The organism is Micromonospora gifhornensis, from assembly GCF_016863515.1.
Classification (GTDB): Bacteria; Actinomycetota; Actinomycetes; order Mycobacteriales; family Micromonosporaceae; genus Micromonospora; species Micromonospora gifhornensis.
In genome coordinates this window covers 285,407-382,352 of sequence record NZ_BOPA01000010.1, presented here as the reverse complement: position 1 = coordinate 382,352, position 96,946 = coordinate 285,407, and the positions used below count along the sequence as shown (strand labels likewise).

Sequence of the window (96,946 nt, the reverse complement as noted above, 5' to 3'; positions counted from 1 at the left end):
ACCCCCGCCCCACCCACCCCGACCTCGGCCCACCCACCCCGACCTCGGCCCGCCCACCCCGACCTCGGGCCACCCCCGACCCGGACCACCCCCGGCCCGGACCACCCCCGGCCCGGGCCACCCCCGGCCCGGGCGCCCCGGTCGGACCACCCCGGCCCCGCGATCTTGCACTTCTCGTCGCCGCGAAAGGTGTATAAGCCGCAGAACAGCGACCCAAAGTGCAAGATCGCGCGGGTGTGGGCTCGGGCGCGGCCGGAGGCCGGCCTTGGTTCCGCGATCTTGCACTTTGGGTCGCCCCGAAGGGGACATAAGCCGCCGAACGGCGACCAGAAGTGCAAGATCGCGTGGTGAAGGCGTGGGCGGGGTGAGGGCGTGACGTGAGGGTGCGAGTGGGAGGCGCGTGGGGTGCACAGGTGCAGAGGGTGGGAGGGCGCGCGGGGCGGGAGGGTGCGTGGGGCGGGAGGGTGCGTGGGGTGCACAGGTGCGCGGGGTGGGTGGGCGGCGCGGGGTGGGGAGGGGTGCGCGCAGGTGCGGGCGCGCGGGGTGGGGAGGGGTGCGCGCAAGTCCCTGGAGTGGGGGGCGCGCAAGTGCCCTGGGGTGGGGAGGGTGGGGAGGGTGGGGTTTAGAGGGCTAGGCGGACGGCGGCGGTGAGGACCAGTTGGGCCAGGGCGGTGGGGACGAGGATCAGCCAGCAGAGGCGTTGGAGTTGGTCCTCGCGGAGGCGGGGGTAGGAGACCCGCAGCCAGATGATCACGAAGCTGACAGCGGCGATCTTGAGTAGTGTCCAGAGCCAGCCGAGCTGGGCGTCGGCGAAGGGGCCCTGCCAGCCACCGAGGAACAGCACGGTGGTCAGCGCGGCGATCACCACGATGCCGACGTACTCGGCGAGCAGCAGGAACGCGAACCGTAGGCCGGTGTACTCGGTCATGTAGCCGAAGACCAGTTCCGAGTCGGCCACCGGCATGTCGAACGGTGGCCGGCGGATCTCGGCCAGCCCGGCCAGGAAGAAGACCACCATCGCGGGGGCCTGCCAGATCAGCCACCACGGCTGCCACGCCTCGACGATGCCGGAGAGGCTCAGCGTCCCGGCTGCCATCGCCACCGAGGCGGCGGCCAGCACCAGCGGCAGCTCGTAGCCGAGCAGTTGGGCGGCGCCGCGTACCCCGCCGAGCAGGCTGTACTTGTTGGCCGACGCCCAGGCGGACATCAGCACGGCGAGCACGCCGACGCCGACCACCGCGAGCACGAAGAACAGACCGACGTCGAGCGGCTGGCCCACCAGATCGTTCGGGCCGAGCGGGATGACAAGCAGGGCCAGCAGGTACGGCACCAGGGCCACCGCCGGTGCCAGCCGGAACACCGGCCGGTCCGCCGCGCGCGGGGTGACGTCCTCCTTCTGTACGAACTTCACCCCGTCCGCGACGAGTTGCGCCCAGCCGTGGAACCCGCCCGCGTACATCGGGCCGAGCCGGCCCTGCATGTGTGCCATCACCTTGTGCTCGGCCTGTCCGACAAGCAGCGGCAGCACGAGGAAGGCGACCAGCACGCCGCCGATCCGGATCACCAGTTCCAGCCACAGTGGCATCAGGGCGTACCCCCCTCGTCTGGTTGCCCGCCCTCGACGTGGCTCTCCGGCCCGCCAGCTACCGGACCCGCCTCCCGGTCGACGGCCGAACCGGACGCCGGGCCACCACCCGGACCGGAAGCTGTGCCAGCACCCGGACCGGAAGCCGGGCCGCCGGACGCCGGGCTGTCGCCCGCCGGAGCGGGAGCGTCGGGGGGTGTGAGGGCCGGGGCACCGGGGGTGGGAGGGGTACGGGGGGTGCGTGCGCCCGGGGCCGGACGGGCCGGTCGTTCCCGGGCGGGTCGAGCCGGGGTGCCGCCGCGCGGGCCCTCTCCGGCGCCACCGGCACCGGCCGGGGTCGAGGTGGTGCCCCACTCTCCCGGGGCGGGTACGCCGGGTGGCCGGATCGGTCGGCGGCCACCTCCGGCCTCGGACTCGCCCGGTTCTTTCGCGCCGGGCCAGGGCTTGGCGACCCGGGAGGCGAGCACGAACTCCTTGCGCAGCGGATGGCCCTCGAACTCCGGTGGCAGCAGCAGCGGGCGCAGGTCGTCGTGTCCGGCGAAGTCGATGCCGAACATTTCGTGGGTCTCCCGCTCGTGCCAGGCCGCGCCGGGATAGACCGACACCACCGAGTCGATCGTCGGTGTCGCCCGGGGCACCCGTGCCCGCAGCAGCAGACCGTGCCGGTGCGTGGTCGACCAGAGGTGGACCACCACGTCGAAGCCTTCGGCCAGCTCGTCGACGGCGGAGAGCCAGTCGAAGAAGTCGCAGGCCAGCTCGGCGTCGTCCCGCGCGGCCAGCAGCGCCGCCCGCCACTTCGAAGCAGGTACGTCGACGGTGGCCCGCGCATGCGCCTGACCTCCGGAGACCGTCGCGGTGGCCTCGACGGGTGCGAGCAGCGCGACGAGCCGCTGGCCGGCCTCTTCCGGTGTCATGCAGCTGATCCTATGGCCGTACACGGCGTGCCGCGCTGCCCCGGTGGGACGCCGTCACCAACCGCGGTACGACACCACCGTCGACCCGGTGCGTCGTCACCACCAACCGCGGTGCATCGCCACCGTCGCCACCGTCGACCCCGGTGCGACGTGGACGACGGGGTGGGGCACGCCGCCGGGTGGCAATCCCGGCTTTTCCGGCGGGCTCCAGCCGCTGCGGACCAGGATGGGGGCGTGCGCGCTGTGACTGTCATTCCAGGGGTACCCGGCTCGCTGCGGCTGCTCGACGACTACCCGGAGCCGACCACGGAGGAGGGTTCGATCCTGGTGGAGGCGCTCGCGGTGGGGGTCTGCGGCACGGACCTCGAAATCATCGAGGGCAAGTACGGCGAGGCCCCACCCGGCACGGATCATCTGGTGCTCGGGCACGAGTCGCTGGGCCGGGTGATCGAGGACCCGACCGGCACCCTGCAAGCCGGCGACCTGGTGGCCGGGATCGTCAGGCATCCCGACCCGGTGCCCTGCCCGAACTGCGCGGTCGACGAGTGGGACATGTGCCGCAACGACATGTTCACCGAGCACGGCATCAAGGCGCTGCCCGGCTTCGCCCGGCAACGCTGGCGGATCCAGCCCCGGTTCGCCGTCGGGCTGGACCCCGCCTTAAGCGAGGTGGGCGTGCTGCTCGAACCGACGAGCGTGGTGGTCAAGGCGTGGGACCACATCTTCCGCATCGGGCAGCGGGCGGAGTGGCAGCCGCGTACGGCGTTGATCACCGGAGCCGGTCCGATCGGCCTGCTGGCCGCCCTGCTGGCCAGTCAGCGCGGCCTCTCCGTACACGTGCTGGACCTGGCCACCGACGGGCCGAAGCCGGCGTTGGCGGGCGCCCTCGGCGCCACCTACCACGCCGGCTCGATCGACAAGCTCGACTTCGAACCGGACGTCATCGTCGAGTGCACCGGCGCACCGGCGGTCGTCCTCGAAGCGATGTACAAGGTCGCGCCCACCGGGATCGTCTGCCTGGCCGGGGTCTCCAGCGGCGGCCGGACCGTCGACCTCGACGCCGGTTCGCTCAACCGCACCCTGGTCCTGGAGAACAACGTGGTGTTCGGCTCGGTCAACGCCAACCGACGGCACTGGGACGCCGCCGCCGAGGCCCTGTCCCAGGCCGACCGGTCGTGGCTGGCCTCGCTGATCACCCGGCGGGTGCCGCTGTCGGAGTACGCCGCCGCGTACTCCCCCGGCCCGCAGGACATCAAGGTGATCCTCGACTTCACCGCCTGACCCGCCGGCCGGGGGACGACACCGCGTCAGATGCCGGGCAGCCGACCGTTGCGGAACAGGTCGACGAAGAGCTGGTGATCCTGGCGAGCCCGGACCCCGTACGCGTGGGCGAAGTCGACCAGGTGCGCGACGAAGCCGGCCGGGTCGGCGGCCACCACCGCGACGATCGCCTCCTCGGTCGAGTAGTCGACCAGGTCGTGGCTGGACTCGTCGTCGGCGACCGAGTGCATCCGGGCGACCGCCCGACCCAGGTCGGCCAGCACCCCGGCCAGTTCCTCGGGCTCGTTGACGTCGGCCCAGTCCAGGTCGGCGGCGTACGGGGAGACCTCGGCGACGAGCTGACCCACCCCGTCCAGCTCGGTGAAGCCCACCCACGGGTCGGCGTGCGCCTGCAGGGCCCGCTGCGACTCGGCGGTGCGGTGGCCCTGGTGCCGGAAGTAGCCGCGGACCCCCTCGTCGTCGACGTGCCGGGCGACCGCCGGCACCTGGGCCTGCTTCATGTAGATGATGACGTCGTTCTCCAGCGCCTGCGTGTGCCCCTCCAACAGGAGGTTGTACGAGGGCAGCCCGGCCGAACCGATGCCCACGCCCTTGCGCAGCACCACATCCTTGATCTGCGCCGCCAGGGGCCGGTTCTGCGCGGTCGCCGCCGGCAGGGTGTCCAGGTACGCCTCGAACGCCGCACATACCTTGGCCCGCACGTCGCCGTCGACCTCGTACACCCCGTCGCGCAGGGAGAACCGCCGCTCGTACGCGTCGATCGTGGTCTGCTCCCGCAGCAGGTCGACCCGGGTGTTGAGCCGGGCCTGCTGGAGCACCCGGCGCAGCACACCGTCGGCGTTGTCGAGGGTGATCGACCCGATGGCGTCGTCACCGCCCTCGGCGATGGCCCGCAACTCGGTCAGGTAGCTCTCGGCGAAGCCGGCCACCAGCTCGCTGATCACCCGGTCGGAGAGCGCCTTGGTGTAGCCGATCAGCGCCACGCTGGCGACGAAGCGTCGCAGGTCCCAGGTGAACGGCCCGACGTACGCCTCGTCGAAGTCGTTGACGTTGAACACGAGCTGGCCGGAGCCGTTCATGTACGTGCCGAAGTTCTCCGCGTGCAGGTCACCGTGGATCCACACTCGACTGGTCCGGTCGTCGAGGAAGCGATCGTCGGCGAAGTCGCCACGCTGGTCGGCGTAGAAGAGGCTGGCGCTGCCCCGGTAGAAGGCGAACGGGGAGGCAGCCATTTTGCGAAATTTACGGCGGAAGGCGGCCGGGTCGAGCGCCATCAGCGCACCGAACTCCTGGGCCAGCACCTCGACGATGAAGGCGGAACGTTTCTCCGCGAGGTCGGTCATGAATCCGTACGCTAGCTCCCGGCCGCCACCTCGGCGGCGGATCAGGCGTTCGGCGGGCGTACCGGCGGGGCGGTCAGCGAGGCGGTGGAGCGCGGCATCACGCCGCCACCGGGTGGGAGGTCGCCGGGTGAAAGGTCGCCGGGCGCGGTGTCGGTGGGCGGGGCGAGCGGGTCGGGGCGCGGCACCCCGCCGATGCCGGACTGCTCGGCGGCGATCTTCTCCTGCAGACGGAGGATGCCGTGCAGCAGCGCCTCGGGCCGGGGCGGGCAGCCCGGCACGTAGACGTCGACCGGGATGAGCTGGTCGACACCCTTGGTCACCGAGTACGAGTCCCAGTAGGGGCCGCCGCAGTTGGAGCAGGCGCCGAAGGAGATGACGTACTTGGGCTCGGGCATCTGGTCGTAGAGCCGCTTGATCGCCGGGGCCATCTTGTCGGTGACCGTGCCGGAGACCACCATCAGGTCGGCCTGGCGGGGTCCGTGGGCGAACGGGATGACACCGAGACGCATGAAGTCGTGCCGGGACATGCTTGTCGCGATGAACTCGATGGCGCAGCAGGCCAGCCCGAAGTTGAAGACCCAGAGCGAGTAGCGCCGGCCCCAGTTGAGCACGAACCGGATCGGCTCGCCGAGCACCGCCGGTAGCTGCACGACCGCCCCCTTCCGTTCCTCGACAGTCAACCACAGCCCTTTCGGTAAGGAAGGGCCCCTGTTAACGCCTGGCGTTGTACAGGGGCCCCTTCTTAACACTGGCGGGTCAGTAGGACGGGCGCTGCAGCAGGCTTACGAACTCGACGAGCAGTCGCTCGCGCAGCGCCGGTGGCGCGGCGTCGAGCAGGGTGTTCACCGGTGCCATCCGCTCCGGCAGCCCGCCGCCCGCGCCGGAGTCCGGCCCGCCGACCGTGCCGAGGCCCAGCCCGGCGGCCAGGCTCGCGACCAGTTCAGCAGTGAGCGCCTCCGGGGAGAGCGCACCGGCCAGCGCGAGTAGTTCCGGTGGCAGGGTGACCGGCCCGGCGACACCGGCCGCGGCGACCGCCTCGGCCAGGTCCGCGGCGAACTCCGCCGCCCGGGGGGCCACCGCCGCGGTCACCGTCAGGTGCACGCTGCGCGGCAGTCCGGCGTACGTGAGCTGGGGTTGGGTGTGCCAGCCCCGGGCCGCCAGCTCGTCGACCAGGACGAACAGGTCGGGCCCGGAGTCGGTGCTGGTGAAGCAGACGACTGTCGACTCCGGCTCGGTGATCAGCCGCAACCCGTCGACCCCGCGTACGGCGTCGGCCAGCACCCGTGCGGCGTCGCGGGTCCGCCGGGTCAGCTCCAGGTAGCCGTCGTCGCCGAGGTGTCGCAGGGTGGCGTACGCGGCGGCGATCGGCCCGCCCGAGCGGGTCGAGGAGATCACCGGGTTGATCATCGTGTACCCGGGCCAGTCGGCGTACGCGAAGTACTGCGGTGCCCGCAGCGCCGGATCGCGATGCAGCAGCACCGAGACGCCCTTCGGGGCGTACGCGTACTTGTGCAGGTCCACCGAGATCGAGGTGACGCCGGGTACGGCGAAGTCGAAGGCGGGCACCGGCTCGCCGAGGCGGCGCAGGTACGGCAGGGTCCAGCCGCCGAAGCAGGCGTCGACGTGGCAGCGCACCCCGGCTGCGGCGGCCACCTCGGCGATCTGCGTGACCGGGTCGATGACACCGTGCGCGTACGACGGGGCGGAGCAGACCACCAGGACCGTCTCGGGCCCGATCGCGGCGGCCACATCGGCGACCGCCGGCCGGAGCGTCTCCGGGTCGATCGGCACCGAATCGATCTTCACCCGCAGGTAGTGCGCCGCTTTGGCGAACGCCGCGTGTGCGCTCGCCGGCACCACGATGCGGGGCGTGGCGATCTCCGGCCGGGCGTCCCGGGCCGCCTTCACGGCCAGGATCAGTGACTCGGTGCCACCGCTGGTGACGCTGCCGACCACCTCCGGCGCGCTCGTGCCCGGCCCACCGCCGAGCACCCGAGCCGCCGCCCCCACCAGCGCATTCTCCATCGTCAACAGCGACGGAAACGCAGTCGGATCAAGCCCGTTGACATGAGCACTCTCGGCGTAGGCAGCGGCCGCCAACTCGTCCAGCCCCGCCACCCCCGGGTCGTACACATAGGCGAACAACCGCCCCCCATGCGTAGGCCGGTCCAGCCCCCGCAACTCCCGTACCTCCCCCAACACCCGCTCCGCCGCCACACCGCGCGCGGGCAACGCCCCCATACTCTCGTCGATCATGGACTTGTCGTCCCCTCTTCGTGCTGGTTTGCGGCTTTTATCCCGACCACAACTCCATGATCGGCGGACAAAGTGGTGGTGGTGGTGAGGAGGAGGGCTTCGGTGAGGTTGTAGGGGCGGAGGAGGAGGGTGGACAGGGCGATGAGGAGGGCGGGGAGGATGGTGAAGCCCAGAAGGACGCCGAGGCGGGCGGTGTCGGACTGGGCGGCGGCGGTGCCGGTGGTGGAGGAGACGTAGCCGGTCAGGGCGAGCACCAGGCCGTAGATGCCGGGGCCCAGCGCCAGGCCGAAGGTCTCCCCCGCGGTCCACAGGCCGGTGAAGACGCCGGCCTGACGGCGGCCGGTGCGGGCGGTGTCGTACGCGATGCAGTCCGGGAGCATGGCCAACGCGAACACCTGCTGCCCGGCGTACCCGACACCGATCAACGCGACCAGCAGGTAGATCACGGCGGCGGGCAGCAGCGGCGCGGCGACAAGCGCCAGCCCACCGCCGGCCAGGATCAGCGACGCGATCACCAGCCCGGCGAGCTTGCCCAGCCGGGCTCCCACCCGCGACCACAGTGGCATCACCACAAGCGCGGGCCCGACAAAGCAGAGGAACAGCAGGGTCGGGCCGGTCTTCGGGTCGCGCAGGATCTGGTCGGCGAAGTACTGCACCCCGGCGAGGATCGTCGCCACCCCGGCGGACTGCACCACGAAGCAGAGCAGCAGCGCCCGGAACGGCCGGTTGCGGCCGGCCACCGCGAGTTGGGCCCGCAGGCTCGGCTCGCTCTCGGTGACCACCTGCTGGGGCGCGGACCGGGTGCCCAGGAACGCGCCGACCGCACCGAGCGCGATCAGCGCGGCGACGAACAGCCCCATCCAGCGGTGTCCGGACAGGCCACCGCCGGCCGCGTCGCGGACCAGTGGGGCCACCGCACCGGAGACCAGGATGGCAAGCGCCAGCACCGCGATCCGCCAGGTCATCATCCGGGTACGTTCGGCGTAGTCGCTCGTCAACTCGGCCGGCATGGCCACGTACGGCACCTGGAAGAAGGCGAACGCGGTCGCCGTGGCCAGGAAGGCGACGGCGACGTACGCCCCGGCCGCCGACCCGGCACCGAACGGCGCCGCGAAGATCGACCCGAAGAGTACGGCCAGCGCCAGCCCACCGACGAGCAGGTACGGCCGCCGGGCGCCCCAGCGGGAGCGGGTCCGATCGGAGATCCGCCCGGCGACCGGGTTGACCAGCACGTCCCACGCCTTCGGCAGGAGCACCAGCAACGCCGCGACGCCGGCGGCCACGCCGAGCGTGTCGGTCAGGTACGGCAGCAGCAACAGCCCCGGCACGGTGCCGAACGCCCCGGTGGCCAGCGAGCCGAGCGCATAGCCGGCGTGCACCTTGCGGGGCAGGGCCGGTGCGCCGGATCCACTCGGCGGTGCGGTCATGGCGCCGAATGTTACTCACGTTATGGCTCTCGTCACACCCCCTCACCGGGCCGCCAACTGGCGGCTCTCATGTCCACCCGGTCCTGGCGCAGCGGCGTACCCTCGGCGAGCCAGCGCGCCCGCGCCTCGGCAGCGATCCGAGGCGGCATCGCACCGCTTGCGTTGACCACCCGGTGCCATCCGACTTCAGCACCGTGCCGGGCCATGATCGAGCCGACCAGCCGGGCGGACGTCCGACCCGAACGCTCGGCGAGCGCGTCCGCGACCGCCCCGTACGACATCACCCGACCGAGCGGGATCCGGTCGACCAGTTCCAGCACCGCCTCGACGTACTCGTCTGGTGTCACGACCAGCCAGAGTATGGGAACGCCGACGGGTGGCGCGCCGACGACAGCGCAGAATAGGCGAGTGCGCGACGCAGTCACCACGGCCCGACGGGTCGTCGTCAAGATCGGATCCTCCTCGTTGACCACCGCCACCGGCGGGTTGGACGACGAGCGTCTCGACGCGCTTGTCGACGCGCTCGACACGCGTACCGCCGACGGCCGCGAGGTGGTGCTCGTCTCCTCCGGCGCGATCGCCGCCGGTCTCGCGCCGCTCGGGTTGGCCCGGCGTCCGCGCGACCTGGCCACCCAGCAGGCCGCCGCGAGCGTCGGCCAGGGCCTGCTGATCGGGCGGTACGCCGCCGCGTTCGCGCGGCACGGTCGCACCGTCGGGCAGGTGCTGCTGACCGTCGACGACGTGACCCGACGGGCGCACTACCGCAACGCGTACCGCACCCTGCGCAAGCTGCTCGACCTGCGGGCCGTACCGATCGTCAACGAGAACGACACGGTCGCCACCCAGGAGATCCGGTTCGGCGACAACGACCGGCTGGCCGCCCTGGTGGCCGCGCTCGTCGACGCCGACCTGCTGGTGCTGCTCTCCGACGTCGACGCCCTCTGGACGGACAACCCGTCACGCCCCGGCGCACGCCGCATCGCCGAGGTACGCGACGAGTCGGACCTGGCCGGCGTCGACATCGGCGGCGCCGGCCGCTCCGGTGTCGGCACCGGCGGCATGGTGACAAAGGTCGAGGCGGCCCGGATCGCCACCGGATTCGGCATCCCGGTGGTGCTCACCTCCGCCACGCAGGCCGTCGCGGCGCTGGCCGGTGAGCCGGTCGGCACCTTCTTCCACCCCAGCTCCACACGGCCGGCGGCCCGGCTGTTCTGGCTCGCCCACGCAACCTCGCCCCGGGGCCGGTTGCACCTCGACCCCGGTGCGGTCGCCGCCGTCGTCGGCCGACGCAAGTCGCTGCTGCCGGCCGGGATCACCGCGGTGGACGGGGCGTTCACCGCCGGCGACCCTGTCGACCTGGTCGACACCGCCGGTGCCCCGGTCGCCCGAGGACTCGTCAACTACGACGCGGTCGAACTGCCCGGCCTGCTCGGACGCTCCACCTCCGACCTTGCTGCGGCGCTCGGCCCGGCGTACGAACGTGAGGTCGTCCACCGCGACGACCTCGTACTGCTGTAGATGCTGGTAAGGAAGGGCCCCTTATTAACGCCTGGTGTATTACAAGGGCCCCCTCCTAACACTGTGAGGAGCATGGGATGAGCGTGACCGAGCAGGCACGTCGGGCGCGGACCGCAGCGGAGACGTTGGCCGTGACGACGCGTACCGCCAAGGACGCCGCGCTGAACGCGATGGCCGACGCGCTGGTGACGCGTACCCCGGAGATCCTGGCCGCGAACGCCGCGGACCTGGCGGCCGGACGCGAAGCCGGACTGAGCGCGGCCGTGCTGGACCGGCTCGCCCTCGACGAGGGCCGGATGGCCGGCATCGCCGACGCGCTGCGCCAGATGGCCGCGCTGCCCGACCCGGTGGGTGAGGTGGTACGCGGCTCGACCCTGCCCAACGGGCTGGAGCTGCGGCAGATCCGGGTGCCGTTCGGCGTGGTCGGCATCGTCTACGAGGGACGGCCGAACGTCACCGTGGACGCCGCCGGCATCTGCCTGAAATCCGGTAACGCGGCGCTGCTGCGCGGCTCGTCGTCGGCCGCGCACTCCAACACGGCGCTGGTGGCGGTGCTGCGCGACGCGATCGTCGGTGCCGGCCTGCCCGCGGACGCGGTGCAACTGCTCGACTCCAGCACCCGCGACTCGGTCAAGGAACTGATGCGCGCCCGGGGCCTGGTGGACGTGCTGATCCCGCGCGGCGGGGCGTCGCTGATCCGGGCCGTGGTCGAGGAGTCCACCGTGCCGGTGATCGAGACCGGGGTTGGCAACTGCCACGTCTACGTCGACGCCGCCGCCGACCTGTCGATGGCCGTGTCGATCACCCTGAACGCCAAGACGCAGCGGCTGTCGACCTGCAACACCGCCGAGTCGCTGCTGGTGCACGCGGCAGTCGCCGACGACTTCCTGCCGCCGATGCTGGCCGCCTTCGCCGAGGCCGGCGTGACCGTGCACGGCACCGCCGAGGTGGCCCGGTTCTCCGACACGGTGGTCCCCGCCACCGACGAGGACTTCGGCACCGAATACCTCAGCGCCGACATCTCGGTCGCCGTCGTCGACTCGCTCGACGCGGCGGTCGCGCACATCCGGCGGTACGGCAGCGGCCACACCGAAGCCATCGTCACCGACTCGCAGGCCGCCGCCCGAGAGTTCGTGGCCCGCGTCGACTCGGCCGCAGTCATGGTGAACGCCTCAACCCGGTTCACCGACGGCGGCGAGTTCGGCTTCGGCGCCGAGATCGGCATCTCCACCCAGAAGCTGCACGCCCGGGGCCCCATGGGCCTCCCCGAACTAACCAGCACCAAGTACGTGGTAACCGGCACCGGCCACCTCCGCTAACCCCCCCCGCCCCCCGCCCCCCACCCCCCGGCCCCCGGCCCCCGGCCCCCGGCCCCCGGCCCCCGCGATCTTGCACTTCTGGTCGCCAGTTCGCCCCTTTCTAGGGCTTTTGTCGCGACACAAGCTGCAAGATCGACGGGCGGGGTGCGCGGCGCGAGACAGGGACGCGCGGCAGCGCGGGCGGCGGGGATGACGCGAGGGTGGCGGGACGACGAGGGTGGGGTGGGGTCAGCGGAAGGCGCGGATTACGGCGAGGGTGGTGTGTACGTCGAACTGGTGGCCGTCGTCGCTGGTCCAGCCGCCGTCGGAGCGCTGCGTCTCGGCCAGTCGACGGCGGGCCGCGACCATGGTCCACTCCTGCTCGTCGACGCCGACGCGGCGTAGCGTCGAGGCGAGCCAGGCGGCGTCGGCGGGTGTGGACTGCGGGAGGCGCTCGGCGAGCACCGCCTTGATCCGCGCCGACTCGTAGAACAGTTGCTGGCGGTGCAGCACTGCGGCGGTGAGCCAGCCAGTGGCCAGGAACGACGGCCAACTGCCGTCGGGGTTGAGGTGTGCGGCGAGCGCCTGGCCGGCGGCGTTCACCACGCCGGCGTACGCCCCGCCGACCCGGTGGTCAAGCGGCCCGGCGGCGCGGGCGTCCAGCCCGGCCACGGTGAGCCAGAAGGCCGCGTTGGCGGTGAGGTAGAGCCGCGCCTCGGGATCACCTGGTCGGGCCCACTCGGGGGCGACGTCGGCGAGCGCCTCGTCCTCCTCCCAGCAGCCGTCCCGCCGCTGGGCGGCGGCCAGCCAGTCCAGGGCTCGGCGGGCGGCCGGACGGCTCAGCGCGCCGAGGTCGTCCAGTTCGGCGAGGCGGAAGCAGGTGGCATCGACCGACGCGATCTCGTCACCCCAGGAGGCTGGCCAGCCGCCGCCGAGGGTCTGCCCGACCTCGGCGCTGTCGAGCGTCTCGGGGGATGGCGGCGCGCCGGTGCGCAACCAGGAGAGGCGGGCACGTTCCACCGCGTCTCCGTGTGCCACCACGAATCCGATCGCGGCGTCGATGTCGACCACGGCGGTCAGGCTACCGGCGCGTACCTGATCTCGCCTCGGTGAATCGGGCAGCCGACACCGACCCGACGGCAGGTGTGAGCAGGGCGTTGCGGCTGATGTTAAGAAGGGGCCCCTCCTCTACCGGAGGCGTTAAGAAGGGGCCCTTCCTTACACCTCAGTAAGCCGGGAGGGAGGGGTCGATCTGCTTGATCCAGGAGAGCACGCCGCCCTGCACGTGCACGGCGTCCCGGAATCCGGCCGCCTTGAGCGCGGCCAGCGCCTCGGCGGAGCGTACGCCGGACTTGCAGTGCAGTACGACCTGCTTGTCCTGCGGCAGCTTGGCCAGCGCCTCACCGGAGAGGATCTCGCCCTTGGGGATGAGCGTGGCACCGGGGATGCGGACGATCTCGTACTCGGCCGGCTCCCGCACGTCGACCAGGAAGATGTCCTTGCCGGCGTCCTGCCACTCCTTCAGCTCGGCGGCGGTGATGGTGGAGTCGACCGCCGCCTCCTGGGCCTCGACCGACACCGCGCCGCAGAAGTCCTCGTAGTCCTCCATCAGGTCGGTGAGAGTCGCGTTCTCGCCGCAGAGCACGCAGTTCGGGTCCTTGCGGACCTTGATCTTGCGGTAGCTCATCTCCAGGGCGTCGTAGACCATCAGCCGGCCGACCAGTGGCTCACCGACACCGGCGAGCAGCTTGATCGCCTCGTTGACCTGGATCGAACCGATCGAGGCGCAGAGCACGCCGAGCACGCCACCCTCGGCGCAGGAGGGCACCATGCCGGGCGGCGGGGGCTCCGGGTAGAGGCAGCGGTAGCAGGGGCCGTGCTCGGCCCAGAACACCGACGCCTGGCCGTCGAACCGGTAGATCGACCCCCAGACGTACGGCTTGCCGAGCAGCACCGCCGCGTCGTTGACCATGTAGCGGGTGGCGAAGTTGTCCGTACCGTCGACGATCAGGTCGTACTGGGCGAAGATCTCGCGGACGTTGTCCCGGTCCAGCGCGGTGTTGTGGATCTCCACGTTGACCAGGGGGTTGATCTCGCGGATGCTCGCCGCGGCGGACTCGGCCTTGGACCGGCCGATGTCGGAGACGCCGTGGATGATCTGCCGCTGGAGGTTCGACTCGTCGACGGTGTCGAAGTCGATGATGCCCAGGGTGCCGACCCCGGCGGCGGCCAGGTACATCAGGGCGGGGGAACCGAGGCCACCTGCGCCGACACAGAGCACCCGGGCGTTCTTCAGCCGCTTCTGGCCGGTCACCCCGACGTCGGGAATGATCAGGTGACGGGAGTAGCGGCGGATCTCGTCAACGGTCAGCTCGGCGGCGGGTTCGACGAGCGGGGGCAACGACACGGTGAACTCCCCGGAATCGATTGTGGGCAACCGGGCCATTGTTGCTCGCCGACATGGTCGTCGGCCATGAGCGGGGACACGTCGCCCGGCATACGGGAGCGGGAATAACGAACCGTCGGGCGGGTCACGGGACCAGGTCGCCGGCGTACCGCTGGCCGTCGAGGTAGGGCCAGGCGTTGGCCAGGCACCCCACCAGACCGTACGTCTGCTGTTGCATGACCGGCGCCGGGTGACCCGGGCCCGGGCACTGCTCGTGCCACTGACCGAACTCGTGCCCGACCTCATGGTTGATCACGTAGGCCCGGTAGACCTCCAGCGGCGCCCCGTAGTCCGGCACCGCCTCCAGCCAGCGCGCCAGGTTGATGATCACCTTGCCGGGCAGCCGGCACGAGGTGTAGCCCTCGGTGCTCAGGCCACCCTCGGCACACATCACCTCCGAGGTCACCGGGGTGGCCAGGTAGATGGTGAAGTCGGCACGGTCGAGTTCGGCGACCCGCTGCACCCGCAGGTCACCCGACCCGATCCAGCTGCGCGGGTCGGCGAGCACCGCGTCGACTTCGGCCGCGAATCCGGCCGGATCCTGCCCGGTCTCCTGTTCGACGACCACCCGGTAGCGGGCGACCGGCCCGTCCACCCCGTGCACCGGCGAGTCTTCGCCGGCCACCAGGAACTGTCCGGCACCGGCGGTCGGGTACGCGCTCGGTGGCGGACCCTGCTCCAGCGCACCCTGTACGGCTCGACCGCGGTCCTCCGAATCCCGCGCCGCCCGGTCGCCGGCCTGCGCCAACCCCACCGTGACGGCGACTGCGAGCAGCATCAGGCCGAGGGGAAGGGCGAGGTCGCGAGGCCGAGCGGGTCGGTGGTCCGGCGGTCGAGGCGGGCCCGCCGGACGCCCATCAAGGGGTGAAGAGGGCATGACCTCATCGTCGCACCCATATCGGGCCTAACCCCTCATAATCGACAGCCGTCAGCTCCGGTGCCCGGTCACAGCGGCGGCCCGGCGTAGCGCCGGCCGTCGAGGTACGGCCAGGGATTCGCGACGCACCCCTTGAGGAAGAGGGTCTGCTGCATCATCACCGGTGCGGGCTTACCCGGCCCCGGGCAGCGCTCGTGCCGGTTGCCCAACTGGTGCCCGACCTCGTGGTTGATCACATAGGTGCGGTAGACCGACAGCGGCACCTTCGCCTCGACGAAGTGCGGCACGGACCGCCGCCACCGTTCCAGGTTGATGATCACCTTTCCGGGTGCCCGGCAGGAGGTGTAGGGGCGTCCGCCGACCCGGATGTCGACCCCACCGGCCGCGCACATCCGGCCCGCAGTCGCCGCAGTGGCCAGGTAGACGGTGAAGTCGTACCGGGACGACGTCTCCACCTGGCGCAGCCGCAGCCGTCCGCTGTCCACCCAGCTGCCCGGCCCGGTCAGCGCCACCTGCACCGCCAGCCCGAACTCGGCCGGGTCGACGCCCGCGCCGGACTCCACAGCCACCCGGTACCGCTGAAGCCCACCCGCCCTGCCCAGCACCGGACCGGTCCGCTCGTCGTGGTCGAAGCGGCCCCGCCCGCCCGACGGCACCCGGCCAGGCTGCTGCAACACCGGTGCCGTGGGCGACGGCGTGACCACCGGCGGCTCGGGCGACGACGGCACTGACGACTGCGGTGCTGCGGGCGGTACGACCGCTGCCACCGGCGGCGGGACCGCCTGCACCTCGTCGGCATCGGCCGCACCCGGCAACCAACCCGTACCGCCGGCTACCAGCATCACCCCGGCGCTGACCGTCACCAGCACGGCCAGCCGGGCAGCGATCTTGGGTCGATGACCGGCACGCCCGTCGACACCCTGCCCTGACCACCCTGCGCGACGGGCGTGTCGGCCCGGCTGCCGCCGGTGGCTACGAGGGATGACCATCCCGGTCATCCTGCCAGGTCGGCCCGATTCCTCGCGTCCCCCGTCTCGGTGAGCAGCCCGACCACGGCACGCGCCACCAGGCGCGGCACCTCCAGCTGTGCCACATGGCCGACACCGTCGAGCATCAACAGTCGACTGTCCGGGATCATCCGCGCGGTCTGCGGCGCCACCCGGACGTCGACCAACCGATCCCGGCGGCCACCGACGACAAGGGTCGGTGCCTGCACCGACCGGGCCAGCCGCCACAACGAGTCCGACCCCGGCAGGTACGACCGCAGGAAGCTGTAGACCAACCCACGGAACGTACGCACGTAGGCCGCCGCGTAGTGCTCCTCCTGGTAGCGCACCCGGATCTCCTCCAGTGCCTCCTGCCGGCGCTGATCACTGATCCGGCTGAGGTCGGCCACGCACGCCTCCATCACCTGCCGCGCCATCACCTCCGGCGCCATCTGGCCCAGCCGCCAGGCGACCAGCCGCTCGCCCCGGGGGACAGCCAGCACGGGAAGCATCCGGCCCTGCAACGACCGGCGGAAGTCCAGGAACGGCAGGGCGGGCGAGACCAGGGTCAACGTCCGGACCAGATCCGGTCGCAGCGCGGCCACCCGCACCGAGATCGCCCCACCCAGCGAGTTGCCGAACAGGTGCACCGGCCCCCGGTCGGAGTGCTCGATCCAGCGGATCACCCGCTGTGCGAAGACCGGCAGGGTGTACCGCTGGCCCGGCTCGCTGCGACCGAAGCCGGGCAGGTCGATCGCCTGGCCGTCGAGCCGGTCGGCGAGCAGGCCGGCCAGGTCGGTCCAGTTCTGCGAGGAGCCACCCAGCCCGTGCACGTACAACGCCGGTTCCGCGTCCGGCCGGGTGGCCGGGGTGTCGCGCACGTAGGTGACGGTGCCGTCGAGCCGTACCTGACGGCCGGGCCAGGGTGGCGGAACCGAGTGGGCGGGCAGCAGCCGGTCGGGCGAGAGGATGGCGGGCTTCACCGTTCCAGTCTGCCCGCGTACCGCTCAGGCCAGCAGGGCCTCCAGCCGCCGATTGACCGCAGCCAGTGTGGCGCGTACCACCGCCTGCCGCGGGTCACCGGCGACCAGCGCCGAACCGGCGAGCTGCTCGACCCACCCGTCACAGACCAGCAGCACCACGACGGTGGCCACCTCACAGTTGCCGAACGGCACCACGGCGGCGTGCTCGACGAAGCACCGTCCCCGCTCGGCGGTGCCGCCGGCGCCGCGCAGCAACTCGTCGATCGACGCCGCGGCGGCGACCGCGCAGAGCCGCAGCACGTAACCGTCCACGGCGGGGCCGGTGGCGTACCCGGCGGCGCTCTGTTCCCCGGCGATCAGCCGGACCTCGACGGTGGCGTCGAGCCCGAAGGTGCTCACCTGCACGTGGTCGAGCACGACCCGGGGGCCGGGGCGACCGCCGGTGTCCAACGGCCGTGACGGCGCAGACTCGGTGGTGGTCAGTTGCCCCCCGGAGAACGACGAGCCGAGCGTCGCCGGACTTCCCGTCGGGCCGGTCTCCTCCACGGTGGCCCGGCCGCGCGGGGGTGCAGGTGCCGGACGGCGACGCCGGAACTGCTCCGTCGCCGGTTCGGTCCGGGCCGCCACGGTCTCCGCACGGGCACCCGCCGGCCGGTTGGTCGGACGCCGAGGCTCGCCGGTGGACCGGCCCTCGCCGTCGCCACCCCGGTTGTCGGCGGAACGACGCCGCACCGGCACGGCCGGCACCCCCGGCACGCCGCGCGGCGCGGCGGCCAGCCCCATCCGCTCCTGGAGCAGGCGGGCGACCTGCCGACTCACCTCGGCCGGGTCGGCACCGTCGGCGAGGTCGAGACGCAAGCTGTGGGCACCTGCCTGCGTACGCCGCAACAACGCATCGCGTACGCCGTCGACACCCCGGACAGCATGGATGATCGCGTCGACGTCGAACCCCTCGGGCCGCTCACGCATCGATGCCGGCTCGTCGTCGCGGCGCAGGTGAGTGGCGATCCGGGCGAGTTCCGGCGTTTCGGCAGGTGGCTCCACAGCAGGCGGCTCCGGCACGACGGGCACATCCGGCTCGGCGGGGACGCGCTGCGGCAACACCGCCGACGTGCTGTCCGGCGACCGACCGTTGCCCGGTTCCGCCGACGGTACGGGTTCAGGCGCGGACCGACGTGCCGCGTAGGGCGCCGTGTTCGGCACACCGCTCGTGGCGCGCGTCTGCTCGTGGCGTCCGGTCCCGCCGGCACCGGCACCGGCCGGCGAATCGCCCGCTGTCGTCGTCGGGTCGACAGGTGCCGGACGATTCGGCGTCCGCTCGCTGGACACCGGGCCGAGCCGGAACGGTCGATGGGCGGACAGGTCGCTCGCCCGCTGGGCATCCGAGCCAGCATCGGGATCAGAGGCGTGCCTGGCGTCGGCCGGCCTTGCCTCTCCAGCCGACCTGGCCTCTCCAGCCGACCGGGTCTCCCCAACTGGCCTGGGCTCTCCAGCCTGCCTGTGCTCCGCAGCCTGCCGGGGCTCTCCAGTTGGCGGCACTCCAGCCTGCCGTGCCTCCGCAGCCTGCCGGGGCTCGGCAACTGGACTGACATCGGCGAGTCGCCTGGCATCGGCGGCCGACCTGGCATCAGCGGCCGACGTGACATCAGCAGCCGACGTGACATCAGCAGCCGCCCTGACGTCGGCGGACGACCGGGGACCAGCGGACGGCCGGGGATCAGCGGGCGGGCGGTGATCAAAGGGCCGGCGGGCGTCGGCCACCGGCCAGGGCTCCGGGGCGGGCGGCCAGGGTTCCGCGGCGGGCCAGGACTCCGCAGCGGGCCACGGCTCCGGGGCGGGCCTGGGCTCCTCGGCGGGCCTGGGCTCCTCGGCGGGCCTGGGCTCCTCGGCGGGTCTGTGCTCCGGGGCGGACGCGGCCGAGCGGGGCTCGGGGGTGCCCTCCCAGGAGGTCGACGCACTGGCCGGCGGGGCGCTGGCCGGGCCGAGTGCCCAGGGCAGCCGCTCGTCCGTCGACGGTGGGGCGACTCGGGAACCCCAGGGCGGGCCCTCGTCGGCCGGTGCGGCGCTGACTGGACGGGCCCAGGCTGGACGTTCCTCCGGATCGACGCTCGAAGCCTCCGCCGACCGGTCGTCAGCCGGACGGGGAGCCCACGTCGGCCGTCCCACTGCCGGTGGGGTGCTGGTCGGCGCCACCGCAGCATCCGGCCGGTCCGACCCACCCTGCTCGACCCAGTCGGGCGGGCCCTGCTCGGCCCAGCTGGGCTGGCTCTGCCCGGCCCAGGCGGGGCCCTGTTCAGGTCGATCGGGCGGAGACTGCTGCGCGCCCGCTTCCGGCCGCTGACCGGAAGCGAAGCCGGCCACCTCGTACGGTCGGGGCTGTTCCACGCGTACCGCCTCGTAAGGGCGGGTCGGTTCGGCGCGCACCGGCTCGTACGGCCGGTTCGGCTCGTGGGCCCAGGCCGGGCCGGACGCCTCACGCGAGCGTCGACCGGAGTCGCCCTCGCCGCGCGCCCAGGCCGGCGCCCAGTCGCTGGCCGGACCTCGCCGCGCCCAGTCGGGCTGCGCGGCGTCGGCCGGTGACGGCTCCGTCGGCCAGGACGCGCCGGTTTCGCTCGGTGACTGGTCGCCGGGAGCGACGGGGTCGGACGACGCCCACCGGGGATCTGCACTCGACGCGGACCCGAGGTGCTCGTCCCAGCCGCGCGAAGGCCAGCTCGACTCGTCCGCACTGCGCTCGGCGGTCGGCGCGTGCAGGCCGGGCGGCATCTCGAAGCCCGACGCGGCGGTACCGACCGGCGGCACCTGCACAGCCGGCGGCGCCGAGGTCGGCAGGCCACCGGTCGGCGGCGCAGAGATCGGCACACCGCTCATCGGCGGCGCAGAGATCGGCACACCGCTCGCCGGCGGCGCTGAGGCAGGCACAGTGCCAGCCGGTGGCGCGGAGGTCGGCAGGCCGCTGGTCGGCGGCGCGGACGTCGGCAGGCTGCCGACCGGCGGCGCGGGGCGCTCACTGGCTGGTACGGGACGCGGTGCCGGCAGGACGAGGCGCTCGTGCCCGGGATCGTGTCCGGAATCACGTGACCCGGGCGGGGCGCTCACTGGAGCGTGCCAGTCGGCCGAAGGATCATCTGACCCGTGCTGCACGCCGTTGACCTGCTGACCGTTGACCCGCTCCGAGTGCTGCGGCTGCGTCGGCTCGCCAGCGGGGGCCGGAAGGTCGGCATAGCGTGACGAGGCCGTGGACCACCCTGTCGGCGGCGGAATCACCCGCCAGCGTTCCCCGGTTTCCTGGGAGGCATCCGCGTTCCAGGACCAGTCACCGGTCGGTGGAGCCCACCCGTTGCCGGAACGGACCAGGTCATCCCGCTGACCCGTACCGTCGCCGTGTTCTCCCGGGGTGGCGGCACCGGGCTGTCCTGCTTCACTCACCGCGCGCTCCTTGGTCGCCCCCGCTGAGGCTACCGTGTGGCGACAGTGGCGATAAGTTACAGCGGCGGGCCAATTCCGCAAGGGGCCACCCAGGCCCCGGCCGGTTTGGGGGAAATGCCGGCCCGTACAACACTCTCGGAGGTTCCCATGACCGCTGTGGGGAACGGCGCCCAGACCGCCGGCCGACCCACGCGCCTACCTCGTTCGGCGCGCCGCAAGCAGCTGCTCGCCGCAGCTCAGGAGGTGTTCGTCGCGCAGGGCTACCACGCCGCTGCGATGGACGACATCGCCGAGCGGGCGGGAGTCTCCAAGCCGGTGCTGTACCAGCACTTCCCGGGAAAGATGGAGCTGTACCTGGCCCTGCTCGACACGCACTGTGACGCCATCGTCGCCAAGGTGCATGATGCGATGGCCAGCACCACCGACAACAAGGAGCGGGTCGGCGCGTCGGTGCGGGCCTACTTCGACTTCGTCGACCACGAGAGCGAAGCCTTCCGACTGGTCTTCGAATCCGACCTGCGCAACGACCCCGCCGTACGGCAGCGGGTCGAACGGGTCGAGCAGGGCTGCATCGCGGCGATCACCGACACCATCATCTCCGACACCGGGGTCAGCCGCGCCCACGCCGAACTGCTCGCCTCCGGCCTGGTCGGTGCCGCCGAGACCGCGGCACAGTTCTGGCTGGCCGGGGGCCGCCAGGTGCCCAAGGCCGAGGCCGAGGCACTTGTGGCCGCGCTCTCCTGGCGGGGCATCGCCAGCTTTCCGCTGCAAGGTGAGTCAACCTGAACTACCGCCTTGTGATCGGATAGCCTTCGCAGGGCGGCCATTTCGCCCGACGGAGGAGGCACAGTGGAGGTCAAGATCGGCGTGCAGTACGCGCCGCGCGAGCTGGTCCTGGAGAGCGCGCAGTCGCCGGCCGAGATCGAGCGGATCGTGACCGACGCCATCGCCAGGGGCGAGGGCACTCTGTCCCTGACCGACGAGAAGGGCCGGCGGATCATCGTGCCGGTCAGCAAGGTCGCCTACGTGGAGATCGCCGAGGCGTCTCCCCGAGCGGTGGGTTTCACCGTCCGCTGACGGTCAGTTGTTGAGTCCGGCGGCGGCCATCCGCGCGGTGTGCGAGTCGGTCAGCCGCCGGATCAATGCGGCCACGTCCACCTGGTCGCCCTGAGCGATCAAGGCGGTGAGCGCCCCACGATCGGCGGCGGCGACCCGCCCCGCCTGCGAGAGCGCCTCACCGACCAGGCGCCGCGCCCACATCGACAGCCGGCCGGCCACCTTCGGGTCGGCCGAGATGGCGAGGCGGATCTCGGTGGCGGCAAACTGGGCGTACCGCGACTCGTGCAACACGTCGAGCACGAGTTGGCGCTCCGGCTCGTGCAGCGCACCGGCGATGTGGCGGAGGAAATCGTCGGTGACGGCGTCGCCGACGTACGCCTTCGTGACCGCTTCGGCCCAGTCGTGCGGCACTGTCGAATCGTGGTACGCCTGAAGCGGTTCGACGTACGGTGCCATCGCGTCGTCGGGTCGTACGCCCAGCGCAGTGAGTCGGTCCGCGAGACGTCGGTAGTTCCCGATCTCGGCGGCGGCCATTTCGCTCAACGCGGCCCGGCGCCGCAGATCCGGCGCAAGGCGGGCGTCGGCCGCCATTCGTTCGAAGGCGAGCAGTTCGCCGAGGGCCACCAGGCCGAGAAGATCGACCACTGCGGATTCGGGCGCGGTCGGGACGGACACCCGCGCAGGTTACCGCCCGCGGGGGGCGCAACGGGACGCCCGACTCGGCGTCACCACCGCCCCGGTGTGGTCGACAGACCCCGCTAGCTGGTGATACACATCACATATGACCCCGCCCGGTGACGCTTGCCGGTTCGGAATCAGGACGGCGTAAGGGCCGTTCAGGTAGCATGGAGGAGTTGCCGTAGGCGCCGATCCGGCCGGAGTCGCAGTCGATCGAGGATGGCTCCCATCCCGAGTGACGGTCGATTCCGAGTCGAAGTCCGACCCACGGCGCGCGTGCGGCCCGGTCCGCTCGGCTTTCTGCCGCCGACCGTGTGGCCCGCGCCAAACCGAACGCGCCCTGAGGACATGACGGGGCGCACCCACGAGAGGGCACCCCCAAATCCATATGAGTGAGCTGACTCAAGACCTCACCGAAGGCCAGGAACTGGCCCCGACCGCCCCGGTCCGACCGGAGGCACCGACCTTCGCCGAGCTCGGCGCCCGCGCCGAGACCGTCGAGGCGCTGGCCGCGGCCGGCATCACCCGCGCCTTCGCCATCCAGGAGTACGCGCTGCCGATCGCGCTGCGCGGCGCCGACCTGATCGGGCAGGCACCGACGGGCACCGGCAAGACCCTCGGCTTCGGCGTACCGCTGCTGGAGCGGGTCTTCGCGCCCGGCGAGGGCAGCGGCGACGGCCTGCCCCAGGCGCTGGTCGTGGTACCGACCCGCGAGCTGGGCATCCAGGTCGCCAAGGACATCGCGGCCGCCGGCCGCACCCGGGGCGTACGCGTGCTGCCGATCTACGGCGGCGTGGCGTACGAGCCGCAGGTCGAGGCGCTGCGCAAGGGCGTCGAGATCCTCGTCGGCACGCCGGGCCGACTGCTCGACCTCGCCAAGCAGAAGCACCTGCGCCTGAACGGCATCCGTGCGCTGGTGCTGGACGAGGCCGACCGCATGCTCGACCTGGGCTTCCTCGACGACGTCGAGCGGATCCTGGCGATGCTGCCCGAGGACCGGCAGACCATGCTGTTCTCGGCCACCATGCCCGATCCGATCGTGACGCTGTCCCGGCGGTTCCTGCGCCACCCGATCACGATCCACGCCGGGCACACCGCCGAGACCGGCCCGTCCCCGCAGACCGAGCAACTGGTCTACCGCACCCACTCGATGAACAAGGTCGAGATCGTCGCCCGGATCCTCCAGGCGGAGAGCCGCGGCCTGACGATGATCTTCACGCGGACCAAGCGCGCCGCCGACCGGGTCGCCGAGGATCTCGACTTCCGCGGCTTCGCCGTCGCCGCCGTACACGGTGACCTCGGCCAGGGTGCCCGCGAGCGGGCCCTGCGGGCCTTCCGCGCCGGGAAGATCGACACCCTGGTCGCCACCGACGTCGCGGCCCGGGGCATCGACGTCACCGGCGTCACCCACGTGATCAACTACGACTGCCCGGAAGACCAGGACACCTACACCCACCGCATCGGCCGCACCGGCCGCGCGGGCGCGAGCGGTGTCGCGGTGACCTTCGTCGACTGGGACGACATGCCGCGCTGGCGGATCATCGACAAGACCCTCGGGCTGGACATGCCCGAACCGCAGGAGACGTACCACACCTCCCCGCACCTCTACACCGACCTGCACATCCCGACCGACGTGACCGGCACCCTGCCGACCGCCGAGCGCACCCGCGCCGGGCTGTCCGCCGAGGTCGAGGAGGACCTGGGCGGCGGCCGGTCACGCCGAAGCGAACCGCGCGGCGGACGCCGTCGGGAGCGTGGACGCGGTGAGAGTCGCGAACGCGGTGAGAATCGCGGTGAGGGTCGCGACCGTGGTGCAGGCCGCGCACGCCAGGACGGCGACGTCGACCCGGTGACCACCGAGTCCGCCGACCCGACCGGCGAGGGCAGCAGCCGTACCCCCCGCCGTCGCCGTCGCCGCCGGGCCGGCGAGGTCGTCACTGGCACCGACGCCGCCACCTCGGCCGCTGACGCAGCCACGGAGACCAGCGCTGGCACCGAGAGCGCCACCGGCGAGGCCTCGCGCCCCCGTCGCCGCCGGCGCCGCCGTGGCGTCGCATCCACCGCCGGTACGGCAGCCGAAGCAACCGACTGACCGACCCGTACCCGTCGCCGCACCGCCCCTGTCGGGCGGTGCGGCCTTTTTGCCCCCGCCCTCCTGCGACTTGCCTCAGCTCCAAGGCGATGCGCGCGTCGGTGTCCCCCGAGCTCGTGCAGGCCCGGGGCGGGGGGCGGTGGGCCAGCAGGGAAGATGAGGTTATGCCCGAACCGTTGGACGTTGCTTTGGCCGAGGTCCGCTCGATGTTGCTCGGTGCCGGGTTGACCCGAGCCGTAGCCGCCGGTCGACGGCGTGGTCAACGTCCTTCGGTGGTCCGGGCGGAGCTGCGGCCGGTCGCGCTCAAGGTCGGCTCTCGGTTGCAGATTGTCACTTCCGACGGAGCGCGGCCGTACACCCGCAATGTGGCGCCGGGTCCGGAGTCGGACTCGGCGATCGAGGCGCTGTTGGCCGAGCCTTTCGGCAACTGGCATGTCGAGACCATCGACCTCACGCTGCAACTACGGGTCACCAAGTCGGGCGAGGCGCAGGTGCACCGCAAGCGGACGGCACCGCCGGTCCAGGCCGACGGCGACCAGCCTGCCGCACAGCAGCAGGCCGCCACCACGACCCAACACCAGCAGACCGGTACGACACACGGCCAACAACCAGCCGGCACGACAGAACGCCAGCAGCAAGCCGCCAGCACGACACAGCGCCAGCAACAGGCCGGGGCGACAGAACGCCAGCAGCAGGAATCGGCGTCCCAGCAGCCGGCTGTCGCGGTGCCGGGTGGGCATGACCGGGCCAAGGCGTACCTGCTCGATCCGGGGGACCCGATCTTCGCGGAGATCGGCGGTTCGGCAGCCAAGCGGCGGCAGGTGGACGCCTTCCTGCGGGCGCTGGCTGCCACGTTGCCCGGTGAGCTGACCGGGCCGCTGCGGGTGGTCGATCTCGGCTGCGGCAACGCGTACCTGACCTTCGCCGCGTACCGGTACCTGTCGCAGCGTGGTCTGCAGGTGGAACTGGTCGGTGTGGACGTACGCGAGGATCAGCGCCGCCGTAACACCGAGTTGGCCGAGCGGCTCGGCTGGGCCGATCGGGTGCGTTTCGTCGCCGGCACTATTGCCGACGCCGTCGTCGAGCCGGCGCCTGATCTCGTACTCGCGCTGCATGCTTGTGACACCGCCACCGACGAGGCGCTGGCGCGGGCGGTGCGGTGGGGGGCGCGGTGGGTACTTGCCGCACCGTGTTGCCATCACGACGTGGCGGCGCAGCTTCGTGCCGGTGGGACGCCGGCGCCGTACGGGCTGCTGACCCGGCAGGGCATCCTGCGGGAGCGCTTCGCGGACGTCCTCACCGACGCGCTGCGTGCCGCGCTGCTGCGGCTGCACGGCTACCGGGCCGAGGTGGTCGAGTTCGTCGATTCCGCGCATACTCCGCGTAACCTGCTCATCCGGGCCCGGCGTACGGGTGCCGCCCCGACCCGCGATCAACAGGCGGAATACCGACAGTTGGTCGATCAGTGGCGTGTCGCACCCCGGCTGGAGACCCTGCTCAGTCAGGATCCTGTGGATCGTTAGGCGGCTACGGGTCCCGCCACCGAGACCACTCGGTCGGTCAGTCAATTGTTTCCTGCTTCTCCCGTACTACTCTCGAAGAACGCACCGTCAGGTGCCGGTCGGGAGGGAAGACCCACCGGATGGGTTCGGCAGAAATATCGCCACAGATGGCGTTTGCGCGCTTCGTGCGCCGGGCTATCGACGACGCCCGCGAGGAACGTGGGTGGACCGTCACGGACCTGGCCGCGCACACCGGAGTCGGTCGTTCCACCGTCTTTCGCTGGCTGGCCGGCGACTGGCAGGACTACCCGGAGCTGGCCAAGGTACGCGGCTTCTGCGCCGCCCTGGACCTGCCGGTCACGGCAGCATTCCGCGCGCTCGGCCTGCCGGACACCGGCTCGGGGCCGGTGCGACTGGGCAGCGAGGGCCCGGTCGAGGCGGACGTCCGGGTGATCCTTCAACGGCTGGCGGATCCGACCGTGCCGGCCGAGGAGAAGCACCACATCCGTGACCTGCTGCGCTACCTCGCCCGCCGCCCGATCCGCCGCGCCGGCTGACGTACGCACCAGCCGCCGACCGTTCCCCTGCCCTGCGGGTCAGCGCACCAGCACGGTGAACTCGGCGGTGCGCACCACACCGCCGGTGGCGAAGTCCAGGTAGAGGCGGTAACGCCCCGGCCCGGGCGTGGTCAGCCAGAACTGGATCGCACCGTCCACAAGCTCCGGCTCCGGGTGTACGTGCAGGTAGCCGAGGTCACCCTCGCGCAGGGCGACCAGGTGGCCGAACGTCCCGAGATAATGCTCCAGGGTCGGGCTGCTGCCGTCCGTGTCGGTGACCCGGAAGCTCACCGGCACGGTGAGGCCGGGCTCCGGGCTGCCCTGGTAACCCACGGTCAACCCGTCGACGGTGGTGCTGGGCGCAGGCGCGGGAAGGGCGCGTGGCGCGTACCCCCCGGGTGCGACCAGGTCCACGCCGAGGGTCGTCGCGGTCTGCCGGCCGTCGTCGGCGAGGGCCGTGAAGTCGGCGTACGCCCGCCAGATGCCCGGCTGCGGCAGGGTCAGCGGCACCGACCAGGTGCCGTCGGCCGCCATGGTCGGGTGCAGGTGCTGGTAGCCGCTCAGGTCACGGCGTACCACGATCACGTGCATCGGCTTGTCGTGCACCACCGCGAACCGGGTCACCGGTCGACGTTGCCCGTCCTGGATGCGGAAGCGCAGCTCACCGGCCTGCCCGGCGGTGAATTCGGCGGCCAGCGGTACGAGGGTGTAGCCGGCACGGCTGACTGCCAGGCCGCCCGCCTCGGTCGCCTCCGCCTGCCCCGCCTCGTGCGAGTGGGCACCGGTTCCCGGCGCGTGAGTGTGGCCGGTCAGCGCGCTGTCCAGTGGCCCGCTCGCCGCCACCGCCCCGCCGCTGTTGATCCGACCGAGCCCGAACCCGAGCAGTACGGCCAGCACCAGGCCGCCGACCACAAGCGCCAGCCGGACCGTCCCCCCGTCGGGTGCCGCCGCAGCCGGGTCACCGTCACCGACAGCCACCACAGACTCCGGCAGATCCGCCTGCTCAGCCCGCTTCTCGTCCCCCCGCACCGACCCGAGCACGCACGTTCTCCCTCCCGCTCCCCACCCACCGTAACCACCACCCCCACCCCCTCCCTCCCTCACCCCTCCCTCGCCCCTCCCTCCCCCACCCCCACCACTCGCGCGATCTTGCACTTTTGGTCGCCACAACGCCACCTATGCCCGATATGCCCCGACCAGAAGTGCAAGATCGCGGGGACGGGAGGGGCGGGGGCGGGGAGGGGCGGGAGGGCGGGGAGGGAGGGAGGGAGGGCGGGAGGGAGGGCGGGGAGGGAGGGAGGGCGGGGAGGGAGGGCGGGGGTGGGTTAGGCGGTGAGGGCTAGGGCTAGGGGGAGGATGGCGGGGGCGGCGGCTCGGCGGAGTTCGCGGGTGGCCATGGTGAGGGTCCAGCCGGTTTCGACCAGGTCGTCTACGAGCAGGATCGGGCCGGTCAGGGCGGCCAGGGCGGCGGCGAGCGGGTCGGGCACGGTGAGGGTGCCGTGCAGGGCGCGTACCCGCTGGGCGCTGTTTCCGCGTGGGGCGCCGGACGGGCCGGTGAGGAGCACCCGACCCAGCAGCGGGATCCGTCCGACGGCGGCGATTCGCTGCGCCAGCGAGTCGATCAGGATGGGATGGCTCGTCGAGTCGACGGTGACCACTCCGACCGGGCGGCTGGGCCACGGGTCGTCCCCGTGCGCCCACGCCTTGAGCACCTCGATGACGGCGGCGGCCACGTCGTCGGGCACCGGCCCGTCCGGGGTGCCGGGCCCGACCAGGCCGCGCAGCCGGTCACCCCACCCGAGATCGGAGAGCCGGCCCACGGCCCGACCGGGCAGCGCCTGCTCCGCCGGGGCGATCCGCCCCTTGAGGGGTACGCCGACCGCCTCCAGCCCGGTCGGCCAGAGCTTCTTCGGCGCGATCGGCACACCGGGTCGGCCGAGGAAGGTCTGTGCGGCGGTCAACGCCGCCGGTGACACCTCGGGCGTGAACAGGGGTTCGGCGCACCTGTCACACCGGCCGCAGTCGGTGGCCCCGGCGTCGTCAAGGCATTCGCGCAGGTAGCGCATCCGGCAACCGGTCGTCGAGGCGTACTCCAGCATGGCCTGTTGCTCGGCGGCGCGGGCGGTGGCGACGCGGTGCAACCGGTCGGCGTCGTAGGTCCAGGGCTCGCCGGTGGCGAGCCAGCCGCCGCGGACCCGGCGGACGGCGCCGTCGACGTCGAGCACCTTGAGCATCATCTCCAGGCGGGCCCGACGCAGGTCGACAAGGGGTTCGAGGGCCTGGGTGGAGAGCGGCCGGTCGGTGTGCAGGGCGGCGAGGACCGCGCGGACCTGGTCCTCGGGCGGGAAGGCGAGCGAGGCGAAGTACCGCCAGATGGCCGCGTCCTCGACGCCGGGCAGCAGCAGCACCTCGGCGTGTTCGACGGCGCGACCGGCCCGGCCGACCTGCTGGTAGTAGGCGATCGGTGAGGGCGGGGCACCCAGGTGCACCACGAAACCGAGGTCCGGCTTGTCGAAGCCCATGCCGAGGGCGCTTGTCGCCACCAGCGCCTTGATCTTGTTGTCGAGCAGGTCCTGTTCGGCGGCGCGGCGGTCGGTGTCCTCCGCCTGCCCGGTGTACGCCGCCACCGACCAGCCCCGGGTGCGCAGGAACTCGGCGGTCTCCGTCGCCGAGGCCACGGTCAACGTGTAGATGATGCCGGAGCCCGGCAGTTGGTCCAGGTGGTCGGCGAGCCAGCCGAGCCGGTGCGCCGGGGTGGGCAGGTCGAGTACGCCCAACCGCAACGACTCGCGGTCCAGGCTGCCCCGCAGCACCAGCACCTCCGGCCCGGGGACGGCCACCTCGGTGCCGAGTTGCTCGGCCACGTCCCGGGTCACCCGGGTGTTGGCGGTGGCCGTCGTGGCCAGCACCGGCGTGTGTGCCGGCAGGTTGCCCAGGAAGGTCCGCAGCCGGCGGTAGTCCGGCCGGAAGTCGTGCCCCCAGTCGGAGACGCAGTGCGCCTCGTCGACCACCAGCAGGCCGGTGGTGGCGGCGAGCTTCGGCAGCACACCGTCGCGGAAGTCCGGATTGTTAAGCCGTTCCGGGCTGATCAGCAGCACGTCCACCGCTCCGGCGTGGATCTCCGCGGTGATCGCGTCCCACTCGTCGAGGTTCGCGGAGTTGATGGTGCGAGCCTGGATGCCGGCGCGGGCGGCGGCCTCGACCTGGTTGCGCATGAGCGCCAGCAGCGGCGAGACGATCACCGTCGGCCCGGCGGGGTGGGGCTGGTCACGCAGCAGCGCGGTGGCCACGAAGTAGACGGCCGACTTGCCCCAGCCCGTACGTTGCACGCAGAGCACCCGCCGCCGGTCGACCACAAGCGCCTCGATCGCCCTCCACTGGTCCTCGCGGAGCCGGGCGTGGCTGCCGGCCAACCGCCGCAACACCTCTTCGGCGCGTTCCCGGACCATGCTGCGTTCCTGGCTCATCCGGCCTTTCTACCAGCGCCGAAGGGTCACCGGTCCACCAGCGCCCGAAGGGTCACCGGCAGCGCAGCCGCAACCGCTGGCATACGATGCCGTTCGATAAGTGAGAGAGGACGAGATGACACAGCGAACCGGCATCACCGTCACGGGCCGGCGACTCGCGGTCACCGCGGTGGCCCTGCTCACCGCCGCTCTGGTGGCCGGCTGCGACGACGAGACGCCGCAGGCGGCTCCGCCGCCGCCGGACCCGAAGCAGGAGTTGCTGGCGGCGGTGCCGACCGACGAGGACCCTGCCTTCCGCTTCACCACCAGCGACACCTCCGGCGACGTGTCCGGTGTGATCGACCCGGTGAACCGGGGCATGGACATCGACACAGTCACCAAGGACAAGGACTTCACCCTGGAGATGTCCTTCCGGATGGTCGACTCGCGGACCTGGATGAAGGTCAACTTCAAGGGTTCGAAGGACATCCAGAAGCTGATGAAGCTGCCCACCAAGTGGATGGAGATGGACCCGGCGAAGCTCGACGGTCCGGACACGCTGCCCACGTACCAGGGCACCGACCCCGGCAACGCCGAGGTGATCATTCGCGCCGCCAGCGACGTGCAGGCCGGCGAGGCCGGGTCGTACACCGGAGTGATCGACCCGACCGACCAGCCGGACCTGGCGGACGCCCTGGACGGGATCGCCACGCTCGGCGACGCCGCCGAGCCGATCCCGTTCACCGCCGTCGTCGGCGCGGACGGCAACCTCACCACGCTCACCCTGAAGATCCCCGCCGCCGGCAAGAAGAAGGCGAGCGAGTACGTGGTGGAGTACTACGACTTCGGCACCACTCCCCCCATTGCCGCCCTCACCCCCGACGAGGCCCAGAAGGCCCCCACCTCCGCCTACGACCTCCTCAACGGCTGACCGCAGCGCGAGGTTGATCAAGAGGTTTGCGTCTGCAGGCACCCCGATCCAGACGCAAACCTCTTGATCAACGCGGGCTGAGGGGGAGGCGCGCGGGGGTCAGCGGCCCAGGACTGAGCCGCCGTTGACGCCGAGGATCTGGGCGGTGACGAAGCTGGCGGCGGGGCTGGCGAGGTAGCGGACGGATTCGGCGATGTCGTCGGGGGTGCCGGCTCGGCCGACGAGGGTCGCGGCGACCCGCTTGGCGTGGCCCTCGGGGGTCATCCGGCCGACGAAGAACTCGGTCTCCGCGACGTAGCCGGGGCTGACCACGTTGACCGTGATCTGCTCGGGCCCCAGTTCGGCCGCGAGACTGTACGCCCAGCCGTGCAGTGCCGCCTTCGCCGCCGAGTACGCGTCACCTCCGCCCCGCTGGGCGGCGATCGAACTGATCAGGATCACCCGCCCGCCGGGACGACGCAGCGCCGGTCGCAGCGCCGCGGTGAGCAGCACGGCGGTGAGCACGTTGGTGTCCAGGGTCGCCCGCCAGTTCGCGGCGATCCCGGCCAGCGTGTCGTCCTGCGCGCTGTGGAAGCCGCCGGCGTTGTTGACAAGCACGTCGACCGGCCGCCCGTCGACCGCCTCGACCACCCGGCCGATCTGTTCGGGGTCGGTGAGGTCGACACTCACCGCGCGTACCGCCTCCGGTCGGCCGGTCTCCGACCCGATCCGTTCGGCCGTCGCCGCGAGCACCTCCGCCCGCCGGCCGAGGACGAGCACCGAGCACCCGTCGGCGACAAGCGTCCGCGCCACGGCCGCCCCGATTCCCGTACCACCGCCACTGACCACTGCCAACCGCTCGTCCACGCCACGCTCCCCCGCGTCCTGGTTCTCCTTGGATCACGAGGCTAGCGGGCGGCGCGGTGTGCCGCCCGCCAGCCCGCGATCAGCTCTCCCGACGCGGGCCGAGACGCAGGGCGTTGCGCAGCAGGGCGAGCCGGGGGGCCAGGCTGGCCAGGCCACCGGGGAAGAAGTAGACGGCCAGGATGAAGACGGTGCCGAGGACGAAGAGTGGCTGGGACAGCGGCCGGCTCAGGAAGGCCGGCAGCGCGTCGATCGCACCGGAACTGCCCACCGAGATCAGCCGGTGGTCCAGGTACATGTAGAGGATGCCGCCCAGCACCGGACCCCAGCGGGTGCCGGGACCGCCGAGCACCACCATCACCAGCAGCGACAGGGTCAGCTCACTGCTGGTGATGTGCGGCGAGGCACCGCCGACGATCAGGCAGTAGACCACCCCGCCCGCCGCCGCCAGACCACCGGCCAGGGTGAAGGCGACAAGCTTGAAACGGTACGGATCGAGCCCGAGCACGCCGATGCGCCGCTCGTCGTCGCGTACTCCGGCCAGCACCCGCCCGGTCGGCGAGTTGCTGACCCGGTGCACCACGAAGACCACCACGACCAGGTACGCCAACGCCAGCCAGTACAGGTTCACCGTGTTGGCCACGCCGACCAGCCCGGACGGCACCCCGGCCACGTCCAGCGGCAGCCCCTCCTCACCACCGGTGAGTCCACCGAAGTCGCGGGCCACCAGGATCGCCCCGACCTGGGCGAAGGCCAGCGTCACCATGGCGAAGGCGATGCCGACCGTACGCAGCGCCACCGCGCCGACCAGACCGGCGAGGATGATCCCACCGACGATCGCCAGCGGCGCGGCCTGCCAGAGCGGCAGCCCGACCCGGGTGATCAGGATGTCGGTGCCGTACACCCCGGCGGCGAAGTAGAGGGCGTGGCCGAAGGAGAGCATCCCGGTCCGCCCGAACAGCAGGTCGTAGCCGGCCGCCAGGCCGCCGAAGACCAGGCAGACGGCGAGCAGTTGCAGGGTGCCGGGCGAGTTCAGCGCGCCCTCGAAGATGCCCGGCAGGTGCAGCGTCGAGTACGGCAGGATCAGCGCCACGGCCAGCACGACCAGGGGCAGGAACGGGCGCAGCCGGGACCAGCCGGCCGGCTCCGACGGCACCGCCGCCGCAGGTGCCGTGACCTCGGGACTCTTGACCTCGGTCATGCCGTTGCCACCTTTCCGGCGATGCCCTGCGGGCGCAGCAGCAGCACCACGGCCAGCAGCGCGACCACGCAGATGTCGCCCAGCCCGGAGGTGCCGTAGTAGTTGACGAACTGTTGCAGCAGCCCGACCGCGACCGCCGCGTACGCGGACCCGACGACCGAGCCCATGCCGCCGATGACCACCACGATGAACGCGAAGATCAGCAGCGAGCCGCCCTGCTGGGGTGAGACGGTGCCGAAGTAGACGCTGCCCAGCGCGCCGGCCAGCGCCGCCGCCGCGCCACCGATGGCGAAGACCAGGGTGAACGCCTTGCGGACGTCGATGCCCAGCGCGGTCACCATCTCCCGGTTCTCCACCCCGGCCCGGATGATCAGGCCGTAGCGGGTCCACTGGAGGAAGGCCAGGATCGCGGCGAGCACCAGCACCGCGGCGACGATCAGCAGCAACCCCCCGTTGGGTACCTGTGCACCGAGGATCGTCGTCACCTGCCGGGTCCACTCCGGACGCGGGAACGGCCGGGCGTCGGCACCCCAGGTGGCCTGCAACAACGCCACCCCGGCCAGGGAGAGTCCGACGGTGACCAGCACCTGCTCGATGGTGCGGGAGTAGAGCGGCCGGATCAGCACCAGCTCCACCAGCACCGCCATCAGCGTGCCGGCGGCCACCCCGAAGGCGACCGCGACCACGAAACCGAAGCCGTCGGACCCGGCGCCGGGCAGGTTCCCCGCCGCCCACCAGGTCGCGTACGCCCCGACGCCGAGGAACAGCCCGTGCGCGAAGTTGAGCACGTCGGCCAGGCCGAAGACCAGTGACAGGCCGGAGGCCACCAGGAAGTAGAGCGCCGCCAGACCGAGCCCGGTCAGCGTCAACAGGATGACCGCGTCCATCAGTGCCCGTCCTTCCGTCCGCTGCCGGGCGCGGCGTGATGGCTGCCGGGCGCGGCGTGGTGGCTGCCGGGCGCGGTGTGGCTGCTGCCGGGCGCGGTGTGGTGGCCCTCGGCCGAGCCGACGCCGAGCAGCGACCGGGTCAGTTCGGTCTCCGCCAGCAGCCGCTGCGCGTCGCCGGTCCAGGCCACCTGGCCGGCGGCCAGCACCACCGCGTCGCGGGCCAACCGCCGGACCACGGCCAGGTTCTGCTCCACAAGCAGCACCGGCACGGATTCGGCGACCCGCGCCAACACCTCGGCCACCTCGGTCACCACCTTCGGCGCCAACCCCTTGGTCGGCTCGTCGACCAGCAGCAGCCGGTTGTCGTTGATCAGCACCCGGCCGATGGCGAGCATCTGCTGCTGCCCGCCGGAGAGCGAACCGGCCCGCTGCCGGGACCGTCGCTGCAACTCGGGAAAGAGCGCGAAAACCCGGTCGTACGCCGCGGTGCTGCCGCGCCGTTCGGCGAGCCGCAGGTTCTCCGCGACGGTGAGTCCGGCGAAGACGCACCGGTCCTCCGGCACGTAGCCGAGCCCGCCGCGAACCAGCCGGTGTGTCGGTTGGCCGAGCAGGGTCTGGGTCTGCATCCGGACCGTGCCGCGCACCTCGCCGTTGCGGGGGGTCAGCCCGACCAGGGCACGCAGCGTGGTGGTCTTGCCGACGCCGTTGCGGCCGAGCAGCACGGTGACCCCGGTCGGCGCGACCGTGAACGACACCCCTTGCAGGATGTGCAGTCCGGCGATCCGTACCGACAGGTCCTGCACTGCCAAGATCGGCTCCATCAGAGCTCCTCCCCCAGGTAGGCCTCTTGCACCGTCGGGTTGGCCATCACCGTCTCCGGGGTGTCGCAGGCCAGCAGGGCGCCGTGGTGCATCACGGCGATCCGGTCGGCCAGTTCGAGGATCACGTCCATGTGGTGCTCGACCATCAGCACCGACCGACCGCTGTCGCCGGTCAACGAGCGGATGACCTGGACCAGTTCCGGTACGTCCTCGGCGCTGACCCCGGCCATCGGCTCGTCGAGCAGCATCACCCGTGGTTCGCCGGCCAGCAGCAGCGCGATCTCCAGCTTGCGCTTCTCGCCGTGCGCGAGGGTGCCGGCCAACGCCGTACCCCGGTGGGTGAGGCCGACCCGGTCCAGCGCCGCGTCGGCGGCGGCGGCCACCTCCCGGTCGGCCGCCGCCCGCCGCCACAGCTTCATCGAACCCCCGCGGTGTGCCTGCACGGCGAGCCGGACGTTTTCCCGCACGCTCAGCGAGCCGAAGACCGAGGACGCCTGGAAGGTACGCCCCAGACCGAGCCGGGCCCGCCGGTGCGGCGGCAGGGTGGAGATGTCCTGTCCGTCCAGGGTGACCTGGCCCTCGGTGGGCCGACGCAGGCCGGTGATCAGGTTGAACAGTGAGGTCTTGCCGGCGCCGTTGGGCCCGATCACGCCGAGGAACTCCCCGGGTGCCAGGTCGATGTCGACGGCGTCGACGATGGCGACCTCACCGATCCGCCAGGTCAGACCGCGGGTGGCGAGCATGGCGTACCTCAGCCCTTCATCGCCTGGACCGGCGGCGCGGCCTCGTCACCGGTGAGTGCCTTCTGGGCGGTGGCGGTGAAGGTGTCGCCGCTGCCGGTCAGGCTCGCCTGGTACATCGGCTGGAGCAGGGCGTGGTCCTCGGCGCGGATGGTCATGGTGCCCTTGACGCCCTCGAAGCTCCAGCCCTCCAGCGCGGTGATCATCTTCTCGACGTCGTCGTCGCCCTCCTGTACGGCCCGGACCACCATCTGGGCGGCGGCGAAGCCGTCCGGGTGGAACAGGTCGAGGGTGCCACCGGGGATCTTCGCCTTCGCAGCCGTGGCTGCCTCGGTGTCGCTGGCCCCGTCGAAGTAGTGCGACAGGAAGGAGATCTTGGTGCCGGCCGCGCCGAAGGTGGGCCAGGAGGCGCGGATGTCCAGGCCGGTGACGACCGTGGTGGAGCTGAGTACGCCCTGCTGGTCCAGGGTCTGCCACATCGCCGGGGCGGTGGTGCCGGCCCAGGCGACGAAGAGCAGGTCCGGCTTGGCGGACTTGATCTGGCTGGCGAACGGGGTGAACTCGGTGGCGCTGGCCGGTGCCCGGACCGCGCTGACGGTCGCCCCGGCACCCCCGATGATCTCCTTGACGGCGGCCTCGTTCGCGTCGCCGAACGCGCCGTCCTGGGCGAACACCACGACCTTCTTGCCGGTCGGGTCACCGATGAACGACCTGGCGGTCACCACGTCCTGGTACGACTGCCGCCCGGAACGGAACGTGTACTTGTTCACGCCGGTCACCGCGTCGGTGGCGGCCGGGCCGGAGATGAACAGCACCTTGTTCTGGGCGGCGATCGGGGCGACCTGAAGCGCCACACCGGACGCCGTCGAGCCAGCGATGATCTTGTTGCCCTTGCCGATCAGGTCCTTGGCCGCGGAGACCGCCTTCGCCGGGTCACCGGCGTCGTCGACCTCGGTGATCTCGATCGCCCGGTCGCCGATCTTGTTGGTGCCGCCGGTGGCGAAGTCCAGACCGGCCCGGAACCCTTCGATGTACTGCTTTCCGTAACTGGCCAGCGCACCCGACTGGGAGTAGACCAGGCCAACCTTCACCGGCGCGGCGCTGTCGCCACCGCCGTTGGCGGTGTCCTGCGGGCTGCCACAGGCCGTGGCGACCATCGCCGCGGCCATCATCGTTGCGGCGGACAGGAACACCCGCCGTGTCGTCCGGACCGTCATTGCGACTCCACGTGAGGACTCAGAGGGAGGGAAACCTTATGTGTCGGCTCACGCTAGAAGTGACGTCACCCACGGGCTATGTGGCGGACGCACACAAGTAGCCGGAGGTGGGTGGCTTCCGGTTACAGCGATGACGATGAGGTAGTGACCCGTCGGCAAGACCATGGCCCGACCTCCCACGGCCAAGCCCCACCCTGTGTCGTCATCCGCCACCACCCGGCCCGTCGGGTCATCGTGCATGCAGAGCGAGCTGGCTGGCAGGTGGTCCGCACCTGACCGTCCGGTGAATCCTCGGGATTCCGATTTCCGCAGTTCGGGATCGGCTGAAATCAGAAGATTGTCTGGTGCGCCGGTTCCTTCGTCACCCCGTACGGCTGGTGCCGCTCGCTTTCCTGGTGGCGATCGGAATCGGCACCGGCCTGCTGATGCTGCCGTCGATGACGATCGGCCACGAGGCGGCGCCGATGCTCACCGCCCTGTTCACCGCCACCTCGGCGATCTCGGTCACCGGGCTGGCCGCCGTGGACACCCCGACTTTCTGGTCCACCCCCGGCCTGATCGTGATCACGGCGCTGACGCAGATCGGCGGGCTGGGCATCCTCACTGGCGCAGCGCTGGTGATCCTGACCGTGTCCCGGCGGCTCGGCCTGCAGAACCGGCTGCTGGTGCAGGCGGAGACCATGGAGTACGGGATCGCCAACCTCCGTCGCCTGCTGCTGCACATCGGGGCGACGGTGCTGGTCTGCGAGGCGGTGATGACGGCCATCGTCACCACTCGGCTCTGGCTGGGCTACGACTACCCGCTGGGGCGCGCCCTGTGGTCGGGCGGCTTCCACGCCATCCAGGCGTTCAACAACTCCGGCTTCTCGCTCTACCCGCACGGTCTGCTGACCTTCTCCCGCGATCCGTGGGTCAGCCTGCCGCTGGCGCTGGGCAGCATCATCGGCGGCCTCGGATTTCCGGCCCTGTTCGAGGCGGTCCGCGAGTGGCGCAAGCCGATCCGGTGGGCGGTCGCCACCAAGCTGACCATCTGGGGCAGCGCCGCCCTGGTCGGCTTCGGCTTCCTGACGTTCCTGCTGATCGAGTGGGGCAACACCCGGACCATCGGGCAGTACGCCGTCGCCGACAAACTGCTCGCCGCGTTCACCCAGATCGCGCTGTCGCGTACCGGCGGGATCGAGGTGGTGTCCACCGCCGGCCTGCGGGAGGAGAGTTATCCGCTGCTGACCGGGATGATGTTCATCGGTGGCGGCAGCGCCAGCACCGCCGGAGGCATCAAGGTCACCACCTTCTTCCTGCTCGCCTTCGTCATCTGGGCGGAGATCCGTGGCGAGCCGGACGTCACGGTCGGGCACCGGCGGGTGGCCACCGCCAGCCAGCGGCAGGCGGTCACGGTCAGCCTGCTCAGCGTCGCGATCGTGGCCGCCGGCACCTCCCTGCTGATCGCCGTGACCAACAAGGTGCCGTTCCACTCGGCGCTGTTCGAGATCACCTCGGCGTTCAGCACCACAGGTCTGTCGGTCGGCGTGACGTCGATCCTTCCTGACAGCGGCCTTCTCCTGCTGACCGTGCTGATGTACGTCGGCCGGGTCGGTCCGCTCACTCTCGGCTCGGCGATCGCCCTGAACACCCGTCACCGGCTCTACCGCTATCCAGAGGAGCAACCCATTGTCGGCTAGCAAACCGGACTCGGGAGGCATCGCCGTGATCGGCCTCGGTCGGTTCGGCGCCCGCCTGGCCGAATCGCTGAGCGCTCTCGGTCACACCGTGCTCGCCATCGACCGTGATTCCCGACGCGTGCAGAAGTGGTCGGCCCTGCTCGACCAGGTGGCACAGGCCGATTCCACCGACGACCAGGCGTTGCGTCAACTCGGGGTGGCCGACCTGAACCGGGTCGTGGTGGCCATCGGCGCCTCCCTGGAGTCCAGCGTGCTCACCGTGCTCGCGCTCGTCGAACTGGGCGTGCCGCAGATCTGGGCGCGGGCCACCTCGACCCAGCATTCGAAGATCCTGTCATCGGTCGGCGCGCAGCACGTGATCTTTCCCGAGAAGGAGACCGGCGAGCGGCTGGCGCATCTGATCGCCAGCCGGATGCTCGACTTCATGGAGTTCGGTGACGCCTTCGCGATCGCGAAGATGCACGTGCCCGCCCCGGTGACCGGGCATCACGTCACTGAACAGCAACTGCTCGACCGCTACGGGATACGGATCATCGGGGTCAAGCGGCCAGCCGAGCAGCGCTACCACTACGTCTCCGACAGCCTGCTGCTCCGCCCCGACGACATCGTCATCGTCGAGGGAACCATCGAGCAGGTCCAGGCCTTCGCCTCGCTGTCCTGACCCCGATCGCTCAGGCCTTCCTGCCGGGTGGCGGCTTCGGCTTGCCCCGCTTGGCCGCCTCGGTCTTCTCCGGCTTCCCCTTCGCCGGGGTCCCCTTGGCCTGCTGGTCCTTCTTGTCGGGGCCCTTCTTCTTGGCAGGAGCGTCCTTCTTGCCCGGCTCGGCCTTCTTGCCCGGCTTGGCCTTCTCCGGTTTCGTCTTCGCCTTGTCCGAACCACCGGAACCGGCCTTGCCACCGGCGGCCTTCACCGGCTTCGGGGTCGGTGCGCTGCCGGCGATGCCGGACACCTGCACCCCGCACCGCTCGTCACCCAGCCGGAACTCCACCGGCAGCGGATTCGTCCCGGTGTACGTCCCGGTCAGGCGCAACTTCTCGGTCGCGCCAGGCGCCAGGGCGGGATGGTCCGGGGCGGCCTGGACCGCGACCGCGTGCCCCTGTTGGCGGGCCGGCACCGGGCTCGCCCCGGTCACCTGCTGCCCGCCGGGGAAGGCGAACCGGACCGTCCAGTCCCGCAGTTCCCGGTCGCCGGTGTTGGTCAGGCTCAACTCGGCGGTGAAGTCCTTACCGGAGTCCTTGCGCAGCGCGTACGACACCTGGCACGGGATCCGGTCCTCGCCACCCATCCGAGCCTGGGTGGGCTGGTCGATGCCACCGCTGGCCGGGCTGCGCGAGGTGACTCCCCACACCGCCGCGGTGATGGCCATCAGCGCGACGGCGGCCACCGCCGCCTCGACCCGGCGTCGACGGTCCAGCCGCCGAGCGGTACGCAGACCCATCAGCGGCAGCGCATCCGTCGCCGCCGACCAGGGCAGGATCGTGGTGCCGGCGCTGGCCAGCAGCATCGGATCGGTCCGCTGGTCGGCCAGCGACACCGGCACGGCCGGGATCTTGCCGACCGCTTCGGCGAGGGTACGGGCCAGCTCGGCCGTACCGGGCCGGTCCGCCGGCCGCTTGGCCAGGCAGCGGTGCACCAGCTCGGCGACCCCGGCGGGCAGCTCCGGCGCCGTCGGCATGGGTTCCGGTTCGCGGTACATGTGCGCCCGCAGCATCTGGGTGGTGGTGTCGGCCTGCCAGGGCAGCCGGCCGGTCAGCATCCGGTAGAGCAGCAGGCCCACCGCGTACACGTCGGTGGCGGGGCTTACCTGACCGTTGTCGAGGCGTTCCGGGGCGAGGTAGGCGGGCGTGCCGAGCAGCGTGCCGTCCGCGCTCTTCTCGCTCTCCCCCACCAACGCCGAGATGCCGAAGTCGACAACCTTCACGCCGGTCGCGGTGAGCATCACGTTGCCGGGGGTCACGTCGCGGTGCACCACGCCACGGGCATGTGCGGTGGCCAGCGCGGAGGACACCTCGGCCGCGATCGTCACCGCCTCCCGCCAGGGCAGGACGCCCACCCCGGAGAGCCGGGCGGTCAGCGGCGCGCCGTCGATCAGCTCCATCACCACGTACGGCACGGTCAGCCCGACCTGCTGGGACTCGCCGTAGTCGTACACATTTGTGATGTTGGGGTGGCAGAGCCGGGCGGCGGCCTGGGCCTCGCTGCGGATCCGGTGGCGGAACGCCCGGTCGCTGGCCAGCCGGGACGCCAGGACCTTGACCGCGACCTGCCGGCCCAGCACCTCGTCGTAGCCACGCCAGACGACGGACATCCCGCCCGTGCCCAGTTGCTCGATCAACCGGTACCGCTCACCAAGCAGCTGCGCGCCCCTGCGTACCTCTGCACCCATGGTCGGCCTTGTTGCCCGAAGCGAACCCCGCTACACCTTTCTGAGCGGATTCGGTCAACGATGTCACCCGATCAGGCGGTGGCGAGCAGTTGGTCCACCGGCGCGTAGTCGTCGGTGAGCACCAACGCGTCACCGACGAAGTCGGTGAGATCCCCGCCGCTGAGCAGGCTTACCGGCTCGTTGTCGGCGTCCAGCCGGGCGCGCAGCGCGGCCAGCGGCAACGGCGCGTCGGAGGCGACGATGAGGAAGTTCGCACCCCGCTCGCCGGCCAGCGCCTCGGGTGGGGCGACCAGCGCCACATGCCGGAACTCGGCGGCGACGGTGGCCACCTCGCTGCGGATGAACCGCAGCGGCGGATAGTCGATGACGTTCTGCACGTACACCCCGCCGGGGCGGACGACCCGCCTGATGTCGGCGGCCATCTCCCGGGTGGCCAGGTGCCAGGGCACCACCAGATGCCCGAACGCGTCACCGACCACGAAATCCCGGCTGTCCGTCGCCTGCCGGGCCGTCCACAGCCGGGCGTCGCCCACCATCACCTCGAGATCCGGCCCCTGGCGTACGCCGAGGTGCTGCTCGCCCAGGTCGACGAGCCCGCCGTCGAGCTCGAAGACCAGGTTGTCGGTGCCCGGTCGGGTGGCGGTCAGGTAGCGCGGCACGGTGAACCCGCCCCCGCCCAGGTGCAGTGCGTCGAGCCTCTGCCCCTCGGGCGCCATCACGTCGGCCACCGCACCGATCCACCGGGTGTACGCGTACTCCAGGTGGGTCGGGTCGGCGAGATCCACGTACGAGTGCTGGGCCGAGTTGAGCAGCAGCGTCCGCCCGCTCTCGCGGCCCGGATCGGCCTCGACCCGGGCACAGTGGTACGCCGTCTCCACGTCACACGGGTTCGGCGCGATCGTGGTCAGCCCCGCGCCGACCAGGCCGAGCACCGCCAGCGCGGCCTTGACCCGGGCCGGGCCGGGCAGCGTCGCCCGGTCCTGGCGGTGCAGGTACACGCCGAGGGCGATGCCGGTGATGCCGAGCGAGGCGGCCAGCCCGAACAGGATGACCGTGCTGGGCAGCGCGGCGACCAGCACGAACCCGGTGACCAGGGTGGCCGTGACCGCACCCAGCGTGCCGATGCCGGAGAGCCGGCCGACCACCTGGCCGGTGCGGCGCAGGTCGGCGAGTTGCAGCTTGACCACAAGCGGGGTGACCGCGGACAGCAGCATCGCGGGGGCGAACACGGCGACCGCGACCAGCAGCAGGATCGCGCTTGCGGTGTCACCCTTGAGCACCTCGCCCGCGTAGCGCACCGCCGGCAGGGTGATCGCGGTGGCGATGCCGGAGAGCACCAGGGCCGGGGCCAGCAGCGTACGCGGATTGCGCTTGTCGGCCAGCCAGCCACCCGCCCAGGCCCCGTACGCGATGGCGGCCAGTGCGATGCCGATGACCGAGCTGGTCACCTGAAGCGTCACCCCGACGTACGGCCCGACCAGGCGCAGCGCGGCGGTCTCCAGGACCAGGACGGCACCGCTGGAGTAGAAGACCAGGAACGCGGCGAGCCCGTTGGGCAGCGCCCGTGGGGTCGCCGGCTCGGCCGACGCGGTGGGTGCCGCGACGTCAGGAGATGGAGAGCTCATCGTGGCGATGGTACGCAGCCCGCCGACGGCCGCGGGTCAGTACATCGAGAGATGAACGTGGTTCGTGTGGTCTGCGGCGGGACTGCCGCTACCGCCGTACGCTCGCCAGCCGGTGCCCGGATGCCAGATCTGCCGGTACCAGATGACGTACAGCACACCGAGCCGATCGGCGTTGCGTACGTGCCAGGCGGCCAGGCTGTCCCCGTACGCCTTGTCCCCGCCGGTGGCCGTGCGGTTCTCGAAGCCGTTGGTGGCGGCGGAGAAGTCACAGGCCCGACCCTTGGGGTGCTCACCGGAACCACCGCTGCGGTAGCAGGAGACGTACCGCTTGTATCCGGCGGCCTTGGTCTGCTGGAGCGCGTGCAGGGTGCGGGGCGTGATGCAGCCGGAGGTGGTCGGGTCGTTCACCGAGCAGGACTCGGACGGCCATGAGCCGTTGGCGTTGCGCGGCGCCGGCTTGGCCGAGGTGGCGCTGCCGCCGCTGAAGCCGCCGCTGGTGCCCGAGCTGACCGCGGCCAACGCCGCCTCGGTCTCCTTCTTCTTCTTCGCGATCACAGCGAGCTGCTTGGTCTGCTCCCGCACCTCGGCGTTGATCGCGAGCTTGGCCTGCCGGGTCTGCTCGCGGGCCTCGGTCAGCTCGCGCACCCGGCGGCCGTCCCGCTGGGCCATCATGTCCAGGCTGGCTGCCCGCTGCACGAACGCCTCCGGGGTGCCGCTGTCCAGCAGCGCGGCGGCGGCGCTGAGCCGGCCGATCCGGTACGACTGTGCGGCCACCTCACCGACCATCACGCTCAGCTCGGTCAGCCGCCCCTCCAGCTCGGACAGCTCCTTGGCCATCTTCTTCTGACGCTTCTTGGAGCTGTCGAGCTTGCGCTTGGCCTCGATGTGCGCCTTGGCGGTGGCTTCCAAGGTGTCCCGCAGCTTCTTGCTGCCCCCCTCGTTGGGCTCGGCGTACGCCGGGACGGCACCGACGCCGAGCAGCAACGCGACCGCGGCGAGCAGGGTGATCAGCGGCCTGTGTAAGCGCCGCCGCACGGGCATGGACCTGCGCACGAAAGCATCCTTTCGTCGTCCGCCGGCCCCCCGGTGAGATCACTGCGCGGCGGCGGCCCCCGCCGGCGCCGATCGGCGGCCTGCTGGCGGTAGACCGCCGGTCAGAATACCGGAACCGCCCTCCCCGACCAGTCCCCCGACCCCCACACCCGTCAATAACCCACCCACCGCAACCCCCACCTCACCCTCCGCCCACCCACCCCACCCCTACCCGGACCGACCTGCCGGGGTCCACCCACCCGACCCGACTGCCGGGTGATCAAGAGGTTTTGGTCGAGATCTGGGCTGAGGGCGACCAAAACCTCTTGATCAACATCACCCGCACATCCACAGGATCGGCAGCAGGCGGCGGGTGGGGGTGGTCAGGTGGGGGTGGGGAGGAGGGTGGTGTGGACCTGGTGCCAGATCTTTTCGTTCGTGGCCACCAGGAGGCCCTCGGTGGTGTCGGCGGGGTGGTAGTCCGTGCCGTCGAAGCGGCGGGCCACCCCGCCGGCGGCCCGTACCAGCAGGGTGCCTGGGCCGTGGTCCCAGGGCAGGGTGCGCCAGAAGACCACGAACTGCTGGTCGCCGGTGAGCAGGTCGAGGTATTCCCGGCCGGCGCAGTGTTGGCCTGGCAGCAGTTCGCCGACCTGCGCACCGCCCGCCTCGACGGTCCGCCGCGACGAGGGCGGCAGGAACCTGGTCATCGCCGCGCCCCGTAGCTCGCCGATCGGCGGTGCGTCGGTCGGCAGGCGCAGCGGGTTGCCGTCGAGGTAGGCACCGGTCTCCAGCCAGCCCGTCGCCAGGGTGTCCGCCAGCGGGTCGAAGATCCAGCCGGCCACCGGCTCACCGGCGGTGAGCAGGGCGATCATCAGGGCGAACGGGCGGCGTCCGGCCGCGAAGTTGGCGGTGCCGTCGATCGGGTCGACGAGCCAGACGTCTCCGGCGGCGCGTAGGTGGCGCAGCAGGCTCGGGTCCGCCGCCACGCCTTCCTCGCCCACCACGAGCGAGTTCGGTCGCAGTCGACGCAACCCGGCGGCGATCGCCTCCTCGGCCCGCTGGTCGGCGACCGTGACCAGTTCACCGGGGGCCTTCTCGGTCACGTCGGACTCGTCGAGGTGACGGAAGAGCGGAAGTACGATCCGGTCGGCGGTCTCCCGCAGCAGTCCGGCGACGTCGTCGAGCAGTGTGTCAGCCACGCGGCGGCAGCTTCACCACGCTGACGAAGAACTCGTCGATCTGTCGGACCACCGAGATGAACCGCTCGAAGTCCACCGGCTTGGTGACGTACGCGTTCGCGTGCAGCTGGTAGCTGCGCAGGATGTCCTCGTCGGCCTGGGAGGTGGTCAGCACCACCACCGGGATGCGGCGGAACTGCTCGTCCTTCTTGATCTCCTCCAGCACCTCCCGGCCATCCCGGCGCGGCAGGTTCAGGTCGAGCAGGATCAGATCCGGCAGCACCGCGTCGGCGTACTGGCCCTCGCGGCGCAGGTAGGCCAGCGCCTCGGCGCCATCGGAGACGACGTTGAGCCGGTTACGCAGCTTGTGCTCCTCGAAAGCCTCCCGGGTCATCAGCACGTCACCCGGGTCGTCCTCGACGAGCAGCACCTCGATCGGGCTGTTGCCGTCCGCTGGCGCGGTCATCCCACCGCCTCCTTCATCCCACCTGTGTCACCGCTACCCGACCGCCCACCCCTACCGGGCGCCTCGCCGGTGGCTCCGTCCGCGTCGCCCTGGCGAGCCACGTCGGCCGTCCGCGCCCCGGCGCTGCCCGCTGCCGGATCGTCGGTCGATCGGTGAGCGGAATCCGTGTCGGCGTCCACACTGACCGTACCGTCACCACCGGCCTGCTCGCCGACGGGCGGTGATGCGTCATGGTCGGCCGCGTCCGAATCCGGCTCCGTCGCGCCCGCCGGCTGGCCGCTCTGCCGGGCCGCCTCGACGTCGCCGGGCATGGCCGGCAGGGTGAACCGGATGGCCGTGCCCTCGGGTACGTCGGTGTCCACCCAGACCCGACCGCCGTGGTACTCCACGATCTTCTTGACGATGGCCAGCCCGATGCCGGTCCCCGGATAGGCGTCCTTGGCGTGCAGCCGCTGGAAGATCACGAAGATCTTGTCGGCGAACTCCGGCTCGATCCCGATGCCGTTGTCCTGGCAGCTGATCTCCCACTCCTCGCCGACCAGCCGGGCCGAGACATGCACCTTCGGCGGCACGTCGGGTCGGCGGAACTTGACCGAGTTGCTTACCAGGTTCACCAGCAGGTTGGTCAGCAGTGGTTCCTCGCCCCGGATGACCGGCAGGTTTCCCCAGGTCAGCTCGGCGTCGGCGTACTGCCGGGCCGGTTCGGTCTGCGCGGCGACGTCGGCCATCAGGCTGTTCAGGTCGACCTCGGTGAAGCCGGCGGTGAGCCGACCGATCCGGGAGAACGCCAGCAGGTCGTTGATCAGCCGCTGCATCCGCTGGGCGCCGTCCACCGCGAAGGCGATGTACTGGTCGGCCCGCTCGTCGAGGCGGCCCGCGTACCGGCGTTGCAGCAGCTGGCAGAAGCTCGCCACCTTGCGCAGCGGCTCCTGGAGGTCGTGCGAGGCGACGTAGGCGAACTGCTCCAGGTCACGGTTGGACCGGGTCAACTCCTCGGCCTGCTTCTGCAACTGGGCGTTTACCCACTCGATGCGCTCCCGTGCCTCGCGTACCTCGGCAAGGTCGGCCGCGATCCGCTGGCGCATGGCGTCCACGTCCGCACCGAGGCGTTGGAACTCCGGCGGACCGCTGCCGACGATCCGGTGCGCGTAGTCACCCGTGACGACCTCTCTGACCTGCCCGGCCAGGCCGGTCAGCGGGCGCAGCACCATCCGATCCAGCGCCAGCAGGAGGGCGATGCCGGCCGTGCCCACCACGAGTGCGGCGACGATGAGCAGGATGACCAGGAGGTTGCCGGTCCGCTCCACGTTGTCGGCGGTGGCCTCCCGAGCGGTGAGGATCTCGTCCTGGAGCGCGGAGACCGCACCACGTACCTCGTCGAACCGCTGTCGCGCCTCGTCGGTAAGCAGCGCCTGGCCGGCTTCGGTGCCGTCGGTCCGAGTCGCCTCGATCACCGGCTGGGCCACGCCGCGCCGCCACTCGTCCGCCTGCTGCTCCACCGCCTCAAGGTCCGCCACGATCGCGGGGTACTTGCCGGACAACTGCCGGATCTCCTGCGCGGTCACCCGTTCCTGAGCCAGACCCTGCTCGTACGGGGCGAGGTCCTCAGGATCGGCGGTCACCGCATAGCCGCGTACGGCGGTCTCCTGGTCGAGCAGGGCGTTGAGCATCTCCTGGCCCTGCACCCGCAGCGGGCCGACCTCCATCAGCAGCACGTCGGTGTACTCGCGGTTCTTGGTGGCGACGACCGCCTCGGCCACCGCGACGCTGAGCAGCAGCGCGCCGACCACCCCGAGCAGCGCCAGCACCCGGCGGCGCAGCGTCCACCAGCTGACGTCGACGCTCATCGGCCACCGCCCCGGGTGACCAGCAGCATCGCCACGTCGTCGGCGAACGGGCCGCCGTTGAGCTGCTCGGCACGCCCGACCAGCCAGGCCGGCAGCGCGGGCAGCGCGACGTGGCGGCTGTCCGGTTCCTGTAGCAGTCGGGTCAGACCGGGCACGTCAAGCCGCTCGTCGCCCTCGCCCACCCGGCCCTCGATCAGACCATCGGTGTACATCAGCAGTGACCAGTCCTCGGTGTCGAACTCCAGATCGAAGGCGACCGGACGCCGGGGTCGTACGCCGAGCAGCAGTCCGCCCGGCGCGGGCACCGGCGCCACCCTGCCCCCGGCGAGCAGGACGGGCGGAGGGTGACCGGCCAGCCGTACGGTCCCCCGGTTGGCGTCGAGGTCGAGGCGCACCGTCGCGACCGTGGCAAAGATCTCCTGAAGCCGGCGTTCGCTCATCAGCACCTGCTCCAGCGCGGGCAGCACCTCGTCGTCCGGCACCCCGGCCAGGATCAGCGCCCGCCAGGCCACCCGAAGCTCGACCCCGAGCGCCGCCTCGTCCACCCCGTGCCCGCACACGTCGCCGACGATCAGATCGACCTGATCGGGACGGGTCTGCACAACGTCGAAGAAATCGCCCCCGATCAGGGCGGCGTGCCGACCGGGTCGATAGAAGGTGTGCACGGCGATCTTGTCGGTCGACATCAGTGGCTGGGGCAGCAGACCTCGCTCCAACCGAGCCGACTCGGCCTGCCGCAGTTCCACCTCGCGCAGCCGGCGGGCGTTCTCGTCGGCGCGTTTGCGCTCCACCGCGTAGCGCAGCGCCCGGGTCAGCAACACCCCGTCGACCTGGCCTTTGACCAGGTAGTCCTGCGCGCCCTCGGCGACCGCGACGATGCCCAGGTGCTCGTCGCTGCGGCCGGTCAGCACGCAGACGGCGGCGCTGCCGGACATCTCCAACACCTGCCGCAGGCCGTCCAGCCCCTGCGCATCGGGCAGGCCCAGGTCCAACAGGACGCAGTCCACCCCCGCCATCCGCTGACGGGCTTCGCTGAGACTTGTGGCGACCAGCAGGTCGATCCCGGAATTCGTCTCGGCCAGCAACTCGCCGACGAGGAAGGCGTCGCCCTCGTCGTCCTCGACCAGCAGCACCCGCAGTCGTTCCCCGGGCGGCAGGTTGGGATTGCCACCCAGGCCACCTTGCGGATATGGCCATGACACGACTGAGGGACCGGTCTTGGCGGTCCCTCGGTGCGGCCGGCCCACCGCCGCGACGGGCGGGAGATCGCTGGTGATGTTGGGCTCCTTCCGAGTGCCCTGCTGATCCTGTATTAGACAACGTTCGCACACAACACGACGGAGCGCCCTGGAGCGACATAGAGGATGATGTGCACCCACCCCACCCCCGAGGAGCCTGTCGTGGGCGCACCCCCCGCCGCCGATCGTGCCCTGTCCCGACCGCGTCACCGCCTGGTCGCCGCGCTCGCCGCCCTGGTCGCCCTCGCCGCCGTCGGCACACTCGCGCTGCTCGCCATCCGCCCACCGACCCCCCGGCCGGCCGACGCACCACGCGACGAGTTCAGCGCCGAGCGGGCGTACGAGCACGTGTCGGCCGTCGCGCGCCAGCGACACCCCGCCGGCAGCGCCGCCAACGACGAGGTCCGGGCCTATCTGGAGGCCCGGCTACGCGCGCTGGGGCTGACCCCCGAGGTACAGGACACCGTCGCCGAAGAGGCAGGTCAACTCAGCGGGGCCGCGGGTGGCGCCACGCTGGCCCGCGTACGCAACGTGGTGGCCCGGTTGGCCGGCACCGACCCGACGGGCACGGTGTTCCTGGTGGCCCACTACGACGCGGTGCAGACCGGGCCGGGCGGCAACGACAACGGAGCGGGCGTCGCCGCCATCCTGGAGGTGGCCCGAGCGCTGACCAGCGGCCCACAACCTCGAAACGATCTCGTCTTCGTCTTCACCGACGCCGAGGAGGCCTGCCTGTGCGGAGCGTCGGCGTTCGCCGCCGACCATCCGCTGGCCGCCGGCAGGGGCGTGGTGCTCAACCTGGAGGCCCGCGGCAGCACCGGGCCGGTGATCATGTTCGAGACCTCGCCGGAGAACGCCGCGCTCGTCGACGTCTTCGGTCGGGCCGCGCCGCATCCCGTCGGCACCTCGTTCGCCGTGGAGGTCTACCGCGCGCTGCCCAACGACACCGACTTCACCGCCTTCCTCGATCATGAATTCGTCGGGCTGAACTCGGCCTACCTGGACGGCGGCGCGATCTACCACACCCCGCTGGACACCCCCGAGTCGATGAACCGGGCCAGCCTCCAGCACCACGGCGCCAACACGCTCGGCCTGGCCCGCGAATTCGGCCGGATCGACCTGGCCGACCTGACCGCCGACCACGACGCCACCTACTTCCCGATCCCCGGTGGCCTGGCCCGCTACCCCGGACCGCTGGTGCTGCCGTTGGCGCTGCTCGCGCTCGCCGGGGTGATCGTCCTCGGCTGGTGGGCGCGGCGTCGAGGTCGGGTCACCGGTGGTCGGTTGGCCGCCGGGTTCGGGCTGGCCCTGGTACCGATCGTGGTCGCCCCGCTTGGCGCTCAGCTGCTCTGGGCCGCGATCGGCGTCATCCGGCCCGGCAACGCCATGCTGCTCGACCCGTACCGGCCGATCTGGTACCGGCTGGCCGTGCTGGCGCTCGCCGCCGCCGTGCTGTTCGCCTGGTACGCGCTGACCCGGCGACGGGTCGGTCCCGCCGCGCTGGCCATCGGCGGACTGGGCTGGCTGGCGCTGCTCGGCGTACTGCTCGCGGTGCTGGTGCCGGGTGGGGCGTACCTGGCGACGCTGCCTGCCCTGGCCGGCGTGCTCGCCGGGCTGGTCGCGGTGGCCGCCCGCATCGACGGCCCGGTGCCGGTGATCGCGGTGACCCTGGCCGGCGCGGTGGCGGTGGTCATCCTGCTGCCCGTGGTGGTGCTGCTCTTCCCGGCGCTGGGCATGGCGATGGGCGGCGTCGCGGCGCTGTTCGCGGTACTGCTCGGCCTGGCCGCCCTGCCGGTGGTGGACCTGCTGCATCCGCAGGCCGGTGGCCAGCGGGGCATGGACGCGTTGCGGGCCCGCCGCCGCGGCATGCTGCCCGCCGGTGCCGCCGCGCTGGCGGCGGTGGTGCTCGCCGGGGTGGGGCTCGCCGTCAACCGGTTCGACGCCGCGCATCCCGCACCCACCCACCTGATGTACGCCCTGGACGCCGACACCGGCCAGGCCCGCTGGCTCAGCCTCGAATCCGACCCACAACCCTGGACCGCGCAGTACGTCGACGCGACGGTCTCCATCGCCGACGACTTCCCCGGCTTCGGCCGCGACGAACTGCTCGGCGGCCCGGCGCAGGCCACCGACCTGCCCGCGCCCCGGCTGGAGGTGCTGGCCGACACCAGCACGGCCGGGGAACGCACCCTACGGCTGCGGCTCACCCCCCAACGGCAGGTACGCCTGGCCACCCTGCACGTGGACACCTCGACGGCGGTGGTCCGCAGCGCTCAGGTGGCCGGTCGCCCGGTGCCGGTCGAGCAGCGCGAGGGCCGGTGGGGCTTCGGTGTGGTCTTCCACGCCCCACCGACGGAGGGATTCGAGGTCGTCCTGACCGTCGTACCGTCGGCAGCGCCTGTCGCGCTGCGGGCGACGGACGTCAGCGACGGCCTCGACGCGCTGCCCGGTTTCCGTCCTCGCCCTGCTGGCGTCGGCGTGGTCGGCTCGCACAGCTCCGAGATGCTCGCCGTGGCCCGCACCTATGCCCTGTGACCCACCGCTCGGCGATCCTGCCCAGAGGTATCCAGCCCTTAGCCGGGTAACATGTGTAGCCGCAGCTTGAAAGATCAAAGATCAAATGGTCTGGAACCGCGACCCGGAAAATGTGGGGTGATGATGGCTAGCTTGGAGTATGTCGCCAAGAGTCTTTCGGAGACTCATGCCTTGGCGGCTGCCCTCGCACCATGCCTCTCCGCCGGGGACGCCGTGCTGCTCCGAGGGGATCTCGGTGCGGGAAAGACCGCCTTCGTGCAGGCGCTCGCCGATTCACTGGGCTGCACCGACGAGGTGACCAGCCCGACCTTCACGCTCGCGAACTTCTACCGAGGCACCGAGACAACGGTCCTGCACGTCGACACCTACCGGCTCTCCAACGTCGCCGAATACCGCGATCTGGGGTTGGCCGATTATGCCGACGAGTGCGTCACGCTTGTCGAGTGGGGCGACCTGGTCTCCGGGGAGTTCCCGTGTCATCTCCAGGTGGAAATCGCCTCCCAGCCCGGTTCCGAGGTTCGGACTTTCACCCTGTCGTCGGAATGCCAGCGCTGGCAGCCGGTCCTGCAAGAGCTAGAGCGTCGAATCACCCAGGCGGTAAAGTGAAAGCCATTCTTGCGATCGAGACATCCACCAAGGATTACTCCGTCGCCATCGGCACCGACAGCGCGGCAAGCGTCAGGCTGACGACCACCCGCTTCGAGCCGGATTTCGACGGCATCGCCGGACTCGTGGACAAGGCTCTCGCCGAGGCCGGCATCCGCAGCAGCGACCTCGCCGCGGTCGCCGTGGACATCGGCCCGGGAAACCTCACGTCGGTGCGGGCGGGCGTCGCGTACGCCAACGGTCTGGCGTACGCGTTGGATCTGCCGATGTACGCCACGGATTCGCTGAGCGTGATGGCCCATTCCGTACCGGCGGATTCGCCCGTGCTGGCGCTGCGCCCGGCCCGCGGTGTCGCCAGCAGCGAGGTCTACGCCGGCATCTACGTCCCCGGCCGACCGGCCACGCTCAGGCGAGGCGACTACTGGGTCATCATCGACGAGGTGGCCAATTCCCTGGCCGAGCAGGGCTTCGATTCGTTGACAGTGGTCGGCGCGTACCGGCCCGAGATGACGGACGTTTCGACAAGCCTGAAGGTGCAGGACGGAGGTCCGGCAGCACCTGACGCCAGCACGCTCCTTGCGATGGCACAGGCAGGCGAGGAGCGCATGTCACCCGGCCCCGTGGGCCCACTGACCGAGGAATCGGAAACGTTCCTTGAGTGACCTCGACGAGCTGACCAGGGCCGCGGAGATCATCCTGGCGGGAGGGGTCGCCCTCCTGCCGACGGACACCGTCTACGGGCTCGCGGTACGCCCGGACAGCCCGACGGCGATCGACCGACTGTTCGCCATGAAGGGCCGGCCCCGGGAGAAGAACCTTCCCGTCATGGTCGGCTCCGGCGAGCAGTTGAGCGAGCTGGGAGTCGACATCAACGAGGCGTGCTCGCGCTGCCTCGAGTCGCCGTACATGCCTGGCCCGCTCACGCTGGCGGTTGGCTTCGCCGAGGACGGCCGGCGTCCGGCCTGGCTGGCGGGGCGGGACGAGGTGGCGGTGCGCATCCCGGCGCATCCGGCGATGCTCACCATCCTGGCGCAGACCGGGCCGCTCCTGGTCACCAGCGCCAACATCAGCGGTGGCCCGACCCACGAAAATGTGCCATCTATCCTGTCTTCACTGCTGTTCGAACCCGACGTGACAGTTGACCGAGGGCCGCTGTCCAAGGTGCCTTCCACACTTGTGAACTGCCGAAAAGATCCACCCGTCGTGGAACGGGTCGGGGTGGTGTCCGAAACCGAAATCCTGAGGGTGCTGAATGTCGACCGGTGAGTTGATTCTCGGAATTGAATCCTCGTGCGACGACACGGCGGCCGCCGTGGTCGCGGAGGACGGCACGGTCTTGTCGTCGGTCATCGTCTCGCAGGCCAGCCTCCACGATCGTTACGGCGGGGTCTATCCGGAAGTGGCGAGCCGCGCCCACGTCGACAAGGCGATCCCCGCGGTACGGATGGCGATCGAGGACGCAGGCATCCGACCGAAGGATCTGCGGGCCATCGGGGTCACCCGGGGCCCCGGTCTCATCGGCTCGCTGATGGTGGGCGTGGACACCGCGCGCGGGCTCGGACAGGGCTGGGGACTTCCGGTCCTGGGCATCAACCACCTGCGCGGCCACCTTCGCAGCGCCGACCTGAACGAGCGCCGGGTCTCCTACCCGGCCCTGATCCTGCTCGTCTCCGGCGGCCACACCCTGCTGGCCCACATGCGTGATCAGGACACGATCTCCCTGGTCGGCTCCACCCGCGACGACTCGGTCGGCGAGGCGTACGACAAGGTGGCGCGGATGCTGGGCCTGGGCTATCCGGGCGGCCCGGTCATCGACCGCCTGGCGCTTCAGGGCCAGGACCGTTTCGGGCTGCCCCGTCCGATGCTCGGCGACGGCCTCAACTTCTCGTTCTCCGGGCTCAAGACGGCCGTCCGCCGGCTACTCGAAAGCGATCCGAACCTCGAAGCCGCGGATGTCGCGGCCTCCTTCGTGGCCGCCTGCCTCGACGTGCTCACCCAGAAATGCGAGCGCGCACTTGTCGAATACCCCTCCGAGTCCCTGGTCATCGTCGGCGGTGTCGCGGCCAGCCCGCAATTGCGAGAGGTCGCCGGCAAGTTGTGCGAATCCCTGGACGTCAAGCTGTGCCTGCCGCCGCTGAAATGGTCGACGGACAACGCCGCGATGATCGCACTGGCGGCCTGGGACTACGTACGAGCCGGCCAGGGCACCGACCTGGCCCCCACGTCGAGGCTGAGCATCGAACAGTACTGACCAGCCCTTATTTCCAGCGGAAGTGGACGAAGAGGCGGCCGAAGTTCTTGGAGTCCTTTTCGACCCGGTGGTAGAGCTGCTTGACGTCCTTCTGGTCGAGAAAGCGCAGCACCCGCTTCTTGAGCTGGCCGGAGCCCTTGCCGGGGATGATCTCGACGAGAGTGGCCTTCTTCGCCACCGCCTCGTCCATGATCCCGCGCAGCGCGCGGTCGATGTCGTGGCCCTTGTTGAAGATCTCGTGCAGGTCCAGCTTCAGTTTCATGCCGCGTCCACCGTCCGGTCGGTTCCCTTGGGAGCCATGGTAGGCAGGGCGGTGGTCGGTCCGGACACGCCGAAGGGGCAGCCCGTGCGGGCTGCCCCTTCGGATCTGCCGGTGCTCAGCGGGCGCGTGTGCCGAGCCGGGTCTCGACCCGCCGCAGGGCGGTCGTGTAGTCGTTGTTGGCGTTGTGCATGGCCGCCGCGATGCGCAGGTGACGCAGCGCGTCGGTGTGCCGGTTGAGCCGTTCCAGCGTCCGTCCCAGCACGTGGTGGGCGTAGTGGTCGCTGGGGTTGCGGTCGACCAGCTCCCGCAGGTGCTCCTCGGCGCGGCCGAGCTGGGCGGACTGGAAGTACGCCCGGGCCAGCAGCTGCCGTACCGCCGCGTTGTCCGGCTCGGCCTCGATGATCGGTTCGAGCAGCCGGGCCGCTCCGGTCGGGTCGCCCGACTCGAAGAACAGGGTCGCCCGCCGGTACTCGGTCAAAAGATCCACTCCGATCACCCCTTCCGTGCCGCAGCACTGTCCCGACGCTGGCACAACACCGGACGTACCACGAGTGTTCCCCGGCCGCTCCGTGCGCGCCCACACGGGCCTCGGCGGCAGGCGAGGGCCCTTACACGGGGGCGAGGTCCCAGGCGCGGACGCCGCCGACGATGCCGGCGCTGTTGGGGACCACGACCACGTCGTCGCCCATCCGGGCGAGCTGTTCGGGGCGGATCAGTCGGGAGTTGCCGCCGCCGAGGTAGAGCCGGTCCCAGCGGAACACCGGGCGCAGCCCGTCCACCACCTGGCGGATCCGCCGGGACCAGAACGCGTCGCCGAGGCGACGGCGTTCCGGTTCACCGACGTACGTGTCGTACGTCGTGCCCCAGCGCACCGGGGCGTGCGACAGCTCCAGGTGCGGCGCGAGCCGACCGCCGTCGAACAGTGCGCTGCCCAGCCCGGTGCCCAGGGTCAGCACCAGTTCGCAGCCGGTACCGGCGACCACCCCGGCACCGTGCACCTCGGCATCGTTGAGCACCAGGGTGGGCAGCCCGAACGCACTGGCGAGGGCGGTGCGTGCGTCGTACCCGGACCACTCGGCGAGCAGGGCCGGGTCGACGCGGCTGCGGGGGCCGGAGCGGGTCACGTAGTGCGGGGTGGCCACCACCACGCCGTGGCGGATCATGCCCGGCATCCCGACCGTGACCCGGTCCGCCGACGGCAGCCGGGTTCCCAGGTCGAGCAGGGTCTTGACGAACAGTTCCGGCGGCAGAGGGTACGGCGTGGGCACCCGCAGCGGTTGCGCCCGCATGGTGCCCGCGCCGTCGAGCACGGACGCCTTGATCCCACCGCCGCCGCAGTCGATCGCCAGAGTGGTCTGCACGACCGTGAGTCTGCCTCGTGCGCCGCCGGCTGGCACGGCAGGTCACCGCAACCATCCTCGACCGACAGGCGGAACCGGCGGCAGGTGGGCGACGAGGGACTTAATCCGGCGACCGCTGACGGGTCCACGGGTAGGCTCGGCTGCTTGTGAGCGCCACGTTGATCGTCAAGGACCTTGCCGCCGGCCACGGGGACCGGAGCCTGTTCACCGGGTTGGACCTGGTGGTGGCTCCGGGCGACGTGATCGGCCTGGTCGGGCCCAATGGTGCGGGCAAGTCGACCTTGCTGCGTACCCTCGCCGGTTTGTTGCCGGTGGAGGCCGGCAGCGTCACGGTGAGCCCGCCCGGCGCGAGCATCGGACATCTGCCGCAGGAGCCGGATCGGCGACCCGGCGAGACGGTACGGGCGTTCCTGGCCCGCCGTACCGGGGTGACCGGCGCGCAGGCCGCTCTCGACGCGGCGACCGAGGCGCTGACCGCCGGTACGCCGGGAGCGGACGACGCCTACGCGGACGCCCTGGAGCGCTGGCTCGGCCTGGGCGGGGCGGATCTGGACGAGCGGGCCGAGGAGGTGGCCGCCGAGTTGGGGCTCACCGTCGATCTCGATCAGGAGATGACCGGCCTCTCCGGTGGTCAGGCGGCCCGCGCCGGGCTGGCCTCACTGCTGCTCAGCCGGTACGACGTGTTCCTGCTCGACGAGCCCACGAACGACCTGGATCTGGCCGGGCTGGACCGGTTGGAGCAGTTCGTCACCGGCTTGCGGGCCGGCACGGTGCTTGTCAGTCACGACCGGGAGTTCCTGACCCGGACGGTGACCCGGGTGCTGGAGTTGGACCTGCATCAGCAGCAGGTCAACCAGTTCGGCGGCGGGTACGGGGCATACCTGGAGGAGCGGGAGGTGGCGCGCCGCCAGGCACGAGCCGAGTTCGAGGAGTACGCCGACACGAAGGCCTCGTTGGAGGCTCGCGCCCGAACTCAGCGGTCGTGGATGGACAAGGGGGTCCGCAACGCCCGGCGCAAGGCCACCGACAACGACAAGATCGGCCGCAAGTTCCGCTCCGAGGCGAGCGAGAAGCAGGCCGCCAAGGCCCGGCAGACCGAGCGGCTGATCGAACGGTTGGACGTGGTGGAGGAGCCACGCAAGGAGTGGGAACTGCGGATGGAGATCGCCGCCGCACCCCGCGCCGGCGCCGTGGTGGCCACCCTCCGCGACGCCGTGGTACGCCGGGGCGACTTCACTCTCGGACCGGTGAACCTCCAGATCGACTGGGCGGACCGGGTGGCGGTGACCGGGGCGAACGGGTCCGGCAAGTCGACCCTGCTGGGTGCCCTGCTGGGCCGCCTGCCGCTGGCCGACGGTCAGGCCGCGCTCGGCCCGGGGGTGGTGGTCGGCGAGGTGGACCAGGCCCGTGGGCTGTTCCTCGGGGACGTACCCCTGTTGGACGCCTTCCGGGCGGCCGTACCGGACCTGTCGCCCGCCGACGCGCGGACGCTGCTGGCCAAGTTCGGTCTGCGGGCGCAGCACGTGCTGCGCCCGGCCGCGACGTTGTCCCCCGGCGAGCGGACCCGGGCCGCCCTGGCTTTGTTGCAGGGGCGCGGGGTCAACCTGCTGGTGCTGGACGAGCCGACCAACCATCTGGATCTGCCGGCCATCGAGCAACTGGAATCGGCGCTGGACAGCTACCCGGGCACGCTGCTGCTGGTGACCCACGATCGACGGATGCTCGACGCGGTACGCCTCGACCGCCGGCTGGAGGTGTCCGCCGGGCGGATCGTGGAGTCCTGAGCCCCAGGCGCGGGGCATCTTCTGGGACATCCGACGCATACCGGTCACAGATCCGGGTAACGGGCGGCCGGAGGTGGCCTGGATGGTGGCGTTGGCACACACTCCGCCCTCGGCCGAGCGGCTGCGGGCGGTGGACGGATTCCTCACCGAGGCGTGGGCGGACCAGGTCCGGCACGACGATCGACTGCGCTCGCTGCGGGTCGAGGTGCGCTTCGACCGGGGCGTCGCCCACCTGACCGGCGAGGTCGACGAGCCGGCGCAGCTACGGCTGGTACGCGACCGGGTCGGCCGGCTGGCCGGAGTCTTCGGCATCTGGTGCCGGGTAGGGGTGGGCGGGCGTGATCCGGTGGTGGTGGACCTCGGGTGCGGGGCCACCAAGCAGTGGCCGGGCAACCTGGGGCTGGACATCTTCCCGGCGCCCGGGGTGGATGCGGTGGCCGACCTGTCGGGTTCGCTCCCCCTCGCCGACGACTCCGTGGACGTGCTGTTCGCGGTGCACATCCTGGAGCACCTGATCGATTTCCTGCCGCTGCTGGACGAGTGCCACCGGGTGCTCCGCCCGGGCGGCGTACTGCACGTGATGAGCCCGTGGTGGGGGCACGTGAACGCGGTGGCCGATCCGACCCATGTCCGCCTGCTGGACGTACAGACGATCAAGGGTGTCTGCGTCATGCGTCCACCGGGCACACCGCGCTGGTATCCGCTGCACGCCGGCACCGACGGCGCCTCGATCTTCGCGGACCTGACCCCGCTCGGGCCCGACGACGACGGCCCTTCCCCCACCCACATGGCCCGTTTCTTCGATTAGTTCGGTAGCGCCACGCTGGTGGCGGATGCCCCGGGAGCACCTGGCTCCCGGGGCATTCGTCTGTTTCAGCGCAGGTCATCAATATTTCCCGCCAGTAACACCCAGCCGTCAAAGCATTGATCGACACTGATGGAGCCGGTGACTCGCCGGTAACCACCCGTCCACCGCACACCCCGCGGAGGTTCCCCCAAGTGCTCAGACGACTCGCCACCCTCCTCACCGCAGGCACTCTCGCGCTGCTCACCGCGTTCGCCACCGCCTCCCCCGCGGCAGCGGCCGTCACCCCGGCACAGAAGCTGTCCGTGCTGTCGAGCTGGACGCAGACCAGCGTCAGCAGCTACAACGCCTGGAACTCGGCCCGGCAGAACCGCGCCGCGTGGGCGGAGTACAAGTTCGACTGGTCCACCGACTACTGCTCGTCCAGCCCGGACAACCCGCTCGGCTTCAACTTCTCCCTCTCCTGCTTCCGGCACGACTTCGGCTACCGCAACTACAAGGCGGTCGGCCAGTTCAGCGCCAACAAGTCCCGCCTGGACAGCGCCTTCTACGAGGACCTGAAGCGGGTCTGCGCCACCTACAACTCCGTCGTCCGGCCGGCCTGCACCAGCCTCGCCTGGACCTACTACCAGGCCGTCTCCATCTTCGGCTCGGTTGCCGCCGTCGAACAGGCCGACATCGACCGGGCCGCCCGGATGAAGGCCGACGCCGAGCGCCGCGCCCGACTCTGACCGGGTACCGGCACCGGGTCCCGCCGGGGCCCGGTGCCGGTGCGAGCAGGTGACAGCCGGCCCGCGTCGACGAACCTCTTCAGGCGTGTTCGCTGTGGCGATCGGCAGCGCCAGCCGACTGGCGGGGCACGCCGGCTCCGGCCCGTCCCGCGAAGCGCGCGGAATCGGCGGCCAGGTCCGGATGCTCGACACCGAGCGCCAACGCCACCGCCTCGTCCAGGCCGAACTCGGCACCTTCGCCGTACGCCTCGTCGAAGGTGGCGTCACCCAGGACACGTCGCAGCGCGACCTGCTGCTGCGTCCAGTAGGCGTCGTAGATCCCCGGCGTCGAGCGCAGACTCGCCCGGGTCGCCTGCGCCGCACCGAAGAGACGGGCCGCGGTCAGTGGCGCACCCCCGACAGCACACCGTACGGCGATGGCGTTCAACGTGTCGCAGGCGCGGCCGTGGAAGCCATGGTTCATCCGGGAACGCAACGCCGCCAGCAGGTGCTCGTGCGCGGCCACCAGGTCACCCCGGGCCAACGCGACCATGCCGAGGAGCATGTCCACCGACCGGCGGCCCCGCTCGACCGGCCGGGCCGCCTCTACCGGTCGGGCCGCACCGAGCAGCTCCGCCGCCTCGTCCAACGCGCCGCGCAGCCACAGCAACTCGGCGAGCCGACACACGGCGAACAGCGCCTCGGATTCCACCCCCTGGTCGTGCGCCCAGTCGATGACCTCCCGGCAGATCCGCTCGGCCTCGGCGAACTGCCCCATGTCGACGAGCGCGGCGGCCCGCCCGGCGAGCACCCGGGCCAACAGGCCGACGTCGCCGGCCTGCCGGGCCGCCGCCTCCGCCCGCTGCGAGTACCGCAGCTCCTCGGCGTACTCGCCGTCGGCGCCGGCATGCAGTGAGTGCAGGTGGTACGCCGCCGCCAGCTCCCCCTCCGGGATCACCTCGCCGGTCTCCGCGATCCTGCTGTACAGGCGGAACAGCCAGAGCCGCCCCTCCCGCGCCAGCCCACGCTCACGCCACCACTGCTCCAGGCCACCGGCCAACCGCAGCCCGATCCGGGCGCTGCCACCGGTGGCGCACCAGCGCAGGGCGGCACGCAGCTCACCGGCCAGGGGATCCAGCGCGTACAGCGACAGGGTCACCGGTTGCCCGTCGGCGCCGAGATGGGCCTGTTCCAGGGCGTGCGCGGACCAGGCCACGTGCCGGTTCCGGGCGTCCTGCTCCTCGCCGGCCTCGACCAGCCGACGGGCCGCGTACGCCCGGATCGGGTCGAGCATCCGGTAGGTGTAGCCCGAGGCGTGCGGCTCGGCCAGGACCAGGGACTTGTCCACCAGCACCGAGAGCGGGTCCAGTGGATCGTCGCCGAGCAGCCACTCCACCGTGTCGAGATCCACCGGGCCGGCGAAGACCGCCAGCCAGCGCAGCAGCCGCGCGGCGCGAGGGCCGAGCGTCCGGTACGACCAGGTGACGGTCGCCTGCATGGTCAGGTGCCGTTCGATCGCCGTCCGAGCCGACCGCTCCGGCTGGTCGTCGTCGGCCGTTGCGGCGCGGGCACCCCGACCGACGGCCGGCACCTCGGCCGCCGAGGACTGCGGTGGGTCGTCCCGACCTGCGTCGAGGGTGCCGAGTACATCGTCGAGCCGTTCGGCGAGCTGCCCGACCGAGAGCACCCGCAGCCGCGCGGCGGCCAACTCTATGGCCAGCGGCAGACCGTCCAGCCGCCGTACCACCCGACGCAGGTCGGCGGACTCGGCCGGATCCGGCTGTCGGCCGCCCCGGGCCGCCGCCGTACGGTCCAGCAGCAACGCGACCGCGTCGCTCTCGGTACCGTCGGGGGACGGATCGACCGACAGCGGCGGGATCCGCCACACCACCTCACCGGGCAGCGCCAGCGGTTCCCGGGTCGTCGCCAGCACGCGGACCCCACCCCCGCCGGCCAGCAACCGGGTCACCACGTCCGCGCAGGCCGCCGGTTGGGCGTCGCAGGTGTCCAGCACGATGAGCATCCGGCGGTTGGCCGCGTACTCCACAAGCGTGTCGACCATGGGGCGGCCCGGCTCCGGACGCAGCCCGAGCACGGCGGCGATCGCGAAGGCCACCAGCCCCGGGTCGGTGACCGAGGCGATGTCGACGAACCAGACACCGTCCGGGTATTCCTCGACCAGGTCGGTGGCGAGTTCCACGGCCAGCCGGGTCTTGCCACCGCCACCGGCGCCGAGCACGGTGACCAGGCGGTGCCGGGCGACAAGCTGTCGGAGTTCGGCTCGCTCGGCCTGCCGGCCGATGAACGAGGTGACCTGGACGGGCAGGTTGTGCGCCTCCACGTCGGCGGTACGCGGCCGCGGGAACTGCAGCTCCAATCCGGCGGCGACGAGTTGGAAGAGGCGTTCCCGGTCGTCGAACCCGCGCAACCGGTGCAGCCCGAGGTCGAGCAGGGAAGCACCGGCCGGCAACGGATCGGCGTGCTGCGCGGTCGCCGCCGAGCAGAGCACCTGACCACCATGGGCGGCGGCAGCCACCCGGGCGGCCCGATGCACCTCGGGGCTGGCGTACTCGCCGTCGCGGGGCTCGGCCCAACCGGTGTGCAGGCCCATCCGTACCCGGGGCGCGGCCTCCGGGGTGGGCCACTCGTGTTCGCGCAGCGCACGTTGGGCGGTCAGGCACGCGGTCAGGGCGGCACCGGCGTCACCGAAGGCCAGGAAGAACGAGTCGCCCTCGGTCAGCAGTTCCGCCCCCTCGGTGGCGGCGATGGTGCGGCGCAGCAGCCGGCGATGTTCCGCCAGCACCGGCCGGTATCCGGGGCCGAGCAGCTGTGCCAGTCGAGTGGAGCCCTCGATGTCGGTGAAGACGAACGTCACCCAGCCGCTCGGGAGGTGGATCCGTGACGACACCCGTGGCACCTCCCCCCTGGCCTCGACCTCATACTTCACGAAGCCGAATCGTCACGCATCGCGAGAACGGTCGGCCGAGGCTCCGCCCCAAGGTGCCATCAGACCGGGCGTCCGGGCAAGACAGTCATCATCCTTTTCAGCAACTGACGCTGCAAAAAACCGTACGGAAGCGGGTTAACAGCCGCAGCTGCCACCGCAGCAGCCACCACCGGAGGGCGCCGGCGCGGCACCGGCAGCACCCGCACCACGGCCGGTGACGGCGATCGTGGAGAGCAGCTTGACCGTGTCGGTGTGCCCCGCAGGGCAGGACGCCGGCTCACCGGCCTGGGCCATCGGGCGGTTGACCTCGAAGGTGTCGCCGCAGGCGCGGCAACGGAACTCGTACCGGGGCATGACATCAGGGTACGACCGGACCTGACGTCCACCGGAACATGGGTGATACTCGACGGGTGGCAGACGGCGACGAGAGCACCCCCCTACGCCCCCTCCGGCCGGCCACGCCGCGCGCCGGATCCGACGTCGCAGCGGACCGGCCGACCCGCAGGCTGCCGCGACCTCGCCGACCCTGGCTACGCGCCACCGAGCCGACCAGCGAGTCGACCAGCGAGCCGGCGAGCGAGGCGCCCGCGACGCCCAGCGCCGACGCCGGTGCCGAAGCTGTCGTCCCGCCGCCCACGGGCCCGCAATCGGCCGCGCCCGACAAGTCCGACAGCGACACTCCACAGAGCACCGCCGCCGAGGCCGCCCCGGACACCAAGACAGCCGACCAGCCCGCCGACAAAGCCGACAAGGCCGAAGGCGAGCCAGCGAGCAAGGCCGCAGACGAGCCGGCCGACAAGGCCGAGAGCACGCCGGACAGTAAGGCCGCAGATGAGTCGGCCGGCAAGGCCGAACGCAAGCCAGTTGGCGAGGGCGCGGCGGTGGCGTCCCCAGCGGAGGGCGGGGCGTCGGTTGCTCGGCGTCGGCGGACGCGGTTCGCACACGCCGTACGCCTGCCGGGTCCGCGCGTCGCGGTTCGGGCGACCCGGGAGTGGTCACGGCGGCCGAGTGGCCGACTGACCCTGCCCGGGGTGTTCCTCCTCGCGCTGGTGGCGGCCACCGCCATGGTCGGCGCGATGCTGGTGCCGGCGACCATCGGCGCGCAGCAGCCGGTCGCCGCCGACGCCACCGCCGGTGGGACCGCCGGCGACCTGTCACCGACGGACGCGGCGCCGCCGCCCGGAGCCCTCCCGCCCTTCGACGCGACGCTACCGCCGGGTGTGGTGCCGCCGAACGCACCGGGCGCCACCGCGTCACCCGGTGGCGTGCCGGTGGGGGGACGACCCTCCGACGCACTCGCCGGTTGGGCCCGGGAGGTCGGCGCCAAGGCCGGCATCGACCCGATCGCCATGCAGGCGTACGGCTATGCCGAGCTGGTCCTCGCCGAGACCAACCGCAGCTGCGGTCTGAGCTGGACGACCCTGGCCGCGATCGGCTTCGTCGAATCACGCCACGGGCAGGCCAACAACGCGACTCTGGGCCCGGACGGTCGGGCCGTACCGGAGATCATCGGCCTGCCGTTGGACGGCCAGGGCGGTCGGATGCGGATCGCCGACACCGACCGGGGTGAACTCGACCGGGACACCACCTACGACCGGGCGATCGGGCCGATGCAGTTCATCCCGACCACCTGGCAGGAGATCGGCGCGGACGCGGACAACGACGGCCGCAAGGACCCGCACAACATCCACGACGCGGCCCTGGCCGCCGGGCTCTACCTGTGCAAAGGCAACCGCAACCTGACGATCCCGGGCGACTGGTGGAACGCCATCCTGTCGTACAACAACGTCCGGCCGTACGCCCAGGACGTCTTCAACACTGCCAACAGGTACGGACAGGCCAGTCGTACGTGAAGTGATCGTCCCCATACATTGGAGAACTGGACACTTCCCCCAGGCTGCTCTTAACGGCAAGCTAGACGGGTGATGGTGCGCGAGTGGGACCCCAGGAACGCGTCGTCCGCCGAGATCGCGTCGCTGCTCGACACGTTGAACGCGGTCCTGGCGACCGATCTCCCGCAGGATCCGCCATGGCGCGAGACCTGTCTGCGGGAGTATCTCGCCGAGGTGATGCCGGGCGAGCGGCGGATTTCCTGGGTGGCCCAGGCCGAGCCGGCCGCCGACGGCAGCCCTGGGCCGATCCTGGGGCATGTGCACGTGCTGCTGCTCGGCAACATCGGTGTGCTGGAAGTGCTGGTGCACCCCTCCGTCCGGCGCGGCGGGCTCGGCCGGGACCTCGTCCTGCGCGCCGCCCGTCGGGTCTACCAGGAGGGCTTCGAGTCGATCGGGGTGGAGGTGGTCGGCGGCACTCCCGCCGTCGCCTTCTACGAGTCGCTGGGCTTCGCCCGGGAGTACGTCGAGACCCGCAGCGTGCTCGACCTGTCCGCCGTCGCCTGGGCCGAGTTGGCCGAGATGTCCACCGGGGTCGGGGCGGGCTACCACGTCCAGTTCCACCCGGGTGGGCCACCGGACGAGCTGATCGAGGCGTACGCGCGGGCCAAGGCCGAGATCCGGGACGTCGAGGACGGCGAGCTGCGGCCGAGTTCGTACGACCCGCAGCGGCTCCGTGACAGCCTGGACTGCCTGCACCGGCGCGGCATGAAGCCCTACATCGTGCTCGCCCTGCACGGGCAGACCGGCGAGGTGGCCGGGCTGACCGAGGTGGTGGTGCCGGTGCAGCACCCCACCCGTGCCGACCAGTACGACACGATCGTGGTGCAGGACCACCGCGGCTACGGCATCGACCGGGCGATCAAGGCCCGGATGCTGCTGGAGTTGCGCTCGACCGAGCCGCAGCTGACCGAGGTGCAGACCTGGAACGCCCAGGCCAACGAGACGATGCTCAAGGTCAACGCCGAGCTGGGATACCGACCCGACCGCGAGTGGTGTGAATACAGCGTGGACGTGGCCGACCTGGTGCACCGCCTGGACAACTCCCGCTGAGCGGGCTCAGAAGCCTCCGCTTCCAGTCCCGCTGAGCGGGGGTCAGTAGCGCCCGCTTCCAGGGTCCGGTGGCGGGGGCACGTTGCGGTACTTCGCCACCCGCACCTCCCACTGGCTGCGCCGCCGCCGGGCCTCCCGATCGGCGGGGCAGCGATGGAACGTCTCCGGCGGGCGAGCAAGCCCGTAGATGTCCGCCCACCACTCGCCCGGCTCAGGATCGAGAATGGTGTTCAGGTGCGCCGGATAGCGTCGGTCCGCGCCGTCGCGGGTGTCGTCCCAGACCTCCATCGGGTACACGATCCGCCCCTCCTGGTCGACCGCCACGAGGTAGAGCCCGGCTGAGCCGAGCAGCCGCTCCAACACTGCCAGACTCGGCGTCAGGCTCCCCGCCTCGACCCGCGCAACGGTCGACGGGGCGACCTTCGCGAAACGGGCCATCCGCAACTGGCTGAGCCCGACGATGCGCCGGGCCCGACGCACCAGACCGGCGATGGGAAACGACCCGAGCGTAGGACCCAGATCCGGAGGTTCGAAGACGGAAGCCATGCCCCACCCTGCCCACCCCGTCCCCACCAGAGCGACCCCTGTGGACAAGCCTGTGGATAACTCGGTCGACCATCTGGGTCAGCCGCTCACCGGCGTGCGCGTGCGCCCTGGCCTTGGCTCGCCTGTCCAGCCCGATCCTCCACCCGACCATCTGTGCCGAGGGCCCTTTGCTCTGCTTCAACCCACGCACAGGTCTGGTGCCGAAACCGGTGCGTGGAGTGAAGCAGAGCAAAGGGGCCCGCAGGAGGTAGCGGCGACAGCCACAGACCGGCCGAACGGATGCTTGCCCGGCTGGGCTCGCGGTGTGGGTCAGTAGCGCTGGCGGAGGAGTTCGGCGGCTTCGACGGCCCAGTAGGTGAGGATGATCTGCGCGCCCGCGCGCCGGATCGAGGTGAGGGTTTCCAACATCACCTGCTCGCGGTCGATCCAGCCGTTTGCGGCGGCCGCCTCGACCATCGCGTACTCGCCGGAGACCTGGTAGGCGGCGACCGGCACCTGCACCGTGGCGCGGACCGCCGAGATCACGTCGAGGTAGGGCAGGGCCGGCTTGACCATCACCATGTCGGCGCCCTCGGCCACGTCCAGCTCGACCTCACGCAGCGACTCGCGCAGGTTCGCCGGGTCCTGCTGGTAGGTGCGCCGGTCCCCCTCCAGCGCCGACTCGACCGCCTCGCGGAACGGGCCGTAGAACGCCGAGGCGTACTTGGCCGCGTAGGCGAGGACCGCGACGTCGGTGTAACCGGCCGCGTCCAGCGCCCGGCGTACCACGCCGACCTGGCCGTCCATCATCCCGGACGGCCCGACCACCGACACCCCGGCGGCGGCCTGGGCCACCGCCATCTCGGCGTACGCGGCGAGCGTGGCGTCGTTGTCCACCGAGCCGTCGGGGGTGAGCAGCCCACAGTGCCCGTGCGAGGTGAACTCGTCCAGGCAGAGGTCGCTCATCACCACTGTCGCGTCGCCGACCTCGGAGACCACGTCCCGGATCGCCACGTTGAGGATGCCGTTGGGGTCGATGCCGCCGGCCCCGCGCTCGTCACGCTCCGCCGGCACCCCGAAGAGCATGATCCCGCCGACGCCGGCCTGTACCGCCTCCACCGCGGCCTTGCGCAGTGAGTCCCGGGTGTGCTGGAGCACGCCCGGCAGCGAACCAATCGGGCGTGGCTCGGTCAGCCCTTCCTTGACGAACATCGGTACGACCAGTTCGGCCGGGGCGGGGCGGGTCTCGGCGACCAGCCGCCGCACGGCTGCGTTGCGACGCAGCCGGCGGGGCCGGTGCTCGGGGTACGACATGGTGAGTCTCCCTAGCGGTTACCGGAACCTCAGCGCGGTCGGCCCCTGCACCTTCGAGCCACGGCGCTGCTTCGCCGGCATCGCGGCGAGCTTCTCCCGCAGCTCGACGGCGTAGCCGGCGAGCGCCTCCACCAGGTCGGGCACCGAGGCGTGCGGCGGCTGGACGTCGACCCGCAGGCCGAACTCCGTCGCGGTCTCCGCGGTCTTGGGCCCGATCACGGCGACAACGGTACGCGCGTGCGGCTTGCCGGCGATACCGACGAGATTGCGCACCGTGGAGCTTGACGTGAAGAGCACAGCGTCGAACCCACCGGACTTGATCGCGTCCCGGATCTCGGCGGGCGGCGGCGCGGCCCGGACCGTACGGTAGGCGGTCACGTCGTCGACCTCCCAGCCGCGCTCGGTCAGCCCGGCGGCGAGGGTCTCGGTGGCGATGTCGGCGCGCGGCAGCAGCACCCGGCCGACCGGGTCGAGCACCTCGTCGTGCGGGGAGAACTCGGCCAGCAGCCCCTCGGAGGACTGCTCCCCGGAGGGGATCAGTTCCGGCTGGATGCCGAAGTCGCGGACCGCCTCGGCGGTGGCGTCACCGATACAGGCGATCTTCACGCCGCCGAAGTGCCGGGCGTCGAGGCCGTGCTCGGCGAACTTCTCCCAGACCGCGCGGACCGCGTTGACGGAGGTGAAGATCACCCAGGCGTACCGGCCGTCGACCAGGCCCTTGACCGCCCGCTCCATCTGGGCGGGGGTGCGCGGCGGCTCGACCGCGATGGTCGGCACCTCGCACGGGATCGCACCGTACGCGCGCAGCCGGGCACTCATCACCCCGGCCTGCTCCTTGGTCCGGGGGACCAGCACCTTCCAGCCGTACAGCGGGCGGTTCTCCCACCAGCTGAGCTTGTCCCGGTGGCTCACGCCCTCACCGACGGTCAGCACCACCCGGCCGGTGAAGCCGAGTGCCGCCGCGACGAAGGAGTCCACGCTCGACGTGGTGGTGTACTGCGTCTCGCCCGTGCCGTCACCGGTGACTCCGACGGCGGTCCCGCCGTCCACCCCGGCGGCGAGCAGACCGTCGCGGATCGCGGCCAGGTCACCGGCGTCCACAGCGAGCGCCAGCGAGCCGCGCTGCACCGCCGCGGCCAGCGCGTCGAAGTCCAGGGTGCTGACGTCCTCGACATCGGCGGTGGTGCGTACGCCGGGCAGTGGCACACCGGCGTAGGTGGCCACACCCTCGGCCTGGCTGACGCCCGGCACCACCTCGAAGTGCGCGGCGGTACGCGCCACCGCCTGCACCTCCTTGACCACCGAGTCGTGGCCGAACGGGTCGCCCGCCACCAGGTGCACCGCGTTCTGCCCGGCGCGGGCCGCCGAGATGAGCACCTTCGCCACATCGCCCGGCACGCCTTCGGCCGGGGTGAACTCGGTCTCGGCCTTGGCCTCGGCCCGGACGACGTCGAGCAACGACTCGGGGACTCCCCGGTCGTACACCACCTGATCGGCGTCGACCAGGGCGTCGTGCGCCCGGCGGGTCAGCAGGCCCGGGTCGCCGGGTCCAGCCCCGACGAACGCGATGCGGCCTACGGGCTTACGGGTGCGGGTCATTCTGTGCTCCCAAATTGCTGGGTCCCCGGGCCGTTGTGTCCTTGCGGGCCGAGGATCGAGTCGGCGCCGAGGTCGAGGAGTTCGGTGGCGAGCGCCTTACCGATCTCCGCCGCATCGGCGAGCGTTCCGGTGCGGGACAGCCGGATGTCGCGACTGCCGTCCGGACTGATCACCGCCCCGCGCAGGTAGATCTCCTGGACAACATCACCTTCGACACCGGAGCCGGTTGGCTCGCCTTCGGCGACGACGGCATAGGCGGCGACCGGAGCGGAGCATCCGGCCTCCAGGGTGGCGAGCATCGCCCGCTCCGCGGTGACCGTGGCGCGTGACGCTGCGTGGTCAAGCGTACCTAGCAGTTCGACCATCTCCGGGTCGTCGACCCGGCACTCCACCGCCAGCGCGCCCTGTGCGGGTGCCGGCAGCATCAACATCGGATCGAGCGTCTCGGTGACGACGTCGAGCCGGCCGATTCTGGCCAGCCCGGCCCGGGCGAGGACGATCGCGTCCAGGTCGGCGTCCGGGCCGAGCACCCGGGCCAGCCGGGTGTCGATGTTGCCGCGGATGGGGCTGACCGACAGTTGCATGCCCAGGGCGTGCAGTTGGGCGATCCGACGCAGCGCGCCGGTGCCGACCGACGCGCCGGGGGCGAGTTCGGCCAGGGTCCTGTCGTCGCGGGCGACGAGCGCGTCACGCGGGTCCTCGCGCGGGGGCACCGCGGCGATGTGCAGCCCGGCCGGCATCGCGGTCGGCAGGTCCTTGTACGAGTGGACCGCGAAGTCGATCTCCCTGGCGACAAGCGCGTCACGCAGCGCGGAGACGAACACCCCCACGCCGAGTCGGTGCACCGGCGCGTTGGAGCGGTCGCCTGCGGTGATCACCTCGACCAGTTCGACGGGGCGTCCGGTGCGGGCGGTGAGTGCCTCGGCGACGTGCCCGGACTGGGCCATCGCCAGCTTGCTGCCCCGGGTACCGAGACGCAGCGGGCCATTCGGTTGCCGCTGGCTCATCGTTCACCTCCAATGGTCGGGGTGATGTCGGGGACCGTGTCCACCTGGGAGGTCTGCGGGACCTCCAGGTCGAACAGTTCGCGCAGCAGCGCGGCGTACTGGTCGCCGCCGGGCTCGGCGGCGAGTTGGCGGACCCGTACGGTCGGCTGGTGCAGCAACCGCTGGACCACCCGGTGCACGGTGCGGGCCACCTCGGCACGCTGGTCGTCGCTGAGGTCGGGACGGCGCTGGGCGAGGCGGCGCAGTTCGGCGCTGACCACGTCCTCGGCCCGGCCCCGCAGGGCGGCCACGGTCGGTGCCACGTCCGCGCCGCGCAGCCAGGTGAGGAAGGACTCCACCTCGCCGGCCACGATCCGTTCGACGGCGGCGGCGTCGGCGGCGGCCGGGCCGTCGGCGAGCAGCTCGGCCATCCGGTCGATGTCGATCACCTCGACGCCGGGCAGCTCGGCCACGCCGGGCCCGACGTCGCGGGGTACGGCCAGGTCGAGCAGGACCAGCGGTCCGCGCTCCGGGTCCCGGCCGGCCAGCGCACCGGCAACGACGTCGCGGGTGAGGACCGGCTCACTGGCCGCGGTGGCGGCCACTACGATGTCCACTGTGGAGAGCGTGTCGGCCAGCTCGGCCATCGGTCGCGCGGCGGCGCCGTACGACTCGGCCAGCCGTACCGCCCGCGCGGCGCTGCGGTTCGTCACGGTCAACGGGCCGGCACCGAGCCGGGACAGCGTCGCCACGCCCAGCGAGCCCATCGCGCCGGCGCCCACGACGAGCGCGGGCCGACCGGCGAGTTCGTCGCCGAGATGACGCGCGGCCAGCCCCAGCGCCGCGGTGACCACGCTCTGGCCGGCCCGGTCGATGCCGGTCTCGGAGTGGGCCCGCTTGCCGACCCGCAGCGCCTGCTGCATCAGCTCGTGCAGCAGCCGGCCGGTGGTGTCCGCGCCGGTGGCCCCGTGGTAGGCGTCCCGGAGCTGACCGAGGATCTGCGCCTCGCCGATCACCATCGAGTCCAGACCGGCGGCGACCCGGAAGACGTGGTCGACCGCGGCGGAGTCGAAATGCACGTAGAGGTTGTTGGCCAGCGCGGACGGCTGGCAGTCGGCCTGCTCGGCGAGGACGGCGCAGATGTCGCCGAGGCCGCCGTGGAAACCGGAGACTGCCGCGTAGACCTCCACCCGGTTGCAGGTGGAAACCAGCGCGGCCTCGCTGACGTACGGCTGCGCGACCAGGCGGTTCAGGATGCGGGTGAGGCTCTCCGGGGCGACCGCGAGCCGCTCCAGGGTGGCGACCGGCGCGGTGCGGTAGGAGGCACCCACGACGAGGAGTTTCACGTTCCGATCGCCTCCTGACCCTCAGTGACCGCGAGACCGCCGGGCAGGGCGGTCAGGGCGGATCCGCCGGTGCGGGGCAGCCCGGTCAGGGATGCCTTACGGTGCTCGTGGAACGACAGAATCTGCAGCTCGATGGCGAGGTCGACCTTGCGTACGTCGACTCCGTCCGGAACCGAGAGTACGCAGGGCGCGAAGTTCAGGATGCTCGTCACGCCGACGGCGACGAGTTGGTCGGCGACCCGTTGGGCGGCCGACGCGGGGGTGGCGATGACGCCGATCGCGATCGACTCCTCGGCCGCCACCTGGGGCAGTTCGTCGACGTGCCGCACGACCATCCCGTGGATCTCCTCACCGACCCGGGCCGGGTCGGCGTCGAGCAGGGCGGCGATCCGGAAGCCACGGCTGGCGAAGCCGTCGTAGCCGGCCAGGGCGTGACCGAGATTACCCACGCCGACCAGGGCGACCGCCCGACGTTGGGTGAGCCCGAGCACGTACTCGATCTGCTCTATCAACAGCGCCACGTCGTAGCCGACGCCCCGGGTGCCGTACGAGCCGAGGTGGGACAGGTCCTTGCGGAGCTTCGCGGAGTTGACCCCGGCGGCGTTGGCGAGCCCTTCGCTGGACACCGTCTCGTTACCGGTTTCGGCAAGGTTGTGCAGGGCACGGAGGTATTCGGGGAGCCGCGCCACCGTCGCCTCGGGTAGGTCCGGGAGCGCCGGGACGCCACCGGCGCGACCGGGCGTGCCAGGGTGACGGTGCTGACTCATGAGACTCCGTGCGGTGCGATCCTTGACCAACTCCACCGGCCGGCCGTTCGGGACTCCCGCTGGCGACCGAAATTGCCGGCTGTGCTAGCAGGGCGCGTCGGAATTACAGAGTAGGCGCTTGTGAAGACGTGCACAAATCGCGATCTTGCGGTACCGCCCCCTGCCCCCACCAGCCCCTCCGTCCGACAAGATCGACGCGCGCCCACTTCCTGGGACCGCCCGCGCGATTATTGCTCAATTCCGACTTCTCTGACCAATCACACGCGCGCCATCGGTCCATCCCAATTTGTTGATCATGACGTTAATGCTCGATACGACGATTTCGTGATCACCGCTGCGGCTGGGTGAGGGTGGTGGCGAGGGTCACCGCTTCGGTGAGGGTCTCGGCGACCGGATGGCCGGAGGCGATCAGGCGGGCGCGGTCGGTGAAGCCGCCGGCATAGAGCACGGCGCGACCGCCGACGGCGCGGGCCGCGTCGGCGTCGTCCAACGAATCGCCGATCAGCACCACCGAGCGGCCGTCGACGCCCAACTCGGCCAGATGCCGGACCAGCGACTCGGCCTTGCGGTCGCCGCCGACCGAGGCCCGCAGCCCGTCGACCCTGGCGAATCGGCCGGTCAGGCCGTACGTCTGGATCGCCGGCACCAACTCGTCGTGGAACCACATGGACAACAACGACTGGCTGCCCGGCCAGGCCGCCATCGCGTCCACCGCGTCGTGGGCGAGCTCACAACTGGTCAGACCCAGCCGGTACGCGTCATGGAAGATCCGGTCGAGCCGGCCGAACGCCTCGTCGTCCACCGCCCGGCCGAGCACTTCCGCGTAATAGTCGGCGATCGGCCGACGGAACCGGACCCGGTGCTCCTCCGCGGTCACCGTCGGCCCGCCCTCGCGGGTGAACACGGCGTTCGTGCAGGCCACCACCAGGCTCAGATCGTCGAGCAGCGTCCCGTTCCAGTCCCAGACCAGATGGGGTTTCGAAGGGGTCATCGGCGCACTCTATCGGCGACGCCGGACACCGGTGGCGCGCGGCGGAGCGCCCTAGAGCTGCGGCGTGGTCAGGTCACGCAGCAGCCGGTCCTCCTCGACCCGCCAGTAGCCGTGCTCCTTGCCGTCGAGCAGCACCACCGGCAGCCGGTCGCCGTACTCGCGCTCCAGCTCGATGTCACCGCTGACGTCCCGCTCGGTCCACCGGTCGCCGGTGACCGCGACCACCCGGTCGAGCGCCGCCTTGGCGTCCTCGCACAGGTGACAGCCGGGGCGGGTGATCAGGATCAGGCGGGGCTCACGCATCGGTCTCCTCCGTCGTGCCGGGTGGTGCCGGCTGGTCGGTCCCGGACTCGGGTGGCGGCTCGGGCCGCGCCCGCTCCGGTGCCTCCGGCCGGGGCCGGAGCAACGTCTTGCGTACCTTCCCGATCGTCGAGCGCGGCAGCACATCGACAAGCTCGACGTCGGTCGGGCACTTGAACCTCGCCAGGTTACGCGCGCAGTGGGCGATCAGTTCGACGCCAGCCACCTGGCTGCCCGGCGCCGGCACCACGTACGCCCGGACAGTCTCCCCGGTACGCGGGTGCGGCACTCCCACTACCGCCGACTCCGCCACCGCCGGATGGGCGGAGAGGACCATCTCGACCTCGTGCGGGTACACGTTGAACCCGTTGACCAGGATCAGCTCGCCGAGCCGGTCCACCAGGAAGAGATCACCGTCGGCGTCGGCGTACGCGATGTCGCCGGTGGCCCACCAGCCGGCCGCGTCCGGCCCACCCGTACCGTCCGGCCAGTATCCGGAGAAGAGGTTCGGGCCGCGTACCACGATCTGGCCGGGGTCGGTGCCGCCGGCGGGATCGGAGAGGTCCAGCTCGTCCGGGTCGTCCTCGGGCGTGGCCACCCCGTCGCGCCACAGTTCGTCGCCGTCCGCGCCGACCAACCGCAGCTCGATTCCCGGCAGCGGCCGCCCGATCGAACCGGCCTTCGGCGTGCCGCCGACAAGCGTCGAGGTGAGCACCGGCGCGGTCTCGGTCAGGCCGTACCCGATGTGCACCGGTTTCCCGGTGGCGGCCGCGAAGCGGGCAGCGTCCACCGGTTCCAGCGGCGCGGCGCCGCAGACCACCACCCGCACGTCGGCCATCGCGGCCGTCCGGGCCTCGGCGTCCGCGCTGGACCAGGCCTGCACCATCGACGGTACGCCGACCAGCACGGTCACCCGGTGCCGGGCGATCTCGGCGAGGGCCGCGTCGGTGGCCGGATCCTCGACGAGCACCCCGGTCGCGCCATGGTGCAGCACCGCGCCGAGCCCGGTGTTCAACCCGTAGGCGTGGAACAGCGGCAACGCCAGCAGTACGGTGTCGTCCGGGCCGAGCACCGCCGGCTCGATCCGGCCGATCTGTTCGTGGTTGGCCGCCAGCGCGCCGTGCGAGAGCATCGCTCCCTTCGGCCATCCCTCGGTACCCGAGGTGTAGAGCAGCATCGCCAGGTCGGCGGCGCGGCAGGTTGGGAAGGTGTCCGGGCCTTCGGCGGTCGGCGGCTCGGCGTACACCGCGTCGAGGGCCGGTCGGTCCGCTCCGGTCAGCAGTTCCCGGACCCGTTCGGTGCCGATCAGCACCGAGGCGCCCGAGTCGGCCAGGACATGTCGTAGCTCCCGGCCGGTCAGACCGGGGTTTACCGGTACCGCCGTCAGGCCGGCCCGCAGCGTGCCGAGCAGGCCGACCACGAAGTCCGCAGTGTTGGGCAGCGCCACCGCGACCCGGGCCGGCCGTCCCTGGTCGTCGCCGGCCGGGACCGCTGCGATCAGTCCCCGGGCGCATCCACTGACCCGGTGGTCCAGTTCGGACCAGGTGATCGCCCGGTCCTGCCAGTACAGCGCCGGCTTGCCCGGATGGACCGCCGCCGCGCGACGAAGACGGTCCGCGAGGGTCGACCCGGTGCCATCGGCTACGTCCTGCACGGACGCTGAGTCTGGCACAGCCCGACCCGTCCGACCATGCCTCGCGGTCCGGTCCGGTGCCGACGACCCGGTGCCCGCGCAGCGCCCAGTCCCGTCAACAGGACCACGCAGCGTCACGGTGGGTACGGATCGCCGCCGGTCCACACTGTCCGGGCGGGAACGCCCGTCGACCGCGACCGGACTCGCGAGGTATGTTCGCAGCGATCACCATCATCGATCTGACCTGCCCATCTGTCTCAGATCAGGTGTGCAGGCGATTGTCAACCACACTCGACGGACAACCGGTCCGGCACCGGTGCGACACGTCGGGAAATACTTCGGCCCTGTGTAACGGACTTGCCACGCGCGGGTGACGTTGGCCCTATCATCACTCGGGTCGGCTCACCCCATTTGCCGTGAGTCGACACCCCTCAGCCCGAGGAGGCCCCCGTGCCCGTCAGCGCATTGGACCAGCACCTCAAGGGGAACTGCCGCCCGCCGGCACACCCCGGAGCCGCCCTGCCCGGCGGTGATCTGGCCGGTCACCCGGCCACCGCCGGCGCATGCGCCAGTGACGAATCGGAGGTGTCCCGATGACCACCTTCGGTTTCACGCACCGACCGACGGGCCTGACCGGTCCGGCGGCGCGTACCCCGGTCAACGAACGCGGCGGCGCCCATGCCCAGCAGAACGCGGCGGGCAACCTGGTCAACCGAGGTGAGAGCAGCACGCGGGCCGGTAACCGACCACATCCGAACGAGCCACCACACCGACCAGCGGTGCCGGGCGCGAACGCGATGCCGGCCGGCGGCGGGGTCGCCACGCCGAGCCGGCCGACGATGCCGGCCCAGGCCCGACGCAGCGGCGGCGACACGCCGGTCACCGACGTGCCGGCGGCCGAGACGGCGGTGATCCCCGCGGTCACCGCCCCGGTCAACACCTCCACCGGCTACCCGAGCCGCCCGGATCCGTCCGATCCGGCCACCGAGGTCTGGGCCCTGGTCGAGCGCGCCCAGGCCGGCGAGGCCGAGGCGTTCGGGCTGATCTACGACCGCTACGTCGACACCGTGTTCCGCTTCGTCTACTTCCGGGTCGGCAACCGGCAACTCGCCGAGGACCTCACCTCCGACACGTTCCTGCGGGCGCTCAAGCGCATCGGCAGCTTCACCTGGCAGGGGCGTGACCTCGGCGCCTGGCTGGTCACCATCGCCCGCAACCTGGTCGCGGACCATTTCAAGTCGGGTCGCTACCGGCTGGAGGTGACCACCGGTGACGTGCTCGACGCCGATCGCGAGGATCGCGGCCCGGAGGGCAGCCCGGAGGCGGCCGTGGTGGAACACATCACGAACGTCGCACTGCTGACCGCCGTCAAACGCCTCAACCCCGAGCAGCAGGAGTGCATCGTGCTCCGCTTTCTCCAAGGCTTCTCGGTGGCCGAGACCGCGCGGGCGATGGGCAAGAACGAAGGCGCGATCAAGGCCCTCCAGTACCGGGCGGTCCGCGCCCTGGCCCGGCTGCTGCCCGACGGTTTCCAGGCGTAGTTCTCGACGCCGTCCGTACGGTCGTCGTCGGCAACTGCGCGCCCTGGCCGGGTAGTCACAGCGATCACTTTGCGTGATTTCCGACTCCGGCAGGCCCGTAACCCGATCCCGGCACGGCGCGTTTCTCCGGGTGCGACCGGCGACAGCCCGGCCCCGGGCTACGGACGACGGGCAACGACGCCAACGGCGTCCGCCTCGCGTTCTGCGGTCATCGGTCGCTGGCGGTGATCGCGGCCGACCGGCCGCGCCCAGCGAGAGGAGGTGCCGCGGTGGACAACGCCCTCTTCTCCCGTCGGCGCGCCGAGCGCTTCGCGCAGCTTCTGGACGAAGCGAACGGTGGCCGACGCCATCACGTCCGCTCCCGAGTCGACGACCAGCTCACGCCGCTGGTCGGGCTCAGCCGGCAGTTGACTGCCAACGCGCCCGCGCCGAAGGTGGATGCGGAGTTCCGGACCGGCCTGCGGGCCATGTTGCTGGCCACCGCCGAGCGCGAGGGCATCGCAGCCCCCGCCTCGACCGAGAAGGTCGGCACCAGCCGAGGCGCCCTGCTACCGGCCGTCACCGCGCGCCGGGCCCGTGCTCGGGGCGCCATCCTGGTCGGCATCGCCGCGGGTGCCATCGCCGTCTCCGGCATCTCGGCCGCCAGCGAGAACGCGGTTCCCGGTGACGCGCTGTACGGGATGAAGCGCGGTACCGAACGGGCCCAGCTCGCGCTCGCCAGCTCCGAGATCAGCCGCGGGCAGCTCTTCCTCGACTTCGCGCGTACCCGACTGGCCGAAGCGTCCGCGCTGCACGGCAGCCGCTCCGGCTACGGCGCGGTGCTCGACGACATGGACGCCGACACCCGTCAGGGCGTACGCCTGCTGACCGCAGCGGCGGTGCAGCGTTCCGACCCGACGGCGCTCGACGCGGTCGACGCCTTCCTCGTCCCGCAGCGCCGGGCTCTCGACGCGCTGCGCGACAGCGGCTCGCGCACCGACCGGGAGCGGACCGCCCAATCGCTGAAGCTGCTGGCATCGGTGACCGAACGGGCCGACGCCCTGCGGACCACGATCGCCTGCGGCGAGCCGGTCGGCTCCGCCAGCGACAGCCTCGGCCCCCTGCCGGGCACCTGCACCTGACGGTGCGTAACCAGACCACCGGCCCGGTTCGCGGGCCGGGCGGCGGTTACCCTCGCGGAGGGCAGCAGAAATGCGGGCGATGTGAGGGGAGCGTCGGTGGCGCGCAGCCGGAAGGTGACCGTCAGTACCGACGTGCACGGGCACACCGCAGGTTGGGCCCAGACCGAGCCCGCTCCCCCGGTCGCCCCGGATCCCCGGGCCGCCGCCTTCTTCGACGTGGACAACACGATGATGCAGGGCGCCTCCATCTACTGGTTCGCTCGCGGCCTCGCCGCACGCAACTACTTCACCACCACCGACCTGGCCCGGTTCGCCTGGCAACAGCTGCGCTACCGGCTGCTCGCCCGCGAGCACACCGGGGACATGTCGCAGGCCAAGGAGGCCGCCCTCGCCTTCATCGAGGGCTGGCGCGTCGACGACATCGAAATCCTCGCGGAGGAGATCTTCGACGAGTTGATGGCGCCGCGGATCTGGGCGGGAACGAGACGGCTGGCGCAGGGCCACCTCGACGCCGGTGAGCGGGTCTGGCTGGTCAGCGCCGCCCCGGTGGAGATCGGCCGGGTGATCGCCGCTCGACTGAAGCTGACCGGTGCGATCGGCACCGTCGCCGAGGTCGTCGACGGGGCGTACACCGGTCGGTTGGTCGGTGACCTCATGCACGGGCCGGCCAAGGCCGAGGCGATCACCTCGCTCGCCGCGGTGGAGGGGTTGGACCTGGGTCGGTGCAGCGCCTACAGCGACTCCGCGAACGACCTGCCGATGCTGTCGGCAGTGGGCCGGGCGGTGGCGGTGAATCCGGATGCCGCCCTGCTGCGTCAGGCACGCCAGCACGGCTGGGAGGTACGCGACTTCCGTACCGGCCGTCGCGCCGTCAAGATCGCCGTACCGTCCACGGCCGCTGCCGGGCTGGTGGCGGGGGCGGTCACCGCCGGCATGGCGTTGCAGCGTCGCCGCCGCGACAACCGGGCCGCCGCAGAACGGCGCGCCACCCGCTGAGGCGGTGTCGGCGCTCCGGTGAGCCGGGCCGGTGGCTAGGGACCGAACGGGTCCGGACGCCGTTCGAGAAGTTCGTGCAGCGTCTGCTGGATGGTTTCGCGGACCTGGTCGGCGAGGTTGAACACGACAAGCGGGTCGTCCGCGGAGTCGACCAGGTGTGCCGTCGGGATCGGCGGGCAGAACTCGATCAGCCACTTGCTCGGCAGCGGCACCATGCCCAGCGGCCCGAGCCAGGGGAAGGTCGGCGTCACCGGGAAGTAGGGCAGCTTGAGCAGCCGGGCGAGCGGCTTGATGTCGGCGAGCATCGGATAGATCTCCTCGCCACCGACGATGGCGACCGGGATGATCGGGGTGCCGGTGCGCAGCGCCGCCGAGACGAAGCCACCGCGCCCGAAGCGTTGCAGCTTGTAACGCTCCGCGTACAGCTTGCCGATGCCCTTGAAGCCTTCCGGGAAGACACCCACCAGTTCGCCGCCGCGCAACAGCCGCTCGGCGTCCGGGTTGCAGGCCATGGTGCCGCCGGTCTTGCGGGCGATCTCGGAGACCACCGGCATCCGGAAGACGAGGTCGGCACCGAGCAGCCGCAGGTACCGCCGAGCGGGGTGTTCGTGGTGCAGGGCGGTGGAGAGGATCAGTGCGTCCAGGGCCACGGTGCCGGAGTGGTTGCCGACCACCAGTCCCGCACCGTCGGTGGGCACATTCTCCAGCCCGGTCACCTCGGTACGGAACCAGTCCCGGTAGAGCCGGCGCAGCAGCGGATGGAACACCGCCTCGGTCAGCTCCGGGTCGAAGCCGAACTCGTCCACCTCGTAGTCGCCGGCAAGCCTGCGGCGAAGAAACGCCAACCCACCGGCGATCCGCTGATCCCAGACGTCGCCGGGCCGGTCCGGCACTGCCGGCGGATGCGGCTCGGCGGGCAGAACGGGCCGATCCGCTGCTGCCGTGGGTCGCCGCCCGTTGTGCCGAGCCGGGTCGGGCTGCTGTCGCGCCACCTGCCCGTTGTCGGGGCGCATCTCGTCACGTCGCATCTCCGGCTCGTTCACGGCTGCTCCCGCACAGCCGCGCGCACCCGGCGGATCTGGTCGAGCACGAGCTGCTCGGCGGCGGCCAGTTGCTCGCGCGTCACCACGGACCGGCCGTGGTGGGCGCGGATGAAGTCGTCGAAGGCGGCGGCCGTGGATCGGGGCGTGAAGCCGTACTCGCGCTCCAGGCGGGTGGTGTCCACCACCCGGCCGTGCACGAGCAGGTCGACCTGGTCGAGGCCGTAGCGACCGAGTCCCATGGTCCGGGCGAGCGCCGCGGCACCCGACAGCCCCGGCTCCAGCATCGGCACGGCCAGCCGGCCGGCCCGACGGATGGCCTGCGACAGCGCCAGCACCCCGGGCCCGGCGACGTTGTACGTCCCCGGATGGTCCTCGGTGACCGAGCGGTGTACGACCTCCAGCGCGTCGTCGAAGTGCAGGAACTGCAACCGGGCGTCGCGGCCGAGGATGGTCGGCACCACCGGCAGCGAGAAGTAGCGGGTCAGCGTGGTGTCGGCCGTCGACCCGATGAACGGGGCGAACCGCAGCACCGTCGCCGTGACGTCGGGTCGCCGCCGTCGGAAGCCCCGGACATACCCCTCGATGTCGAGGATGTCCCGCCCGAAGCCGCCGCGCGGCACCTCACGCGGCTCGGTCTCCTCGGTGAAGACGGCCGGATCCCGGAACGAGGCCCCGTACGCCGCGGTCGAGGACCGGACCACGAGCTTGCGCAGCCGAGGTGCCCGCTGGCAGGCGGCGAGCATCTGCATGGTGCCGATGACGTTCTGTTCCTTCATCGCCGCCCGGCCACCCTGCTGCTGATCCGGGGCGCTGGCCAGGGCCAGGTGCACCACCGTGTCGACGTCGAGGTCGGCGAGCAGCCCGCCGACCGAGCCGGCGTCGACACGGATGCGTTCGACCTGGCCCAGCAGGCCGGCGACCTCCGGGCTCGGCTCGCGCAGGTCGATGCCGATGACCCGCTCGATGCGGGGATCGGTGACCAACCGGGCGGCAACGTGGGCACCGAGGTATCGGCTGACCCCGGTGACGACGACAACCCCCGGGTGACTCGACGAGTCACCGGGGGTCATGTCTCGCACCCACCCCGGCGGTCGGGACCGAGCCGGGACAGCCACGGCCTGATCACCTGAGCCTCCGAGGGTCGACAGTTGGCAAGCGACGAATGCCGGGTCAGCGCCCGGCATCAATCACTTGCCGAGACGGCGACGCTGGACGCGGGTCTTGCGCAGCAGCTTGCGGTGCTTCTTCTTAGCCATGCGCTTGCGGCGCTTCTTGACCACCGAGCCCATACGAAAGCCTTTCGATGCAACATGCGGCGCGACCGGCAAGACGCCACGAACCGGTGACGTCGGCGACCGCTTACGGACAACGGACCGGACCGGCGGGGTGGGCGGCAGGGCGCACCAGCGGTCACGATCACGCTCCAGCGTAGCGGGACCGCGTCAACCGGGCCAACGCGCCCCCGGTCGATGCCCGTCAGGCGGGCCTGTCCGGGCGGCCTGACACGCGGATCAGGCAGTCTCCTGGAAGGCCCCACGGAGGTATTCGTGCACCGCGTGCTCCGGCACCCGGAACGACCTGCCGACCCGCACAGCGGCCAGCTCACCACTGTGCACGAGGCGGTAAACCGTCATCTTCGACACCCGCATGACGGTCGCCACCTCGGCGACGGTCAGGAACTTGACATCCGACAGCCGACCGTCGGACGGTGACCCGGCCATGGCTCACCCGACCCATCCCATGCCCTGCGCGTGCCGCCCCACGGGTTCTCCCGCGCGGCCGGCGACGCGCGTGTTACCAGTACGGTAGCGGGACGGCTGTGACCGGCGCGATCCCTTCCTGCAACTGATCACGATGCGGAACCGAGTCGCCGACGAAAAACCCCTGGTCGGGTGGCCTGAAGCCGAATCGCCCGCAATGATCATCTTCGGCCACCTGTGCCGACGACGTCACTCGGCCCGCAACGCGACCACCGGGTCGAGCCGACCGGCCCGCTGGGCGGGTACCACCCCGAAGATGATCCCCACCGCTGCCGAGACGCCGAACGCCAGCGCCAACGACCACCAGGTCACCGCCGCCGGGATGGGTGACACCGCGGCCACCAGCAGTGCGCCGCCCACCCCGAGAGCCATCCCGGTCAGCCCGCCGATCGAGGTGAGCAGCACCGCCTCCAGCAGGAACTGCACGCCGATGTCCCGGGGGCGGGCCCCGACCGCCTTGCGCAGCCCGATCTCCCTGGTCCGTTCGCGCACCGAGACGAGCATGATGTTGGAGACGCCCACCCCGCCGACCAGCAGCGAGATGCCGGCGATGGCGGCCAGGACCCCGGTCAGGATGCCGAGGATGTCGCCCAGTACGCCGAGGATCTGCTCCTGGGTGACGGCGCTGAACTCGGTGCCCGGGTGGCGACCGTTCAACTCGGTGACGATCCGCTGGCCGAGTTCGTCGATCCGGTCCCGATCCGGTGCCCGGACCGCGATCGCGTCCACCCGCTGGGTGCCGTACAGCCGCTGCGCCGCGGTCACCGGGATGTGCACCTCGTCGTCCCGGTCGACGCCGAGGCTCTGCCCGAGCGGGGTGAACACACCGATCACCCGGAACCGCACCCCGGCGACGTTCACCTGCTGACCGACGGCCTCCCGGTCGGGGAACAGGACCCGGGCGACCGAGTCGCCCAGCACGGCGACCCGGCGGCCGGTGTCCACGTCGGAGCGGGTCAGGTAACGGCCCCGGCCCAGGTCGCGGGCGAAGACCGTCGGGGTGGTCTCCAGCACCCCCTGCACGGTGGTGAAGTCCTGACGGTTGCCGGCCCGGACCGTCGCACCCGAGGCGACCGTCACGGCGACCCGGGCGGGATCACCGACCACCCGGCCGACGGCGTCCACGTCCTGCAGAGTCAGCGGGGAGACCGCCGGGGCCGAGCCCACGTCCAGCCGGCCCGGCACGACCAGCAACAGGTTGGAGCCCAACCCTTCGACCTGCTGCTCGACCGTCTGTTTGGTGCCGGTGCCGATCGCCACCAGCAGCACCACGGAGGCGACCCCGATGATCACCCCGAGCATGGTCAGCAGGCTGCGCATCCGGTTGGCGCGCAGCGCGTCCGCCGCCACCCGCCACGCCTCGGCCAGCCTCACGACCCGCCCCCACCCGCACCGGCCACGCCAGGCCCACTCGCACCGGCCGTGCCGAGTCCACCCGCACGGGCCGTGCCGAGTCCGCCCGCACGGGCCGTGCCGAGTCCACCCATGCCGGGTTCGTCGGAGCCGGCGCTGCCGGTGAGCGGGTCCTGGGCGGTGTCCGCGACGACGATTCCGTCGCGCATGGTGATCCGGCGGCGGGCCCGGGCAGCCACCTCCGCGTCGTGGGTGACCATCACCAGCGCCACCCCCGACTCGGCGTTGAGCCGTTCCAGCAGCTCCAGCACGGCCGCGCCGGTGGTGCTGTCCAGGTTGCCGGTCGGCTCGTCGGCGAGCAGCACGGTCGGGTCGGTGACCAGGGCGCGGGCGATCGCCACCCGCTGCTGCTCGCCGCCGGAGAGCTGGTTGGGCCGGTGGTCCAGGCGGTGCCCCAGGCCGACCCGGCCGAGCATCGCGGCGGCCCGTTCCCGCCGCTGGCGGGCGCCCACACCCCGGTACACCAGCGGCAGCGCCACGTTGTCCACCGCCGTGGTCCGCGGCAGCAGATGGAACGCCTGGAAGACGAAGCCGATGGTCTCGTTGCGCAGTCGGGCCAGCTCGGGCGCGGAGAGCGCGCCCACCTCCCGGCCACCGATCACCAACCGGCCGCCGGTCGGCCGGTCGAGACCGCCGAGCAGGTGCATGAGGGTGGACTTGCCGGAGCCGGACGGCCCGATCAGGGCCACGTAGTCACCGGCCGCGACGGTCAACGACACACCCCGCAGCGCCGGTACGGAGACCCCGTCGAGTTGGTACGTCCGCGACACGTCGACCGCCTCGATGGCGGGGCTCACCCGACCTCCTGGCCGTCGCGCACCTGGTCGGTGCCGCGTACCACCACCCGGTCACCGGGCTGTACCCCGTCGACGATCTGCACCAGATCCTGGCCCTGCACGCCGACGGTGACCGAGGCTCGCCCCACCCGACCGTCGCGTACCACCCAGACGGTGTCCCGTCCGTCGGCGGAGAAGATCGCGGAGGCGGGTACGGTCACCGCGTCGCTCGCCTCGCGGACCCGCAGCCGCAGCACCGCGTTCATGCCGGGTCGCGGCGCCGGTGCCGATTCCGCCTCGCCGTACCGGCCTGCGCCGAGCGAGAGCCGGACCCGGTAGCTGACGCCGCCTCGGGCCGAGGTGCTGGGCAGCACGTCGATCGAGCGGACCGTCGCCGGGTAGCTCGCGCCGGTGACCGCGTCCAACTCGACGGTGCCGGTGAGTCCGACCTGGACCAGCAGCACGTCGGTCTCGTCCACCTCGGCCAGCAGGCCCAGCTCACGGGTGTCGACCACGGTCAGCACGGGGGTGCCGGCGGTGACCCGGCCACCCACCGGGACCGCCGTGTCCACCCCGGCGGGCGGGCCGGCTGCCGGGGCGCCGAGCGCGCCCGGGTCGATCCCGGGCGGCAGGCCACCACCGGCGGCGTCGAGCAGCCCGGCCAGCGCACCCGTCGAGCCGGCACCGCTGCTGACGCCGCCCGGCTGCACGACACCGGCGATCGGTGCCCGCAGGGTCAGCGCGTCGACCGTCGCCTTTGCCAGGTCGTACGCCTGCTGTGCCTGGAGGCGTTGGGCGGTGGCCAACGCGCCGACGGCGGAGTTCAGGCTGCGTACGCCGCTCTGCACCTCGCGTACCGCGCGGTCGGCGGCGCGCGCGGCGGCGTCGTACTGCCGCTGCGCGGACTCGACCTGGGCGAGCAGTGCCTTGCGCAGCTTCGGATCGCTGATCTTCCCGGCGGCGGCGCGCGCGGCGGCGTGCGCCTGCGCGGCGGCCCGGTCGGTGCCCCGCAGCGAACCGGTGAGGTTGCCACCGCCACCACCGCCCGCCCGCTTGGCGGCGTCGAGCGCCGCGCGGGCCTGCCGCAGCCGCTCCCGCGCCGACGGCGAATCGACCACGGCAAGCACCTGGCCACGCTTGACCTGCTGCCCCGGCTCGACGCGGAGGCTGCGCAGCGTCCCGTCGGCAGGGGCGGTGAGCGTGGCCGCTGCCCGGGCGACGACCGTGGCCGGGGCGTCGATCTCCTCCGTCACCGGTGCCAGCACGGCCGAGGCCAGCGCGATCGGCGGCTCGTCACTGCCGCAGGAGGCGGCGCTCGTGAGAGTCAGGACGGCGACGGCGAGCAGGGCGGTGAACAGGCGGGGCCGCGTGGCTGAGGGCAGCCGCGGCGGGTCGGGGCGGCGCACCCGACACATGCTACGAGGCTACGTCGACTTCCCTTCAGCGCACCGCCGCGCGAATCTGGGTGGCGCACTCGGCCTGCAGTTCCGACCATGGCGCACCGAGAATCTCCTCGGCGATCTGGGCCGCCGGTCGGCGGTCGTGCACCGCCGCCTTGAAGAAGGCGAGCAGCTTCTCCTCGCCGAACCGGTCCGCGAAGTAGCGCACCGCGAGGTACGCGATGCCGTACCGGCCGTTCACCTCGTCGTCGCTCATCCCTTCGATGGGATAGAGGTCGTCGAGCTTGCCGTTCCAGTCACCGCGCACCAGTCGCCGGGTCTGCGCCAGCACCGGGTAGCGCGCGACCGGCTCGCCGTCGGCGGCCGCGTGTTCGGCCAGCCCGTCGACCAGCCACCATGCCGGATCCTCCCAGTAACCGTCGGGCAGCGTGGCGGCGTGGGTCAGCTCGTGCCGGAGCAGTTGGTCGAAATAGTCGCCGTAGTACAGGCTCTCCGGCCCGAGCACGACCTCGTGGTGACCGCCGCCGATGCCGATCGCCAGGCCGTCGCCCCAGTACGATTGCGCGCCGCCGTACCAGGTCCGCCATTCCTTCTCACCGGCGTAGAAGATCCGGTACCGGTCCGGTGGGGTGCCGTCCACCGCGTACCGGTCGGCGACCCTGGCCGCCGCCTCGGCCCGCAGCAGCAGGATCGGCAGCAGTTCGCGGTGCTCCCGGACGGTCGCCACGATCGTCCGCTGCCCGACCACCGAGGTCAGCTCGCTGACCTCCCACGGCATGCTGCCGGGCTGCTCGCTGTGCGGACCGAGCACGGACGGCGAGGGCTTCGACTTCTCGATCTCCAGCAGTCGGGGCTCGGGGCCGTCACGCCACCGGGTGTCGATGACGATCGAGGTCGGCTGGCACCCACGCAGGACGAGGCAGTAGTCGATCGACACGGGCATCCGCCACTCGCCCGGTGTGCCCGCCCCGGTGGGCAGGCCGCTCGGGCGGGCCGACCAGCGGGTCACCCGCAACGCCTGGAGCGAGTCGTACCGGCGGCGCAGCTCGGTGCGTGCGGTGTCGGATTCGGCGATCGCCAGGAACCCGGCCCGATCGCCGGCGAGCAGCGCGGCGGACTGGCGGTTCAGCAGCTCGCCGATCCGCTCGGCGAGCTGCCGGGCAGCCACCGTGGTCGGATTCTCGGTCGGGTCCTCGGTCGGAGCAGCGGCCCCGGTCGACGTCTCACCGTCACGGCCGGTGTCCATCATCAGCACCACCGCCGCCGGCAGGGTGCAGGCCACCAGCAACACCACCATGAGCAGAGACGCCCACAGCCACCACCACGCCCGCGCGGGCCTGGTGGTGCCGCCCTCGCTCTCCCCGTGTGTCACGCCGGGAAGCGTACGGCCGTCACGCCGACCGCGCGATCATCCTTTCGCGCGCAATGAGGTCACGCCGTCGCCGCTTCCGCCTGATCCTGCGGCCATCGGCGGAACGCGATGCCCAACGCCGTGATCATCTGCTCGAAGGAGCGGTCGACCTCGCGGGGCAGGCCGAAGTCGCCGGCCGCCTCCAGGGCGACGAAGCCGTGCACGGCGGCCCGGAACATACGGGCTCCGTCGACCGCGCTGTCGCCCTCGATGCCGTAGCCGCGCAGGATGGCGAAGACGACGCCGACCGCACGCTCGCTGGCGGCCACGTGCGCCGGGTCGGTCGGATCCGGCACCCGCTGGGCAGCCGGGTAGCGGCCGGGATGCCGGCGCGCGTACGACCGGTAGGCGGTGGCGACGGCCCGCAACGCGTCCTCGCGGCTGCGGCCGGCGGCGGCCGTGGTCATCTCCTCGGCGAGTTCGGCGGTGGCCAGCGCGGAGAGCTTCTGGGCCAACGCGTCGGCGCCCTTGATGTGCTTGTAGAGGCTCGGCAACGCGACGCCGAGTCGGTTGGCCAGCGCGGCGAGGGTGAGCTTCTGGTAGCCGACCTCGTCGGCCAGCACGGCCGCCTCGCGCACCACGACCTGCGGGTTGAGCCCGGCCCTAGGCACGATCGGTCACCGCCAGAAAGTCGGTCAGCGCGGCGGCCGTCGCCTCGGGACGGTCGGCGTGCGGGTAATGCCCGGCGTCGGTGACCATCCGCGCCTCGGCGAGCGGGAAGAGTCGCCGGGCGGCGCGGGCCTCGGCGCCGGGATCGGGAAAGTCCGGGTCCTTCGTGCCCATCAGCACCAGCACCGGCTGACGCACCTGCGCAGCGACGGTGGTCCAGTGCGGGTCGACCGGGGCGGCCACCTCGCGTACCGGCAGCATCCGGCCCGGCCGGCGCAGCGCGGTCACCAGGCTCTTGCGGTACGCGGCGTCGTCCGAGGGCCGGTGGACCGGGAACAGGGTGCGGTGGAACATGCCGAACAGTCGGGGACTGCGGACCACCGCCCACACGCCGAGCCGCATGACGGGGTTGAGCTTCGGCTGCTCGACGAACGCACCTTCCAGCACGATCCCGCTGACCAGGTCGGGTGCCTCGGCGGCGGCGAAGACCACGGCCGCGGCGCTTGAGGAGTTGCCGAGCAGGGTGGCCGGGCGGCCGCCGAGGTCACGGACCACCGCCAGCAGATCGCGCCCCACCTCGGCCGGGGCGTACGTCGCCCAGCCGATGGTGGAGTCGCCGTGGCCCCGTACGTCGACCGAGGCGACCTGGTAGCCGGCCGCCACCAGCAGCGGGATCAGGTGTCGGTAGGAGTGGCGGTTCTCCCCCATGCCGTGCGAGAGAACCACCAACGGCCCCTGACCGTGCACCTCGTACGCGATCCGTCCGCCGTCGCGCACCACAAAGCTAGCTGTCATAGCTGTAAGGCTAATGTCATTAGCTAAACGCGTCAAGGCGAGCCCACAGCAAGGTCCTGCGGGGTTCCGACGCCGGGCGGCGGCTACTTGCGCGAGGTCAGGGCGCGGCCGAAGAAGGCGAGGTTGGCGGGACGCTCGGCGAGCCGGCGCATCAGGTAGCCGTACCAGTCGTCGCCGTACGGCACATAGGTGCGCACCGTGTAGCCGTCGCCGACCAGGCGGTCCTGCTCCTCGGGCCGGATGCCGTAGAGCATCTGGAACTCGAAGCGGTCCGGCGCACGGTCGAACCAGCGGGCCCGGTCCTCGGCGATGGCGATCAGTCGCGGGTCATGGGTGGCAAGCATGGGATAGCCGTCGCCCGACATCAGGATGTTCAGGCAGCGGACGTACGACTTGTCCACCTCACGAGCCGCCTGGTAGGCCACCGACTCGGGCTCCTTGTACGCCCCCTTGCACAACCGCACCCGCGACCCGGCCGTGGCCAGATCACGGCAGTCCGACTCGGTACGCCGCAGGTACGCCTGGAGCACCGCCCCGGTCGACGGGTAGTCCTTGCGCAGCTTGGCCAGGATGTCCAGGGTCGAGTCGGTGGTGGTGTGGTCTTCCATGTCCAGGGTGACAGTGGTCTGCGCGGCGTCGGCGGCAGCGCAGATCGCCCGGGCGTTGTCGTAGGCCAACTGCTCGTCGAAGGCTTGACCGAGCGCGGAGAGCTTGACACTCACCTCGGCGGCGGGGGTCAGTCCCGCCTCGGCGAGCCGCCCCAGCAGGGTGAGGTACTCGTCGCGTACGGCGATGGCCTGTTCGGGGCTGACCGTGTCTTCGCCGAGGTGGTCGAGCGTGACCGCGAGGCCGCCGTCGACGAGCTCGCGGGTTGCGCGCAACGCGTCGTCGGTCTGCGCACCGGCGACGAACCGGCGTACGACGTCCCGGGAGAACGGGGCCGTCGCGACGAGCCGCTCGACCCGGGATGACCGGGAGGCGGCGAGGATGACGGAACGGAGCATGAGCCGAGCGTAACGCCCACCCCACCGCGCAATTGCGGCCCCGGCCCACCCCGCCCGCGTTGTAAGGAAGGGCCCCTTTTTAACACTTGGATGTGAGAAGGGAACCCTTCTATACCGCAGGCGTTAACAGGGTGCCCTTCCTTACACCAGCAGCGCACCGGCGGCGCACTGGCGGCGCATGGGTAGCCCGGGGCGACGAGCCTGGCGTTCATCGGTTACAACGATGGCGTGAAATCACACCCCCGACGCCGCCTCCGCTCGACCTCCGTGCAACTTGGCGCGCTCACCGCCCTGGCGCTCGCCCTCTCCGGTTGCAACCTGGTCTCCGACGACGACGATGACGACTGCGCGATGGGTCCGGGCGGGGGTGGTGACACCGTGGCGATGACGCTGCGGACTCCGGCGCCCGTACCCGAGATGGGCGTCGGCAGCCCGGTCACCGAGACGGTGGCCACGGCCGTGCCCGACCGCGGCGGGTTCGGCTCCCACCAGGCATCCTGCGGGGGCTGAGATGCGCCGCGAGCGGGTCGACCCGCGCCCCGACTGGGACGCCACCATCCGCGCCCAGGGCCTGGTGTACGTGGACACCGAACTGCCCGACGGCGGGGTGATGTCGTACTGGGACGAGACGGCCGCCTACGCCTTCGACCTGGCGGAGGTGCTGCGGCTGGAGGAGGCCACCGAGGAGCTGCACCGGATGTCGGTGGCTGCCGCCGAGCACGTGGTGGCCCGCAACCGGTACGCCGAGTTCGGCATCCCCCGCTGGGCGGCCGAGGCGGTGGCCCGGTCGCTGCGCGAGTCCCCGCCCACGCTCTACGGCCGGTTCGATCTCTGGTACGACGGCAGTTGGCCGCCGAAGATGCTGGAGTACAACGCCGACACCCCGACCGCGCTCGTCGAGGCGAGCATCATCCAGTGGTACTGGCTGGAGCACACCCGGCCGGAGCTGGACCAGTGGAACAGCCTGCACGAGCGACTCGTCGGTGCCTGGGCGAAGATCGGCGCCGGCCTGCACGACCGGCGGGTGCACGTGGTCTGGTCGAACGAGGAGGAGACCGGCGAGGACCACATGACCGCCGGCTACCTGGCCGAGACCGCCCGTCAGGCCGGGCTGGACGTCGAACTGCTGCCGATCCAGGAGGTGGGTTGGGACGGCCGCCGCTTCGTCGACCGCGCCGACCAGCCGATCACCACCTGTTTCAAGCTGTATCCCTGGGAGTGGATGCTCGCCGAGCCGTACGGCCCGCTGGCCCTTCAGCCGGGCACGCCGACCACCTGGATCGAGCCGGCGTGGAAGCTGCTGCTGTCCAACAAGGCGTTGCTGGCGGTGCTCTGGGAGCTGTACCCCGACCACGAACTGCTGCTGCCGGCGTACCTCGACTCACCGCGCGGCATGTCGGAGTACGTGGCCAAGCCGCTGCTCGGCCGCGAAGGCGCGTCGGTTCGGATCGTCACCCCGACCGGTGAGATCAACAGCCCGGGCGACTACGGTGAGGAGGGCTTCTGCTACCAGCAGTTCCGGGCGCTGCCCGAGTTCGCCGGCAGCCGGCTGGTGCTGGGCAGTTGGATCGTCGACGGCGAGTCGGCCGGCACCGGGCTCCGGGAGAGCGCGAGCCTGATCACCGACGGCTATGCACGGTTCCTGCCGCACTACATCGACGCGCCGCGAGGCGCGTGAGTCGTCTACCGTTGGAGGGGTGAACTTCGACGCGTACGCCCGGACCGGAGTTGACCTTGTCAACGCCCGTCTGGACGGCCTCGACGACCTGCGGTCCATCTTCCCCGACGACAACGCCTGGATGCGCGACGAGGTCGTGGAACGCGACCTGGCAGTGTTCCGGCGGGCGCAGAAGCGGTTGCGCGACGTCTTCGAGTACGGCACATCCGGGCGCGATGCCGAGGCGGTGGCCGAGTTGAACTCGCTGCTTGAGGCGTTCCCGGTGCAGCCACGCATCTCGGGACACGACTCCAGCGACTGGCACATGCACGTGACCAGCCGCGGTGCCTCGGTGAGTTCGGAATTCCTCGCCGGAGCGGTGTGGGGGTTGTCGGTCTGGCTCTGCGAGTACGGCAGCGCCCGCTTCGGTGTCTGCGCGGACGACCGCTGCGGCAACGTCTATCTGGACACGTCCTCGAACTGCTGCCGCCGTTTCTGCTCGGAGCGGTGCGCCACCCGCTCCCACGTGGCCGCGCACCGGGCTCGCAAGCGGGCCGCCGTGCCGACGCAGACCGACCCGCTGACGCCCGTCTCCTGACCGGCCCTCAGGCGTCGACCGGTGAGGTCGCGCTGAGGTGCTCGCGGGCGAAGGCGAGGGACTGGCGCAGGTCCGCCTCGCGGACCTGCCGACTCTTCGCGCCCCGGGTGGTCACCTCCACCGCGACCGAGCCGGTGAAGCCCCGACCGGCGAGCGAGCGCAGCAACTCGGCGCAGGGCTGACCGCCCCGACCGGGCACCAGATGCTCGTCGCGGCCCTCGCCGGTGCCGTCACCGAGATGCACGTGCGACAGACCGGCACCCATCCGATCGGCCATCCCCAGCGCGTCGGTGTGCGAGGCGGCGCAGTGCGACAGGTCGAGGGTGTACGAGGCGTAACCGACCTCCGTCGGATCCCATCCGGGCGCGTACGGCACGAACTGCCGGCCCGCCATCCGGACCGGGTACATGTTCTCCACCGCGATGTGCAGTCCGCCGAACTCGCCGGTCAGCTTGTCCAGCCCGTCGGCGAAGGTGCGCGCGTAGTCCCGCTGCCAGGTGAACGGCGGGTGCACCACCACCGTCGGCGCCTGGAGGGTCTCGGCGAGGACGGCCGAACGTCGCAGCCGCTCCCACGGGTCCGGGCTCCAGACCCGCTGCGTGACCAGCAGGCAGGGAGCGTGCACGGAGAGTACCGGCACGCCGTAGTGCTCGGCCAGCCCCCGCAGCGCACCGGCGTCCTGGCTGACGGCGTCGGTCCAGACCATCACCTCGATCCCGTCGTAGCCGAGCTCGGCGGCCAACTGGAACGCCGCCGCAGTCCGCTCAGGGAAGACCGAGGACGTGGACAGGAGCACCGGAACGCGGGAAGTCACACCACCGAGGGTAGCCGCCGTCGATTGAACCAATGTGACGAGAACTCCACAATGCGGGCAAACCTGGCATCCGATGTCACTCTGGAGCCAACCGATCCAGCCGGTCGAGGATCACGCCCTCCCGCAGCGCCCACGGGCAGATGTCCAGGGAGTCGACGCCGAGCCGCCGCATCACCGACTCGGCGACGACCGCACCGGCCAGCAGCTGGTGGGCCCGCGCGGCGCTGACCCCGTCCAACTCGGCCAACTGGGCGGGGGCGATGTGCCGGATGAAACCCAACACCTGGCGCAGCCCGCCACGGGTGAGCCGGCGACGGGTCCAGATGCCGGCACCGCTGGGCGCGGCCCCGGCCAACCGGGCGAGGGTACGGAACGTCTTGGAGGTCGCCACCGGGCGTTCCCAGCTCACCTCGGCCAACTGCTCGACCACCGGGTCAAGGAGGCTGTCGACGTACTCCTGAAGCTCCTGCACCACCTGCGGGCCGGGCGGGACCGCGCTCTGCGGACCGACGACGAGCCGGTCCCGGGTCAGCCGCCCCGCGCCGAGCGGCAGGGAGACCGCCACGTCCGGGTCCTCGTCGACACCGGCCGCGATCTCCAACGAGCCGCCGCCGATGTCCAGCACCAGCAGCCGCCCCGCCGACCAGCCGAACCACCGCCGGACCGCGAGGAAGGTCATCCGCGCCTCGTCGGCACCCGAGAGCACTTCCAGGCGTACGCCGGTGGTCTCCTGGACCCGGGCGAGCACCTGGGCGCTGTTGGTCGCGTCGCGGACCGCGGAGGTGGCGAAGGCGAGCAGTTGGTCGACCTCGAGCGCGGTGGCCGAGGCGCGGGCCGTGCCGACCGCCTCGACCAGGGCGTCCGCAGCGGTCTCGGGCAACGCACCGTCCGGCGTGAGCTGCTCGGCGAGCCGCAACACCGCCTTCTCGGAGTGCGCCGGCCACGGATGTGCGCCGCGATGGGCGTCGACCACCAGCAGGTGCACCGTGTTGGAACCGACGTCGAGGACACCCAGCCGCATGGGAAAACCCTAGGGCAACCCGTTCGCGTCACTGCCCGGCCTGCCGGGCGCACCACGCGTACGCTGGGCCGGGTGACAGGGCAGATCGAGCTTCACGTGCTGGTGGACGACCCGGCGGACCCGCGCAGCCGCGAGGTGCCGCTGGATTTTCCCCGCGAGTGGATCGAATTCGTCGACCCGGCGGACGAGCGGCACGTGGTACGCGCCGACCTCACCTGGCTGCTCTCCCGTTGGACGTGCATCTTCGGTCAGGGCTGCCACGGCATCATCGCCGGGCGGGCCGCCGACGGCTGCTGCTCGCACGGCGCGTTCTTCACCGACTCCGACGACGAGAAGCGGGTCCGCGCGGCGGTCAAGCGGCTCACCCCGGCCACCTGGCAGCACTTCCGCCGTGGGTTCAAGAACTGGACCGAGAACGACACCGTGGACGGCAAGAACCCGGCCCGGCGGACCGCCACCCGGGACGCGGAAGGGCCCTGCGTCTTCCTCAACGACGCGGACTTCCCCGGTGGTGGCGGCTGTGCGCTGCACGCCCAGGCGCTGCGCGACGGGGCGCATCCGCTGGAGTACAAGCCGGACGTGTGCTGGCAGTTGCCCATCCGCCGGGACCAGGACTGGGTCACGCGGCCGGACAACACCAAGGTGCTGGTCTCCACACTCGCCGAGTTCGACCGCCGGGGCTGGGGTGCCGGCGGCCACGACCTCGACTGGTGGTGCACCTCGTCCACGGACGCGCACGTCGGGACCGAACCGATGTACCTGTCGTACGGCCCGGAGTTGACCGCGCTGATCGGCGCGCCCGCGTACGCGAAGCTTGCCGAGTTGTGCGCGACCCGGCTGCGGCAGGGCATGGTCGCCCCGCACCCCGCCGACCCGGCCTGACCGCCCGGGCCAGCCTGACCGCCCGGGCCAGCCTGACCGCCCGGGGGCCGGCCTGATCGTCCGGGCCGATGGGATCAGGGCTCGAACTTGTAGCCGAGACCACGCACGGTGACGATGTGCCGCGGCGAGGACGGCTCCGGTTCGATCTTGGAGCGCAGGCGCTTGACGTGCACGTCCAGGGTCTTGGTGTCGCCCACGTAGTCGGCACCCCAGACGCGGTCGATCAACTGCCCCCGGGTGAGCACCCGACCGGCGTTGCGCAGCAGCAGCTCCAGCAGCTCGAACTCCTTGAGCGGCAGCTGCACCGTGCTCCCGGCGACGGTCACCACGTGCCGCTCGATGTCCATCCGGACCGGCCCGGCCGCCAACGCCGCCGTGCCCGACTCGACGGTCTCGGGAGACTGCCGGCGCAGCACCGCCCGGATCCGGGCGACCAGCTCACGGGGTGAGTACGGCTTGGTGATGTAGTCGTCGGCGCCGATCTCCAAGCCGACCACCTTGTCGATCTCGCTGTCCCGGGCGGTGACCATGATGATCGGCACGTGCGAGCGCTGACGCAGCTGACGGCAGACCTCGGTGCCGGACATCTCGGGCAGCATCAGGTCGAGCAGCACGATGTCGGCGCCCGCCCGGTCGAACTCGGTGAGCGCCGCGGTGCCCGTGGCGGCCACGGAGACCTCGAAGCCCTCTTTGCGAAGCATGTACGACAGGGCGTCGGAGAACGACTCCTCGTCCTCGACCACCAGTACGCGGCTCAACGGCCTTTCCTTTCCATGTGCACTCAGCTCTGCCGGGCCTCGGCCGGACCAGGCTCGATACCAACCGACGGCAGTGTCGACAGCAGGTCGTCCGGAGGTCGGGCCGGCAGCCGGAGGGTGAACGTCGACCCACCGCCAAGAGTGCTCGACACCTCGACCCGTCCGCCATGGTTGCTGGCGATGTGCTTGACGATCGCCAACCCGAGCCCGGTGCCGCCGGTCGCGCGGGAACGCGCCTGGTCGGCGCGGTAGAACCGCTCGAAGATCCGGTCCACGTCGGTGGGGGCGATGCCGATGCCCTGGTCGGTGACGGCGATCTCGACATGCTCCGGCGTGGCCCGCGCGGTGACCAGGACCGTGGTGTCCTCGCTCGAATAGTTGACGGCGTTCTCCACCAGATTCGCCACTGCCGTGGCCAACTGACTGTCGCTGCCGTACACGGTCAGCCCGCGCTTCGCGTCCACCGTCACGGTGACCCGTCGGGCGGTCGCCGCGGTCCGGGTGCGGTCGATCACCTCGGAGATCACCCAGTCCACCGCGACCGGCTCCGGGGCGGGCTGTGGTTCGGCGCCCTGCAACCGGGTCAGTTCCAGCAACTCCTGCACCAGCCGTCCCAGCCGGGTCGACTCGTGCTGGATCCGCTCGGCGAACCGTCGGGCGGCGACCAGGTCCTCGGAACGGTCGGGCGGCCCCGCCCCGGCCGGCTCGGTGGCGTCGAGCAGCGCCTCGGCGAGCAGTTGCAGCGCACCGATCGGCGTCTTCAACTCGTGACTGACGTTGGCGACGAAGTCGCGGCGGACCCGCGCGAGGCGGTGCGACTCGGTCACGTCGACCGCCTCCACCGCCACGTGGTCGTTGCCCAGCCCCATCGCCCGCAGGTGCACGCCCAGCGGGTTCTCCCCGCCGTTGTCGCGGCCCCGGGGCAGGTCCAGCTCGATCTCGCGGCGCACGCCGGTGCGCCGGACCTGCCCGGCCAGGGTACGGACCAACGGATGGGCGATCACCGAACCCGGCCGAGCGCCGGTACGCAGCAGCCCCAGGGCCCGTGCTGCGGGGTTGACGAGCACCGGCACGTCCTCGGCGTCGAGCACCACGACCCCCACACGCAGTGAGTCGATCGTTCGTCGGCCGAGCCCGACCTGCACATCCTCGACGATTGCCTGCCTCCCCCTGCCGAACCGGAGCCGGCCTGACCCGCTCCGGCGGGAACTACCCGTACGACGTGCGTCGGCAACGAGCCGGGACAGCAACAACCCGACGACCACTCCGGCCGCCAGAGCCCCGGCCACGCTCACCGCCACCGCCCATGTCACTCGGTGATCGTATGGTCAATGCTCGCCCGACTACCGGACGAAAATAGGACGAAGCACGCTCACTTCCGGGAAAGTTCACTTTCGCGTCCGCCTCAGTTCACCGGCGTTCACCTCCGCGCCTCCCGCCGGCCCTAGTTTGGCGGCGACCTGCGCTGATGCAGCCGAACGGCGCGGGCGCACCGACGATCGACAGGACGTGAGCATGCGCGACGAGTTCCGGGCCGAACTGCAAGCCGTCAGCCAACTGCTGGTGGAGATGGCCGAAGGCGTACGGGCGGCACTACGACAGGCCACCCGGGCCCTGCTCACCGCCGACCGGCAGGCCGCCGAGAACGTCATCGAGCAGGACGCCCGGATCGACGCGCTCTACCGGCAGGTCGAGGAGCGGGTGTGTGACGTGCTGGCCCGCCAGGCGCCGGTCGCCTCCGACCTGCGAGCCATGATCACCGCGCTGCACGTGGCAGCGGATCTGGAGCGGATGGGTGATCTCGCGGACCACGTCGCCAAGACCGCGTTGCGCCGGCACCCCTCGCCCGCCGTGCCCGCGGAGCTGCGGCCGGTCTTCACCGACATGGCGGGTATCGCCGACCGGATGGCGGAGAAGATCGCGGCGGTGCTGGCCCACCCGGACGCCGACCTCGCCGCCGAGCTGGACCGCGACGACGACGCGATGGACGAGCTGCACAAGGGTCTGTTCGGGGTGCTGCTCGGCGCGGACTGGCCGTACGGGGTGGAGACCGCCATCGACGCCACTCTGCTCGGCCGCTTCTACGAGCGGTTCGCCGACCACGCGGTCAACAGCGCCGAACACGTCGTCTACCTGATCACCGGCGAACCCGTCTGAGGTGCAAGGAAGGGCCCCCTGTTAACGCCTCGCGTATAGCAGGGGGCCCTTCTTAACAACGGAACGACGGCCGGGTCAGCGGCCCTGGTTGGCGACGGCAGCAGCGGCCGCCTTGGCCGCCTCCGGGTCGAGGTAGGTGCCGCCCAGGGTCTGCGGACGCAGCAGCGGGTCGAGGTCGTAACGCAGCGGAATCCCGGTCGGGATGTTCAGCTTGGCGATCGCCTCGTCGCTGATCTGGTCCAGGTGCTTGACCAGGGCGCGCAGCGAGTTGCCGTGCGCCGCCACCAGCACCGTCCGACCGGCCAGGATGTCCGGCACGATCGAGTCGTACCAGTACGGCAGCATCCGCTCGACGACGTCCTTGAGGCACTCCGTACGGGGCATCAGCTCGGTCGGCAGCAGCGCGTACCGCGGGTCGCCCACCTGGGACCACTCGTCATCGTCGGCGATGGGTGGGGGCGGGGTGTCGTAGGAGCGGCGCCAGAGCATGAACTGCTCCTCGCCGTACTCCTCCAGGGTCTGCTTCTTGTTCTTGCCCTGCAGGGCGCCGTAGTGCCGCTCGTTGAGCCGCCACGACCGACGCACCGCGATCCAGTGCCGGTCGGCGGCGTTCAACGCCAGTTCGGCGGTACGGATGGCCCGGCGCATCACGCTCGTGTGCACCACGTCCGGCAGCAGGTTGTGCTCGCGCAGCAGCTCGCCGCCGCGGCGCGCCTCGTTCTCACCCTTCTCGGTCAGGTCCACGTCGACCCAGCCGGTGAAGAGGTTCTTGGCGTTCCAGTCGCTTTCGCCGTGCCGCAACAGGACCAGCGTCCCGACGGTGGGTCCCTCGCTAGCTGTCATGCCGATCATCCTGCCGTAACCCGGGATCGCCCGCGCGCGAAGGGTCGTGACGACCACCACGTGGAAAACCGGATGACCTTGCTCTCGGCGCACCACTAGGTTGTAAGGGTCGGCTAGATCATCACTCATTACGGACGGGGACGCCGGAGTGCACGCGATACGGGGCTGGTTCCGGGACACCACCGGCGGTCTACCCAGGACTTTCTGGTACCTCTGGACCGGCACGCTGATCAACCGGCTCGGCTCGTTCGTCCTCGTCTTCCTCGCCATCTACCTGACCCAGGAGCGCGGATTCTCCGCCACCCAGGCCGGCATCGTGCTCGGCCTCTGGGGAGCCGGAGGCGCGGTCGGCACCACCGTCGGCGGCACCCTGACCGACCGGTGGGGACGGCGGCCGACCCTGCTCCTCGCCCACCTGGGCGGCGCGGTCATGATGCTCGCGCTGGGCTTCGCCCACGAACTGTGGGCGGTCGGGCTGGGCGCCCTGCTGCTCGGCCTCTTCGCCGAGGCGGCCCGCCCCGCGTTCGGCGCGATGATGATCGACGTGGTGCCCGAACGGGATCGGCTGCGCGCCTTCTCGCTCAACTACTGGGCGGTCAACCTCGGTTTCGCCTGCGCCGCGGTGCTCGCCGGCTTCGCCGCCCAGGCCGGCTATCTCCTGCTCTTCGCGGTCAACGCGAGCACCACGCTGGTCACCGCCGTGATCATCTTCGTGAAGGTGAAGGAGACCCGGACGATCACGGTCAGCACGCGGGTCGGCGCGGCCCGCGTCGGCGCGCTCCGCACGATCCTGAACGACCGGGTCTACCTGGGGTTCGTGGCGCTGAACCTGCTCGGCGCGCTGGTCTTCCTCCAGCACATCTCGATGCTGCCGATCGCGATGGCCGACTCCGGGCTGAGCCCCGCCACGTTCGGCT

At 71.5% G+C, this 96,946-nt stretch carries 88 protein-coding genes and 3 pseudogenes (1 of these 91 only partly in view); 32 read left to right on the top strand and 59 right to left on the bottom strand.

Annotated features, from left to right (window positions below):
• Positions 1-197 (top strand): annotated as a pseudogene (locus tag Vgi01_RS06300) (Rv0361 family membrane protein); the annotation flags it as partial.
• A gap of 425 nt (positions 198-622) precedes the next feature.
• Here the strand turns inward: Vgi01_RS06300 and Vgi01_RS06295 are convergent.
• Both Vgi01_RS06295 and Vgi01_RS06290 read right to left on the bottom strand, forming a co-directional pair.
• Positions 623-1,585 carry a complex I subunit 1/NuoH family protein gene (locus Vgi01_RS06295; protein ID WP_013735991.1) on the bottom strand — a complete coding sequence of 321 codons (963 nt, stop codon included), beginning with the start codon at positions 1,583-1,585 and terminating at the stop codon, positions 623-625.
• A gap of 314 nt (positions 1,586-1,899) precedes the next feature.
• Positions 1,900-2,499: pseudogene (locus Vgi01_RS06290) on the bottom strand (NADH-quinone oxidoreductase subunit C); the annotation flags it as partial.
• 234 nt (positions 2,500-2,733) lie between these two features.
• Here Vgi01_RS06290 and Vgi01_RS06285 point away from each other — a divergent pair.
• Positions 2,734-3,780, top strand: a complete 1,047-nt coding sequence (locus tag Vgi01_RS06285; protein WP_204290413.1) for a glucose 1-dehydrogenase — start codon at positions 2,734-2,736, stop codon at positions 3,778-3,780.
• Positions 3,781-3,806: 26 nt separating this feature from the next.
• Here the strand turns inward: Vgi01_RS06285 and Vgi01_RS06280 are convergent, their stop codons facing one another.
• From Vgi01_RS06280 to Vgi01_RS06260, 5 genes are all read right to left on the bottom strand, one after another.
• Positions 3,807-5,123 carry a DUF2252 domain-containing protein gene (locus Vgi01_RS06280; RefSeq protein WP_102660312.1) on the bottom strand — a complete coding sequence of 439 codons (1,317 nt, stop codon included), beginning with the start codon at positions 5,121-5,123 and terminating at the stop codon, positions 3,807-3,809.
• Positions 5,124-5,164: 41 nt separating this feature from the next.
• On the bottom strand, positions 5,165-5,773 hold the full coding sequence (locus Vgi01_RS06275) for an NADH-quinone oxidoreductase subunit B (RefSeq protein WP_204290412.1): 609 nt from the start codon (positions 5,771-5,773) through the stop codon (positions 5,165-5,167).
• 106 nt (positions 5,774-5,879) lie between these two features.
• The gene (locus Vgi01_RS06270; RefSeq protein ID WP_204290411.1) at positions 5,880-7,379 is read right to left on the bottom strand and encodes a pyridoxal phosphate-dependent decarboxylase family protein; all 1,500 of its coding nucleotides are present in this window, start codon (positions 7,377-7,379) and stop codon (positions 5,880-5,882) included.
• Positions 7,376-8,806, bottom strand: coding sequence for an MFS transporter (locus Vgi01_RS06265; RefSeq protein WP_204290410.1), 1,431 nt, complete (start codon positions 8,804-8,806; stop codon positions 7,376-7,378). Before Vgi01_RS06265 ends, Vgi01_RS06270 begins: the two co-directional genes overlap by 4 nt.
• Before the next feature lie 32 nt (positions 8,807-8,838).
• Entirely contained in the window at positions 8,839-9,153 is a 315-nt protein-coding gene (locus Vgi01_RS06260; RefSeq protein WP_204290409.1) for an MGMT family protein, read from the bottom strand.
• A gap of 61 nt (positions 9,154-9,214) precedes the next feature.
• On the opposite strand from Vgi01_RS06260, the gene proB reads away from it, so the two are divergent.
• A complete protein-coding gene (proB, locus tag Vgi01_RS06255; RefSeq protein ID WP_199180331.1) occupies positions 9,215-10,324 on the top strand; it encodes a glutamate 5-kinase in 1,110 nt (369 codons plus the stop codon).
• A 77-nt stretch (positions 10,325-10,401) separates the two neighbouring features.
• Complete coding sequence (locus tag Vgi01_RS06250) at positions 10,402-11,643, top strand: glutamate-5-semialdehyde dehydrogenase (protein WP_204290408.1); 1,242 nt, start codon at positions 10,402-10,404, stop codon at positions 11,641-11,643.
• Between the two features lie 228 nt (positions 11,644-11,871).
• Here Vgi01_RS06250 and Vgi01_RS06245 read toward each other — a convergent pair whose 3' ends face one another.
• From Vgi01_RS06245 to Vgi01_RS31230, 6 genes are all read right to left on the bottom strand, one after another.
• Entirely contained in the window at positions 11,872-12,693 is an 822-nt protein-coding gene (locus Vgi01_RS06245; RefSeq protein ID WP_199180332.1) for a prenyltransferase/squalene oxidase repeat-containing protein, read from the bottom strand.
• Positions 12,694-12,847: 154 nt separating this feature from the next.
• A complete protein-coding gene (moeZ, locus tag Vgi01_RS06240) occupies positions 12,848-14,068 on the bottom strand; it encodes an adenylyltransferase/sulfurtransferase MoeZ (protein WP_199180333.1) in 1,221 nt (406 codons plus the stop codon).
• A gap of 85 nt (positions 14,069-14,153) precedes the next feature.
• Positions 14,154-14,846 (bottom strand): DUF3152 domain-containing protein, encoded by a 693-nt coding sequence (locus Vgi01_RS06235; protein ID WP_239088816.1) that lies wholly within the window; start codon positions 14,844-14,846, stop codon positions 14,154-14,156.
• A 167-nt stretch (positions 14,847-15,013) separates the two neighbouring features.
• Positions 15,014-15,934 carry a DUF3152 domain-containing protein gene (locus tag Vgi01_RS06230; protein WP_239088815.1) on the bottom strand — a complete coding sequence of 307 codons (921 nt, stop codon included), beginning with the start codon at positions 15,932-15,934 and terminating at the stop codon, positions 15,014-15,016.
• 5 nt (positions 15,935-15,939) lie between these two features.
• Positions 15,940-16,914: an alpha/beta fold hydrolase gene (locus Vgi01_RS06225; RefSeq protein ID WP_204290405.1), complete on the bottom strand. Its 975-nt coding sequence runs from the start codon at positions 16,912-16,914 to the stop codon at positions 15,940-15,942.
• 24 nt (positions 16,915-16,938) lie between these two features.
• The gene (locus tag Vgi01_RS31230; protein ID WP_425559840.1) at positions 16,939-18,675 is read right to left on the bottom strand and encodes a hypothetical protein; all 1,737 of its coding nucleotides are present in this window, start codon (positions 18,673-18,675) and stop codon (positions 16,939-16,941) included.
• A 1,815-nt stretch (positions 18,676-20,490) separates the two neighbouring features.
• On the opposite strand from Vgi01_RS31230, the gene Vgi01_RS06215 reads away from it, so the two are divergent.
• Both Vgi01_RS06215 and Vgi01_RS06210 read left to right on the top strand, forming a co-directional pair.
• On the top strand, positions 20,491-21,129 hold the full coding sequence (locus Vgi01_RS06215) for a TetR/AcrR family transcriptional regulator (RefSeq protein ID WP_102660323.1): 639 nt from the start codon (positions 20,491-20,493) through the stop codon (positions 21,127-21,129).
• 63 nt (positions 21,130-21,192) lie between these two features.
• A complete protein-coding gene (locus tag Vgi01_RS06210) occupies positions 21,193-21,420 on the top strand; it encodes a DUF3107 domain-containing protein (protein ID WP_102660324.1) in 228 nt (75 codons plus the stop codon).
• A 3-nt stretch (positions 21,421-21,423) separates the two neighbouring features.
• Here the strand turns inward: Vgi01_RS06210 and Vgi01_RS06205 are convergent, their stop codons facing one another.
• Positions 21,424-22,077: a ferritin-like fold-containing protein gene (locus Vgi01_RS06205; RefSeq protein ID WP_204290404.1), complete on the bottom strand. Its 654-nt coding sequence runs from the start codon at positions 22,075-22,077 to the stop codon at positions 21,424-21,426.
• Positions 22,078-22,468: 391 nt separating this feature from the next.
• Here Vgi01_RS06205 and Vgi01_RS06200 point away from each other — a divergent pair, with 391 nt between their 5' ends.
• The 3 genes and pseudogenes from Vgi01_RS06200 to Vgi01_RS06190 all read left to right on the top strand — a co-directional run bounded on the left by Vgi01_RS06200 (position 22,469) and on the right by Vgi01_RS06190 (position 26,231).
• A complete protein-coding gene (locus Vgi01_RS06200) occupies positions 22,469-24,172 on the top strand; it encodes a DEAD/DEAH box helicase (RefSeq protein ID WP_204290403.1) in 1,704 nt (567 codons plus the stop codon).
• Between the two features lie 266 nt (positions 24,173-24,438).
• Positions 24,439-25,695, top strand: a pseudogene (locus Vgi01_RS06195) (class I SAM-dependent methyltransferase); the annotation flags it as partial.
• Between the two features lie 119 nt (positions 25,696-25,814).
• Positions 25,815-26,231, top strand: a complete 417-nt coding sequence (locus Vgi01_RS06190; protein WP_102660328.1) for a helix-turn-helix domain-containing protein — start codon at positions 25,815-25,817, stop codon at positions 26,229-26,231.
• A gap of 39 nt (positions 26,232-26,270) precedes the next feature.
• On the opposite strand, the gene Vgi01_RS06185 is transcribed toward Vgi01_RS06190, so the two are convergent.
• Together Vgi01_RS06185 and Vgi01_RS06180 are read right to left on the bottom strand one after the other, a co-directional pair.
• Entirely contained in the window at positions 26,271-27,272 is a 1,002-nt protein-coding gene (locus tag Vgi01_RS06185) for a DUF8832 domain-containing protein (protein WP_204290401.1), read from the bottom strand.
• 284 nt (positions 27,273-27,556) lie between these two features.
• Positions 27,557-29,698, bottom strand: a complete 2,142-nt coding sequence (locus Vgi01_RS06180) for a RecQ family ATP-dependent DNA helicase (RefSeq protein ID WP_204290400.1) — start codon at positions 29,696-29,698, stop codon at positions 27,557-27,559.
• A gap of 115 nt (positions 29,699-29,813) precedes the next feature.
• On the opposite strand from Vgi01_RS06180, the gene Vgi01_RS06175 reads away from it, so the two are divergent.
• Entirely contained in the window at positions 29,814-30,608 is a 795-nt protein-coding gene (locus Vgi01_RS06175) for a hypothetical protein (protein ID WP_204290399.1), read from the top strand.
• A gap of 99 nt (positions 30,609-30,707) precedes the next feature.
• Here the strand turns inward: Vgi01_RS06175 and Vgi01_RS06170 are convergent, their stop codons facing one another.
• The 6 genes from Vgi01_RS06170 to Vgi01_RS06145 all read right to left on the bottom strand — a co-directional run bounded on the left by Vgi01_RS06170 (position 30,708) and on the right by Vgi01_RS06145 (position 36,317).
• Positions 30,708-31,454 carry an SDR family NAD(P)-dependent oxidoreductase gene (locus tag Vgi01_RS06170; RefSeq protein WP_204290398.1) on the bottom strand — a complete coding sequence of 249 codons (747 nt, stop codon included), beginning with the start codon at positions 31,452-31,454 and terminating at the stop codon, positions 30,708-30,710.
• A 79-nt stretch (positions 31,455-31,533) separates the two neighbouring features.
• On the bottom strand, positions 31,534-32,652 hold the full coding sequence (locus Vgi01_RS06165) for a branched-chain amino acid ABC transporter permease (RefSeq protein WP_102660799.1): 1,119 nt from the start codon (positions 32,650-32,652) through the stop codon (positions 31,534-31,536).
• Positions 32,649-33,539: a branched-chain amino acid ABC transporter permease gene (locus Vgi01_RS06160; protein WP_013736018.1), complete on the bottom strand. Its 891-nt coding sequence runs from the start codon at positions 33,537-33,539 to the stop codon at positions 32,649-32,651. The genes Vgi01_RS06165 and Vgi01_RS06160 overlap by 4 nt, the downstream gene beginning before the upstream one ends.
• Positions 33,539-34,360, bottom strand: coding sequence for an ATP-binding cassette domain-containing protein (locus tag Vgi01_RS06155; protein ID WP_204290397.1), 822 nt, complete (start codon positions 34,358-34,360; stop codon positions 33,539-33,541). Before Vgi01_RS06155 ends, Vgi01_RS06160 begins: the two co-directional genes overlap by 1 nt.
• Entirely contained in the window at positions 34,360-35,103 is a 744-nt protein-coding gene (locus tag Vgi01_RS06150) for an ABC transporter ATP-binding protein (protein WP_102660801.1), read from the bottom strand. The genes Vgi01_RS06155 and Vgi01_RS06150 overlap by 1 nt, the downstream gene beginning before the upstream one ends.
• Before the next feature lie 8 nt (positions 35,104-35,111).
• Positions 35,112-36,317 (bottom strand): substrate-binding domain-containing protein, encoded by a 1,206-nt coding sequence (locus Vgi01_RS06145; RefSeq protein ID WP_204290396.1) that lies wholly within the window; start codon positions 36,315-36,317, stop codon positions 35,112-35,114.
• Between the two features lie 344 nt (positions 36,318-36,661).
• Here Vgi01_RS06145 and Vgi01_RS06140 point away from each other — a divergent pair, with 344 nt between their 5' ends.
• Positions 36,662-37,996: a TrkH family potassium uptake protein gene (locus tag Vgi01_RS06140; RefSeq protein WP_102660803.1), complete on the top strand. Its 1,335-nt coding sequence runs from the start codon at positions 36,662-36,664 to the stop codon at positions 37,994-37,996.
• The gene (locus Vgi01_RS06135; RefSeq protein WP_102660804.1) at positions 37,986-38,657 is read left to right on the top strand and encodes a potassium channel family protein; all 672 of its coding nucleotides are present in this window, start codon (positions 37,986-37,988) and stop codon (positions 38,655-38,657) included. The genes Vgi01_RS06140 and Vgi01_RS06135 overlap by 11 nt, the downstream gene beginning before the upstream one ends.
• Before the next feature lie 10 nt (positions 38,658-38,667).
• Here the strand turns inward: Vgi01_RS06135 and Vgi01_RS06130 are convergent, their stop codons facing one another.
• From Vgi01_RS06130 to Vgi01_RS06100, 7 genes are all read right to left on the bottom strand, one after another.
• The gene (locus Vgi01_RS06130) at positions 38,668-40,380 is read right to left on the bottom strand and encodes a serine/threonine-protein kinase (protein WP_204290395.1); all 1,713 of its coding nucleotides are present in this window, start codon (positions 40,378-40,380) and stop codon (positions 38,668-38,670) included.
• 71 nt (positions 40,381-40,451) lie between these two features.
• Positions 40,452-42,005: a fused MFS/spermidine synthase gene (locus tag Vgi01_RS06125; RefSeq protein WP_204290394.1), complete on the bottom strand. Its 1,554-nt coding sequence runs from the start codon at positions 42,003-42,005 to the stop codon at positions 40,452-40,454.
• A 36-nt stretch (positions 42,006-42,041) separates the two neighbouring features.
• On the bottom strand, positions 42,042-43,046 hold the full coding sequence (locus Vgi01_RS06120) for a coiled-coil domain-containing protein (RefSeq protein ID WP_102660807.1): 1,005 nt from the start codon (positions 43,044-43,046) through the stop codon (positions 42,042-42,044).
• Between the two features lie 374 nt (positions 43,047-43,420).
• Positions 43,421-44,236: an inositol monophosphatase family protein gene (locus Vgi01_RS06115; RefSeq protein WP_102658128.1), complete on the bottom strand. Its 816-nt coding sequence runs from the start codon at positions 44,234-44,236 to the stop codon at positions 43,421-43,423.
• Positions 44,229-44,681 (bottom strand): response regulator, encoded by a 453-nt coding sequence (locus tag Vgi01_RS06110; RefSeq protein WP_102658129.1) that lies wholly within the window; start codon positions 44,679-44,681, stop codon positions 44,229-44,231. Before Vgi01_RS06110 ends, Vgi01_RS06115 begins: the two co-directional genes overlap by 8 nt.
• Positions 44,678-46,528 carry a sensor histidine kinase gene (locus Vgi01_RS06105; RefSeq protein WP_204290393.1) on the bottom strand — a complete coding sequence of 617 codons (1,851 nt, stop codon included), beginning with the start codon at positions 46,526-46,528 and terminating at the stop codon, positions 44,678-44,680. Before Vgi01_RS06105 ends, Vgi01_RS06110 begins: the two co-directional genes overlap by 4 nt.
• Entirely contained in the window at positions 46,525-47,730 is a 1,206-nt protein-coding gene (locus tag Vgi01_RS06100; protein WP_102658131.1) for a PP2C family protein-serine/threonine phosphatase, read from the bottom strand. Before Vgi01_RS06100 ends, Vgi01_RS06105 begins: the two co-directional genes overlap by 4 nt.
• A gap of 198 nt (positions 47,731-47,928) precedes the next feature.
• Here Vgi01_RS06100 and Vgi01_RS06095 point away from each other — a divergent pair, with 198 nt between their 5' ends.
• The 5 genes from Vgi01_RS06095 (at position 47,929) to tsaD (ending at position 53,158) form a co-directional block, all read left to right on the top strand.
• The gene (locus Vgi01_RS06095) at positions 47,929-50,301 is read left to right on the top strand and encodes a M28 family peptidase (RefSeq protein ID WP_204290392.1); all 2,373 of its coding nucleotides are present in this window, start codon (positions 47,929-47,931) and stop codon (positions 50,299-50,301) included.
• A gap of 132 nt (positions 50,302-50,433) precedes the next feature.
• A complete protein-coding gene (tsaE, locus tag Vgi01_RS06090) occupies positions 50,434-50,907 on the top strand; it encodes a tRNA (adenosine(37)-N6)-threonylcarbamoyltransferase complex ATPase subunit type 1 TsaE (RefSeq protein ID WP_199180193.1) in 474 nt (157 codons plus the stop codon).
• The gene (gene tsaB, locus Vgi01_RS06085) at positions 50,844-51,569 is read left to right on the top strand and encodes a tRNA (adenosine(37)-N6)-threonylcarbamoyltransferase complex dimerization subunit type 1 TsaB (RefSeq protein WP_204290391.1); all 726 of its coding nucleotides are present in this window, start codon (positions 50,844-50,846) and stop codon (positions 51,567-51,569) included. The genes tsaE and tsaB overlap by 64 nt, the downstream gene beginning before the upstream one ends.
• Complete coding sequence (locus Vgi01_RS06080; RefSeq protein ID WP_239088812.1) at positions 51,562-52,173, top strand: L-threonylcarbamoyladenylate synthase; 612 nt, start codon at positions 51,562-51,564, stop codon at positions 52,171-52,173. Before tsaB ends, Vgi01_RS06080 begins: the two co-directional genes overlap by 8 nt.
• Entirely contained in the window at positions 52,160-53,158 is a 999-nt protein-coding gene (tsaD, locus tag Vgi01_RS06075; RefSeq protein ID WP_102658135.1) for a tRNA (adenosine(37)-N6)-threonylcarbamoyltransferase complex transferase subunit TsaD, read from the top strand. Before Vgi01_RS06080 ends, tsaD begins: the two co-directional genes overlap by 14 nt.
• A gap of 7 nt (positions 53,159-53,165) precedes the next feature.
• Here tsaD and Vgi01_RS06070 read toward each other — a convergent pair whose 3' ends face one another.
• The 3 genes from Vgi01_RS06070 to Vgi01_RS06060 form a co-directional block, all read right to left on the bottom strand.
• Positions 53,166-53,420 carry a Smr/MutS family protein gene (locus Vgi01_RS06070; RefSeq protein ID WP_030329768.1) on the bottom strand — a complete coding sequence of 85 codons (255 nt, stop codon included), beginning with the start codon at positions 53,418-53,420 and terminating at the stop codon, positions 53,166-53,168.
• Between the two features lie 115 nt (positions 53,421-53,535).
• Entirely contained in the window at positions 53,536-53,907 is a 372-nt protein-coding gene (locus Vgi01_RS06065) for a tetratricopeptide repeat protein (protein ID WP_102658136.1), read from the bottom strand.
• A gap of 121 nt (positions 53,908-54,028) precedes the next feature.
• Positions 54,029-54,781 carry an ROK family protein gene (locus Vgi01_RS06060; protein ID WP_204290390.1) on the bottom strand — a complete coding sequence of 251 codons (753 nt, stop codon included), beginning with the start codon at positions 54,779-54,781 and terminating at the stop codon, positions 54,029-54,031.
• Positions 54,782-54,927: 146 nt separating this feature from the next.
• On the opposite strand from Vgi01_RS06060, the gene Vgi01_RS06055 reads away from it, so the two are divergent.
• The 3 genes from Vgi01_RS06055 to Vgi01_RS06045 all read left to right on the top strand — a co-directional run bounded on the left by Vgi01_RS06055 (position 54,928) and on the right by Vgi01_RS06045 (position 58,101).
• Entirely contained in the window at positions 54,928-56,565 is a 1,638-nt protein-coding gene (locus Vgi01_RS06055; protein ID WP_204290389.1) for an ABC-F family ATP-binding cassette domain-containing protein, read from the top strand.
• Between the two features lie 82 nt (positions 56,566-56,647).
• The gene (locus Vgi01_RS06050) at positions 56,648-57,373 is read left to right on the top strand and encodes a methyltransferase domain-containing protein (protein ID WP_102658191.1); all 726 of its coding nucleotides are present in this window, start codon (positions 56,648-56,650) and stop codon (positions 57,371-57,373) included.
• 191 nt (positions 57,374-57,564) lie between these two features.
• Positions 57,565-58,101 (top strand): phospholipase, encoded by a 537-nt coding sequence (locus Vgi01_RS06045; protein WP_102658139.1) that lies wholly within the window; start codon positions 57,565-57,567, stop codon positions 58,099-58,101.
• A 79-nt stretch (positions 58,102-58,180) separates the two neighbouring features.
• Here the strand turns inward: Vgi01_RS06045 and Vgi01_RS06040 are convergent, their stop codons facing one another.
• Both Vgi01_RS06040 and Vgi01_RS06035 read right to left on the bottom strand, forming a co-directional pair.
• A complete protein-coding gene (locus Vgi01_RS06040) occupies positions 58,181-60,988 on the bottom strand; it encodes an ATP-binding protein (protein ID WP_204290388.1) in 2,808 nt (935 codons plus the stop codon).
• Positions 60,989-61,162: 174 nt separating this feature from the next.
• Positions 61,163-61,381, bottom strand: a complete 219-nt coding sequence (locus Vgi01_RS06035) for an FmdB family zinc ribbon protein (protein ID WP_013736067.1) — start codon at positions 61,379-61,381, stop codon at positions 61,163-61,165.
• A gap of 38 nt (positions 61,382-61,419) precedes the next feature.
• On the opposite strand from Vgi01_RS06035, the gene Vgi01_RS06030 reads away from it, so the two are divergent.
• Together Vgi01_RS06030 and Vgi01_RS06025 are read left to right on the top strand one after the other, a co-directional pair.
• Positions 61,420-62,880, top strand: a complete 1,461-nt coding sequence (locus Vgi01_RS06030; RefSeq protein ID WP_373306878.1) for a lytic murein transglycosylase — start codon at positions 61,420-61,422, stop codon at positions 62,878-62,880.
• Positions 62,881-62,952: 72 nt separating this feature from the next.
• Positions 62,953-63,969: a GNAT family N-acetyltransferase gene (locus Vgi01_RS06025; RefSeq protein WP_204290434.1), complete on the top strand. Its 1,017-nt coding sequence runs from the start codon at positions 62,953-62,955 to the stop codon at positions 63,967-63,969.
• 42 nt (positions 63,970-64,011) lie between these two features.
• Here the strand turns inward: Vgi01_RS06025 and Vgi01_RS06020 are convergent, their stop codons facing one another.
• The 9 genes from Vgi01_RS06020 to Vgi01_RS05980 form a co-directional block, all read right to left on the bottom strand.
• Positions 64,012-64,515 (bottom strand): helix-turn-helix domain-containing protein, encoded by a 504-nt coding sequence (locus Vgi01_RS06020; protein ID WP_204290386.1) that lies wholly within the window; start codon positions 64,513-64,515, stop codon positions 64,012-64,014.
• A 309-nt stretch (positions 64,516-64,824) separates the two neighbouring features.
• Complete coding sequence (hemB, locus tag Vgi01_RS06015; RefSeq protein WP_204290385.1) at positions 64,825-65,808, bottom strand: porphobilinogen synthase; 984 nt, start codon at positions 65,806-65,808, stop codon at positions 64,825-64,827.
• Between the two features lie 18 nt (positions 65,809-65,826).
• Positions 65,827-67,407 carry a bifunctional uroporphyrinogen-III C-methyltransferase/uroporphyrinogen-III synthase gene (locus Vgi01_RS06010; RefSeq protein WP_102658143.1) on the bottom strand — a complete coding sequence of 527 codons (1,581 nt, stop codon included), beginning with the start codon at positions 67,405-67,407 and terminating at the stop codon, positions 65,827-65,829.
• A complete protein-coding gene (hemC, locus tag Vgi01_RS06005; protein WP_102658144.1) occupies positions 67,404-68,414 on the bottom strand; it encodes a hydroxymethylbilane synthase in 1,011 nt (336 codons plus the stop codon). Before hemC ends, Vgi01_RS06010 begins: the two co-directional genes overlap by 4 nt.
• Complete coding sequence (locus Vgi01_RS06000) at positions 68,411-69,739, bottom strand: glutamyl-tRNA reductase (protein WP_102658145.1); 1,329 nt, start codon at positions 69,737-69,739, stop codon at positions 68,411-68,413. Before Vgi01_RS06000 ends, hemC begins: the two co-directional genes overlap by 4 nt.
• A complete protein-coding gene (locus tag Vgi01_RS05995; RefSeq protein WP_013736074.1) occupies positions 69,736-70,506 on the bottom strand; it encodes a redox-sensing transcriptional repressor Rex in 771 nt (256 codons plus the stop codon). Before Vgi01_RS05995 ends, Vgi01_RS06000 begins: the two co-directional genes overlap by 4 nt.
• A gap of 328 nt (positions 70,507-70,834) precedes the next feature.
• The gene (locus tag Vgi01_RS05990) at positions 70,835-71,497 is read right to left on the bottom strand and encodes an HAD family hydrolase (protein WP_102658146.1); all 663 of its coding nucleotides are present in this window, start codon (positions 71,495-71,497) and stop codon (positions 70,835-70,837) included.
• 51 nt (positions 71,498-71,548) lie between these two features.
• Positions 71,549-71,800 carry a glutaredoxin family protein gene (locus Vgi01_RS05985; protein WP_102658147.1) on the bottom strand — a complete coding sequence of 84 codons (252 nt, stop codon included), beginning with the start codon at positions 71,798-71,800 and terminating at the stop codon, positions 71,549-71,551.
• Positions 71,793-73,451: an AMP-binding protein gene (locus tag Vgi01_RS05980; RefSeq protein WP_204290384.1), complete on the bottom strand. Its 1,659-nt coding sequence runs from the start codon at positions 73,449-73,451 to the stop codon at positions 71,793-71,795. Before Vgi01_RS05980 ends, Vgi01_RS05985 begins: the two co-directional genes overlap by 8 nt.
• A gap of 429 nt (positions 73,452-73,880) precedes the next feature.
• Here Vgi01_RS05980 and Vgi01_RS05975 point away from each other — a divergent pair, with 429 nt between their 5' ends.
• The 4 genes from Vgi01_RS05975 (at position 73,881) to Vgi01_RS05960 (ending at position 77,088) form a co-directional block, all read left to right on the top strand.
• On the top strand, positions 73,881-74,027 hold the full coding sequence (locus Vgi01_RS05975) for a hypothetical protein (protein ID WP_158244895.1): 147 nt from the start codon (positions 73,881-73,883) through the stop codon (positions 74,025-74,027).
• Positions 74,024-74,971, top strand: a complete 948-nt coding sequence (locus Vgi01_RS05970; protein ID WP_204290383.1) for an ECF subfamily RNA polymerase sigma factor, BldN family — start codon at positions 74,024-74,026, stop codon at positions 74,969-74,971. Before Vgi01_RS05975 ends, Vgi01_RS05970 begins: the two co-directional genes overlap by 4 nt.
• A 269-nt stretch (positions 74,972-75,240) precedes the next feature.
• Positions 75,241-76,092 (top strand): DUF5667 domain-containing protein, encoded by an 852-nt coding sequence (locus tag Vgi01_RS05965; protein ID WP_204290382.1) that lies wholly within the window; start codon positions 75,241-75,243, stop codon positions 76,090-76,092.
• A gap of 96 nt (positions 76,093-76,188) precedes the next feature.
• The gene (locus Vgi01_RS05960; RefSeq protein ID WP_204290381.1) at positions 76,189-77,088 is read left to right on the top strand and encodes an HAD family hydrolase; all 900 of its coding nucleotides are present in this window, start codon (positions 76,189-76,191) and stop codon (positions 77,086-77,088) included.
• Between the two features lie 35 nt (positions 77,089-77,123).
• On the opposite strand, the gene Vgi01_RS05955 is transcribed toward Vgi01_RS05960, so the two are convergent.
• The 11 genes from Vgi01_RS05955 to Vgi01_RS05905 form a co-directional block, all read right to left on the bottom strand.
• The gene (locus Vgi01_RS05955) at positions 77,124-78,131 is read right to left on the bottom strand and encodes a lysophospholipid acyltransferase family protein (protein WP_239088811.1); all 1,008 of its coding nucleotides are present in this window, start codon (positions 78,129-78,131) and stop codon (positions 77,124-77,126) included.
• Positions 78,128-79,201, bottom strand: a complete 1,074-nt coding sequence (locus Vgi01_RS05950) for an NAD-dependent epimerase/dehydratase family protein (protein WP_204290380.1) — start codon at positions 79,199-79,201, stop codon at positions 78,128-78,130. The genes Vgi01_RS05955 and Vgi01_RS05950 overlap by 4 nt, the downstream gene beginning before the upstream one ends.
• A gap of 117 nt (positions 79,202-79,318) precedes the next feature.
• On the bottom strand, positions 79,319-79,420 hold the full coding sequence (locus tag Vgi01_RS05945; protein ID WP_007465623.1) for a 30S ribosomal protein bS22: 102 nt from the start codon (positions 79,418-79,420) through the stop codon (positions 79,319-79,321).
• 222 nt (positions 79,421-79,642) lie between these two features.
• Entirely contained in the window at positions 79,643-79,852 is a 210-nt protein-coding gene (locus Vgi01_RS05940) for a helix-turn-helix domain-containing protein (RefSeq protein ID WP_013736082.1), read from the bottom strand.
• A 228-nt stretch (positions 79,853-80,080) separates the two neighbouring features.
• Positions 80,081-81,265, bottom strand: a complete 1,185-nt coding sequence (locus Vgi01_RS05935) for an ABC transporter permease (RefSeq protein WP_013736083.1) — start codon at positions 81,263-81,265, stop codon at positions 80,081-80,083.
• Positions 81,262-82,101 carry an ABC transporter ATP-binding protein gene (locus Vgi01_RS05930; RefSeq protein WP_204290379.1) on the bottom strand — a complete coding sequence of 280 codons (840 nt, stop codon included), beginning with the start codon at positions 82,099-82,101 and terminating at the stop codon, positions 81,262-81,264. The genes Vgi01_RS05935 and Vgi01_RS05930 overlap by 4 nt, the downstream gene beginning before the upstream one ends.
• On the bottom strand, positions 82,098-83,495 hold the full coding sequence (locus Vgi01_RS05925) for an efflux RND transporter periplasmic adaptor subunit (RefSeq protein WP_204290378.1): 1,398 nt from the start codon (positions 83,493-83,495) through the stop codon (positions 82,098-82,100). Before Vgi01_RS05925 ends, Vgi01_RS05930 begins: the two co-directional genes overlap by 4 nt.
• A 25-nt stretch (positions 83,496-83,520) precedes the next feature.
• Entirely contained in the window at positions 83,521-84,852 is a 1,332-nt protein-coding gene (locus Vgi01_RS05920; protein ID WP_204290377.1) for a hypothetical protein, read from the bottom strand.
• A gap of 59 nt (positions 84,853-84,911) precedes the next feature.
• The gene (locus Vgi01_RS05915) at positions 84,912-85,502 is read right to left on the bottom strand and encodes a TetR/AcrR family transcriptional regulator (RefSeq protein WP_204290376.1); all 591 of its coding nucleotides are present in this window, start codon (positions 85,500-85,502) and stop codon (positions 84,912-84,914) included.
• Positions 85,495-86,295, bottom strand: a complete 801-nt coding sequence (locus Vgi01_RS05910; RefSeq protein WP_102658156.1) for an alpha/beta fold hydrolase — start codon at positions 86,293-86,295, stop codon at positions 85,495-85,497. Before Vgi01_RS05910 ends, Vgi01_RS05915 begins: the two co-directional genes overlap by 8 nt.
• 83 nt (positions 86,296-86,378) lie before the next feature.
• A complete protein-coding gene (locus Vgi01_RS05905; protein WP_102658157.1) occupies positions 86,379-87,299 on the bottom strand; it encodes a proline dehydrogenase family protein in 921 nt (306 codons plus the stop codon).
• A gap of 267 nt (positions 87,300-87,566) precedes the next feature.
• Here Vgi01_RS05905 and Vgi01_RS05900 point away from each other — a divergent pair, with 267 nt between their 5' ends.
• The 3 genes from Vgi01_RS05900 to Vgi01_RS05890 are packed head-to-tail and all read left to right on the top strand — an operon-like array spanning position 87,567 to position 89,554.
• Positions 87,567-87,809 carry a hypothetical protein gene (locus Vgi01_RS05900; RefSeq protein WP_102658158.1) on the top strand — a complete coding sequence of 81 codons (243 nt, stop codon included), beginning with the start codon at positions 87,567-87,569 and terminating at the stop codon, positions 87,807-87,809.
• Between the two features lies 1 nt (position 87,810).
• Positions 87,811-88,977: a glutathionylspermidine synthase family protein gene (locus tag Vgi01_RS05895; protein WP_102658159.1), complete on the top strand. Its 1,167-nt coding sequence runs from the start codon at positions 87,811-87,813 to the stop codon at positions 88,975-88,977.
• A gap of 19 nt (positions 88,978-88,996) precedes the next feature.
• Entirely contained in the window at positions 88,997-89,554 is a 558-nt protein-coding gene (locus Vgi01_RS05890; RefSeq protein ID WP_013736091.1) for a CGNR zinc finger domain-containing protein, read from the top strand.
• 7 nt (positions 89,555-89,561) lie between these two features.
• On the opposite strand, the gene Vgi01_RS05885 is transcribed toward Vgi01_RS05890, so the two are convergent.
• Positions 89,562-90,368: a sugar phosphate isomerase/epimerase family protein gene (locus Vgi01_RS05885; RefSeq protein WP_204290375.1), complete on the bottom strand. Its 807-nt coding sequence runs from the start codon at positions 90,366-90,368 to the stop codon at positions 89,562-89,564.
• A 76-nt stretch (positions 90,369-90,444) separates the two neighbouring features.
• The gene (locus Vgi01_RS05880; RefSeq protein WP_204290374.1) at positions 90,445-91,389 is read right to left on the bottom strand and encodes a Ppx/GppA phosphatase family protein; all 945 of its coding nucleotides are present in this window, start codon (positions 91,387-91,389) and stop codon (positions 90,445-90,447) included.
• 72 nt (positions 91,390-91,461) lie between these two features.
• On the opposite strand from Vgi01_RS05880, the gene Vgi01_RS05875 reads away from it, so the two are divergent.
• Entirely contained in the window at positions 91,462-92,271 is an 810-nt protein-coding gene (locus tag Vgi01_RS05875) for a DUF3109 family protein (protein ID WP_102658161.1), read from the top strand.
• Positions 92,272-92,345: 74 nt separating this feature from the next.
• Here Vgi01_RS05875 and Vgi01_RS05870 read toward each other — a convergent pair whose 3' ends face one another.
• Positions 92,346-93,029: a response regulator transcription factor gene (locus Vgi01_RS05870; protein ID WP_102658162.1), complete on the bottom strand. Its 684-nt coding sequence runs from the start codon at positions 93,027-93,029 to the stop codon at positions 92,346-92,348.
• A gap of 23 nt (positions 93,030-93,052) precedes the next feature.
• Positions 93,053-94,342 carry an ATP-binding protein gene (locus Vgi01_RS05865; RefSeq protein WP_373306875.1) on the bottom strand — a complete coding sequence of 430 codons (1,290 nt, stop codon included), beginning with the start codon at positions 94,340-94,342 and terminating at the stop codon, positions 93,053-93,055.
• A 202-nt stretch (positions 94,343-94,544) separates the two neighbouring features.
• Between Vgi01_RS05865 and phoU the strand changes: the two genes are divergently transcribed.
• Positions 94,545-95,186, top strand: coding sequence for a phosphate signaling complex protein PhoU (gene phoU / locus Vgi01_RS05860; RefSeq protein WP_102658164.1), 642 nt, complete (start codon positions 94,545-94,547; stop codon positions 95,184-95,186).
• A gap of 75 nt (positions 95,187-95,261) precedes the next feature.
• Here phoU and Vgi01_RS05855 read toward each other — a convergent pair whose 3' ends face one another.
• A complete protein-coding gene (locus Vgi01_RS05855) occupies positions 95,262-96,029 on the bottom strand; it encodes a phosphoglyceromutase (protein WP_102658196.1) in 768 nt (255 codons plus the stop codon).
• 148 nt (positions 96,030-96,177) lie between these two features.
• Here Vgi01_RS05855 and Vgi01_RS05850 point away from each other — a divergent pair, with 148 nt between their 5' ends.
• On the top strand, positions 96,178-96,946 hold the 5' portion of the coding sequence (locus Vgi01_RS05850; protein WP_204290373.1) for an MDR family MFS transporter. Its footprint extends 581 nt past the window's final position; the window shows 769 of its 1,350 coding nt (coding positions 1-769); its start codon is at positions 96,178-96,180; its stop codon lies beyond the right edge, outside the window.

Excerpts from the sequence above, each read along its gene's own strand:
- Vgi01_RS06295 (WP_013735991.1), bottom strand. The coding sequence starts at position 1,585 with ATGCCACTGTGGCTGGAACTGGTGATCCGGATCGGCGGCGTGCTGGTC.
- Vgi01_RS06280 (WP_102660312.1), bottom strand. The coding sequence starts at position 5,123 with ATGACCGACCTCGCGGAGAAACGTTCCGCCTTCATCGTCGAGGTGCTG.
- Vgi01_RS06270 (WP_204290411.1), bottom strand. The coding sequence starts at position 7,379 with ATGATCGACGAGAGTATGGGGGCGTTGCCCGCGCGCGGTGTGGCGGCG.
- Vgi01_RS06265 (WP_204290410.1), bottom strand. The coding sequence starts at position 8,806 with ATGACCGCACCGCCGAGTGGATCCGGCGCACCGGCCCTGCCCCGCAAG.
- Vgi01_RS06250 (WP_204290408.1), top strand. The coding sequence starts at position 10,402 with ATGAGCGTGACCGAGCAGGCACGTCGGGCGCGGACCGCAGCGGAGACG.
- moeZ (WP_199180333.1), bottom strand. The coding sequence starts at position 14,068 with ATGGCCCGGTTGCCCACAATCGATTCCGGGGAGTTCACCGTGTCGTTG.
- Vgi01_RS06235 (WP_239088816.1), bottom strand. The coding sequence starts at position 14,846 with ATGCTGCTCGCAGTCGCCGTCACGGTGGGGTTGGCGCAGGCCGGCGAC.
- Vgi01_RS06230 (WP_239088815.1), bottom strand. The coding sequence starts at position 15,934 with ATGGTCATCCCTCGTAGCCACCGGCGGCAGCCGGGCCGACACGCCCGT.
- Vgi01_RS06215 (WP_102660323.1), top strand. The coding sequence starts at position 20,491 with ATGACCGCTGTGGGGAACGGCGCCCAGACCGCCGGCCGACCCACGCGC.
- Vgi01_RS06200 (WP_204290403.1), top strand. The coding sequence starts at position 22,469 with ATGAGTGAGCTGACTCAAGACCTCACCGAAGGCCAGGAACTGGCCCCG.
- Vgi01_RS06190 (WP_102660328.1), top strand. The coding sequence starts at position 25,815 with ATGGGTTCGGCAGAAATATCGCCACAGATGGCGTTTGCGCGCTTCGTG.
- Vgi01_RS06180 (WP_204290400.1), bottom strand. The coding sequence starts at position 29,698 with ATGAGCCAGGAACGCAGCATGGTCCGGGAACGCGCCGAAGAGGTGTTG.
- Vgi01_RS06175 (WP_204290399.1), top strand. The coding sequence starts at position 29,814 with ATGACACAGCGAACCGGCATCACCGTCACGGGCCGGCGACTCGCGGTC.
- Vgi01_RS06165 (WP_102660799.1), bottom strand. The coding sequence starts at position 32,652 with ATGACCGAGGTCAAGAGTCCCGAGGTCACGGCACCTGCGGCGGCGGTG.
- Vgi01_RS06160 (WP_013736018.1), bottom strand. The coding sequence starts at position 33,539 with ATGGACGCGGTCATCCTGTTGACGCTGACCGGGCTCGGTCTGGCGGCG.
- Vgi01_RS06155 (WP_204290397.1), bottom strand. The coding sequence starts at position 34,360 with ATGGAGCCGATCTTGGCAGTGCAGGACCTGTCGGTACGGATCGCCGGA.
- Vgi01_RS06150 (WP_102660801.1), bottom strand. The coding sequence starts at position 35,103 with ATGCTCGCCACCCGCGGTCTGACCTGGCGGATCGGTGAGGTCGCCATC.
- Vgi01_RS06145 (WP_204290396.1), bottom strand. The coding sequence starts at position 36,317 with ATGACGGTCCGGACGACACGGCGGGTGTTCCTGTCCGCCGCAACGATG.
- Vgi01_RS06130 (WP_204290395.1), bottom strand. The coding sequence starts at position 40,380 with ATGGGTGCAGAGGTACGCAGGGGCGCGCAGCTGCTTGGTGAGCGGTAC.
- Vgi01_RS06125 (WP_204290394.1), bottom strand. The coding sequence starts at position 42,005 with ATGAGCTCTCCATCTCCTGACGTCGCGGCACCCACCGCGTCGGCCGAG.
- Vgi01_RS06120 (WP_102660807.1), bottom strand. The coding sequence starts at position 43,046 with ATGCCCGTGCGGCGGCGCTTACACAGGCCGCTGATCACCCTGCTCGCC.
- Vgi01_RS06110 (WP_102658129.1), bottom strand. The coding sequence starts at position 44,681 with ATGACCGCGCCAGCGGACGGCAACAGCCCGATCGAGGTGCTGCTCGTC.
- Vgi01_RS06105 (WP_204290393.1), bottom strand. The coding sequence starts at position 46,528 with ATGAGCGTCGACGTCAGCTGGTGGACGCTGCGCCGCCGGGTGCTGGCG.
- tsaB (WP_204290391.1), top strand. The coding sequence starts at position 50,844 with ATGCCAGCGCTGGCAGCCGGTCCTGCAAGAGCTAGAGCGTCGAATCAC.
- tsaD (WP_102658135.1), top strand. The coding sequence starts at position 52,160 with ATGTCGACCGGTGAGTTGATTCTCGGAATTGAATCCTCGTGCGACGAC.
- Vgi01_RS06070 (WP_030329768.1), bottom strand. The coding sequence starts at position 53,420 with ATGAAACTGAAGCTGGACCTGCACGAGATCTTCAACAAGGGCCACGAC.
- Vgi01_RS06050 (WP_102658191.1), top strand. The coding sequence starts at position 56,648 with ATGGTGGCGTTGGCACACACTCCGCCCTCGGCCGAGCGGCTGCGGGCG.
- Vgi01_RS06035 (WP_013736067.1), bottom strand. The coding sequence starts at position 61,381 with ATGCCCCGGTACGAGTTCCGTTGCCGCGCCTGCGGCGACACCTTCGAG.
- Vgi01_RS06030 (WP_373306878.1), top strand. The coding sequence starts at position 61,420 with ATGGGTGATACTCGACGGGTGGCAGACGGCGACGAGAGCACCCCCCTA.
- Vgi01_RS06025 (WP_204290434.1), top strand. The coding sequence starts at position 62,953 with ATGGTGCGCGAGTGGGACCCCAGGAACGCGTCGTCCGCCGAGATCGCG.
- Vgi01_RS06020 (WP_204290386.1), bottom strand. The coding sequence starts at position 64,515 with ATGGCTTCCGTCTTCGAACCTCCGGATCTGGGTCCTACGCTCGGGTCG.
- hemB (WP_204290385.1), bottom strand. The coding sequence starts at position 65,808 with ATGTCGTACCCCGAGCACCGGCCCCGCCGGCTGCGTCGCAACGCAGCC.
- Vgi01_RS06010 (WP_102658143.1), bottom strand. The coding sequence starts at position 67,407 with ATGACCCGCACCCGTAAGCCCGTAGGCCGCATCGCGTTCGTCGGGGCT.
- hemC (WP_102658144.1), bottom strand. The coding sequence starts at position 68,414 with ATGAGCCAGCGGCAACCGAATGGCCCGCTGCGTCTCGGTACCCGGGGC.
- Vgi01_RS05995 (WP_013736074.1), bottom strand. The coding sequence starts at position 70,506 with ATGAGTCAGCACCGTCACCCTGGCACGCCCGGTCGCGCCGGTGGCGTC.
- Vgi01_RS05990 (WP_102658146.1), bottom strand. The coding sequence starts at position 71,497 with ATGACCCCTTCGAAACCCCATCTGGTCTGGGACTGGAACGGGACGCTG.
- Vgi01_RS05985 (WP_102658147.1), bottom strand. The coding sequence starts at position 71,800 with ATGCGTGAGCCCCGCCTGATCCTGATCACCCGCCCCGGCTGTCACCTG.
- Vgi01_RS05970 (WP_204290383.1), top strand. The coding sequence starts at position 74,024 with ATGACCACCTTCGGTTTCACGCACCGACCGACGGGCCTGACCGGTCCG.
- Vgi01_RS05950 (WP_204290380.1), bottom strand. The coding sequence starts at position 79,201 with ATGACCCCCGGTGACTCGTCGAGTCACCCGGGGGTTGTCGTCGTCACC.
- Vgi01_RS05945 (WP_007465623.1), bottom strand. The coding sequence starts at position 79,420 with ATGGGCTCGGTGGTCAAGAAGCGCCGCAAGCGCATGGCTAAGAAGAAG.
- Vgi01_RS05940 (WP_013736082.1), bottom strand. The coding sequence starts at position 79,852 with ATGGCCGGGTCACCGTCCGACGGTCGGCTGTCGGATGTCAAGTTCCTG.
- Vgi01_RS05925 (WP_204290378.1), bottom strand. The coding sequence starts at position 83,495 with ATGTGTCGGGTGCGCCGCCCCGACCCGCCGCGGCTGCCCTCAGCCACG.
- Vgi01_RS05910 (WP_102658156.1), bottom strand. The coding sequence starts at position 86,295 with ATGACAGCTAGCTTTGTGGTGCGCGACGGCGGACGGATCGCGTACGAG.
- Vgi01_RS05905 (WP_102658157.1), bottom strand. The coding sequence starts at position 87,299 with ATGCTCCGTTCCGTCATCCTCGCCGCCTCCCGGTCATCCCGGGTCGAG.
- Vgi01_RS05895 (WP_102658159.1), top strand. The coding sequence starts at position 87,811 with ATGCGCCGCGAGCGGGTCGACCCGCGCCCCGACTGGGACGCCACCATC.
- Vgi01_RS05880 (WP_204290374.1), bottom strand. The coding sequence starts at position 91,389 with ATGCGGCTGGGTGTCCTCGACGTCGGTTCCAACACGGTGCACCTGCTG.
- phoU (WP_102658164.1), top strand. The coding sequence starts at position 94,545 with ATGCGCGACGAGTTCCGGGCCGAACTGCAAGCCGTCAGCCAACTGCTG.
- Vgi01_RS05855 (WP_102658196.1), bottom strand. The coding sequence starts at position 96,029 with ATGACAGCTAGCGAGGGACCCACCGTCGGGACGCTGGTCCTGTTGCGG.